Origin of the sequence: Sphingomonas sp. JC676 (assembly GCF_014489075.1) — a bacterium.
In the GTDB taxonomy this organism is placed as follows: Bacteria; Pseudomonadota; Alphaproteobacteria; order Sphingomonadales; family Sphingomonadaceae; genus Sphingomonas.
Map to the genome: position 1 here is coordinate 56,924 of NZ_JACTGR010000007.1, position 106,659 is coordinate 163,582.

General features: G+C 66.1%; 127 protein-coding genes and 1 tRNA gene (2 of these 128 only partly in view). 71 read left to right on the forward strand and 57 right to left on the reverse strand.

The window, feature by feature from the left end; genetic code table 11:
- Positions 1-135 carry the end of a DUF1244 domain-containing protein gene (locus IAG41_RS20600; RefSeq protein ID WP_187730571.1) on the forward strand. It extends 240 nt beyond the left edge of the window, so 135 of the gene's 375 nt are visible here — the last part of the coding sequence; its start codon lies off the left edge, out of view; it ends in the stop codon at positions 133-135.
- Here IAG41_RS20600 and IAG41_RS20605 read toward each other — a convergent pair.
- A complete protein-coding gene (locus IAG41_RS20605; RefSeq protein ID WP_187730572.1) occupies positions 132-815 on the reverse strand; it encodes an SGNH/GDSL hydrolase family protein in 684 nt (227 codons plus the stop codon). The two genes, IAG41_RS20600 and IAG41_RS20605, sit on opposite strands and share 4 nt — an antisense overlap.
- A gap of 113 nt (positions 816-928) precedes the next feature.
- On the opposite strand from IAG41_RS20605, the gene IAG41_RS20610 reads away from it, so the two are divergent.
- From IAG41_RS20610 to ruvB, 9 genes are all read left to right on the forward strand, one after another.
- Positions 929-1,168: a DUF2312 domain-containing protein gene (locus IAG41_RS20610; RefSeq protein ID WP_187730573.1), complete on the forward strand. Its 240-nt coding sequence runs from the start codon at positions 929-931 to the stop codon at positions 1,166-1,168.
- A gap of 75 nt (positions 1,169-1,243) precedes the next feature.
- Positions 1,244-1,987, forward strand: a complete 744-nt coding sequence (locus IAG41_RS20615) for a YebC/PmpR family DNA-binding transcriptional regulator (protein ID WP_187730574.1) — start codon at positions 1,244-1,246, stop codon at positions 1,985-1,987.
- Positions 1,988-2,141: 154 nt separating this feature from the next.
- Positions 2,142-2,627: a crossover junction endodeoxyribonuclease RuvC gene (gene ruvC / locus IAG41_RS20620; protein ID WP_187730575.1), complete on the forward strand. Its 486-nt coding sequence runs from the start codon at positions 2,142-2,144 to the stop codon at positions 2,625-2,627.
- A 77-nt stretch (positions 2,628-2,704) separates the two neighbouring features.
- Complete coding sequence (locus IAG41_RS20625) at positions 2,705-3,232, forward strand: RcnB family protein (protein ID WP_187730576.1); 528 nt, start codon at positions 2,705-2,707, stop codon at positions 3,230-3,232.
- 235 nt (positions 3,233-3,467) lie between these two features.
- Positions 3,468-4,064, forward strand: coding sequence for a Holliday junction branch migration protein RuvA (ruvA, locus tag IAG41_RS20630; protein ID WP_187730577.1), 597 nt, complete (start codon positions 3,468-3,470; stop codon positions 4,062-4,064).
- Positions 4,061-4,459: a GFA family protein gene (locus tag IAG41_RS20635; protein ID WP_187730578.1), complete on the forward strand. Its 399-nt coding sequence runs from the start codon at positions 4,061-4,063 to the stop codon at positions 4,457-4,459. Before ruvA ends, IAG41_RS20635 begins: the two co-directional genes overlap by 4 nt.
- A 51-nt stretch (positions 4,460-4,510) precedes the next feature.
- A complete protein-coding gene (locus IAG41_RS20640) occupies positions 4,511-5,068 on the forward strand; it encodes a DUF4337 domain-containing protein (protein WP_187730579.1) in 558 nt (185 codons plus the stop codon).
- Positions 5,065-5,448 (forward strand): hypothetical protein, encoded by a 384-nt coding sequence (locus tag IAG41_RS20645; protein ID WP_187730580.1) that lies wholly within the window; start codon positions 5,065-5,067, stop codon positions 5,446-5,448. Before IAG41_RS20640 ends, IAG41_RS20645 begins: the two co-directional genes overlap by 4 nt.
- Positions 5,445-6,467: a Holliday junction branch migration DNA helicase RuvB gene (gene ruvB / locus IAG41_RS20650; RefSeq protein WP_187730581.1), complete on the forward strand. Its 1,023-nt coding sequence runs from the start codon at positions 5,445-5,447 to the stop codon at positions 6,465-6,467. The genes IAG41_RS20645 and ruvB overlap by 4 nt, the downstream gene beginning before the upstream one ends.
- Positions 6,468-6,471: 4 nt before the next feature.
- On the opposite strand, the gene IAG41_RS20655 is transcribed toward ruvB, so the two are convergent.
- The 3 genes from IAG41_RS20655 to IAG41_RS20665 are packed head-to-tail and all read right to left on the reverse strand — an operon-like array spanning position 6,472 to position 7,533.
- Positions 6,472-6,888, reverse strand: coding sequence for a hypothetical protein (locus IAG41_RS20655; RefSeq protein WP_187730582.1), 417 nt, complete (start codon positions 6,886-6,888; stop codon positions 6,472-6,474).
- Positions 6,885-7,097 (reverse strand): helix-turn-helix transcriptional regulator, encoded by a 213-nt coding sequence (locus IAG41_RS20660; protein ID WP_187730583.1) that lies wholly within the window; start codon positions 7,095-7,097, stop codon positions 6,885-6,887. Before IAG41_RS20660 ends, IAG41_RS20655 begins: the two co-directional genes overlap by 4 nt.
- Positions 7,090-7,533 (reverse strand): hypothetical protein, encoded by a 444-nt coding sequence (locus tag IAG41_RS20665; RefSeq protein ID WP_187730584.1) that lies wholly within the window; start codon positions 7,531-7,533, stop codon positions 7,090-7,092. The genes IAG41_RS20660 and IAG41_RS20665 overlap by 8 nt, the downstream gene beginning before the upstream one ends.
- A gap of 108 nt (positions 7,534-7,641) precedes the next feature.
- Here IAG41_RS20665 and IAG41_RS20670 point away from each other — a divergent pair, with 108 nt between their 5' ends.
- From IAG41_RS20670 to IAG41_RS20715, 10 genes are all read left to right on the forward strand, one after another.
- The gene (locus IAG41_RS20670) at positions 7,642-8,094 is read left to right on the forward strand and encodes a YbgC/FadM family acyl-CoA thioesterase (RefSeq protein ID WP_187730585.1); all 453 of its coding nucleotides are present in this window, start codon (positions 7,642-7,644) and stop codon (positions 8,092-8,094) included.
- Between the two features lie 6 nt (positions 8,095-8,100).
- Positions 8,101-8,790, forward strand: coding sequence for a protein TolQ (gene tolQ / locus IAG41_RS20675; RefSeq protein ID WP_187730586.1), 690 nt, complete (start codon positions 8,101-8,103; stop codon positions 8,788-8,790).
- Positions 8,791-8,793: 3 nt separating this feature from the next.
- The gene (tolR, locus tag IAG41_RS20680; RefSeq protein WP_187730587.1) at positions 8,794-9,231 is read left to right on the forward strand and encodes a protein TolR; all 438 of its coding nucleotides are present in this window, start codon (positions 8,794-8,796) and stop codon (positions 9,229-9,231) included.
- A complete protein-coding gene (locus IAG41_RS20685; RefSeq protein WP_187730588.1) occupies positions 9,228-10,019 on the forward strand; it encodes a TonB C-terminal domain-containing protein in 792 nt (263 codons plus the stop codon). Before tolR ends, IAG41_RS20685 begins: the two co-directional genes overlap by 4 nt.
- Before the next feature lie 2 nt (positions 10,020-10,021).
- Complete coding sequence (tolB, locus tag IAG41_RS20690) at positions 10,022-11,425, forward strand: Tol-Pal system beta propeller repeat protein TolB (protein ID WP_262408804.1); 1,404 nt, start codon at positions 10,022-10,024, stop codon at positions 11,423-11,425.
- A 68-nt stretch (positions 11,426-11,493) separates the two neighbouring features.
- A complete protein-coding gene (gene pal, locus IAG41_RS20695; RefSeq protein WP_187730589.1) occupies positions 11,494-12,009 on the forward strand; it encodes a peptidoglycan-associated lipoprotein Pal in 516 nt (171 codons plus the stop codon).
- Positions 12,010-12,216: 207 nt separating this feature from the next.
- Positions 12,217-13,122, forward strand: a complete 906-nt coding sequence (locus IAG41_RS20700; RefSeq protein ID WP_187730590.1) for an SPFH domain-containing protein — start codon at positions 12,217-12,219, stop codon at positions 13,120-13,122.
- Between the two features lie 10 nt (positions 13,123-13,132).
- Complete coding sequence (locus tag IAG41_RS20705; RefSeq protein WP_187730591.1) at positions 13,133-13,348, forward strand: toxin-antitoxin system HicB family antitoxin; 216 nt, start codon at positions 13,133-13,135, stop codon at positions 13,346-13,348.
- Positions 13,345-13,632 carry a hypothetical protein gene (locus IAG41_RS20710; protein ID WP_187730592.1) on the forward strand — a complete coding sequence of 96 codons (288 nt, stop codon included), beginning with the start codon at positions 13,345-13,347 and terminating at the stop codon, positions 13,630-13,632. The genes IAG41_RS20705 and IAG41_RS20710 overlap by 4 nt, the downstream gene beginning before the upstream one ends.
- Before the next feature lie 88 nt (positions 13,633-13,720).
- Positions 13,721-13,993: a hypothetical protein gene (locus IAG41_RS20715; protein WP_187730593.1), complete on the forward strand. Its 273-nt coding sequence runs from the start codon at positions 13,721-13,723 to the stop codon at positions 13,991-13,993.
- Between the two features lie 230 nt (positions 13,994-14,223).
- On the opposite strand, the gene IAG41_RS20720 is transcribed toward IAG41_RS20715, so the two are convergent.
- The 3 genes from IAG41_RS20720 to IAG41_RS20730 are packed head-to-tail and all read right to left on the reverse strand — an operon-like array spanning position 14,224 to position 17,227.
- Positions 14,224-15,066, reverse strand: coding sequence for a S1/P1 nuclease (locus IAG41_RS20720; protein WP_187730594.1), 843 nt, complete (start codon positions 15,064-15,066; stop codon positions 14,224-14,226).
- Positions 15,063-16,016, reverse strand: coding sequence for an isoaspartyl peptidase/L-asparaginase family protein (locus IAG41_RS20725; protein WP_262408815.1), 954 nt, complete (start codon positions 16,014-16,016; stop codon positions 15,063-15,065). The genes IAG41_RS20720 and IAG41_RS20725 overlap by 4 nt, the downstream gene beginning before the upstream one ends.
- A 35-nt stretch (positions 16,017-16,051) precedes the next feature.
- Entirely contained in the window at positions 16,052-17,227 is a 1,176-nt protein-coding gene (locus IAG41_RS20730; protein WP_187730596.1) for an acyltransferase family protein, read from the reverse strand.
- A gap of 85 nt (positions 17,228-17,312) precedes the next feature.
- Between IAG41_RS20730 and IAG41_RS20735 the strand changes: the two genes are divergently transcribed.
- A complete protein-coding gene (locus IAG41_RS20735) occupies positions 17,313-18,143 on the forward strand; it encodes a LytR/AlgR family response regulator transcription factor (protein ID WP_187730597.1) in 831 nt (276 codons plus the stop codon).
- Here the strand turns inward: IAG41_RS20735 and IAG41_RS20740 are convergent.
- Together IAG41_RS20740 and IAG41_RS20745 are read right to left on the reverse strand one after the other, a co-directional pair.
- Positions 18,084-19,238, reverse strand: a complete 1,155-nt coding sequence (locus IAG41_RS20740) for an acyltransferase family protein (RefSeq protein ID WP_187730598.1) — start codon at positions 19,236-19,238, stop codon at positions 18,084-18,086. The two genes, IAG41_RS20735 and IAG41_RS20740, sit on opposite strands and share 60 nt — an antisense overlap.
- 167 nt (positions 19,239-19,405) lie before the next feature.
- Positions 19,406-19,999 (reverse strand): PEP-CTERM sorting domain-containing protein, encoded by a 594-nt coding sequence (locus IAG41_RS20745; RefSeq protein WP_187730599.1) that lies wholly within the window; start codon positions 19,997-19,999, stop codon positions 19,406-19,408.
- 187 nt (positions 20,000-20,186) lie between these two features.
- Here IAG41_RS20745 and ispG point away from each other — a divergent pair, with 187 nt between their 5' ends.
- From ispG to IAG41_RS20775, 6 genes are all read left to right on the forward strand, one after another.
- A complete protein-coding gene (gene ispG / locus IAG41_RS20750; RefSeq protein WP_187730600.1) occupies positions 20,187-21,311 on the forward strand; it encodes a flavodoxin-dependent (E)-4-hydroxy-3-methylbut-2-enyl-diphosphate synthase in 1,125 nt (374 codons plus the stop codon).
- A gap of 97 nt (positions 21,312-21,408) precedes the next feature.
- Entirely contained in the window at positions 21,409-21,840 is a 432-nt protein-coding gene (locus tag IAG41_RS20755) for a TIGR02281 family clan AA aspartic protease (protein WP_187730601.1), read from the forward strand.
- A 39-nt stretch (positions 21,841-21,879) separates the two neighbouring features.
- Positions 21,880-22,773, forward strand: coding sequence for a DMT family transporter (locus tag IAG41_RS20760; protein ID WP_187730602.1), 894 nt, complete (start codon positions 21,880-21,882; stop codon positions 22,771-22,773).
- Entirely contained in the window at positions 22,770-23,249 is a 480-nt protein-coding gene (locus IAG41_RS20765) for a GNAT family N-acetyltransferase (protein ID WP_187730603.1), read from the forward strand. The genes IAG41_RS20760 and IAG41_RS20765 overlap by 4 nt, the downstream gene beginning before the upstream one ends.
- Positions 23,249-23,566: a DMT family transporter gene (locus IAG41_RS20770; RefSeq protein WP_187730604.1), complete on the forward strand. Its 318-nt coding sequence runs from the start codon at positions 23,249-23,251 to the stop codon at positions 23,564-23,566. The genes IAG41_RS20765 and IAG41_RS20770 overlap by 1 nt, the downstream gene beginning before the upstream one ends.
- Entirely contained in the window at positions 23,566-23,937 is a 372-nt protein-coding gene (locus IAG41_RS20775) for a TfoX/Sxy family protein (protein ID WP_187730605.1), read from the forward strand. The genes IAG41_RS20770 and IAG41_RS20775 overlap by 1 nt, the downstream gene beginning before the upstream one ends.
- On the opposite strand, the gene IAG41_RS20780 is transcribed toward IAG41_RS20775, so the two are convergent.
- The 4 genes from IAG41_RS20780 to IAG41_RS20795 are packed head-to-tail and all read right to left on the reverse strand — an operon-like array spanning position 23,909 to position 27,734.
- A complete protein-coding gene (locus IAG41_RS20780; RefSeq protein WP_187730606.1) occupies positions 23,909-24,568 on the reverse strand; it encodes a DUF1345 domain-containing protein in 660 nt (219 codons plus the stop codon). The genes IAG41_RS20775 and IAG41_RS20780 overlap by 29 nt on opposite strands.
- 8 nt (positions 24,569-24,576) lie before the next feature.
- Positions 24,577-25,218: a hypothetical protein gene (locus IAG41_RS20785; RefSeq protein WP_187730607.1), complete on the reverse strand. Its 642-nt coding sequence runs from the start codon at positions 25,216-25,218 to the stop codon at positions 24,577-24,579.
- 47 nt (positions 25,219-25,265) lie between these two features.
- Entirely contained in the window at positions 25,266-25,805 is a 540-nt protein-coding gene (ppa, locus tag IAG41_RS20790) for an inorganic diphosphatase (protein ID WP_187730608.1), read from the reverse strand.
- 33 nt (positions 25,806-25,838) lie between these two features.
- Positions 25,839-27,734, reverse strand: a complete 1,896-nt coding sequence (locus IAG41_RS20795; RefSeq protein WP_187730609.1) for a M61 family metallopeptidase — start codon at positions 27,732-27,734, stop codon at positions 25,839-25,841.
- 114 nt (positions 27,735-27,848) lie between these two features.
- Between IAG41_RS20795 and IAG41_RS20800 the strand changes: the two genes are divergently transcribed.
- Entirely contained in the window at positions 27,849-29,138 is a 1,290-nt protein-coding gene (locus IAG41_RS20800; RefSeq protein WP_187730610.1) for a methyltransferase family protein, read from the forward strand.
- A gap of 261 nt (positions 29,139-29,399) precedes the next feature.
- Positions 29,400-30,263 (forward strand): GDSL-type esterase/lipase family protein, encoded by an 864-nt coding sequence (locus IAG41_RS20805; protein ID WP_187730611.1) that lies wholly within the window; start codon positions 29,400-29,402, stop codon positions 30,261-30,263.
- Positions 30,264-30,603: 340 nt separating this feature from the next.
- Here IAG41_RS20805 and IAG41_RS20810 read toward each other — a convergent pair whose 3' ends face one another.
- The 3 genes from IAG41_RS20810 to IAG41_RS20820 form a co-directional block, all read right to left on the reverse strand.
- Positions 30,604-31,980: a glutamate--cysteine ligase gene (locus IAG41_RS20810; RefSeq protein ID WP_187730761.1), complete on the reverse strand. Its 1,377-nt coding sequence runs from the start codon at positions 31,978-31,980 to the stop codon at positions 30,604-30,606.
- Between the two features lie 56 nt (positions 31,981-32,036).
- Entirely contained in the window at positions 32,037-32,777 is a 741-nt protein-coding gene (locus IAG41_RS20815) for a 16S rRNA (uracil(1498)-N(3))-methyltransferase (protein WP_187730612.1), read from the reverse strand.
- A 162-nt stretch (positions 32,778-32,939) separates the two neighbouring features.
- Positions 32,940-33,671 carry a hypothetical protein gene (locus IAG41_RS20820; RefSeq protein WP_262408805.1) on the reverse strand — a complete coding sequence of 244 codons (732 nt, stop codon included), beginning with the start codon at positions 33,669-33,671 and terminating at the stop codon, positions 32,940-32,942.
- Positions 33,672-33,791: 120 nt separating this feature from the next.
- Here IAG41_RS20820 and ubiA point away from each other — a divergent pair, with 120 nt between their 5' ends.
- From ubiA to IAG41_RS20850, 6 genes are all read left to right on the forward strand, one after another.
- Positions 33,792-34,709 carry a 4-hydroxybenzoate octaprenyltransferase gene (ubiA, locus tag IAG41_RS20825; protein WP_187730613.1) on the forward strand — a complete coding sequence of 306 codons (918 nt, stop codon included), beginning with the start codon at positions 33,792-33,794 and terminating at the stop codon, positions 34,707-34,709.
- 31 nt (positions 34,710-34,740) lie between these two features.
- On the forward strand, positions 34,741-36,087 hold the full coding sequence (locus IAG41_RS20830; RefSeq protein WP_187730614.1) for a TldD/PmbA family protein: 1,347 nt from the start codon (positions 34,741-34,743) through the stop codon (positions 36,085-36,087).
- Entirely contained in the window at positions 36,080-36,868 is a 789-nt protein-coding gene (locus IAG41_RS20835; RefSeq protein ID WP_187730615.1) for an inositol monophosphatase family protein, read from the forward strand. Before IAG41_RS20830 ends, IAG41_RS20835 begins: the two co-directional genes overlap by 8 nt.
- 5 nt (positions 36,869-36,873) lie before the next feature.
- Positions 36,874-37,188: an antibiotic biosynthesis monooxygenase family protein gene (locus IAG41_RS20840; protein ID WP_187730616.1), complete on the forward strand. Its 315-nt coding sequence runs from the start codon at positions 36,874-36,876 to the stop codon at positions 37,186-37,188.
- A gap of 428 nt (positions 37,189-37,616) precedes the next feature.
- A complete protein-coding gene (locus IAG41_RS20845) occupies positions 37,617-39,875 on the forward strand; it encodes a hypothetical protein (protein WP_187730617.1) in 2,259 nt (752 codons plus the stop codon).
- 3 nt (positions 39,876-39,878) lie between these two features.
- Complete coding sequence (locus tag IAG41_RS20850) at positions 39,879-40,178, forward strand: hypothetical protein (RefSeq protein ID WP_187730618.1); 300 nt, start codon at positions 39,879-39,881, stop codon at positions 40,176-40,178.
- 26 nt (positions 40,179-40,204) lie between these two features.
- Here the strand turns inward: IAG41_RS20850 and IAG41_RS20855 are convergent, their stop codons facing one another.
- On the reverse strand, positions 40,205-40,924 hold the full coding sequence (locus tag IAG41_RS20855; RefSeq protein WP_187730619.1) for a hypothetical protein: 720 nt from the start codon (positions 40,922-40,924) through the stop codon (positions 40,205-40,207).
- A 6-nt stretch (positions 40,925-40,930) separates the two neighbouring features.
- Complete coding sequence (locus tag IAG41_RS20860; RefSeq protein ID WP_187730620.1) at positions 40,931-42,136, reverse strand: toxic anion resistance protein; 1,206 nt, start codon at positions 42,134-42,136, stop codon at positions 40,931-40,933.
- A 280-nt stretch (positions 42,137-42,416) separates the two neighbouring features.
- Between IAG41_RS20860 and IAG41_RS20865 the strand changes: the two genes are divergently transcribed.
- On the forward strand, positions 42,417-44,963 hold the full coding sequence (locus tag IAG41_RS20865) for a TonB-dependent receptor (protein ID WP_187730621.1): 2,547 nt from the start codon (positions 42,417-42,419) through the stop codon (positions 44,961-44,963).
- Positions 44,964-45,078: 115 nt separating this feature from the next.
- Here the strand turns inward: IAG41_RS20865 and IAG41_RS20870 are convergent, their stop codons facing one another.
- A complete protein-coding gene (locus tag IAG41_RS20870) occupies positions 45,079-45,513 on the reverse strand; it encodes a YciI family protein (protein WP_187730622.1) in 435 nt (144 codons plus the stop codon).
- A 146-nt stretch (positions 45,514-45,659) separates the two neighbouring features.
- The gene (locus IAG41_RS20875) at positions 45,660-46,229 is read right to left on the reverse strand and encodes an NADPH-dependent FMN reductase (protein ID WP_187730623.1); all 570 of its coding nucleotides are present in this window, start codon (positions 46,227-46,229) and stop codon (positions 45,660-45,662) included.
- A 95-nt stretch (positions 46,230-46,324) separates the two neighbouring features.
- On the opposite strand from IAG41_RS20875, the gene typA reads away from it, so the two are divergent.
- From typA to IAG41_RS20900, 5 genes are all read left to right on the forward strand, one after another.
- Positions 46,325-48,160, forward strand: a complete 1,836-nt coding sequence (gene typA / locus IAG41_RS20880; RefSeq protein ID WP_187730624.1) for a translational GTPase TypA — start codon at positions 46,325-46,327, stop codon at positions 48,158-48,160.
- Between the two features lie 97 nt (positions 48,161-48,257).
- Complete coding sequence (locus IAG41_RS20885) at positions 48,258-48,821, forward strand: hypothetical protein (RefSeq protein ID WP_187730625.1); 564 nt, start codon at positions 48,258-48,260, stop codon at positions 48,819-48,821.
- Between the two features lie 13 nt (positions 48,822-48,834).
- On the forward strand, positions 48,835-49,704 hold the full coding sequence (locus tag IAG41_RS20890; RefSeq protein WP_187730626.1) for a rhamnogalacturonan acetylesterase: 870 nt from the start codon (positions 48,835-48,837) through the stop codon (positions 49,702-49,704).
- A 70-nt stretch (positions 49,705-49,774) separates the two neighbouring features.
- Positions 49,775-50,425, forward strand: a complete 651-nt coding sequence (gene gmk / locus IAG41_RS20895; RefSeq protein WP_187730627.1) for a guanylate kinase — start codon at positions 49,775-49,777, stop codon at positions 50,423-50,425.
- A 22-nt stretch (positions 50,426-50,447) separates the two neighbouring features.
- Positions 50,448-51,008: a hypothetical protein gene (locus tag IAG41_RS20900; RefSeq protein WP_187730628.1), complete on the forward strand. Its 561-nt coding sequence runs from the start codon at positions 50,448-50,450 to the stop codon at positions 51,006-51,008.
- A gap of 124 nt (positions 51,009-51,132) precedes the next feature.
- Here IAG41_RS20900 and IAG41_RS20905 read toward each other — a convergent pair whose 3' ends face one another.
- The 6 genes from IAG41_RS20905 to IAG41_RS20930 form a co-directional block, all read right to left on the reverse strand.
- Positions 51,133-51,810, reverse strand: coding sequence for an ATP12 family chaperone protein (locus IAG41_RS20905; protein ID WP_187730629.1), 678 nt, complete (start codon positions 51,808-51,810; stop codon positions 51,133-51,135).
- Positions 51,807-52,028, reverse strand: coding sequence for a hypothetical protein (locus tag IAG41_RS20910; protein WP_187730630.1), 222 nt, complete (start codon positions 52,026-52,028; stop codon positions 51,807-51,809). The genes IAG41_RS20905 and IAG41_RS20910 overlap by 4 nt, the downstream gene beginning before the upstream one ends.
- Positions 52,025-52,684 (reverse strand): HAD-IA family hydrolase, encoded by a 660-nt coding sequence (locus IAG41_RS20915; protein WP_187730631.1) that lies wholly within the window; start codon positions 52,682-52,684, stop codon positions 52,025-52,027. The genes IAG41_RS20910 and IAG41_RS20915 overlap by 4 nt, the downstream gene beginning before the upstream one ends.
- Positions 52,681-53,775 (reverse strand): RluA family pseudouridine synthase, encoded by a 1,095-nt coding sequence (locus IAG41_RS20920; protein WP_187730632.1) that lies wholly within the window; start codon positions 53,773-53,775, stop codon positions 52,681-52,683. Before IAG41_RS20920 ends, IAG41_RS20915 begins: the two co-directional genes overlap by 4 nt.
- Positions 53,772-54,149 (reverse strand): fluoride efflux transporter CrcB, encoded by a 378-nt coding sequence (crcB, locus tag IAG41_RS20925; protein WP_187730633.1) that lies wholly within the window; start codon positions 54,147-54,149, stop codon positions 53,772-53,774. The genes IAG41_RS20920 and crcB overlap by 4 nt, the downstream gene beginning before the upstream one ends.
- Positions 54,150-54,215: 66 nt before the next feature.
- The gene (locus tag IAG41_RS20930) at positions 54,216-54,947 is read right to left on the reverse strand and encodes a hypothetical protein (protein WP_187730634.1); all 732 of its coding nucleotides are present in this window, start codon (positions 54,945-54,947) and stop codon (positions 54,216-54,218) included.
- A gap of 109 nt (positions 54,948-55,056) precedes the next feature.
- Here IAG41_RS20930 and IAG41_RS20935 point away from each other — a divergent pair, with 109 nt between their 5' ends.
- Both IAG41_RS20935 and IAG41_RS20940 read left to right on the forward strand, forming a co-directional pair.
- Positions 55,057-55,284: a hypothetical protein gene (locus IAG41_RS20935; RefSeq protein ID WP_187730635.1), complete on the forward strand. Its 228-nt coding sequence runs from the start codon at positions 55,057-55,059 to the stop codon at positions 55,282-55,284.
- Between the two features lie 36 nt (positions 55,285-55,320).
- The gene (locus tag IAG41_RS20940) at positions 55,321-55,647 is read left to right on the forward strand and encodes a hypothetical protein (protein WP_187730636.1); all 327 of its coding nucleotides are present in this window, start codon (positions 55,321-55,323) and stop codon (positions 55,645-55,647) included.
- An 88-nt stretch (positions 55,648-55,735) separates the two neighbouring features.
- Here the strand turns inward: IAG41_RS20940 and IAG41_RS20945 are convergent, their stop codons facing one another.
- Complete coding sequence (locus IAG41_RS20945) at positions 55,736-56,278, reverse strand: glycine zipper 2TM domain-containing protein (protein WP_187730637.1); 543 nt, start codon at positions 56,276-56,278, stop codon at positions 55,736-55,738.
- A 101-nt stretch (positions 56,279-56,379) separates the two neighbouring features.
- On the reverse strand, positions 56,380-57,204 hold the full coding sequence (locus IAG41_RS20950) for a class I mannose-6-phosphate isomerase (protein WP_187730638.1): 825 nt from the start codon (positions 57,202-57,204) through the stop codon (positions 56,380-56,382).
- 122 nt (positions 57,205-57,326) lie between these two features.
- Here IAG41_RS20950 and IAG41_RS20955 point away from each other — a divergent pair, with 122 nt between their 5' ends.
- The 3 genes from IAG41_RS20955 (at position 57,327) to IAG41_RS20965 (ending at position 60,373) form a co-directional block, all read left to right on the forward strand.
- Positions 57,327-58,142 (forward strand): outer membrane protein assembly factor BamD, encoded by an 816-nt coding sequence (locus IAG41_RS20955; protein ID WP_187730639.1) that lies wholly within the window; start codon positions 57,327-57,329, stop codon positions 58,140-58,142.
- A gap of 44 nt (positions 58,143-58,186) precedes the next feature.
- Positions 58,187-59,851, forward strand: a complete 1,665-nt coding sequence (gene recN / locus IAG41_RS20960; protein WP_187730640.1) for a DNA repair protein RecN — start codon at positions 58,187-58,189, stop codon at positions 59,849-59,851.
- Positions 59,852-59,998: 147 nt separating this feature from the next.
- On the forward strand, positions 59,999-60,373 hold the full coding sequence (locus IAG41_RS20965; RefSeq protein ID WP_187730641.1) for a hypothetical protein: 375 nt from the start codon (positions 59,999-60,001) through the stop codon (positions 60,371-60,373).
- 59 nt (positions 60,374-60,432) lie between these two features.
- On the opposite strand, the gene IAG41_RS20970 is transcribed toward IAG41_RS20965, so the two are convergent.
- The gene (locus IAG41_RS20970; protein ID WP_262408806.1) at positions 60,433-61,428 is read right to left on the reverse strand and encodes a cell wall hydrolase; all 996 of its coding nucleotides are present in this window, start codon (positions 61,426-61,428) and stop codon (positions 60,433-60,435) included.
- 122 nt (positions 61,429-61,550) lie between these two features.
- Positions 61,551-62,690 carry a tRNA guanosine(34) transglycosylase Tgt gene (gene tgt / locus IAG41_RS20975; RefSeq protein ID WP_187730642.1) on the reverse strand — a complete coding sequence of 380 codons (1,140 nt, stop codon included), beginning with the start codon at positions 62,688-62,690 and terminating at the stop codon, positions 61,551-61,553.
- Positions 62,691-62,739: 49 nt separating this feature from the next.
- On the opposite strand from tgt, the gene IAG41_RS20980 reads away from it, so the two are divergent.
- A complete protein-coding gene (locus tag IAG41_RS20980; RefSeq protein ID WP_262408807.1) occupies positions 62,740-63,351 on the forward strand; it encodes a cupin domain-containing protein in 612 nt (203 codons plus the stop codon).
- On the opposite strand, the gene IAG41_RS20985 is transcribed toward IAG41_RS20980, so the two are convergent.
- From IAG41_RS20985 to IAG41_RS21025, 9 genes are all read right to left on the reverse strand, one after another.
- Entirely contained in the window at positions 63,320-64,252 is a 933-nt protein-coding gene (locus IAG41_RS20985) for a bifunctional helix-turn-helix transcriptional regulator/GNAT family N-acetyltransferase (RefSeq protein WP_187730643.1), read from the reverse strand. The genes IAG41_RS20980 and IAG41_RS20985 overlap by 32 nt on opposite strands.
- 32 nt (positions 64,253-64,284) lie before the next feature.
- The gene (locus tag IAG41_RS20990; RefSeq protein WP_187730644.1) at positions 64,285-64,959 is read right to left on the reverse strand and encodes an HAD hydrolase-like protein; all 675 of its coding nucleotides are present in this window, start codon (positions 64,957-64,959) and stop codon (positions 64,285-64,287) included.
- Entirely contained in the window at positions 64,952-65,884 is a 933-nt protein-coding gene (locus IAG41_RS20995; RefSeq protein ID WP_187730645.1) for a cation diffusion facilitator family transporter, read from the reverse strand. Before IAG41_RS20995 ends, IAG41_RS20990 begins: the two co-directional genes overlap by 8 nt.
- Positions 65,885-65,927: 43 nt before the next feature.
- Positions 65,928-66,461 (reverse strand): EF-hand domain-containing protein, encoded by a 534-nt coding sequence (locus IAG41_RS21000; protein WP_187730646.1) that lies wholly within the window; start codon positions 66,459-66,461, stop codon positions 65,928-65,930.
- A gap of 14 nt (positions 66,462-66,475) precedes the next feature.
- Complete coding sequence (gene queA, locus IAG41_RS21005; RefSeq protein WP_187730647.1) at positions 66,476-67,501, reverse strand: tRNA preQ1(34) S-adenosylmethionine ribosyltransferase-isomerase QueA; 1,026 nt, start codon at positions 67,499-67,501, stop codon at positions 66,476-66,478.
- 24 nt (positions 67,502-67,525) lie between these two features.
- A complete protein-coding gene (locus IAG41_RS21010) occupies positions 67,526-68,269 on the reverse strand; it encodes a peptidylprolyl isomerase (RefSeq protein ID WP_262408808.1) in 744 nt (247 codons plus the stop codon).
- A gap of 82 nt (positions 68,270-68,351) precedes the next feature.
- A complete protein-coding gene (gene coaD / locus IAG41_RS21015; protein WP_187730648.1) occupies positions 68,352-68,861 on the reverse strand; it encodes a pantetheine-phosphate adenylyltransferase in 510 nt (169 codons plus the stop codon).
- An 11-nt stretch (positions 68,862-68,872) separates the two neighbouring features.
- Complete coding sequence (locus IAG41_RS21020; RefSeq protein WP_262408819.1) at positions 68,873-69,781, reverse strand: farnesyl diphosphate synthase; 909 nt, start codon at positions 69,779-69,781, stop codon at positions 68,873-68,875.
- Position 69,782: 1 nt separating this feature from the next.
- Positions 69,783-70,028, reverse strand: a complete 246-nt coding sequence (locus IAG41_RS21025) for an exodeoxyribonuclease VII small subunit (RefSeq protein ID WP_187730650.1) — start codon at positions 70,026-70,028, stop codon at positions 69,783-69,785.
- Between the two features lie 214 nt (positions 70,029-70,242).
- Here IAG41_RS21025 and IAG41_RS21030 point away from each other — a divergent pair, with 214 nt between their 5' ends.
- Positions 70,243-71,622 carry an NAD-dependent succinate-semialdehyde dehydrogenase gene (locus IAG41_RS21030; RefSeq protein ID WP_187730651.1) on the forward strand — a complete coding sequence of 460 codons (1,380 nt, stop codon included), beginning with the start codon at positions 70,243-70,245 and terminating at the stop codon, positions 71,620-71,622.
- Positions 71,623-71,742: 120 nt separating this feature from the next.
- Here the strand turns inward: IAG41_RS21030 and IAG41_RS21035 are convergent, their stop codons facing one another.
- From IAG41_RS21035 to IAG41_RS21050, 4 genes are read right to left on the reverse strand one after another with little or no spacing between them, the layout of a single operon-like run.
- Entirely contained in the window at positions 71,743-72,114 is a 372-nt protein-coding gene (locus IAG41_RS21035; protein ID WP_187730652.1) for a plastocyanin/azurin family copper-binding protein, read from the reverse strand.
- 19 nt (positions 72,115-72,133) lie between these two features.
- On the reverse strand, positions 72,134-73,813 hold the full coding sequence (locus IAG41_RS21040) for a long-chain-fatty-acid--CoA ligase (RefSeq protein ID WP_187730653.1): 1,680 nt from the start codon (positions 73,811-73,813) through the stop codon (positions 72,134-72,136).
- 52 nt (positions 73,814-73,865) lie between these two features.
- Positions 73,866-74,072, reverse strand: a complete 207-nt coding sequence (locus IAG41_RS21045) for a hypothetical protein (protein ID WP_187730654.1) — start codon at positions 74,070-74,072, stop codon at positions 73,866-73,868.
- A gap of 56 nt (positions 74,073-74,128) precedes the next feature.
- Positions 74,129-75,697, reverse strand: coding sequence for a diguanylate cyclase (locus IAG41_RS21050; protein ID WP_316251198.1), 1,569 nt, complete (start codon positions 75,695-75,697; stop codon positions 74,129-74,131).
- A 236-nt stretch (positions 75,698-75,933) separates the two neighbouring features.
- On the opposite strand from IAG41_RS21050, the gene IAG41_RS21055 reads away from it, so the two are divergent.
- Positions 75,934-77,151: a DUF418 domain-containing protein gene (locus IAG41_RS21055; RefSeq protein WP_187730656.1), complete on the forward strand. Its 1,218-nt coding sequence runs from the start codon at positions 75,934-75,936 to the stop codon at positions 77,149-77,151.
- Here the strand turns inward: IAG41_RS21055 and IAG41_RS21060 are convergent.
- Both IAG41_RS21060 and IAG41_RS21065 read right to left on the reverse strand, forming a co-directional pair.
- Complete coding sequence (locus IAG41_RS21060; RefSeq protein WP_187730657.1) at positions 77,122-77,322, reverse strand: hypothetical protein; 201 nt, start codon at positions 77,320-77,322, stop codon at positions 77,122-77,124. The genes IAG41_RS21055 and IAG41_RS21060 overlap by 30 nt on opposite strands.
- An 82-nt stretch (positions 77,323-77,404) precedes the next feature.
- A complete protein-coding gene (locus tag IAG41_RS21065) occupies positions 77,405-77,635 on the reverse strand; it encodes a hypothetical protein (protein WP_187730658.1) in 231 nt (76 codons plus the stop codon).
- A gap of 168 nt (positions 77,636-77,803) precedes the next feature.
- On the opposite strand from IAG41_RS21065, the gene IAG41_RS21070 reads away from it, so the two are divergent.
- Positions 77,804-78,250, forward strand: coding sequence for a UrcA family protein (locus IAG41_RS21070; RefSeq protein WP_187730659.1), 447 nt, complete (start codon positions 77,804-77,806; stop codon positions 78,248-78,250).
- A gap of 58 nt (positions 78,251-78,308) precedes the next feature.
- Here IAG41_RS21070 and clpA read toward each other — a convergent pair whose 3' ends face one another.
- Positions 78,309-80,633, reverse strand: a complete 2,325-nt coding sequence (gene clpA / locus IAG41_RS21075; protein WP_187730660.1) for an ATP-dependent Clp protease ATP-binding subunit ClpA — start codon at positions 80,631-80,633, stop codon at positions 78,309-78,311.
- 138 nt (positions 80,634-80,771) lie between these two features.
- Positions 80,772-80,969, reverse strand: coding sequence for a DUF1192 domain-containing protein (locus tag IAG41_RS21080; protein WP_187730661.1), 198 nt, complete (start codon positions 80,967-80,969; stop codon positions 80,772-80,774).
- Positions 80,970-81,046: 77 nt separating this feature from the next.
- On the opposite strand from IAG41_RS21080, the gene IAG41_RS21085 reads away from it, so the two are divergent.
- On the forward strand, positions 81,047-82,057 hold the full coding sequence (locus IAG41_RS21085; RefSeq protein WP_187730662.1) for an NAD(P)H-quinone oxidoreductase: 1,011 nt from the start codon (positions 81,047-81,049) through the stop codon (positions 82,055-82,057).
- On the opposite strand, the gene IAG41_RS21090 is transcribed toward IAG41_RS21085, so the two are convergent.
- On the reverse strand, positions 82,058-82,489 hold the full coding sequence (locus IAG41_RS21090; protein WP_187730663.1) for a hemerythrin domain-containing protein: 432 nt from the start codon (positions 82,487-82,489) through the stop codon (positions 82,058-82,060).
- Between the two features lie 233 nt (positions 82,490-82,722).
- On the opposite strand from IAG41_RS21090, the gene IAG41_RS21095 reads away from it, so the two are divergent.
- The 4 genes from IAG41_RS21095 to IAG41_RS21110 all read left to right on the forward strand — a co-directional run bounded on the left by IAG41_RS21095 (position 82,723) and on the right by IAG41_RS21110 (position 86,166).
- Positions 82,723-83,340 carry a glutathione S-transferase family protein gene (locus IAG41_RS21095; RefSeq protein WP_187730664.1) on the forward strand — a complete coding sequence of 206 codons (618 nt, stop codon included), beginning with the start codon at positions 82,723-82,725 and terminating at the stop codon, positions 83,338-83,340.
- Between the two features lie 101 nt (positions 83,341-83,441).
- Positions 83,442-84,320 carry a UDP-2,3-diacylglucosamine diphosphatase gene (locus IAG41_RS21100; protein ID WP_187730665.1) on the forward strand — a complete coding sequence of 293 codons (879 nt, stop codon included), beginning with the start codon at positions 83,442-83,444 and terminating at the stop codon, positions 84,318-84,320.
- Positions 84,321-84,343: 23 nt separating this feature from the next.
- Positions 84,344-85,366, forward strand: a complete 1,023-nt coding sequence (locus IAG41_RS21105) for a glycosyltransferase family 4 protein (protein WP_187730666.1) — start codon at positions 84,344-84,346, stop codon at positions 85,364-85,366.
- Positions 85,367-85,482: 116 nt separating this feature from the next.
- Entirely contained in the window at positions 85,483-86,166 is a 684-nt protein-coding gene (locus tag IAG41_RS21110; RefSeq protein WP_187730667.1) for a DUF1013 domain-containing protein, read from the forward strand.
- Between the two features lie 50 nt (positions 86,167-86,216).
- Here the strand turns inward: IAG41_RS21110 and IAG41_RS21115 are convergent, their stop codons facing one another.
- Positions 86,217-87,362: an acyl-CoA dehydrogenase family protein gene (locus IAG41_RS21115; RefSeq protein WP_222950804.1), complete on the reverse strand. Its 1,146-nt coding sequence runs from the start codon at positions 87,360-87,362 to the stop codon at positions 86,217-86,219.
- 124 nt (positions 87,363-87,486) lie between these two features.
- On the opposite strand from IAG41_RS21115, the gene IAG41_RS21120 reads away from it, so the two are divergent.
- The 3 genes from IAG41_RS21120 (at position 87,487) to IAG41_RS21130 (ending at position 89,751) form a co-directional block, all read left to right on the forward strand.
- Complete coding sequence (locus IAG41_RS21120; RefSeq protein ID WP_187730669.1) at positions 87,487-88,167, forward strand: winged helix-turn-helix transcriptional regulator; 681 nt, start codon at positions 87,487-87,489, stop codon at positions 88,165-88,167.
- A gap of 84 nt (positions 88,168-88,251) precedes the next feature.
- Positions 88,252-89,097, forward strand: coding sequence for a dienelactone hydrolase family protein (locus tag IAG41_RS21125; protein ID WP_187730670.1), 846 nt, complete (start codon positions 88,252-88,254; stop codon positions 89,095-89,097).
- A gap of 27 nt (positions 89,098-89,124) precedes the next feature.
- A complete protein-coding gene (locus tag IAG41_RS21130; protein WP_187730671.1) occupies positions 89,125-89,751 on the forward strand; it encodes a glutathione S-transferase family protein in 627 nt (208 codons plus the stop codon).
- A gap of 111 nt (positions 89,752-89,862) precedes the next feature.
- On the opposite strand, the gene IAG41_RS21135 is transcribed toward IAG41_RS21130, so the two are convergent.
- The 4 genes from IAG41_RS21135 to IAG41_RS21150 form a co-directional block, all read right to left on the reverse strand.
- A complete protein-coding gene (locus tag IAG41_RS21135; protein ID WP_187730672.1) occupies positions 89,863-90,060 on the reverse strand; it encodes a DUF1289 domain-containing protein in 198 nt (65 codons plus the stop codon).
- Positions 90,048-90,554 carry a thioredoxin family protein gene (locus IAG41_RS21140; RefSeq protein WP_187730673.1) on the reverse strand — a complete coding sequence of 169 codons (507 nt, stop codon included), beginning with the start codon at positions 90,552-90,554 and terminating at the stop codon, positions 90,048-90,050. The genes IAG41_RS21135 and IAG41_RS21140 overlap by 13 nt, the downstream gene beginning before the upstream one ends.
- 2 nt (positions 90,555-90,556) lie before the next feature.
- A complete protein-coding gene (locus IAG41_RS21145; RefSeq protein ID WP_187730674.1) occupies positions 90,557-92,032 on the reverse strand; it encodes a DEAD/DEAH box helicase in 1,476 nt (491 codons plus the stop codon).
- A gap of 86 nt (positions 92,033-92,118) precedes the next feature.
- Positions 92,119-92,577, reverse strand: coding sequence for a hypothetical protein (locus IAG41_RS21150; protein WP_187730675.1), 459 nt, complete (start codon positions 92,575-92,577; stop codon positions 92,119-92,121).
- Between the two features lie 75 nt (positions 92,578-92,652).
- Here IAG41_RS21150 and IAG41_RS21155 point away from each other — a divergent pair, with 75 nt between their 5' ends.
- From IAG41_RS21155 to IAG41_RS21165, 3 genes are read left to right on the forward strand one after another with little or no spacing between them, the layout of a single operon-like run.
- Positions 92,653-94,101, forward strand: coding sequence for an FAD-binding oxidoreductase (locus tag IAG41_RS21155; protein ID WP_187730676.1), 1,449 nt, complete (start codon positions 92,653-92,655; stop codon positions 94,099-94,101).
- Between the two features lie 48 nt (positions 94,102-94,149).
- Entirely contained in the window at positions 94,150-94,923 is a 774-nt protein-coding gene (locus tag IAG41_RS21160) for a SapC family protein (RefSeq protein WP_187730677.1), read from the forward strand.
- On the forward strand, positions 94,920-95,474 hold the full coding sequence (locus tag IAG41_RS21165) for a cytochrome b (protein WP_187730678.1): 555 nt from the start codon (positions 94,920-94,922) through the stop codon (positions 95,472-95,474). The genes IAG41_RS21160 and IAG41_RS21165 overlap by 4 nt, the downstream gene beginning before the upstream one ends.
- Before the next feature lie 196 nt (positions 95,475-95,670).
- Here the strand turns inward: IAG41_RS21165 and IAG41_RS21170 are convergent, their stop codons facing one another.
- Entirely contained in the window at positions 95,671-96,516 is an 846-nt protein-coding gene (locus IAG41_RS21170; protein WP_316251199.1) for an N-formylglutamate amidohydrolase, read from the reverse strand.
- A 109-nt stretch (positions 96,517-96,625) separates the two neighbouring features.
- Here IAG41_RS21170 and cpdR point away from each other — a divergent pair, with 109 nt between their 5' ends.
- Both cpdR and IAG41_RS21180 read left to right on the forward strand, forming a co-directional pair.
- Positions 96,626-97,003, forward strand: a complete 378-nt coding sequence (gene cpdR, locus IAG41_RS21175) for a cell cycle two-component system response regulator CpdR (RefSeq protein ID WP_187730679.1) — start codon at positions 96,626-96,628, stop codon at positions 97,001-97,003.
- Positions 97,004-97,081: 78 nt separating this feature from the next.
- Positions 97,082-97,156: transfer RNA gene (locus IAG41_RS21180), tRNA-Val, on the forward strand.
- 60 nt (positions 97,157-97,216) lie between these two features.
- Here the strand turns inward: IAG41_RS21180 and IAG41_RS21185 are convergent.
- Positions 97,217-98,329 carry a protein-glutamine glutaminase family protein gene (locus IAG41_RS21185; protein WP_187730680.1) on the reverse strand — a complete coding sequence of 371 codons (1,113 nt, stop codon included), beginning with the start codon at positions 98,327-98,329 and terminating at the stop codon, positions 97,217-97,219.
- 383 nt (positions 98,330-98,712) lie between these two features.
- Entirely contained in the window at positions 98,713-99,405 is a 693-nt protein-coding gene (locus IAG41_RS21190; protein WP_187730681.1) for a VOC family protein, read from the reverse strand.
- A 668-nt stretch (positions 99,406-100,073) separates the two neighbouring features.
- On the opposite strand from IAG41_RS21190, the gene IAG41_RS21195 reads away from it, so the two are divergent.
- The 7 genes from IAG41_RS21195 (at position 100,074) to IAG41_RS21225 (ending at position 104,707) form a co-directional block, all read left to right on the forward strand.
- Entirely contained in the window at positions 100,074-100,391 is a 318-nt protein-coding gene (locus tag IAG41_RS21195) for an AtpZ/AtpI family protein (RefSeq protein ID WP_187730682.1), read from the forward strand.
- Positions 100,392-100,430: 39 nt separating this feature from the next.
- On the forward strand, positions 100,431-101,216 hold the full coding sequence (locus IAG41_RS21200; protein WP_187730683.1) for a F0F1 ATP synthase subunit A: 786 nt from the start codon (positions 100,431-100,433) through the stop codon (positions 101,214-101,216).
- A 44-nt stretch (positions 101,217-101,260) separates the two neighbouring features.
- A complete protein-coding gene (locus IAG41_RS21205; RefSeq protein WP_029936520.1) occupies positions 101,261-101,488 on the forward strand; it encodes a F0F1 ATP synthase subunit C in 228 nt (75 codons plus the stop codon).
- Between the two features lie 52 nt (positions 101,489-101,540).
- Positions 101,541-102,032, forward strand: a complete 492-nt coding sequence (locus IAG41_RS21210; protein WP_187730684.1) for an ATPase — start codon at positions 101,541-101,543, stop codon at positions 102,030-102,032.
- Positions 102,025-102,603: a hypothetical protein gene (locus IAG41_RS21215; protein WP_187730685.1), complete on the forward strand. Its 579-nt coding sequence runs from the start codon at positions 102,025-102,027 to the stop codon at positions 102,601-102,603. Before IAG41_RS21210 ends, IAG41_RS21215 begins: the two co-directional genes overlap by 8 nt.
- Positions 102,604-102,668: 65 nt before the next feature.
- Complete coding sequence (locus tag IAG41_RS21220; protein ID WP_187730686.1) at positions 102,669-104,522, forward strand: CHASE3 domain-containing protein; 1,854 nt, start codon at positions 102,669-102,671, stop codon at positions 104,520-104,522.
- 2 nt (positions 104,523-104,524) lie between these two features.
- The gene (locus IAG41_RS21225; protein ID WP_187730687.1) at positions 104,525-104,707 is read left to right on the forward strand and encodes a hypothetical protein; all 183 of its coding nucleotides are present in this window, start codon (positions 104,525-104,527) and stop codon (positions 104,705-104,707) included.
- 6 nt (positions 104,708-104,713) lie between these two features.
- On the opposite strand, the gene IAG41_RS21230 is transcribed toward IAG41_RS21225, so the two are convergent.
- Positions 104,714-105,460: a class I SAM-dependent methyltransferase gene (locus IAG41_RS21230; RefSeq protein ID WP_187730688.1), complete on the reverse strand. Its 747-nt coding sequence runs from the start codon at positions 105,458-105,460 to the stop codon at positions 104,714-104,716.
- Between the two features lie 95 nt (positions 105,461-105,555).
- Here IAG41_RS21230 and uvrC point away from each other — a divergent pair, with 95 nt between their 5' ends.
- A protein-coding gene (gene uvrC / locus IAG41_RS21235; RefSeq protein ID WP_187730689.1) for an excinuclease ABC subunit UvrC crosses the window boundary here: on the forward strand, positions 105,556-106,659 show its 5' portion. Its footprint extends 819 nt past the window's final position; only the first 1,104 of its 1,923 coding nucleotides appear in the window; it begins with the start codon at positions 105,556-105,558; its stop codon lies beyond the right edge, outside the window.

Here is a 106,659-nt window from a genome sequence, read left to right on the forward strand (position 1 = left end):
GCCACGCCCGAGCAGATCGCGCGGATGCAGGCCAGCATGGCGAAGAACGAGCAGGAGGAAGAGGCGCTCGACGAAGCCCTCGACGAGAGCTTCCCCGCCAGCGATCCGCCCTCGATGTCCGAACCCGGCCGCTAGGGCTTCAGATACGGCGCCACCGCACCGCGCCAGATCGCATAGCCTGCGGGCGTCATGTGCAGGCCATCGGCGCGCAACAGATCGGGACGCGGCTTGCTGTCTGGCCCCAGCATTGCCGGGAAGATGTCGATGAAGCCAAGGGTGGGCGACGTCGCCGCATAGGCCTGGACCAGCCGGTTCGCCTCGCGGATCCGGTCCACCATCGCCCAGCGCTGGATGCTCGGCTTGATCGCGATGAACAGGATGCGCGTCTCAGGCAGTTTTGCGCGCACCCGCACCACCAGCGCATGGAAATCCGCGAGCACCTGCTCGGGCAAGCGGCCCGCGGCGATGTCGTTGTCGCCGGCATAGAAGACGATCGTGCGCGGCGCATAGGGCAGCACGATGCGATCGAAATAGCGCAGGCTGTCGGCGATCAGCGATCCGCCGAATCCGCGGTTGATCACCGGTACGCCGGGAAAATCCTCGACCAGGGTCGACCAGAACCGGATGCTCGAGCTGCCGAGGAACAGCACGCCCCCGGGCGCCGGCATCGCCATCTTGTCGGCGGCCTCGAACGCGGCGATCTCGTCGGCAAAGGGCGCCGCTACGGCCGGTATCGGCGGTACAACGGTCTGGGCCGGTGCGGAGAGAGGCGTGAATCCCCCAAGCAGGGCGGCGAGCAGCAGCAATCTGGTCATGCCGGCTCGATTAGGGCGCGGCGCACGCCGACGCAAACCGTGGCCGGCCCCTTGCCACTTGAGCCCAAGGCAGCGCTTCTCTAATCGCCCCGCTTCAACTCAGGAGACTTTCATTGTCCGATTCGATTTCCGCCGAACAGCTGCGCCTTTTCATCGAGCGGATCGAACGCCTCGAGGAAGAGAAGAAGGGCATCGCCGACGACATCAAGGATGTCTATGCCGAAGCCAAGTCGACCGGCTTCGACGCCAAGACGATGCGTTCGATCGTCAAGCTGCGGAAGATGGAGAAGCATCACCGCGACGAGGCCGACGCGCTGCTCGAAACCTATCGCAACGCGCTCGGGCTGCACTGAGTCGGGAAGGGGCGGGCATTGCACCCGCCCATGCGACCGTCCTAGAGACGCCGCACAGATTCAAACGAGAGTGCAATGGCCGGCCATTCCAAATTCAAGAACATCATGCACCGCAAGGGCGCGCAGGATAAGAAGCGCTCGGGCATGTTCTCCAAGCTCAGCCGCGAAATCACCGTCGCCGCCAAGATGGGCCTGCCCGATCCGGACATGAACCCGCGCCTGCGCGCGGCGGTCAACGCGGCCAAGGCCGCGTCGATGCCCAAGGACAATATCCAGCGCTCGATCGACAAGGCGAGCCGCGGCGACGCCGAGAATTACGAGGAAATCCGCTACGAGGGCTTTGGCCCCGGCGGCGTCTCGCTGATCATCGAGGCGTTGACCGACAACCGCAACCGCACCGCCACCAATGTCCGCGTCGCGGTGTCGAAGAATGGCGGCAATCTCGGCGCCAGCGGCTCGGTCAGCCACGCCTTTGATCGCATGGGCCTGATCAACTATCCGGCCAGTGCCGGGGATGCCGAGAAGGTGTTCGAGGCTGCGCTCGAGGCGGGCGCCGAGGACGTGACGAGCTCCGAGGACGGCCATGAGATCTGGACCGCCCAGGGCGATCTCCACGAAGTCGCCAAGGCGCTGGAGCCGGTGCTCGGCGAGGCCGAAGGCGCCAAGCTCGCCTGGAAGCCGCAGACCGTGGTCGAAGTGGACGAAGGCGACGCTGCCACGCTGTTCAAGCTGATCGACGCGCTCGAAGACGATGACGACGTCCAGACCGTCTGGGGCAATTACGAAGTCTCCGATGAAGTTATGGAGAGGCTGGGTTGAGCCAATTCCTCCCCGAGCTCGCTCGGGGAGGGGGACCGCGCCCGAAGGGCGTGGTGGAGGGGCGTGCCGGTGCAACCGGGGCGTGCCGCGCCGGCCCCTCCACCAGCCTGCGGCTGGTTCCCCTCCCCGAGGCAAGCTCGAGGAGTAATTTCATATGATCATCCTCGGCCTCGACCCCGGCCTCGGCACCACTGGCTGGGGCCTGATCCGCGCCGAGGGCAATCGCCTGAGCCACCTTGCCAATGGCCGCCTGAAGACCGACGCCCAGGCGCCGCTCCCGCGCCGTCTCGCCCATCTCGACGCGATGCTGACCGCGCTGATCGCCGATCACGCACCCGATGCCGCCGCGGTCGAGGAGGTCTTTGTCAACGCCAATCCGCAATCGACGCTCAAGCTTGGCCAAGCGCGCGGCGTGGTGATCTGCGCGGCGGCGCGCACCGGGATCGAGGTCGGCGAATATGCCGCGCGGCTGGTCAAGAAGGCGGTGGTCGGCACCGGCGCCGCCGAAAAGGCCCAGGTCCATGCCATGGTCATGCGACTGCTTCCCGGCGCGAAGATCCTTGGCCCCGATGCGGCGGACGCGCTGGCGGTCGCGATCTGTCACGCCCATCACCTCGTGAGTGCGCGCCGCATCGGCTGAGCTACCGCCGCTACCATCATTGTAGACGGCGGATTTTCGGATTAGCGTCGCGCCCTGGGGGTAGATGGAGGCGCACGATGAAACGGCTTCTTCTCGCAGCGACGATGGCGCTGATCACCACATCCGATATCGCGGTCGCCGCGCAGCAGGCGGCACCCGCGCAGAGGCCAAACAGGCCGGACAGGCCTGGGCGCCCGCCCCAGGTCCAGCCTACCAAGCCGGCACCGCGCCCACCCCAGGTTCGACCGCCCGTCCAGCGCCCGCGCCCACCGGTCGCGCGTCCGCCGCAGCGACCGCACCCGCCACAGGTCCGCCCGCCCGTCCGTCCGCCGCATCGTCCCGGCGCCGGCCGTCCGCCGAATTTCCGGCCGATCCACGGACCGGGCTTCCACTATCCCCGCGGCTATCGCTATCGCCGCTGGACGATCGGGTTGCTGTTGCCGAGCATCTTCCTGTCCAACCTCTATTACTACAACAGCTATGCGGACCTGGGTGTCGGCCCGCCGCCGCCGGGCTATCGCTGGGTGCGCTATGGGCCGGATCTGCTGCTCGTCCAGATCCGCACGCGGCGCGTCGTCGACGTGATCTACGGCGCTTTCTATTGAGCTGAGCCGCTCCTCGCCGCCGGACGGATCGTCCGCGCCAGCGGGGAGCGGTTGCCGCTTTTCGCTTCCTTCGTAGGACTTGTTCTGTTTATGTACCGGGTGTGATGCTGCACGCCTTCCGCTACGCCTGCGCGCCCGTCCGCCGTTCGCGGCGCCGTGTCCGCGTATCCGTGAGCGATGCTTTTTTTCACATAGCAGGTGTCAACCGTGTCAACCTGACGCGGGAGGCCCGGCGATGATCGCGCACCTCAAGGGTCAGCTCGCCACGATCGGCGCGGACCATGCCGTGGTCGACGTGAACGGCGTCGGCTATCTGTTCGGCGCCTCGGCCCGCACGCTGACCGCGCTCGGCATCACCGGCGATTTCGTCACGGTGCATACCGAGATGCTGGTCAGCGAGGATTCGATCCGCCTGATGGGCTTCGCCTCGGCCGAGGAGCGCGACTGGTTCCGCCTGCTCACCAGCGTGCAGGGCGTGGGCGCCAAGGTCGCGCTGGCGATCCTCTCGATTCTTTCGCCCGAGGAGGCCCAGACCGCCGTCGCCCGCGCCGACGCCGCGATGATCGCCCGCGCCAACGGGGTAGGGCCCAAGCTCGCCCAGCGCATTGTCAACGAGCTCAAGGACAAGGCCGGCGGCATCGCTCTGGGCGGCGCCGGCGCCACCTCCGTGCCTGCCGGCGGGGCAGCGGCGGACGCGGTCTCCGCGCTGCTCAACCTCGGTTTCAGGCCTGCCGAGGCATCGGGCGCGGTGAGCGCGGCGAATGACGAGCTGGGACCCGGCGCCACGCTCGACGCATTGGTGCGCCTCGCGCTCAGAAAGGCTGCGAAATGACGGTCCGTATCGCTACTTGCCGCTGCGGACAGCTCGAGGTCGAATGCGCCGGCGAGCCGGTGCGCGTCTCGGTGTGCCATTGCCTGAACTGCCAGCGGCGCAGCGGCTCGTCCTTTGCCGCCCAGGCGCGCTTTCCCGCCGAGGCGGTGACCACCCGCGGCGAATCGATCGAATGGGTCCCCGTCCCCGACGGAGGACCTCCCATGACCTTCCATTTCTGCCCGAAATGCGGATCGACCGGCTGGTTTCAGGGCGGCGTGATGCCCGAACTAATCGCGGTCCCGGTCGGCAATTTCGCCGATCCGCGCTTTCCGGCGCCGCTTTATTCCGTGTGGGAGCAGCGCAAGCACGAATGGGTCACGATCCATGCCGAGGGGCTCGAGCATTATGACTGACGCCGGTAGCATCGCCCGGCGCCTGGCGTGCAGTAAGGCAGCGAAATAACCATGGAAATCGAAGTCAGCGCCGAGGCCAAGGACAAGTCGCTCAACCGCAACGTGGCGATCACCGTCGTCATATTGTCGGTGTTCATGGGCCTGTGCGGGATCAAGGACGGCAATATCGTCCAGGCGATGCAGGCCGCCCAGTCCGCGTCGGTCGATGGCTGGAACGAATATCAGGCGACCCGCACCAAGCTGCACATCGCCGAGACCAGCCGTGTCCAGATCGCTGCGCTCGCCGCCGATCCGGTCAGGGCCGCGCCGGTGCTCGCGACCATCGATCGCGACATCGCCAAATACCGGGCCGAGGCGCCGCGCCTTGCCGCCCAGGCCAAGGCGCAGTCGGACCAGTATGACGCGCTCAACGTCCATGACGACCAGTTCGATGCCAGCGATGCGGCGATCTCCACCGCCATTTCGATCGCGGCGGTCTCGGCGCTGGCCGAGAGCGGCTGGCTGCTCGGCGCGGCCTGGGCGTTCGGTGCGTTCGGCCTGTTCATGGGGCTGTGCGGGTTTCTGGGCTGGGGGTTCCACCCGGCGCTGCTGAGCGGGCTGCTCGGATGAGCGACGCTGGTTATCATGCTCGCGTAGCGGACTTGCTGAAGCACTGCCCGTTCCTTGCGGCGCCTTTGCGTGAAGTCCAACTGCTCGACGAGGAGGATTTTGCGTTGGCGACTGTGATCTTCGGCGGAACGGCAACCCTCCTTAAGGAGCATCGGTTGCCGCCAGAGCAGGAAGATGCGGTTTTCGCCTATTTCAATGGGCTCGCGGAACGAGCGGATACCGAGGATCGCGAAATCCTCGGTATCGGTGCGCTGGAACTCTTCAATGACGATGCGGCTTCCCAGCGTGTGGCGCGTGCCAAGCTCACCGGCTCTGCGCTGGCGATGCTTGAGGAATTTCGGGTGTCTTGGGGACAGCCCGACTATGGCCGTGCACCATGACCGACGCCGATCGCATCCTCGCCCCCGCGCGCAAGCCCGAGGATATCGACGCCGCGCTGCGTCCCAAGTCGCTCGACGAGTTCGTCGGCCAGAAGGCCGCGCGCGAGAATCTGCGCGTGTTCATCCAGGCCGCCAAGGCGCGCGGCGAGGCGCTCGATCATGTCCTCTTCTTCGGCCCCCCGGGCCTCGGCAAGACCACGCTCGCCCAGATCGTCGCGCGCGAGATGGGGGTGGGGTTCCGCGCCACCTCCGGCCCGGTCATCGCCAAGTCGGGCGATCTCGCTGCCCTGCTGACCAATCTCGAGGATGGCGACGTCCTGTTCATCGACGAGATCCACCGTCTCGCGCCCGCGGTCGAGGAAGTTCTCTACCCCGCGATGGAGGACCGCGCGCTCGATCTGATGATCGGAGAAGGGCCGTCCGCCCGATCGGTGCGGATCGACCTGCCGCGCTTCACCCTGGTCGGCGCGACGACCCGTCAGGGCCTGCTCACCACGCCGCTGCGCGACCGCTTCGGTATCCCGATCCGCCTGCAATTCTACACGGTCGAGGAGCTGACCAAAGTCGTCACCCGCGCCGCGAGCCTGCTCGACCTGCATGTGGCGCAGGACGGCGCGCACGAGATCGCCCGCCGCTCGCGCGGCACGCCGCGCATCGCCGGGCGGCTGCTCCGCCGGGTGCGCGATTTCGCTAACGTGCTGGGCGAGGAGACGGTCCACGCTCAGGTGGCGGATTCGGCGCTCACCCGGCTCGAAGTCGATGCGCTCGGCCTCGATGCGATGGATCGCCGCTACCTCCTGATGATCGCCGATATCTACAAGGGCGGCCCGGTCGGCGTGGAGACGCTGGCGGCGGGCCTCAGCGAGCCGCGCGACACGATCGAGGAAGTGATCGAGCCCTATCTGATCCAGATCGGCATGATCGCCCGCACCGCGCGGGGGCGCTGCCTCAACGCCGCCGGGTGGAAGCATCTGGGGCTCAATCCCCCCGCCTCCACCCAGGACGGGCTGTTCGACTAGGCGCTCAGCGCCATTCGAGCATGGCGTAGCGCAGCATCGCCACGGCGAGCCCGGCAGCCGTGACGATGCGGATGCCGCCCGCCAGGTCGATCGCAACGTGCGGCGCCGCGAGGAGCACCGCCGCTGCAGCCCCGAGCGCCGCGAAGAAGCCCCAGCTGATCGCCCGGCCGCGATTGGCGATCGAAAGCTCGTCGTTGAGCAGCGCCCGCATCTGGCGGCTCAGCGCAAGCCCGCCGCCGGTGGCGAGCACGATCGACCAGGTGGCCATGAGCAGGATCCACCCCAGCCCCTCGGCGGTCGCTGACGTGTCCGTAGTGCGCAGGAACGCCGTGACGGTAACGACCGCCGCGCCGATCGCGAGCAAGGCGGCCCGCGCGCGCGACGCGCGTTCGGCCCGGTCCTGGAGGTTGGCTTGCATCATTCGGTTCCCTCGAGCGAGAAGATGTCCTCCACCCGGCAGCCCAGCGCGCGGGCGAGCTTGAGGGCGAGGGTGGTCGAGGGCACGAACACGCCATTCTCGACCGTGTTGATCGTCTTGCGGCTTACGCCCACCATCTCGGCAAGCGCGGCCTGGGTCAGGTCGCGCGCCGCGCGCAGTTCGCGCAGCCGATTATGCAGGCCTTCAGCCATCCTTCAGTGCACGCCGCTCCAGCGTGCCGAAGCGCATCAGCGCCAGCGCGATCGAGAGGGTGATCACCAGCCGCACGCCTTCGCGCGCCGTGATCGGCTCATAGAAGCTCGCGACGAAGACCAGGAACGCCGTCCCGATCGCGCCCCAGAAGCCCGTCACCATCGCCCGGCGGCGATGATCGAGCGTGGTCTCGTCGTTGAGCACCGCGCGCATTTTCGCCCCGCGGAGCAATCCGCCACCCCAGACCAGGAAGAAGAGCAGGGCGGCCGACCACACGATCCAGGCCGAAAGCTGCAGCGCCTGGGGCCGATTGAGCGGCAGGTCATCGTGAAAACTGCCCGCTTGAGCCGCGACAAACACAATCGCCATCACCGTGGCCGCGCGGGCCCGCCCCCAGGCGGCGCGCTCGGCAATATCTGCGTTTCCCGTCGTCATCAGTCCCTCCTGTAGTAACTCATAGGTTACATGTAACCTGTAGGTTACCTGGATGCAAAGGCCTTTGCGGGGTTCCTCTCGCGGAGTCGCTGGGTTAGGAGCCGCGCCATGGACCGCGCCGACCATGCACCCGCCGGCCGCTTCGACGGGCTCGAGCATCGCTTCGCGCTGCGCGTCTATTTCGAGGACACCGATCTGACCGGCGTCGTCTATCACGCCAATTATCTGCGCTACATGGAGCGCGCCCGTTCGGACATGCTCGAGCGCGCCGGTATCGACCAGCGCGCTGCGTTCGAGGCGGGCGAGGGCGCCTATGCCGTGCGCGACATCCGCATCCGCTATCGTGCCCCGGCACGGCTCGGCGAGGAACTTATCGTAGTCAGCCGTCTTGTGGGACTGCGCGCCGCGTCCGTTCATATTCAGCAACGAGTCATGCGCGGCGAAATCATATTGGCCGAAGCGGAGGTCGAGGCGGCGTTCGTCTCTCCATCCGGGCGGCCCAGGCGTCAGCCTCCCGGATGGGTGGCGGCGTTCGAACCTCTGATCTGGAAGGAGAACTGAGCCCTCATGGATTTCATCAGTACCGACGCCACTACGATGTCGCCGATCGGCCTGTTCCTGCAGGCCGATATTGTTGTGAAGATCGTCATGATCGGCTTGCTGTTCGCCAGCCTGTGGACTTGGATGATCATCATAAGCTTCGCCCTCCGGGCGAGCAGCGTGCGCAGCGCGATCGACATGTTCGAGCGCGAGTATCGCGAGGCCGACGATATCGACGAATTCCACCGTCGCACTGCCGGGCGTGACCAGCCGATCGCGCGGGTCTTCGGCGCCGGCGTCACCGAATGGCGCCGCTCGACTTCGGGCAAGTCGATCGACCGTGAGGGCACGCGCGAGCGCTTGGCGACCGCGATGGGCGCCACGGTGGCGCAGGAGATCGATCGCCTCGCGGACCGGCTGAACTTCCTCGCCACGGTTGGCGCGGTCGCGCCGTTCGTCGGCTTGTTCGGCACGGTCTGGGGCATCATGCGCAGCTTCACCGGCATCGCTGCGGCCAAGAGCTCGTCGCTCGCCGTCGTCGCGCCGGGCATCGCCGAGGCTTTGTTCGCCACCGCGATCGGCCTGTTCGCCGCCATCCCCGCGGTGATCGCGTACAATCGCTACAGCCACGCCGTGAACCGCGTCGAGCAGCGCCTCAACCGCTTCGCCGACGGCTTCCACGCCACGCTCAGCCGCCGGCTGGAGATGGAGGCCTAGAGCATGGCCATGCTCCCCTCCAATCGCGGCCGCGGCCGGCGCCAGCCGATGGCGGAGATCAACGTGACGCCGCTGGTCGATGTCATGCTGGTGCTGCTGATCATCTTCATGGTCACCGCGCCCTTGCTCACCGCCGGCGTACCCGTGACCCTGCCCGAGAGCCGCGCCAAGGCGCTCGATCAGGAGCTGAAGCCGGTCCAGATCTCGATCGACGACAAGGGCCAGATATTCCTCGACAACGACCAGGTGGCGGACGATGCGCTGCCCGCGCGCCTGGTGAGTATCGCCGCCAAGCTCGGCCCCGACGGCAAGCCGGCGGCGGTCTATCTGCGTGGCGACAAGAGCCTGACCTATGGCCGGGTCATGGGCGTGCTGGGCGAGCTCAACCGCGCCGGACTCAACCGCGTCTCGCTGCTCACCGATCCGGGGAGCAATCCGTGATCGATCGTTCCGAGGGTGCTGGGCTGAGCTTTGCCGTGCTGGGGCATGTCGCCCTGTTCGGCATGCTGTCGCTCGCCGCCCTCGCGCCGCCCCCTCCCGTGACGCCCAAAAGCGCGCCGATCGAGGTGTCGCTGTCCGACGACGTCGCGCTAGAGAGCACCTCGCCGGTGCCGACGAGCGAGGTGCCCGCCGCACGCCTCTCTCCGGTTGAAGCGCCGATCGAGCCCGAGACGGCGCCGCCCACCCCGGTCGAGAACAGCAAGCCCGAAGCCAAGCCGCAGCCCACGCCGCCCAAGCCGGCGCCGGCGCCCGATGCGCGCCCGGTACCACAACCGCCCAAGGCGACCAGCGCGGCGGCGGCTGCCAAGCCAGTCACTAGGCGCACCACCGCGCCCACCGGGCGGCTCGACGGGATTGTCAGCGGCCTTTCCGACACGCCGAGCACCAGCAAATCGACCACGCCGCCCGCAGCGACCGCAGGACCGCAGGTTCGCGCCGCGCTTCAGGCCGAAGTGATGCGCCAGATCAAGCCGCGCTGGAGCCCGCCGACCGGCGCCGATTCGGATCAGCTTCGCACCACCGTGCAGGTCTCGCTCAACCAGGACGGCTCGATCGCGAGCGAACCGCGCGTCACCCAGACCGGGATCACCGACAGCAATCGCGCACAGGCTGCGCTGCACCGCGAGCGCGCGATCCGCGCGGTCAAGCTCGCCGCGCCGTTCAAGCTTCCGGCGCAATATTACGACGCGTGGAAAACGATAGCACCGACACTTTACGAGGGGTTGTGATCATGAAGGCCTTCCGATTTGGCGCCGCATTCCTGATGGCGGTCGCATCCGCCGGGATCGCGCACGCGCAGGAGACCGCGCCGCAGCAGACGCCGCCCGCGGGTCAGCCGCAGGACGCCGGCCAGCCGCAGGATGCGGGCCAATCGGTGCTGCGCGTCGACGTGACCAATCAGGCGGCGCAAGACATGGTGCTCATCATCCCGGCCATGCCGACCGCGCAGGTCACCGCGACCGCCGCCGGTCCGACGGACGAGCTTGGCCGCAGGCTGGCCAAGGTGATCGTGGACGATCTTGGCAATACCGGCCTGTTCAAGACGCTGGGGCCGGATGCGGTGGGCGACATCGCCTATACCGAAGTCACCGCGCCCAATTACGCGAACTGGAGCGCGCGCTCCGCCCAGGCGCTGGTGCAGGGCTATGTCCGCGCCAACGGCAATGGCAGCATCACCGTCGGCTGCTATCTCTACGACGTTGCGCTGCAGAGCGAGCTGATCCGCCAGGGCTTTGTCGTCTCGCCGGGCGACTGGCGCCGCGCCGCGCACAAATGCGCCGATGCGATCTACACCCGGCTGACGGGCGAGGGTCCCTATTTCGACAGCCAGGTCGTCTATATCGCCGAGCAGGGCCCCAAGAACCGTCGCCGCAAGCAGCTCGCGATCATGGACCAGGACGGCGCCAACCACCGCTTCCTCACCAACGGCCAGTCGATCGTGCTGACGCCCCGGCTCTCGCCCCGGCAGAACGCGATCCTCTACATGAGCTATGAGAAGAATCGCCCGTCGATCCACATCTATGATCTGGCTTCGCGGAGCGATCGTACCCTCGTCTCCAATGTCAGCCTGAACTTCGCGCCGCACTGGTCGCCCGACGCGCGCTGGGTGATCTTCTCGATGGCGCAAGCCGGCAACACCGACATCTATCGCGTGGCATCGAGCGGCGGCGATCCGCAGCGGCTCACCACCTCGCCGGGTATCGACACCGGCGGCAGCTATTCGCCCGACGGCTCGAAGATCGTGTTCGAGAGCGACCGCGGCGGCAGCCAGCAGCTCTATGTGATGGACGCGAACGGCGGCAACCAGCGCCGCATCAGCTTCGGCGGCGGGCGCTATGCCACGCCGGTATGGAGCCCGCGCGGCGATCTGATCGCCTTCACCCGCATCGGCGGCGGCGCGTTCCGCATCGGTGTGATGAACCCGAGCGGCGGCGGCGAGCGCCTGCTGACCAACAGCTGGGGCGACGAAGGGCCGAGCTGGTCGCCCAACGGCCGCGTGCTGATGTTCTTCCGTGCGGCACAGGGCTCGGGGCGCCCCGATCTGTGGTCGGTCGATCTCACCGGAGTGAACGCCCGCAAGGTACCGACGCCGCTCGACGGATCGGATCCGAATTGGGGCCCGCTCAGGCCCTGAAACAAAAGTTGAAACCTGCGCGTATTGCGCAGGTGAAACGAATTATCCAAACAAGAAGGAGGAACGAAATGGCCAGGATGACCACCAGCCTGCTGATGGCGACGGCGCTCATTGCAACCGCGGGTTGCGCCAAGAAGCCGCCGAAGACGCTGCCGCCGGCGCCGGCCGAGCAGCCGACGACCCCGCAAGGCGACTACGGCAATAACGAAGGGCAGACGATGAGCTCGCTCGCCGAGCAGTTCCGCCGCGAAGTAACCAGCGACACGGTCCATTTCGGGCTCGACATGTACGACATCGACGCCGAGGCGCAGGGTATCCTCAACAGCCAGGCGACCTGGCTCGCCGCACATCCCGACGTGCGCATCACGATCGAGGGGCATTGCGATGAGCGCGGCACGCGCGAGTACAACCTCGCGCTCGGCGATCGCCGCGCCAATTCGGCGAAGAACTATCTCGCCGCGCGCGGCGTCGCGGCCTCGCGGATCACGACAATCAGCTATGGCAAGGAACGCCCGATCGCGCTGGGATCGGACGAGCAGAGCTGGGCGCAGAACCGCCGCGCGGTGACGATCGTCCTGAACTGATCACGCAACCACTGCACGAAAGGGCCGTCGGAGTTCGCTCCGGCGGCCTTTTCGTGCGCCCTTCGAAAAGGATCGCCATCCCGGCTTTCGCCGGGATGACGGTTCCAGTCGAAAGGCGAGAACTCCATGCAAATCACGCCCGCCGATTCCGCTTGCGACTCGCCCGCCAGCGATATAAATACGATATCATAATTACAGGAGGGTTTGATGACGGACGTTCGGGCACAGGCATCGGCACTGCGACAAAGCAACGAGACGCCGGCGAGCACGATGAGCGGCTATGGCATGTTGCTCGTGCTGCTGATCGCGTTGGTCGCCGGGATCGCCTCGATCACCCAGATCGATCGCATGGCGGACGTAATCGTGGTGAGCTGGCTGCTCGCCTCGATCCTGGTCTTCATATTCGTCCTGGCCGGATTCTATCTGCTCCAGCCCAACCAGGCGGTCGTGATCACCTTGTTCGGCGACTATAAGGGCACCGATCGCAACACCGGACTGCGCTGGGCGGCGCTGTGGCTGGGCAAGAAGAAGCTGTCGGTGCGCGCCAACAACATGATCTCCGACAAGATCAAGGTGAACGATCTGCGCGGCAATCCGATCGAGATGGCGGCGCAGGTGGTGTGGCGCGTGACCGACACCGCGCAGGCCTTGTTCGACGTCGATGACTACAAGGCGTTCGTAATGGTCCAGATCGAGGCGGCGGTGCGTACGATCGGCTCGCGCTATCCCTATGACGATTTCGAGCATCAGGAAATCACGCTGCGCGGCAATCACGATCAGGTCGGCGTCGAGTTGCGCCAGGAGCTGATCGCGCGGCTCACTGTCGCCGGCATCACCGTCGACGAATGCGGCTTCACGCACCTGGCCTATGCGCAGGAGATCGCCGGCGCGATGCTGCGCCGCCAGCAGGCGCAGGCGGTGGTCGCGGCGCGCACCACCCTGGTCGAGGGCGCGGTCGGCATGGTCGAGATGGCGCTCGGCCTGCTCAGCGAGAAGAATGTGGTCGAGCTCGACGACGAGCGCCGCGCGGCGATGGTCTCGAACCTGATGGTCGTGCTGTGCGGCGAGCGCGACACCCAGCCGGTCGTCAATGCGGGCTCGCTGTATCAGTAAGGTCTGAACCGTGTCGGTCCCCCCGCAGAAAAAGGCGTTTCCGCTGCGCCTCGATCCCGCGCTCTACGCGGCGATCGAGCGCTCGGCGGCGAGCGACCTCAGGAGCGTCAACGCTCAGGTCGAATGCCTGCTGCGCGAGGCGCTGGGCAAGCGCGGCGTCAAGCTGGCCGATCCGGTGCGGGCGAAGCGGGGGCGCCCGCCCAAGTCCCGGGAGGAAGGTGAATGAGCGAGCATCGGCTGCCCGGCGGCGGCAAGGCCTGGTTCGTGCGGACACGATCGCGCACCAGCTACAAGATCAACCCATGCTCGGCCGAAGGCTGGTGGGGGCTGATCGGATATACGGTGCTGATGACGGTGTCGCCCCTCGCGATTCTGCTGATGGGCCCGCAACCGCCTTCCACCGTCCATTGGATCATCTGGGCCGTGCTCTTGCTGGCGATGACCGCGATTTTCTTGGTCCTCGCGTTCCGTATGTCGGCGCCGCTCGAAGACAAGGAGAACGGAAGATGATCGGCATTTTCACGCATCCCGCGCGGCGCCCTTGGTTGCTGGCGGTGGCCGCCGTCCTGCTCACGATCGGTATCGGAGTATCGCTGTCATGAAGCTCAACCAGGTCCGCGACTATTATCGCGTCCGCCCCGGTTACTGGTTCAAGCCCAAGCTGTACGGCCTCGGCGCAGTGCCGGTGACGTGGCAGGGCTGGCTCGCCACCGTGGTGCTGGTCGGCATCGGCGCCTGGCTCGCCAATCTCGCTGAGCATGGCCGGCCGGCCTTCCTCGTGCTGCTGGTCCCGCTGGTGCTTGGCTTTCTCTGGCTGTGCTGGGCTAAGACCGATGGCGGCTGGCGCTGGCGTTGGGGCGATCCGGAGTGAGGGCCGACCGGCTTGCAATGTAGGATTTCAACGGCGATCCAGGGGAGCTCTTTCTCATCGTCCAAGTCCCGGAACGCCCGAAATTTCGGGAAGGAAGGATTTTCCACATAGTAGGTGTCAACCGTGTCAACTTACGATTGGATGGCCACGCGCCGGAATCCCGGAAACGCGCTGACTATCCAAGATTTTAATTTCACCGCACGCCGGGCGCGGGCTGGGCCGCATTCGGCCTAGCTCAGTGCTTCGTTCAGCAGCTTGGCGAGCCGCAGCCCGCCGCGCTTGACCTGGAGCCGCGCTGCGGGAACCAGCGAAGCGATCGTCGCCTCGTCGAGCTTTGCGCGCCCCTCCGAGCCGATGCAGGGGTCATGGCCGAGCGCGGATTGATAGACCACGTCGTGCGCCACCTTCCAGCTCTCGCGGCTCCAGTCCTCTACCGAACCGGCCTGGATCGGCCGGCGCTCGGCGGCGCTATAGGCGCGTACCGGCGAAGGCGAGGTCGAGATCGCGCGCTCCGCCAGCAGTCCGTCCCAGATCGAGTGGAGATTGAGCCGCTCGGTCGAATAGATGCCGTAGCTGGCCTTCAGCTTGTTGCCGCCTTGGTCGTCCATCTCGCCGGCATGGAGCGGCTGGTGCAGGTCGCCGACGAAGTGGATCAGGAAGACCAGCGCCTGGACCCGGTCTTTCTTCGCGGCCCGCTTGTTCTTCAGGATCTGCACGTCGCGCTCGATCTGCGCCGACACGCAATTGCCGTCCTTGCAGGGCGTCTTCAGGTCGAACGGGCGGCAGATGTTCACGTCCTGGAAGTGCCAGGCATAGGCATAGCGGAATCGGTCGCCGAGCTTCTTGACGCAATCCGCCCACACGCTCGCTTGCTCGATCGTCTTGGCCGGGCATTCGGGCGTCTCGAGCAACGGCCCCGATTCGGCGAGCATGCGGCGGATCGCTGCGCGCACCTGCGGGGTCACGTTCTTGTAGGCGATCGCGGCCACGGTCTCATGGCCATATTCCCAGTAGGCGTGGGCAGGGCTGGCGAAGCCGATCAGCGCTGCCAGAAGGACGAGAAATCGCTTCACTTGTCGTCCCCGTAAAAGGCGACGATGCGGTCGCCGCCCGACGATGCCTTGCCGCGATACATGCCAGGCGTGTTGAAGCTCCAGGCCACCTCGCCGCTCGGACCGGTGACGATCACCCCGCCGGTGCCGCCCAGCGCCTTGGTCTCTGACATCACCGTGTCCGCCGCTTGTTTCAGGCTCTCGCCCTTGAAGCGCACGCGGGCGCAGATCTCGTGCGCCACGCCCTCGCGGATGAAGAACTCGCCAGCACCGGTCGCCGAGACGGCGCAGGCGCGGTCATCGGCATAGGTGCCCGCGCCGATGATCGGCGAATCGCCGATCCGGCCCCAGCGCTTGCCGGTGAGGCCGCCGGTGGAGGTAGCGGCGGCGACATGGCCGTGCGCGTCCATCGCCACCGCGCCCACCGTGCCGTATTTGAGGTCGACGTCGAACCAGCCGAGCTTGTCGTTGGCCTTCATTTTGTCGAGCTGCTGGCGCCGCTCTGTCGTGTCGAACCAGCTATTGTCGACCTGCTCCAGGCCTTGCTCCTTGGCGAACTGGTCGGCACCGGCTCCCGCGAGCAGAACGTGCGGGCTGTTCTCCATCACCTTGCGCGCAAGCCCGATCGGGTGGCGCGTCGTCATCGAGCCCGCGACCGCGCCGGCCGCGCGCGTGCTTCCGTCCATGATCGCGGCGTCGAGCGTGTGGTTCGCATCCCAGGTGAACACCGCGCCGCGCCCGGCATTGAAGTGCGGATCATCCTCGAGCACCTGGATCGCCGCCTGCACCGCGTCGAGCGCGGTGCCGCCGCCCGCCAGCACCTTCGACCCGGCATCGAGCGCGGCGTTGAGCCCGGCCTTCACCCCCGCTTCCTGCTCGGGCTTGATCTTGTCCTTCTCGATGATGCCGGCGCCGCCATGGATCACGAGCGTCCATTTGGGCTTGTCTTGAGCATGGGCGGCGGTCGGCATGAGCAGGGCTCCGAGCAGGATGAGGGCGAGGCGCATCAGGGCACTCCGAGAGTTGGTGCCGCCTCCCTAGCAGATCGGTTGCGCGCCGCCAGACGGGGACGTAGGCCGATCAGCGGGCGCAGCCACGAAATCTCGCGGCCCGCCAGATAGAACAGCCAGCATCCTGCAACGGTTGCCGCCACAAGGATCGCAAACTCGATCGCCGGATGCAGGCCGTAGGGCAGCAGTGCATATTGGACGAGCACGATCACGGTCTGGTGGATGATGTAGAAGGGGAACACCGCTTCGGTCAGCGTCGCCCGCCAGTTATTGTCGCGGTTGAGATAGCGTTCGGCGAGCCCGATCAGCGCGGCGATGCTCGCCCAGGTCTGTACCTCGCGGGCGGTGCGGAAGATGTAGCCCACCGAGCGCGGGGCGACGGTGTCGCCGGGCCAGCGGATCTCGATCCCCGCGACCACCGCATAGCCGGCGAGCGCGAGCAGCGCCGCGAGCGGCCATCCGTGCGCCAGTGCGGCCATGGTCCGCCGCGATCCGGCGAGCCCAAAGCCGAACAGGAAGGCGGGGAAATAGGCGAGGTGCGCCACCCCGTCGCGGACCAGGTCGTGCGTCTCCTCGCCCCGGCGGAACAGGACGACCTGGAACAGCAGCAGATAGGCGAGCGGGATCCACAGCGCCCCACCGCCGCCGAACGCGCGGTCGAACCAGGCCTGGAGCCGCTCCGGGCGCGGCAGCATCAGCAGCACGCAAAGCACGAGCGTGTACGCCCAGAGATAGACGACGAACCACAGATGGTTCCAGGTCGGCATAATGATCCCGTCGAGCGCGCCGAAGCGGAAATAGTCGTGCGCGAAGAACCAGCCCAGATCGTGCGCATAGCCATGCTGCGTGACCAGCTCGACCCAGCTCTGCGGCGGCACGATTACCGCCATGCCGAAGACGAGCGGGATCAGCAGCCGCGCATTACGGTTGCGCAGGAAGCCGCGCACCCCGTTTGACTTGGCGAGCAGCGTGCGGCTGGCGAAGCCCGAAACGAGGAAGAGCAGCATCAGCCGCCATGCGTTGGTGAAGAGCATCGGCACCGCCACCCAGTCAGCGGGCGCCGCGGTCTTCACATGAAACCCCCAGGGCACGAAGACCATGCCGACATGATACAGGATCAGCAGCGCGAACGCGCCGATCCGTAGCCAGTCCATTCCGTAATGCCGTTCCATCGCGAACCTCCTTCTGACCTCGCGATGGCTAGCCGCGAGGGCAGGGGCCCGGTATCGGGAAGGGAGGAGTGGCGGGCAGCGCGGGATGACAGAAAAACCGGCAGGGACGAACGGCGGGTGGATTGGGACGAGCGGTGCACGCCGGAATCGCATCGCGCTGCTCGCGCTCGGCTTCGTCGCCTTCACGAGCCTCCAAGTCTATGTGAACGCCGCGACCTCGCTCGCCGATTTCGCAGGAGCGGGGCGCCCGCAGACGGTGCTCCACGTCCTGACCTGGGAACTGACCAGCGTGTCCCTGTGGATCGCGTTGCTCCCGGTGATCGGCTGGATCGTCGCCCGCGCCCGGCCGCCGCGGCTCGACTGGCCCTGGGCGATCGCCGTGCATGCCGCTGCGACGGTGCCGCTCTCGATCGCCCATGTCCTGGGCATGATCGCGCTGCGCGTCGGCATCTACCGCGCGATGGGCGAGGAATATGGCTTCGGCGAGATCGGCGAGCGGCTGCTCTACGAATATCGCAAGGATGCCGCGACCTATGTCCTGCTGGCGACCTTCCTCGCCTTCGGGATCTGGTGGCTGTCGCGCGGCGAACCGGCAAAGGCGCCGGAAGATGTCATCCTAGTCCCCGACGGCAATGTCACCCACCACGTGCCGGTCGATGCGATCGACTGGGCGGCGTCGGCGGGAAATTATGTCGAGATCGCATGGGGCGCGCGCGTCCTGCTCCACCGTTCGACGCTCGCTGCGCTGGGCGAGGTGCTGGGCCCGCGCTTCGTGCGCATCCATCGCGGGCGCATCGTCCGCCGCGCCGCGATCCAGCGGATCGAGACCGACCGCAGCGGCGATTTCACCGTGACGCTAGCGGGCGGGGTGGTACTTCGCGGCAGCCGGCGCTTTCGCGGCGAGCTTGGGGGATAGTCCGATCAGCGGCCTGAGCCAGCCGATCCGCCGCCCGATCAGATAGGTGGCGAGGCAGGTCGCGACGGTGCCACCCAGCAGCAATGCGAACTGCGCGCCCGGCGCGAGGCCCAGCGGCATCGTGTACCAGGCGATCAGCACGATCGCCGGATGGTGAACGATGTAGAAGGGGAACACCGCTTCGGCGAGCGTCTTGCGCCAGGGATGATCATGGTTCCACCAGGTCTCGGCGATGTGGAACAATGCGAGGATCATCGCCCATGCCATCGCCGCGCGCGCCGCACGATCGAGCGCCATCACTTCGTGCGAGGGCACGGCGGCGCCGGGGAAATTGATCTCGACCGCGAGCACCGGCACCGCCGCCAGTGCGGCAACCAGCAGCGCCGGCCTCCACGCGCGCGCCAGCGCCGGCCAGAGTTGCGGCGCGCCGGCCAGCATGAAGCCGAACAGGAATTCGGGCAGGTATTGCGAATGCCCGCCCCAGTCGCTCACGAGCCCCTGATGTTCGGGCGCGACGAACAGCAACGAGAGGCGCGCGGTGGCGAGCACGACGATCGGCACCCAGAGCAGGCGCCGCTCATGGGTCAGCCAGTTCGCCAGCCGGTCCAGCCCGGCCAGCACCTGCGGCCCTCGCCACGCCAGCACTGCCGTCAGCAGGAAGGTGTAGGTGGCGAGATAGGCGAGGAACCAGAGATGCTCCCAGCTCGGAAAGGCAATGCCGTTCAGGCTGTCGATCCGCCAATAGTCGAGCGCCCAGAAATGGAGATAGCCGAAGGGATAGCCGCGCTCGGCGACGCGCACCCACATCTCCAGCGGCACGATCGCCGCCATCCCGAAAGCGAGCGGGATCAGCAGTCGTGATGCGCGCGAACGGGCGAAGGCGCGCGCGCCGCCCGAACGGTCGAACAGCTTGCGCGAGGCATAGCCCGAGACCGCGAACAGCAAGGGCAACCGCCAGGGCGTCAGCAGCGCCATGGGCGGGATCAGCGCGGGATAGCTGTGGGCCGTCTTGATCACCCAGGGCCAGGGCGCGAACACCATCGCGATATGATAGAAGATCAGCAGAGCGAACGCGGTGATACGCAGCCAGTCCATCCCGTAATGGCGCTGACCGGAGGGCCTCTCAAAAGTCGCGGCCGGCGCCATTTTCAATTGGACAGATTCCCGCCTCAGGCACCGCTCCGCACGATCGCGGGCCGGCCTTTATAGGCAAGCTGCGGTAAGCAAAGCGTTAGCGATGTCCGACCGGAGCCGGACCCGCATCAGGCCGGGATCGTCGCTTGCGCTCTGCGGCGCACTCCGGCACCCGCCAGGAACATGCCACCGATCAGCATCGCCCAGGCCGCCGGCTCGGGCACGACCCCCACCAGCGTGCCGCCCGTGAACGCGAAATTGATAAAGCCGTCCAGGTCGCCGCCGGTCGATCCGCCTTGATTATAGTAGAAATTGTAGCTGCCGGTTCCGATCAGCGGGATCATTGGATTGTTCAGCGCGGACAGATTGAAGTCGATCGTGAACGAGGCGGCGCTGTCGATCCCGATCAGATCGGGATCGACGCGGAGCGACCCGATCCCCCCGAGCGCTGAGAAGCTGGCCCAGTCGAAACTGTCGTCGTCCGAATCACTGCCCGAACCACCGAAGCCGAAGGTGGGCAGAGAGCCGGAATAATTGCCGTTGGTGAAACCGCCGGTGAAATCGACATAGAAAGTGCCCGTGATCGTCTGGCCGTTGAAGTCGTAGACGATGTCGGGGGTGACGAAGGGATGGTCGACTATTTGTGAAGTGGTGACCACCCCGGTGAAGGTTCCCGAATAGGTCTGTGCTTGGACTGCTGAACTCGCAAGGGCCGCGATCATCAAAGAAGCCGCCAACTTCACCAAACGACGCATAAATCTGCTCCTTCGTGTGACTGGTTAACGACGTTTACATCAAAGGAGCGGTGTCCGGAAAGGTTTCCTGCGTAATGATGCAGATTCATGGGGATTTCGCCGATTTTGCCGCTCGGCCTAGTCGTAGCGGATCGCAATCCCTATAAGCGCTGCCATGTCCGTAAGACCCTGGCGCGATATCGTCCGGCGGCCCAGCCGCCAGATCATGGTGGGCAACGTCCCCGTAGGCGGCGATGCGCCCGTCACCGTGCAGACGATGACCAACACCCCGACGTCCGACGCAAGGGCGACGATCGACCAGATCCGCCGTTGCGAGGATGCGGGCGTCGACATCATCCGTGTGTCGTGCCCCGACGTGGAAAGCACTGCGGCGCTCAAACAGATCGTTCGCGCCGCCCGCGTGCCAATCGTCGCCGACATCCATTTCCACTACAAGCGCGCGCTCGAAGCCGCTGATGCCGGCGCCGCGTGCCTGCGCATCAATCCTGGCAATATCGGATCGGCCGAGCGGGTGAATGAAGTCGTCAACGCCGCCAAGGCCAATGGCTGCGCGATCCGCATCGGCGTCAATGCCGGCAGCCTCGAGAAGGACCTGCTCGAGAAATATGGCGAGCCGTGCCCGGAGGCGCTGGTCGAATCCGCGCTCGACCATATCAAGCTGCTCCAGGACCGCGACTTCCACGAATTCAAGGTCGCGGTGAAGGCCAGCGACCTGTTCCTCGCGGTCGCCGCCTATCAGCAGCTTGCCGATCAGGTCGATTGCCCGCTGCACCTGGGCATCACCGAGGCGGGCGGGTTCGTCGGCGGCACAGTCAAGTCGGCGATCGGCATCGGCTCGCTGCTCTGGTTCGGCATCGGCGACACGATCCGCGTCTCCTTGTCGGCCGAGCCCGAGGAAGAGGTCCGCGTCGGCTTCGAGATCCTCAAGGCGCTCGGCATCCGCAACCGCGGCGTTCGCGTCGTCTCCTGCCCGAGCTGCGCGCGCCAGGGCTTCGACGTGATCCGCACCGTCCAGGCGCTCGAGGAGCGGCTCCAGCACATTCGCACACCGATGTCGCTCTCGGTGCTCGGCTGCGTCGTCAACGGCCCCGGCGAAGCGCGCGAGACCGATATCGGCATCACCGGCGGCGGGGCGGGCAAGCATATGGTCTACCTTTCGGGCGTGACCGATCATCATGTCCAGGACGCCGACATGGTCGATCACATCGTCAAGCTGGTCGAGGCCAAGGCGGCGGAGATCGAGGCCGCGAGCGAAGCCGCGGCGCAGGCCGCGGAATAAGGGCTTCCGCTTAGGCGCTTGGTAACGAGCCCAGCGTTAGTCTTGGCCCATGCGGTGGGCATTGATACTGGTAGTTGCGATAGGAGGCGCCATCGGCGTGTTGGTGCCCGTGAAGCGCCAGCCTGCACCCGTGATCGCGGTCGCCGAGGCCGGGGCCGTCGAGCCGCCGGTCGAGACCGTGGTTCGACCGAACAGCAACGGCCATTTCATTACCTTCGCGAAGGTCGATGGCGAGGCGACTCGCTTCGTCGTCGATACCGGTGCCGACATGGTCGCGCTGACGATGGAAGATGCCCGCCGCGCCAAGATCGATTTCGATCCCAACCGGTTCGAAGTCGTGGCGCGCGGCGCCTCGGGCGACGTGCTGGGTCAGAATGTCGTGATCGACGAGATTTCCCTCGACGGCAAGCGCGCCCACGATGTGCATGGCGCGGTGATCCGCGATCTGGACATCTCGCTGCTCGGCCAGAGCTATTTGCGCCACCTGAAATCGGTTCAGATGAGCGGCGGGGAGATGCGGCTCCGATAAGGGTGGCGTGACGCGGTTAGTCCCCGCTATGCGCGAGGGATGCGCCCCTCCGTCACCTCTGCCCTGCTCGCCGCCGCCGCGGGCATCGCGCTCTATTCGGTGATGGACGCGGTGATGAAGGGGCTGAGCCTAGCCATCGGTGCCTATGCCGCGATCTTCTGGCGGCTGGTCGCGGGGGTGGGGATCATGACGCCGATCTTCCTCGCCACCGGTCCGCGCATGCCGGCGCGGCGCATCCTCAGGGTCCATTTCGTCCGCAGCATGGTCATCGCGGTCATGGCGATCGCATTCTTCTGGGGCATCGCTCGCGTGCCGCTGGCCGAGGCGATCGCGCTCACCTTCATCGCCCCGCTGATCGCGCTCGGCCTCGCCGCGATCTTCCTCAAGGAGAAGATCGGCCCCCGCTCGATCCTCGGCTCACTGCTCGGCCTTTCGGGTGTTGGTATCATCCTGGTCGGCCAGCTCGGCGCGCCGCATCGTCCGGATGCCGCGCTTGGCATGGTAGCGGTGCTCACCTCGGCGGTGTTCTACGCGGTCAACCTCGTGATCGCGCGCCATCAGGCGCAGCATGCCAAGCCTATCGAGATCGCTTTCTTCCAGAACTGGTTCATTCTCGCCATGTTCTGCCTGCCTGCGCCCTGGCTGCTGACCGTGCCGACGCCGGGCCAATGGCCGCTGGTGCTGCTGTCTGCGAGCCTTGCCATCGTCTCGCTGCTCCTGCTCTCCTGGGCCTATGCCCGCGCCGAGGCGCAGGTGCTGCTCACCGTCGAATATACCGCCTTTGTCTGGGCCGCGTTGATGGGCTGGCTGTTCTTCCGCGAGGCGCTGACCCCGGTTACGGTCGCTGGGACCTTGCTGATCGTTGCAGGATGCTTGATGGCGGCTCGCGGCCAGCCCGGCCAAGCCGACCCAGTGGAGCCCGCGCTTTCATGATCTCGATCCGTCCCGCTATCCTGACAGACGTGCCGCTGATCCTCCGCCTGGTCCGCGAGCTGGCCGAATTCGAACGCGCGCCGGATGCGGTCGAGGCGACCGAGCCGATGCTGCAGGCCGCCCTGTTCGGCGAGCGCCCGGCTGCCGAAGCCGTGATCGCGGAGATCGACGGTATTGCGCAGGGCTTCGCGCTGTTCTTCCAGAATTTCTCGACCTGGACCGGCCGCCCCGGCATCTATCTCGAGGATCTCTACGTGACGCCGGATGCGCGCGGCGCGGGCGTCGGCACGGCACTGCTTCGCCACCTCGCCGGCATCGCGCTCGATCGCGGCTGCAGCCGTTTCGAATGGGCGGTGCTCGACTGGAATACGCCGGCGGTGGATTTCTACCGGTCGATGGGCGCGGTCGGCATGGACGAATGGACCGTGCAACGCGTCACCGGCGACGCGCTCGTGCAGCTCGCGGGGCGCGGCTGATGGCTTGGGCGCTCCTCATCCTGGGCGGATTCTTCGAGGTGGGCTTCACCACCTGCCTTCGGTTCGTCGAAGGGTTTCGCAATATTCCCTGGACTTTGGGCTTCCTCGCCTCGGTCGCGCTGTCGATGGGGTTGCTGGAGGTGGCGGCGCGCAGCATCCCGATGGGCACCGCCTATGCCGTCTGGGGCGGGATCGGTGCGCTCGGCACGGTGATCGTCGGGATGATCTGGTTCGGCGAGCCGTTCACGGTAATCCGCTCGCTGCTGATCCTCGGCGTGGTGGCCTGCATCGCCGGGCTCAAGATCACGGCGCACTGATGGCGTTCGACGCGGGCCTCGTCGAATGGGTGCGGGAAGCGCTGGAGCCGCTCGGCACCGTGACGATGCGCCGGATGATGGGCGGCGCGACGCTCTATCTCGACGGCACGATCTTCGCGATCGTCGCCGACGACGAGATCTGGTTCAAGGCCGATGCCGAGAGCAACGCGCTGTGGGACGAGGCCGGATATACCGAGCGCTTCACTGTCACCTTCGCCAGCGGCATGGTCGATACGATGAATTATCGCCGCGCCCCGGCCGACGTCTATGACGATCCCGACGCGATGCGCGAATGGGCCGCGCACGGCATCGCCGCGGGCCAGCGCGCGCCGAAGAAGAAGCCTAGGACGAAGACCCACCCAGCACGTTGATCGTAAAGGCGATCACGCCCAGGTTGAACACGAACGCAGCCAGGCACTGCAGCGTCACGACTTGGCGGATGCGTCCGTTGGTCACGCTCACGTCGCTGGTCTGGAAGGTCATGCCCAGGCAGAAGCCGAAATAGACGAAGTCCCAATAATCGGGCTCGGACGTCCCGGGAAATTCGAGTCCGCCCTTGTCGCCCCCGGTCTTGGGATCGCTCGAATAGAAGAGGTGCGCATAGTGCACCGAATAGACCCAGTTGCTGAAGATCCAGCTCAGCACGAGCGTGCCGATGATAAGGATCAGCGTCGGCAGATGCGGCGCCTCGCCCTGCATCAATTCGCTCGCCACGGCTGCCAGCACCGCCAGGCTTACCGCGGTGCTGAGCAACAGCAGCATCACGCGATTGGCGTCGTTGCGGCGCGCGGATTCGCGCATCTGGTTCGATTCATTGCCCAGCATCGGCAAGCAGGCGAGGAGGAACAGCACCGCGCCCAGATCAAAGGCGACCATGGTCCCGAAGCGCCATCCGAACGCGGGGATGGCGAACCAGGCCGTGGTGATGGCAACCGTAAGGAAGAACAGGAAGCGCGGAGGGGCGATGACGTTGCCGATGCCGCGCTTGTGTGACTTGCTCATGCCGAAGCCTAGCGCGGCTGGACGCGGGCGACCAGTGCCGGCCGAACGGAGGCGACCAGCGCGACCAGCAGCAGCGCCATCCAGGCATAGCTGTGCGCCTTCATCATCGTCGGGCTGTGCGGATTGGCTAAGAGGAAACCAATCGAGACGAGCCCGCCCGCGAGCAGCGGACCGGCGGCGACCTTGCCGAGCAAAGGTCCGCGCCACAGCATCAGGGCGAGCAGAATCTCGCCGAGCCCGAGCAGCGCGAATTTGGGTCGGACGGTCCAGAACAGCGCCTGAAGCAGTTCGGGCGTGCCGGGCAGCGCGGCCAGGATGCGGAACATCACCAGCCCTTCGGCCTCGTCGAGCAGCCCGGCGAGCAGGACGATGGCGGCCGTCACCAGGGCCAGGCGCGAGGCCTGCCCGCGCAATGCGAACGCACCCAGAGCGAGGAACGCGGAATAGGCTGGGATAAATCCCAGCAGGTCGAGCCACAATCCGTCGCGCTGTGCCTGAGCGTAGGTGCCGAGGCACGGCTCGGCGCCGAACAGCGCCCGTACCGCATCCGGCGTGCGGGCGAGTTCGAACGCGATGATCGGGCCGGCGCCGTGCGTATCGCCGCACGCCACCAGCCCCGAAATCCAGCCGAACGCGGTGGAGGCAACCAAGGTCGCCAGCCCGGCGAGCGCACAGGCGCGCCAGGCCAGCGTCCCGGTCAGGCGGCCTTGGCCTTCTCGGCCGCCGCGATCGCTTCGAGCACGGTCCTGCGTGCTTCCTCGGCATCGCCCCATTGGCCGATGCGCACCCACTTCTCGGACTCCAGGTCCTTGTAGTGCTTGAAGAAATGCTCGATCTGCTGGAGCACGATCGACGGCAGATCGCCGCGTTCGCCCACATCCGAGTAATAAGGGAAGGTGGTGTCGACGGGGACGCAGATCAGCTTCTCGTCGCCGCCGGCCTCGTCCTCGAGCTTGAGCACGCCGATCGGACGCGCGCGGACGACGCAGCCCGGCACGAACGGCGAGCGCGAGATCACCAGCGCGTCGAGCGGATCGCCGTCGGGCGAAAGCGTGTGCGGCACGAAGCCGTAATTCGCCGGATACCGCATCGGCGTGTGCAGGATGCGATCGACGAACAGCGCGCCGCTGGCCTTATCGAACTCATATTTCACCGGCTCGCCCCCGGTGGGGACCTCGATGATCACGTTCAGGCTGTGCGGCGGATCGTCGCCGACAGGAATCAAATCGATACGCATATTTCTAACCCTGGGTTGGCGTCCGGCCCCGTCTCAGCGGGGCTCGAGCAGCTTGTCTAGGCCAGCCTCTCCTTCGACGGTCTTGACGAGGTGCGGATAGCGCAGGCCCTCGTGATAGTCGATGGCGACTTCGCGGTAGCGATCCCCGCTCTTGAGCAGCAGCTTGATCGGCTCCTTGCTGCCCTTCGCCGCCTTCACCGCGTCCTTCAACCGGTCGCCGGTATAGCCGCGGCCGTTCACCGCGACGATCTCGTCGCCCAGGTCCATCCCCGCGTTGAACGCAGCGCTGTCCCAGGTGACGTTGGTGATGCCCTTGGGCCCGATCGTCAGGCCCAGCGAATAAGTGAAGTCGGCCGCGTCCTTGGCGCCGCGTCCCGCCTTGTTGGGGACGTCGGTATAGACGAGCTTGTAGCCGTTCTTCTCGAAGCCCTTGAGCGGCGCGCGCTCGGTCACCGCGCTCAGCCGCTCGTTGAGGAAGGACTTCCAGTCCCAGGGCACGACCGAATTGAGCGTGCTCGCGACATCGTCGAGCGTATAGGTCACCTCGCCGAAATCGCCGTCGCGATAGCCGAAGAAGCTGCGGGCGAAATCGTCGATCGACTTGGTGCCGCCCGACTTCTCGCGGAGAATCGAATCGACTTCCATCCAGACGAGCAGGCCTTCGTTGTAATAATCCTCCGAGCGCTGCTGGCTCACCCAGCCCTTGGGCCGGCGCGCGGTGATGACCGGATCGTTGGTGGTGTCGACCAGCGGGCGCCATTCGCGCGCCGGGCGATTGTCGAGGCTCGCCATGATCGCGGCATAGGCTTCGAGCGTATCGGCCTTGTTCACCAGGCCTGAGCGCGCCTGGAATACATAGCCCCAGAACTGGGTCTGGCCCTCATAGACCCAGAGCAGCGACCCGCGCATCGGCGTGCGATAGTCGGGGGTCCAGAGATCCGCGCCGCGGCGGAACTTGCCGTCCCAGCTATGGGTGTATTCGTGCGGCAGCAGGTTGCGGCTGCCCGTATTCTCGTCCCACTTGGTGAAATAGCCGGGGCGGGTGCCGTCTTCCGAGCTGCGGTGATGCTCGAGCCCGATTCCGCCCAGTTCCTCGCTGATCGAGAGCAGGAAATGGTAATGGTCGTAATGCTGCGTGCCGAAGGTCTTCACGGCCTGCTCGACCAGCCGCTTGTGCGCCTCGATCTGCTCGGGCTTGGCGTCCAACTCCTCGGGCGAGTCGGCGAAGACGTCGAGCGTGACGCGCGGGCTGAGCTCGATCGGGCGGTAATAGCGCCCGGCGAGCACCGGCGAATCGACCAGGATCTCATAGGTCGTCTTGTCATAGGTATAGGTCGAACCGGTCGCCTTGGAGGGCAGGCCCGACGCCGCCGACCAGCCGGTCGGATACTTCACCGTCGCCTGCACCGGGATGCGCCGGGTGAAATAGCCCGCCGGATAGAGGCTCATCGAGTTCCACTGCAGGCTCATCATGGCAGGCGTCATCACGATGCGGCCCTGATCGGCGACGGTCGCCGAGATGAACTGGAATTCGAGGTCGAGCTTCTTCGCGCCCGCCGGCACGTCGATATGGAAGGCGTAGACGTCGACCGGATCGCGCGTCCAGGCGACGCGCTTGCCGTTCGCCCGGATCTGCAGGCCGGCCAGCTTCTCGATCTCGCCACGCGGGCCGTGATTGCCCGGAAGCCATTTGGGGAAGAGCAGCACCATATGGCCGCTCTTGGCGACGGGGATCACTTCCTTGACGTTGAAGATGCCCTGCTGGGTATTGGTCGCGTCGATGTCGAGCTGCAGCGTGCCGGGATAGGGGACGTCGCGCGCTTCGGGGATCGTGTTGACCGGCAACACCGGCTGCGGCGCCGAATTCTGTGCGAGTGCGGGCGCGGTGGTGGCGAGCAGCAGGGCGGCGAGCGGCAGCATGGGCTTCATCAAGGACAACCTCTTCGGGTCTGGAGCGACGGGCGGTCATAGGCCGCAGGTGGGAAGGCGGTAAAGAGCACATCCTTCACCGCTCCCTAACCATTCCGGGCTTAGGTTTCGGGGATGTTTCACGATCCCGAACTGGCGAATTTGGCCAAGGCCGACCCGCGTCCGCGCTCGGCGGTCAGCGCTGGTGTGGGATTCGCCGGGCTGGTGGGGATGACCGGCTGGATCGTCGCCGCGCACCTGCTCGGGCTCGACGGCCCCTACGCGGCTTTGATCAACGTCCTCGCCTGCGCGCTGCCGATGGTGCTGTGGTCGCTGCTTGTCGATAAGGTCCATCGCAACCCCTCGACCGGCATCGACTGGCAGGTGGTGCGGCCCTGGCGCGAGACGCTCGACCTGTCGGTGACCAAGCTTGCTGGGCTCTGGCTCACCTGGGGCGGGATCGCCGCAATCTATGCGCTCGGCCGCTTCTGGTGGGAAACCCGCTACGCCAATTTCCCGTTCGCGATGTGGTGCTTCAGCGTCGCTGCGCCGGCGCTATTCCTGCTCTCCATTCCCTATGTCCTCTGGCTCGACCGGCGGCTGGTGCAGCCGCGCGACGGCGCCTGGCATCTCGGCGCCTGGCTGATGGGATCGAGCGACGCGATCGACAAGGACGCGATCTGGAACCATCTGCGCAGCTGGACGGTGAAGGGCTTCTTCCTCGCCTTCATGCTCTCGATCGTGCCGCCGGGCTTCGGCGAGTTCGTATCGGCAGATTATAGCCAGGTGTGGCGCGATCCGGTGGCGCTGGCGAACACCTGCATCACCTTCATGTTCCTGGTCGACGTCGCCTTCGCGACCGCCGGCTACATCCTCACCTTCCGCCCACTCGATTCGCACATCCGTACCGCCAATCCCTATGCCGGCGCCTGGGCGGCGGCCTTGATCTGCTACCCGCCCTTCGTGCTGATGGCCGATGGCGGGCCGCTGGACTATCACCAGGGCTCGGCCGACTGGACCTATTGGTATGCGGGCCATCCCTGGCTGCTCGGCGCGATCGGTGTGGTGCTGGTGGGGCTCACCGCCATCTATGCCTGGGCGACGGTCGCGTTCGGCATGCGCTTCTCGAACCTCACGCATCGCGGCGTGCTGACGCATGGGCCGTACGCGTGGAGCCGCCACCCGGCCTATCTCTCCAAGAACCTGTTCTGGTGGCTCTCGACCTTGCCGTTCTTGGCGACTACGGGCTGGGTCGACGGCATTCGCAACGGCGCGGTGATGGCGTGCGTCAGCGGCGTCTATTACTGGCGTGCGCGGACCGAGGAGAAGCATCTCGGCGCCGATCCGGCCTATCGCGACTATAGCGACTGGATGGCGCGCAACGGGGCCGTGTCGCGGTTTTTCCGGTGGGTGCTGCGGAAATAATGCGAAACCGGGAAATCCCCAGATTTCAGAGCTTTAGGGGCGCGTTCGGTCGACTGCGAAGTTGACACGGTTGACACCTGCTATGTCGAAAAATCTTCCTTCCCGAAATTCGGGGCTTTTGGGACTTCGACGATGAGAAAGAGCGGGTCCTTCGATCGGCTTTGAAATCCTACATTGCAAGGTGGGGAGCGCCGCCAACGACCGAGATTGCGAAGGCGCGCGGTTCGGCTAGGTTTTCGCGAAGACATTCGCGGAGTGGAAATGAAGATCGCCATCGCACTGTCGGGACTGGTCGCGATGTTGGCGGCCGCGCCGCTCCATGCCCAGGAAAGCCCGGCGACCTCGCCGCCGCGCACGCTGGACGACATACCGTGTCCGCCGATGCCGGTGATCAGCCCCGAGCGGATGACCCTGATCGTCGAACCCGAGCCCCACATCGCGAAGCTGCCGCCGGCAAGCGAGACGGACCGCGCCAGTTACGCGCGCTGGTCGAAGATCGATCCCGAAGGCGTGTGCTGGTATCGCGAGGCGAACCGGTCGCTGCCGCCCGCCACAGATCACCGCGTCGTCTTCCTGGGGGATTCGATAACCGAATCCTGGAAGCCGTCCATTCCCGCGTTCTTCACCGGCGACGTGCTGGATCGCGGGGTCTCGGGGGAGACGACCACGCAGATGCTGGCGCGCTTCCGTACCGACGTGATCGACCTGCATCCCGCGGTCGTCCACATCCTCGGCGGCATCAACGACATCCACAGCCCGCCCGGCACCGCGCTGACCCGGTCGAACATCGAATCCATGGTCGAGTTGGCGCGGGCGCGCGGGATCACGGTGATCCTGGGCGCGGTCACGCCGTCCTCCTTGTTCCGGGGTTCGCTCGACAAGGCTTTCGGTGCGCATATCGTCTGGCTCAATCACTGGCTGCGCGACTATGCCGGGAAGAACGGCCTGATCTATGTCGACTATCACGGGCCGCTTGAGGACGGGAAACTCGGGATACGGGACGGCCTGTCCAATGACGGCCTCCATCCCAATCGACGGGGCTTCGAGATCATGACCCCGTTGGCGCGGGCGGCCGTCGATCGCGCGCTCAAGAGCCGGACTTCACCTCTTCGTAGACCCGGGTGAAGTCCTTCCACTCTTCATTGCGGCGGTCGCAAAATGGTGGATCATCGTGCGATGAAACTCTCGATTCGCACGCTGCTTATTCTGCTGCTGCTCCCCTCACTCGCCCTTGAAGCCATTCTCCGCCTTGCGCCTCACCTGATCGAGAGCGCCGCGTTGTCCACATTGGTGGTCACCGCGGTCGTTGCTGGAGGTCTATGTGCGGTCGTGACATCAAGGTGGCCCGCTTCCGCGCAACTTGTCGTCGGGACAGTATATGCGGTGGGGTCGATCTCGTTCCTCTGGCTCGGGATGGACTGCGCGCGAGGAAGTTGTTTTTGATCGAGGACGGTAGTCGCCGACGCTAGAACTTCGCCTCTTCGTACACCCGGCTGATATCGCCGTTCCATTCGCCATTGAAGCGATCGAGCAGGATCTGGGCGGGGACCCTGCCGGTGCGGACGATCTCGCGCAACGGATCGAGGAAGCCGCTTTCATTGTCGCCCGAAGCGTTGAACCGGGCGCGGGCATTCAGGCCGGCCGCCGCGATGTCGAGCACCTGGCCGGCGATGTCCCTGAGCTTGCCGCCGCCCGGGATCGGCGCGTCGAGCGCCAGCTTGGGCACTGCGTTGCGGAGCGCCAGCCGCTCTTCCATCGTCCAGTCGTGGACCAGGTCCCATGCCGCATCGAGCGCGGCCTCGTCGTAGAGCAAGCCGACCCAGAGCGCCGGCAGCGCGCAGATCCGGCCCCAGCGGCCACCATCGGCGCCGCGCATCTCGAGGAACTGCTTCATCCGTACTTCGGGGAAGGCGGTGGAGAGATGGTCCGCCCAATCGTCGATCGTCGGCTTGTGGCCGGGAAAAGCGGGCAATTCGCCCTTCAGGAAGTCGCGGAAGCTCTGCCCGGCGGCGTCGATATATTTCCCGTCGCGGTAGACGAAGTACATCGGCACATCGAGCGCGTAGTCGGCGTAGCGCTCATAGCCGAAGCCCTCTTCGAAGACGAAGGGCAGCATGCCGGTGCGCGCCGGATCGGTGTCCGACCAGATATGGCTGCGATAGGAGAGATAGCCGTTGGGCTTGCCCTCGAGGAACGGCGAGTTCGCGAAGAGCGCGGTGGCGAGCGGCTGGAGCGCCAGCCCGACGCGGAACTTCTTCGCCATGTCGGCTTCGGAGGCATAGTCCAGATTCACCTGGATCGTGCAGGTCCGCAGCATCATGTCGAGGCCGAGATTGCCGACGCGCGGCATGTGCCGCAGCATGATTTCGTAGCGGCCCTTGGGCATGATCGGCAGCTCGGCGCGGGTCTTGTCGTGCCACATGCCGAGGCCGAGGAAACCGATGCCGAGCCTGTCGCCCACGGCCTTGACCTGCTGCAGGTGGCGTCCGGTCTCGGCGCAGGTCTCGTGGAGATTCTCCAGCGGCGCGCCCGAAAGCTCGAACTGGCCGGCCGGCTCGAGGCTGACGGCGCCGTCGGGGCCCGACAGCGCGATGATATTGCCCCCCTCATAGACCGGCTTCCAGCCGAACTCGGTGAGGCCGATCAGCAGCGCATGGATGCCGCCCGGCTCCTCATAGCTGGGGGCGCGGTGATCGGGCGACTTCCAATAGACGAACTTCTCGTGCTCGGTGCCGATGCGCCAGCGCTCGCGGGGCTTTTCGCCGCGCGCGAAATAGTCGACCAGCTGCGAGCGGTCCTCGATGACCGGTGCGTTGTTATCCGAAACGGTCTTCGTGCTCATGGCGCGCATGTAGCGGCGGGCGCGGACCTGCGCCAGAGCCTTTCCATACCGCTCGGTCACCAATCCCCAACCGTGCCCATCCAAAGACTTACCGCCGCCGCGGCCGCAGTTTCCGCGCGCAGGATGCGCGGGCCGAGCGCAATGCCCACGGCCTGGGGCAGTGCGCGAATCGCCTCGCGCTCGGCATCGTCGAAGCCGCCCTCCGGGCCGATCAGGATCGCGGCGGGTCCGGGCCGGGCGCGCATCGCCTCGATCGCGGCGATGCCGCCGGCCTCGTCGGCGAAGAACAACGCGCGTTCCTCGGGCCAGTCACGGAGCAGGGCGGGCAGCTTCACGGCGTCGGCCAGCTGCGGCAGCGCGGTGCGCCCGCATTGCTCGGCCGCCTCGATCATGTGGGTGCGCAGGCGTTCGAGGTTGAGACGATCGATCACGGTGCGCCGGGTTAGCACCGGCACCAGCCGGTCGACGCCCAGCTCGCACGCCTTCTCCGCCACCCAGTCGATCCGGCCCTTCTTGATCGGCGCGGCGCACAGCCAGAGATCGGGCACCGCCTCGCGCTCGCGGAGCCGCTCGGTCACGTCGAGGACCAGGTCGCGCTTGCCGGCCGAGCGGACCACGCCCAGCCATTCGCCGGTCGCATCGTCGAACAGCTTGACTACCGCGCCCGGCTTCATCCGCATCACCGAGAGCAGGTAATGCGCCTGGGGCCCGTCGATACGGATCTCGCCGGGCGCGAGCTCGGCTTCGACGAACAGGCGCGGGGTGGATTGGGGCGGCCAGGCGGGCGTTGCGGGCATGGCGCAGCTCTAGGGTTTGTCCCGATCAGATGGAAGCTCGTGCTCCTGCGAAAGCAGGAGCCCAGAGTGACGAGGGAATCGCTTGGGATCCTGGGCTCCTGCTTTCGCAGGAGCCCGTTCAAGCTCGACGGGACACGCTACAGCCGCGTCACCCCCGCGCGATCAATAACCGTCGCCGCCCGAGCTCATGCCGCCGGGGCCCATGCCGCCCTGGCCCATTCCGCCGCCGCGTCCCATGCCGCCGCCACGGTGACCGCCGCCACGCCGTCCGCCGCGGCCGCCTTCGCCGCCCCGGCCGGGAGCGGGCCCGGCGACGATCTTGGGCAGTTCGTCATGCTGGATCTTTCCGTCGCCATTCTTGTCGAGCATGTCGAAGCGCTTGTCGGCGGCAAAGGCGAACTCGGCGGTGTCGACGCCGCGATTGAAGTTGCGGTCCGCCACGACCACCGGCTCGGGATAGTCGAAGAAGCTGAACCGCGCCGCGCCCTGGCGACCGCGCGCCGCGCTGGCATCGCGCCGCGCCGGCGTGTCCTCGCCGCCTTCGAACTCGGTCGCGGCGCTGCGCTGCGAGCCGCCGCCGAAATCGCTCACCCGGATCTCGGGCGCGAGCACGGTCTCGTAATATTCGATGTCGTCGGGATCGATCTCGCCGTCGTGCCGACGATCGAGGATCGCGAAGAAGCGCTTGGCGTCGGCCTGGAATTCGGCGCGGCTGAGCGCGCCGTCATGGTCGGTGTCGGCGGCGTTGAACCACAGGTCCTGTGGCATCGTGCCGCCCGAATCGGAGCGGAAAGGCTCGCCCATCGGGCTGATGAAGAGCTGCTCGCGCGGCGCGGCGGCCGCAGCACCGGCGGTGGCGGTCAGGATCAGGCTGGAGAAGAGAAGGATACGCATCGCTCGCCCTTGGAAAATGAGGGTCCCCATAATGCCCGCTAGGCCCGAATTGTCGCAAGAATGTGCCTGGCGCGACAAAATCCTGTTGCGACGCCCCGGGGGTGTGGCAGCAGGGCGGGCATGACCTCACCCGCGCCCGACATCGTTCCCGATACCGAGCATCGCGGCCTGGTCGGGCTGCTTCCCATCGCGGCGCGGCCCTATGCGCTGCTGGCGCGGTTCGACCGGCCGATCGGCTGGTGGTTGCTGTTCTGGCCCGGCGCCTGGGCGATCGCGCTGTCGGGACAGGCACTGGCGCGCTGGGACCTGATCCTGTGGTTCCTGCTCGGCAGCATCGCGATGCGCGGCGCGGGCTGCGTCTATAACGACATTGTCGACCGGGACCTCGACCGCCAGGTGGCGCGCACGCGCAGCCGGCCGCTCGCCAGCGGCGCGGTGTCGCTCAAGGCCGCCTGGGTGTGGCTGGTGGCGCTGTGCCTGGTCGGGCTCGTCGTGCTCGTCCAGCTTCGCCTCTTCGCGGTGTGGGTCGCGCTCGCCAGCCTCGTGCTGGTCGCCGCCTATCCCTTCATGAAGCGGATCACCTGGTGGCCCCAGGCCTGGCTGGGCCTGGTCTTCTCCTGGGCGGCTTTGGTCGGCTGGGCCGAGGCTCCGGACATGCATTTCACGCCCGGGCTGCTGCTCTATGCCGGCGCGGTGTTCTGGGTGATCGGCTATGACACGATCTATGCGCTGCAGGACGTCGAGGATGATGCGCTGGTCGGCGTGCGTTCCTCGGCGCGCCGGCTGGGAAGCCGGGTACGGCCGGGCGTCGCCGCTTTCTATGCGGTCGCGCTGGCGCTGTGGGGCGCTGCCTTCTGGCAGCTCCGCTCCGATCCGCTCGCGCTCCTCGCCTTGCTGCCGATGGCGCTCCATCTTGCCTGGCAGGTGCTGACCCTGGTGCCCGCGGACGGTGTCAACGCGCTCGCCCGCTTCCGTTCGAACCGCAACGCCGGGCTGCTGATGTTCGCGGCGTGCTTCGTTATCGGCCAGACGCTTTGACGTTGGCCCCTCGCGTACCTAAGTGCCAGCGATGCTGAATAGGGAACAAGCCTGCGAACGCGTCCGCGACGTCGTCGATCGCGCGCGGAAAGCCGGCGCCGACGCTGCCGATGCCGTGTTCGCCGCCGATCGCTCGCTCTCCGTCTCGGTGCGGATGGGCGCGCTGGAGGATGTCGAGCGCTCGGAGAGCGAGGAACTGGGCCTGCGCGTGTTCGTCGGCCAACGCTCGGCCAGCGTCTCGACCTCCGATCTCAGCTCCCAGGCGATCGACGTGCTGGTCGATCGCGTGCTCGCCATGGCGCGCGAGGCGCCCGAGGACAAATGGGCCGGGCTCGCCCCCGAGGCTCGGCTGATGCACGGTGCGCCGCCGCATCTCGATCTCGACGACGGCGCGCATATCGAGCCCACGGCGCTGAAGCAAAGGGCGCTTGTAGCCGAGGATGCCGCGCGCGCCGTCGAAGGCATCACCAACAGCGAAGGCGCCAGCGCGGGCGGTTCGCGATCGGTGATGGCGCTCGCCACCAGTCACGGCTTCACCGGCGCTTATGCCCAGACCAGCCACGGGCTGTCGGCGAGCGTGCTCGCCGGCACCGGCAGCGGCATGGAGCGCGACTATGCGCATCATTCGGCGCGCCACGCCGCGATGCTGGAAGCACCCGAGATCATCGGCCGCCGCGCCGGTGAACGTGCGGTGGCCCGGCTCAATCCCGCCAAGATCGCCAGCGGCGCGCTGCCCGTTGTGTTCGACCGCCGCGTCTCGGCGGGTCTGCTCGGCCATCTGCTGGGCGCGATCAGCGGCTCGGCGATCACGCGCAAGACCAGCTTCCTACAGGATGCGCTGGGCAGCCAGGTGTTCGCGCGCACCGTCACCATCTGCGACGATCCGCATCGCCCGCGCGGGCTGCGCTCGCGTCCGTTCGATGGCGAGGGGCTGCCGGTGTTGCCGGTGAAGCTGGTCGACGAAGGCATGCTCGAGACCTGGCTGCTCGACAGCGCTTCGGCCCGCCAGCTCGGCCTCGAGCCCACCGGCCATGCCTCGCGCGGCATCGCGGGCGCGCCGGGCGTCGCGCCGAGCAATCTCTACATGCAGGCGGGCAATATCCCACCCGAGACCCTGGTCGGTGAGATCAGCCGCGGCCTGCTCGTTACCGAGCTGATCGGCCAGGGCGTCAACGGCGTTACCGGCGACTATAGCCGTGGCGCAGCGGGTTTCCTGATCGAGAATGGCGAGATCACTACCCCGGTCTCCGAAGTCACGATCGCGAGCAACCTCAGGGACATGTTCCTCGCGCTCACCCCCGCCAATGACCTCGAATTCCGCTTCGGCATCAACGCACCGACGATCCGCATCGACGGGATGACGATTGCCGGTGACTAGTTTGGACCCTCATCTCGCCCAGCAGATCGCGGCGATCGCCGCCGATGCCGGGCGGCTCGCGATGGACCGCTGGCAGACCGACTTCAAGCGCTGGGAGAAATCGCCCGGCAATCCGGTCTGCGCGGTCGATCTCGAAGTCGATGCGATGCTGCGGGTTCGGCTCAACGACCTGTTGCCCGATGCCGGCTGGCTCTCCGAAGAGACGATCGACAATGCCGCGCGCCTCCAGTCGGACCGCATATGGGTGGTCGATCCGATCGATGGCACGCGCGACTATCTGCGCGGCCGGCCCGGCTGGGCGGTGTCGATCGCCCTGGTCGAGCATGGCCAGCCTGTATTCGGCGTGCTCGATGCGCCGGCGCGTGGCGAAGTGTGGACGGCCGAGGCGGGCAAGGGCGCCTGGCGCAACGGCCAGCGCCTCCACACTGCCGAACGCAGCGAACTGGCCGGTGCGCGCGTGCCCGCCGATCAGTTGCCCAAGGTCGACCAGGATCTGACGATGGTCGCCAAGCCCAATTCGATCGCGCTGCGCATCGCGATGGTCGCCGCCGGCGAGGCTGACCTCGTCGCGACTTTGCGCTGGGGCCATGAATGGGACCTCGCCGCCGCCGTGCTGCTCGCGCGCGAAGCCGGTACGACGGTGACCGATGCACTGGGCGGAGCGCTCCATTTCAATACCCCGGCGGGCGAGGCATTCGGCGTGCTGGCGACCGCACCTGGGATCCACGCCGCGGCAGTGGATCGCCTGGCCGAGCGTGCCGCAGCCAGCGTAAAGCGATAGCGGTCATGGACCAGCCGGGCATCGTCCTGATCAATGTCTTCACGGTCGATCCCGCGAACCAGCAGCGCGTCGTCGATCTGCTTACGCGCGCGACCGAGGATTTCGTCGCTCATGCGCCGGGATTTCTGTCCTCGACGCTGCACCGAAGCACGGATGGCACCAAGGTGACGATGGTCGCGCAGTGGCGCAGCGTCGAGGACTATGAGGCGATGCGGCGTGATCCTGGACCTCGGCCTTTCCTCGAGGAAGCGCTGACGATCGCCCGGTTCGATCCCGGCATGTACGAGGTCATCCGGACGTTCCACCCGGCGGAGTCCTGAGCCGGGGCCCCTGGCTCCTGCCCATTTCCTCATCGCCAGCAAATCGGGATCGCCCGTGCGCGAACCGGGCCGGCTTCTGCGCCGTTGGCTACCGATTACCGTCCTTCTTCCACCAGCGGCGAAGCGTTGGAATTTCGCGGCGAAGTCGATATCGAGTCCAAAGTTAAAGCATCGAGATTGGGTCAAATCGGACCGATCGCGTTTGTGGCTTGTGCCGGAAAATGTTAATGTAAACATCGCAGAGTCGCTCAGATAAAAATCAAAACTATTCAACGAGGTCGCCAGACTGTCGTCAGAGATACTATCTCTGGCGTGACAGAATTATTGCACTTTCTTCGACAACATAATCGATGGAGAGAAAGATGGCTGGTGATATCGGAATCAGAGAACAACTAATTATTCTGCCAAAGGCGGGCGGCGCGGAGTCCTTGCTGCGCAGCCCTCAGGCACTGGCGGCTTCGCTCGGGCAGAGCGGCGGGCGGATCATGCATCGCTATGGCGATCGTGTTCTCCTCGCCGAAGTGCCGCCCGGCGCCGAAACCCGGCTGTCGCTGGATGGCCGCGCGCCCGACATGGCGACTGCCGAAGCTGCCGCTCCGGACGATCTCACCGAAACGGAGAAATTGGGCGTCGAGGCGTTCGCGCTCCGCCAATCCCCGAAATACGCCAAGGCCAAGGCATCGCGACCGCATCAGGGTGCGTCGTGGGAAGGCCCGGGCGACGTCCAGCCGCTCACCTGCATGGATGTGGGGCGCGATCCCGGCGGGCATGCCCATGTGGAAGGCGCGCTCGCCTCAGAGGCCGGGGCGCCGCCGCTCAGCGCCCGGCTGACCGGCAAGGTCGCAGTGGCGATCATCATCATCGACGGGCCGACCGCGGCGCTGAAATTCACCGCTGCGGAACGGACCAAGGTCGTTGCCGAGGTCCAGAACGGCCTGGGCTGGCTGGGCGCGCAGAATGCCGCCGGCGCGGTGAGCTTCTTCTACGAGATACACACGCCGTCGATCACCGCGACCCCCTTGACGGGCAATCCCTCGAGCGACGCGATGGAGAACCGTTTCCGCGATCCGGCGATGGCGACGCTCGGCTATGGCGCGGGGCTCGCCAATGTCACCAAATATGCGAACGACCTGCGCACCAAGCTCGGCACCGACTGGGCCTATGTCGGCTTCTTCACCAAATATCCGGTGGGGCATTTCGCCTATGCTTCGATCGGCGGTCCGCGCATCATCATGGACTATGCCAATGACGGCTGGGGCCCGGACAATATCGACCGGGTGTTCGCACATGAGAGCGGCCATATCTTCGGCGCGCCGGACGAATATGCATCGAGCGGCTGCACCTGCGGGGGCTCCTGGGGCTATTACGGCAAGCCCAACAGCAATTGCGAGAATTGCGCGCCCGGCGGTGGCGTCAAATGCCTGATGAAGTCCAACGACTGGGAGATGTGCTCGGTCACGCCCTATCATCTGGGATTCCCGCTGGCCGACCAGCGGTATTCGGGGGTCTTCCGCGCGGGCACCGGCAAATACGCGCTGTGGCTCAACGCCAGCTACGACAGCTTCGTCGCGAAGTGGCAGCTATGGGCGGGGCAGGGGCTGAGGCTGGTCGATCTCGACATCGTCCAGGTCGGCAACGAACGGCGCTACAACGGCGTCTGGATGGCCGGCAACGATGCCTATGGCCTGTGGCTCAACGCCGACTGGAATGCCTTTACCGCGAAGTGGCAGCAATGGTCGGCCCAGGGATTGCGCCTAGTCTGCATGGAGGTGGTGCGCGTCGGCAACCAGAACCTCTATTCGGGCGTGTTCCGTGCCGGCACCGGCGGCTATGGGCTGTGGGGCAACGCCACCTGGGCGAGCTTCACCGCGAAATGGCAGGAATGGTCGAAGCAGAATCTGCGCCTCGTCGATCTCACCATCACCAATTTCGGCAATGACCGGCGCTATTCGGGCGTGTTCCGCGCCGGCACCGATGCCTATGGCCTGTGGGTCAACACCGACTGGGCATCGTTCGAGGCCAAGTGGAAGGAATGGTCGAAGCAGAATCTCCGGCTGGTCGATCTGGAAGTCACCAGCTTCGGCGGCGAGCGCCGCTACTCGGGGGTCTTCCGCGGCGGCACTGACGGCTATGGCCTGTGGGTCAACGCCAATTACCCCAGCTTCAGCGCGAAGTGGCAGGAATGGAGCGCGCAGAATCTGCGCCTCATCGATGTCGAAGTCACCGATCCCGCCAATACCGCCAATGCCCAGGTCAAGGTGGGCGCCGGCGCATTGGCGCTCGGACTGGAAGCCGATGAAAATGGCGGCGACGGCTATGGCGGCATCTTCGGGACCGACGGGACGGCTGATTCCGGCGCGGACGTCGATACCGGATCGATGTTCGCGGGCGAACCGGCGGCGGCCGCGGCGGCGGCGCCCGGGGACGGCGAGAATGGCTTTGGCGGCATGTCCCAAGGGGGTGCGCCGGGCACGGCATCCTATGAACCGGGGCCGATCACATCGGCGCCCGTCGGCGCCGGAGCACCCGATAGCGGCTTTGGCGGGTTCGGCGGCCTTGGCGGCGCATCGACGCCCGTAGGTGCCAATGACGGCCCGGAGGGGGCGGACAGCTCGGATGGGCTGGGCGGTATCGGCGAAGGCGGGGCGGCCGATCTCGACACCGGCGGAACCGGCGCTATGGGTTGAACCATGGGCGAGATGCTGATCATCCTGGCCAAGGGCCGGACCGCTGCCGAGCTGGAAGGCCTGGCGACGGTCCGGCAGCGCTACGGCGACCGCGTGTTCGTGGTCGCCGCTGCCGAACCGGCGCCGCTGGGGGCGCTTGGCGACGTCTTCCCGGCCGACAGCAAGGCACCCGAGTCCGACGAGAGCCTGTCGACGACCGAGCAGCTGGGAATCTCCGCCTGGAATGCGCGCGAGGATCTGGCGAACAAGCAGCGTCCCGGTGAAGGGCTCGACTGGGACAGCGAAGGCTTCGAAGCGCCCTGAGCGCGGCGAAGGGGAGGTCCGGCGCCTCAGGCGCTCGGGCCATCCTCGTCGCGATACTTGATCTGGAGATAGCGCCCGCGCGTCGCGAGCAGGTCGAGATCGCCCTGCGCCAGCTGCGCCGACATCTGGCCGATCTCCTCGTCGATCACCTGCAGCCCCTGTGCGAGCTGCTGGTCCGGGGTCAGCCCGTTGCGCTCGACCCGGCGGAGCGGCTCGGGCACGCGGCCATAGCCCTTGACCAGCTCGGGCAATTGCTCGCCCAGCAGCTTGCGCACCTCGCCGGCGGCGGGCGAGCTATCGTCCAGCGTCGCGAGCTGCGGCGCCAGAATCTCCAGCTTCACGCCGATTGAATCGACCAGGGTCCGGACCGGCGCCGGGAGCGCGAGGCGCTGCGATTCGAGCCAGCGCTCGGTGGTCAGCGGCAATGCCTTGAGCGGCGCCTGGGCAAGCTGCTCGACATTGGGCGCCGCGGTGAGCGGGAAGACGGTGAAGAACAGCGTGGCGAGGATCAGCAGCAGCATCACGCCCAGCGCGCCGAACATGCCGATGCCGTTCGGCAGCACCAGCCCCGCGACGATCGCCGCGATCACGATCGCGGTATCGGCGAGGACGACCCGGCCCACGCGGCGCACCACCTCGGCATTGCGCCGCTGCGCGGTGCGCTTCGACACGGAGGAATAGCGCTCGCGGGTGCGGTCGAGGAGTTCGCCCGCGCGCGCGAGCTGATGGTCGACGTCGGTCGGCATGGCCGGTTACATCGCCTCCAGCTTGAAATTGTCGGTCGCGGCGCCGCTCTGGTTCTGCGCCGCGCCTTCGGCCCGGGCGATATAGCCTTTCGACTTCTCGACCTCGCTCGAAAGCGTGTTGACCGTGGTCTTCATGCTGTCGAGCGCCTTGAGCTTGAAGGTGTCGATCGCGTCCATCGTGTCGTAGATGTTCTGGAACGCGCGCTGCAGCGTCTCGACCGGAATCGTCGCGCTCGCCGCCTGCTCATGGATCGCCGCCGACTGGCTCTTGAGCAGCTGGCCGGTCGAATCGATCAGGCCCGCCGTTGTGGTGTTGAGCGCGGTGATCTGGTCGAGCACCAGCTTCTGGTTGGTCAGCGCCTGGGCCACAGTGACCGCGGTGCGCAGCGCCGAGACAGTGGTGGTGGAAGCGCGGTCTACACCCTTCACCAGCTCGACATTGTTCTTCTTGACCAGGTCTAGCGCCAGATAGCCCTGCACCGTCACCGCCATCTGGGTGAGCAGGTCCTGGGTGCGCTGGCGGACATAGAAGAGCGCGGTCTCGCGCAGCGCCTTGGCCTTGGCCGGATCGGTGTGATCGAGCTCGTTGGCCTTGTCCTCGATCTTCGCGTCCATCGCCTTGGACAGGTAGATCATCTGCTCGAGGCGACCCATCGAGTTCCACAGATTGGCGCGCTCGGTATCGATCGCGGCATTGTCCATCAGCAGCTCGTCCTTGCCGTTGGACAGGCTCTTCAGGATGCCGTTGATGTGGCTCTGCGACGATTGATATTTGCGGAAATACTGCTTCAGCCCGCCGCCGCCGAACAGCTTGCTGAGAAAGCCGTCATTGCCGCCGACCAGCCGGCCGTTCTTGCTGGGATCGAGATCCTCGACGGTCTTGCGCAGCGCGAGCAGGTCGGCGCCGACGCCGGTATCGTTGCCGATCGCCTTGACCGGGCGGTCGAGGAAGCGGTTCGACTGGCCGGCCGCGTCGCGGATCTCCTTCTGGCCCATCGCCGCGATCGCATCGACGCGCTTGCCGAATTCGGGCGAGTTGACGTCCTGCGCCACCAGATCGTCGATGAAGGTATCGACCCGCGCTTCGAGCTCGGTCCGCTTCTTGTCCTCCACCGGCACCAGGCCTGCCGCCTTTTCGGGCGCGACCACCTTTACCGGCTCGGGCGGAGTCAGCACCAGGTCCTGTTCGGCCGTCGCGGTTTCCGTCGCCATGCAATCCCTCCAAAAGCTGCTGCTCCCACCAATAGGGGCTTTGCCGCTTCTATCCAAGTGTGTCAGTTAAATAGTACACCTGACGCGCTTCGCCAAGGGCAGGCGGAAAGGGCGCGCGGCGTCGCTCCAGAAGTGGACCCGAAAGCCGGGCGTGTCTGGGGCGTTGCTCCAATCGTTCCATGTAACGCCATCGCAATGAAAATGTCGCGAGATTGGCATTGTCCCGGGGCACAGGGCGGCCGTGCGGCACTGCAGCAACGGCCGCGTCAAGGGGAACAACGTGATCCGATCTGCTTCCAGCCTGCTCGCGCTCGCCGGCGCGCTTCTCTATGCCAATGCAGCTTTCGCACAAACGGCCGAAGCCGACGCGGGCGACAATGCATCCGATGAAGCCACGACGATCGTCGTCACTGCCAAGTCGACGCGCTCGGCAACCGCGATCCCCCAAAGCGAGATCCAGAAGATCCTGCCCGGCGTCTCGCCCCTGAAGGCGATCCAGACGCTGCCCGGCGTGCTCTACATCACCGCCGATCCCTGGGGCTATAACGAGCAGAACGCCCAGATCTTCATCCACGGTTTCGCCGCCAACCAGCTCGGCTACACCATGGACGGCATTCCGCTGGGCGACCAGAGCTACGGCAACTATAACGGCCTCGCTCCGCAGCGTGCGGTCATTTCGGAAAATGTCGGTCGCGTTGTCGTGGCGACAGGCGCCGGCGATCTCGCCACCGCATCGAACAGCAATCTTGGCGGCACCGTCGAAACCTTTTCGTCGAATCCGCTGGACAAGTTCGGCATCCAGGCCGCGCAGACCGTCGGCAGCTACGAGACGTCGCGCACGTACGCACGCATCGACAGCGGTACCTTTGGCGGAGCGAACTCGGGCTATGTCTCGGTGGCGCGCCAGCATGCGCGCGCCTGGGACTTCGATGGCGATCAGGGCGGCTGGCAGGCCAACGCCAAGTTCGTGCACGACGATACGGTCGGCAAGCTCACGCTCTTCTTCGACTATAACGACATGAAGCAGCCGAACGAGGACGCCACCGTCATCTTCAAGCCTTCCGCTGGCGGCACCGCGACCCCTGTCCAGCTCTATACGCCTTACACGAAGCCCTTCTTCTATCCGGATTTCAGCGGGTATCGGACATCTTACCTGAGCGCGCTGGGCAATTCGCCGGCCGCTGTGGGCAGCAACTATCGCAACTATTATTCGGATGCGCAGCGCACCGATTATCTCGGCTATGCGCGCTACGACGCGCACATCGCGGACAATGTGACGCTGTCGAACACCGTCTATTTCCATCACAATGATGGCGCCGGTGTCGTCGCCGGCCCGCTGGGCCAGTCGATCACGACTGCGCAGCCCTATCTCGATCCCAATTATGCGAGCCTTCCGACCAATTGCCGTTTCGGCGGCAACGCCAACGGGATCCGGCCGGCCGCGTGCACGGCGCTGACCGACGCCCAAGCGGCGGCGGCTGGCGCGGCATTGGTCAAGGCGACCGGCGGATCGGGCCTGATCACCCGCACCACCGAATATCGTATCGATCGCGCCGGCGCGATCACGGCGCTCAATGTGGATCTGGGCGCCCACAAGATCGAGATCGGCGGCTGGTTCGAGCATAACAGCACGACGCAGTGGCGCCGCTGGTACGGTGTCGACGTCAACAATCCGGGGTCGAGCACGCCCTATATCCGCCCGCTCGACGTCGCGCAGCCGCTGTTCACCCAATATCAGGGCGAGGCCCGGATCAACGAGCTGCAGCTCCATGTCCAGGATAGCTGGCAGGTATTCGAGCCGCTGCTCGTCCAGATCGGCTTCAAGACCAGCGCCCAATGGGCGGATGGTCGCTTCCCGGTGCAGCCCAAGGCCGGCTCCCTGTCGGGCCTCTCGGGCGGCCTGCCGCAGGGCAACATCAACACGCTGCGCTGGTTCCTGCCCGCGATCGGCGCGACCTACGACTTCAACGGTCACGAAGAGATTTATTTCAACGTTCAGAAGAATTTGCGCCAGTATCAGGCATATCTGGCCGGCGGCGGCGGTCCGTGGTTCACCGGCAGTCAGGCGGCGTTCGACGCCTTCGCCGATCAGGGCAAGCCGGAGAGCAGCTGGACCTATGAAGGCGGCCTGCGCACCCACCGCACCTTCGCGCACGAGATCGGGCTCGAGGCGCAGATCAATTATTACCACGTCGTGTTCAACGACCGCCTGCTGGCGATCTCGACAAATCCGGGCGGCATCGCCGGCAGCGGCATCACCGGCGGCACGTCGATCCTGGTCAATGTCGGTGACGTGCACACGGACGGCGTCGATGCCGCGTTCACGCTGCGCATCGGCCGCAACTTCTCGTTCTACAATGCGATCTCCTACAATCTGTCCAAGTATCAGAGCGACTACACGTCGGCGGCGACCGGCATCGGCGGCGCCACCGATACCTGCATCGGCGGCTTCCTCGTCGTCGGCGGTGTCGTGCCGACCTGCGGCAAGCAGCTGCCTGGCACGCCGAAGTGGATGAACAAGACGGTCATGTCGCTGTCGAACGGTCCGGTCGAGGTGCAGGTGATCGGCGATCTTGTGGGCCGCCGCTTCTCCACCTTTACCAACGACGCCAGCGTACCGTCCTATTTCCTGACCTCGATGCGTGTCGCATTGCGGGTGCCGGACAACATCCTGCCGCTGCGCAAGGCGGAGATTGCGTTCAACGTCACCAACCTGACCAACCGGAAAGGCTGGTCGAGCCTTTCGATCGGATCGCCGACCAACAGCTATTCGGCCTATCCGATCGCGCCGCGCCAATGGTTCCTGACGCTGTCGGCCGCCTACTGACACGCCGGCCGCAGGCGGGGCCTCGTTCATCGAGGCCTCGCCTGGTGCGCCCCCTACGGTCACACCGTCTTTCGGCCAGCGCCGCAGGGGAGCCCCGCCGGCTCAACCGACGGGTTCAGGCGACGCCGAGCCTGCCGCGCTCGCCCTCACGGGGCGTCGCGAGTTCCTCGGGCGTCGCGAAATCGGCCAGATCCGCCGCCTCGTAGAACGGCCGGATCTGGATCTCGCTGCGGCCCGGCATGCAATTGGGGCTGCGCTTCGCCCAGGCCACGGCTTCGTCCATGTCCTTGACCTCCCAGATCGAGAAGCCGGCGACCATCTCGTGGGTCTCGGCGAACGGCCCGTCGATGACGGTGCGGCTGGAACCTTCGCAGACGATGCGCTTGCCCTCGGCGGTGGGCTTGAGACCGGCCCCGGCGACCATGACGCCGGCGGCGACCAACTCCTCGGTGAACTTGTCCATCGCTGCGAACGCCTCGAGCATCTCGGGCGTGGGGGTCAAATCCGTCTGGCTGTTCTCATTGGCCATCGCAAACACCATCACGCGCATCGTCTGTCTCCTTATGTGAGCCGGCCCTTTTGGCGTCTCATCGGGACGACGAACGAGTTTGTCGGAAATCGACATGGTTCTGCAATTTTTCTCGTGCGCCGAAGCGCGCGGTGGGAACGGCCGCGGCGAAACCGCAGGCACGTCTTCTATCCCGCTCGCCCCGCCTTGAGCACGCGGCCCCACCAGGCCAGTTCGTCGAACACCCGGGCCAACGCCTTGTTGTCATGCTCATCGCCCTCGAACCGGTCGTCGCGGCGCTTGCCGCCGGGGCGGACAAGGTGGACGGCGTTGCTGAGCGGCGCCATCTCGAGCGATACCGAAGTCAGGCGCAGTTGCTCGACCGAGCGCGCGCCGCCAACGCCGCCATAGGCGACGAAGCTCACCGGCTTGCGGTTCCATTCGGCATAGACGGTGTCGAGCGCGTTCTTCAGGACGGCGCTCGGCGAATGATTATATTCCGGCGCCACCAGGATATAGCCGTCCGCCGCAGCGATCTTCCCGGCCCAACGCTGCTGGAGCGGATCGGTATAGGCGCCCGCGGCCGGTGCCCGGGAATGCCAGTAGAAAGGCAACTCCCATGCCTTGAGATCGACCAGCTCACAGGCGAGATCGTCGCGCAGCGCTGCCTGCTCCATCACCCAGTTGGCGATGGGTAATGCCATCCGCCCCTCGCGCACGCTGCCGATGATGACGTGGATGTTGAGGGGTTCTGTCATAGGGAAACTTCCTAGCGGCACATCCCCTTCCCGCAACGCACAAATTCGGCTATGGGCGCCCGCGATACGCGCTTCCGCGACATTCAGGACAGAATATGAATCTTCGTAACGTGGCGATCATCGCCCACGTCGATCACGGCAAGACAACGCTAGTCGACCAGCTTTTCCGCCAATCGGGCACGTTCCGCGACAACCAGCGCATCGAAGAGCGTGCGATGGATTCGAACGATCTCGAAAAAGAACGCGGCATCACGATCCTGGCCAAGTGCACCTCGGTCGAATGGGACGACCATGCCGGGCACAAGACGCGGATCAACATCGTCGATACTCCAGGCCACGCCGATTTCGGCGGCGAGGTGGAGCGCATCCTGTCGATGGTCGACGGCGTGATCCTGCTGGTCGATTCGTCCGAGGGCGCGATGCCGCAGACCAAGTTCGTCACCGGCAAGGCGCTGGCGCTGGGTCTGCGCCCGATCGTCGTCGTCAACAAGATCGACCGTCCCGACGAGCGCATCCAGGAAGTGCTGGACGAAGTGTTCGACCTGTTCGTGAGCCTTGAGGCCACCGACGAGCAGCTCGACTTCCCGGTGCTCTACGCTTCGGGCCGCAACGGCTATGCCAATGAGGATCCGAGCCTGCGCGAAGGCACGCTGGCGCCCTTGTTCAACAAGATCGTCGAGCATGTGCCGGCGCCGTCGGCCGATCCGGACGGTCCGTTCAAGTTCCTGGTGACCCTGCTCGACCGCGACAATTTCCTCGGCCGCATCCTGACCGGCCTGGTCTTCTCCGGCTCGGTCAAGACCAACCAGCAGATCCATGCGCTCGATAATGATGGCAAGATCGTCGAGACCGGCCGCGCGTCGAAGATCATGAGCTTCCGCGGGCTCGAGCGCGTGCCGACCGAAGAGGCGCAGGCGGGCGACATCATCTCGCTGGCCGGCCTGACCACCGCTACGGTCTCGAACACGATCTGCGACCCCAGCGTCAGCGATCCGCTCCACGCCCAGCCGATCGATCCGCCGACGCTGTCGATGCGCTTCGCCGTCAACGATTCGCCGATGGCGGGCCGCGAGGGCAGCAAGGTGACGTCGCGCATGATACGCGACCGCCTGTTCCGCGAAGCCGAATCGAACGTGGCGATCAAGGTCACCGAAGCCGATGACCGCGATTCGTACGAAGTCGCCGGCCGCGGCGAGCTCCAGCTCGGTGTTCTAATCGAGACGATGCGCCGCGAGGGCTTCGAACTCGGCATCAGCCGCCCGCGCGTGTTGTTCCGCGAGGAAGACGGCAAGAAGACCGAGCCGTACGAGACCGTCATCATCGACGTGGACGAGGAATATTCGGGCACGGTCGTCGAGAAGATGAACATCCGCAAGGCCGAGATGACCGACATGCGTCCCTCGGGCGGCGGCAAGACCCGCATTACCTTCTCCGCGCCCAGCCGCGGCATGATCGGCTATCATGGCGAGTTCCTGTCGGACACGCGCGGCACCGGCATCATGAACCGGCTGTTCGAGAAATACGGCCCCCACAAGGGCAATATCGAAGGCCGCAAGAACGGCGTGCTGATCTCGAACGGCTCGGGCGAGGCCAACAGCTATGCGCTGGGTCCGCTCGAGGAGCGCGGCGTCCTGTTCGTCGGCCATGGCGAGGCCCTCTACGAGGGCATGATCGTCGGCGAGAACGCCAAGCCGGATGACCTCGAGGTCAATCCGATGAAGGCGAAGCAGCTCACCAACTTCCGCGCTTCGGGCGGCAAGGACGACGCCATCCGGCTGACGCCGCCGAAGAAGATGACGCTCGAACAGGCGATCGCTTATATCGACGACGACGAAATGGTCGAAGTCACGCCCAAGTCGATCCGCTTGCGCAAGCGCCACCTCGATCCGCACGAGCGCAAGAAGGCGTCGCGGGCTAAGCAGGCGGCCTGAGTCTCCGAAGCGCCGGGAGGGCCTCCCGGCGCTTCCGGCTTTCCATGCCGCGATACCGCGCTTAGGCTGCCCGGCGACCGGATAAGCGGAGTCAGGCATGCTCATCATGACGTTGCTGGCGTTCGGAGCCATCCAGGACGTGCCGGCGCCGCCTCCGCAACAGGATGCCGACGGCACCCAGCGCTGGTCGATCCTCGCCGATCCCTGCGCCGCCGCGAATGGCGGCCCTAACGAGATCGTGGTGTGCGGGCAAAGCGCGGCCGCCAATCCGCGCCTGCCGTTGCCCGAGGAACGCGGTCCCCCCGACCGGCCGAGCCCGAGCAACCCCGATCGCAGCGGTATCGGCGCGCTCAACGTGGCGTCCGCGCCCTGTGCGACGCGCTCGGAAGGCTGCACCACCGGAATCGACCTGTTCGGCGGCACCACCTTCCTCGTCCGCGCCGCCGGCAAGCTGATCGATCCCGACAGCTGCTGCGACAGACCCGGCGAGGCGACCGATCCGGTCGGCCTGGTCAATGACATGGGTTCGGTGCTCAAACGAACCTTTGGCAAGAAGCCGAAGATCGACAAGTCGAAACGCGTGCCGATCCCGCTCGACGATTCGCCGCTGCCCTTGCCGCCGCTCGAGCCGGCCGTGCCCTCGCAGTCAGCCGGCCAATGATTGGAGAGGATGCATGACGAAGCGCTGGTGGATCGGCGCGGCTTTGGCGCTCGCGGCGATGGCGCCCAGCGCCGCACTGGCGCAGCAGACCAACGCGGAGCGGCCGCCGGCCATGCCGATCAGGGCCTCCAAGATCCTTCTGGTCGGCGATTCGACCACGCAGGTGTTGAGCGGCTGGGGCGGGAGCTTCTGCGCGCGGCACGTCACCTCGGCGATGGCGTGCGTCAATCTCGCCCGGGGCGGACGCAGCACCTATAGCTATCGTGCCGAGGGCAGTTGGAACCTGGCACTAGCGGAGATGAAGACGCCGGGCTTCGTGCGGACCTGGGTGCTGATCCAGTTCGGCCATAACGATCAGCCCGGAAAGCCCGGCCGCTCGACCGATCTTGGCACCGAATTCCCGGCCAATCTGAGACATTATGTCGAGGAAGCGCGCGCCGCCGGCGCCGAGCCCGTGCTGCTGACGCCGCTCACGCGCCGCCAGTTCAAGGCGGGCAAGCTCGACCGCGATCTCGATCCCTGGAGCGCGGCGATCCGCAAGGTCGCGGAGGAGATGAAGGTGCCGCTGGTCGATCTCAACAAGGCGAGCGCGGATGCGGTCGAGGCGATGGGGCCGAGCGCCGCCAATCGCTTCGCGCAGGTGCCACCTTCGCCCGAAGTCGCTGCCGCTGCGCTGACCGGCACGACGATCGCCGCCAAGTCGGGCGCACCCGCAACGGCGCCGGCCCCCCAGAACAATGCCGCGGTCGAGCCGATGGGCAATGCCAAGCTCGCCTTCGACTACACCCATCTCGGACCCGAGGGGGCGGACTATTTCTCCAAAATGCTCGTAGACGCGCTCGCAGTCTCGGTTCCGGATATGCGCCCGCTGCTGGTGCCCTGAGCAGCGCTGTCGGCTGTGACGCGTCCGCCCAAGGCTTGACGCGAGGGGTATGCGCACGCCAAAGGCGCCCATGCCCCACGCCCCCGAGAGCGATCCCCACAAATTCCGCCGCCGCGGCGTGCTTTTCGTCCTGTCCTCACCCTCGGGCGCGGGCAAATCGACGATCGCGCGGAAATTGCTAGCCGCCGATCCCTATCTTGAAATGTCGGTGTCCTACACGACACGGCCGATCCGGCCGGGCGAGGTGGACGGCGTCGACTATCATTTCGTTGACCTCGATAAGTTCCGCGAGATGGTCTCGAACCACGAGTTCCTCGAATGGGCGCATGTGTTCGACCATCGCTACGGCACGCCCAAGGCGCCGGTCGACAAGATCCTCGCCTCCGGCCGCGACGTGCTGTTCGACATCGATTGGCAGGGTGCGCAGCAGCTGTTCCAGCTCGCCGGCGGCGACGTGGTCCGCGTCTTCATCCTGCCGCCCTCGCTCACCGAGTTGCACGAGCGGCTGATCCGGCGCGCGACCGACACCAACGAAGTGATCGACGCGCGCATGGCCCGCGCCACCAGCGAAGTCAGCCACTGGGACGGATACGACTATGTGCTGGTCAATGACGACGCGCATCAATGCTATGAATCGGTCCACACGATCCTGAAAGCCGAGCGCCTGAAGCGCTCGCGCCAGACGGGGTTGATCGGTTTCATCCGCGGGTTGAATAAGTAGCCTCCTAACAGGGGAGGTTGTGATGACGAGACTATTGCTTGGAGGCGTGCTGGGCGGGCTGGCGATGTGGTTCGTCGGCTTCCTCTTCTGGGGGACGCCGCTCAGCCTGATCGCGCTCTCGCGTACCGACGATGCCGCGAGCGCGGCGATCCAGCAGACACTAGCCCAGCATCTGGGGGCACTCGGCACCGGTGCCTATCCGATCCCCTGGCAGGGCACGGCCGCCGGCACGCAGCTCTACGGCCAGGGGCCGACCGCAATGGTCTTCTTCAACAGCCATGGTTTCGCGATTCCCGATACCAGCGCACTGATCGGGGGGCTGGTGCTCGCGATCGTCTGCGCGCTGCTGATGGGGTTCGCGCTCCGCATGGTCGCAAGCGGCCTGAGCTTCGCGCAGCGGCTGTGGCTGGTGGGGATCGCCGCGCTGGCGGTGACGGCCTATTCGGATATCGGCCAGCCGATCTTCAACCACATGCCCTGGGGCTATTTCGTCTATCTGTGGATCAGCGACGTCGCGTCGTGGATCGCGGCGGGCGCGGTGATCGCCTGGGCGCTCCCCAAGCCGGTGGTGGTGCGGGCTTAGGTCTATCCTGAACGGAAGCGGTAGAGCTTGGGCTCCTGCGAAGCAGGAGCCCAAGAGCCGCAGACGATGCGCTCGTTACTCTGGGCTCCTGCTTTCGCAGGAGCACTGGCTGAAACGAGGGACTCTAGAGGAGGGACAAAAAGCGCGCGCCGGCGTGAAAGTCGGCGCGGCGCGCCTCGCGGGCGCCGATGGCGAGGTCGTCATGGCCCCATTGCTCGGCCTGCCATTCCTCGTCGACATGCGCGGCGTTCCACACCGTATCGGCGTCCGCCGCACCCTCGAGCAGCGCCAGCGCTGCGACCAGCGATCCGCTGACGGTCACCAGCGGCGAAAGCCCGGCGAGGTGGAATGCGTCGAGCGCCGCGACCGCCTCCGCCAGCCGCGCGAGCGTGGCGGGCGGCTGGGCGCGGTGCATCACCCCGGCGGTCGTCTCGAAATGCACGTCGTAGCGGCCGCGCGCCCATGCGAGCAGCGGATCCCAGGCCGCTTGCTGGCGCGCAACGAGCGGCTCGGGCATTTCGGCGCGGTAATAGAGCAGGTCGCTCATGCCATAAGCGGCAAGCCCGGCGGCGAAGGCTGCGGTATCCGGCGCGATCCGGTCGATCGCGGCATTGGCCAGCCCGGTCAGCGGCATCGCTCGCGGATCGAGCGTCTCGCCCACCGCGCGCCATTCCTCGGCGACAGCTTCGGCAAGCGCGGGGGTGGGCAAAGCGAGCGGCACGCGGCCGGGCGTGCGCACCGGCTTGCCGTCGAGCGCGATCTCGCGACCCTCGACGGTCACGTCCTTCCAGAAGCGTCTCACGGCTGCGGCGGCGTCCGCCAGCGGCGTGCGAGCCAGCGCGGCACCACCGCCATCATGTAGAGCGAGGCGAGGAGCAGCGCGCCGCCGAGCACGGTATATTCGGTCGTCACCGATCGCCCGGCGATCAGCAATCCCAGCACGGCACCGGCGGTCGCCACCAGATTGGTGCCGGCGATGATATAGTAACGGTTCCGCGCGAGGCGATCTTCCTCGGTCATAGGGCCTCCAGGTGCCCTGGCAGGGCACTCGCATGATCGGCGACGCGGGCCGCGCCCGCCGCGATCAAATCATGCGAGGTGTGGTAGCCCCATGCAACACCTAATGCATGTGCGCCGGCATTCACCGCCATCGCCATGTCGAAGCTGGTGTCGCCGATCATCACCGTCGTCTCGGGCGCGGCCCCCGCCTCGGCCATCGCCGTCTCGATCATCGAGGGGTGCGGCTTGGAGGGGTGCCGGTCGGCGGTCTGCAGCGTGACGAAGCGATGCCTGAGGCTGTGCGCGTCAAGCACGCGGAGCAGTCCACGATCGGACTTGCCGGTGGCGACGCCGAGCACCCAGCCATTGGCATCCAGAGTGTCGATCGCTTGCGCGATACCGTCGTACAGCGGCTCGTCCTCGATCTTTCCCTCGGTGCGGAGCATGAAATAGGCGCGCTTATAGTCCTCGGCCATCACGCGGTGGAACGCGTCGTCGGCCTCGGGATGCAGTCGCGCGATCGCTTCGACCAGGCTCAGCCCGACGATCCTCCGGATCGCCTCGCGCGCGGGCGGCTCGAGCTTCTGGCCGATGAAGCAATGTTCCATCGCCAGGCAGATGCTCGCCTGCGAATCAACGAGCGTCCCGTCACAATCGAAGAGCGCGAGTCGGTTCATCCCCGCCGGCGGCCGCGTTCGCCGCGGCGTTCCTTGCGCACCGATTTGGCATGGGCCCGGCCCATCGCCTTTTTCTGCTCGCGGGTGGGCGGCACGGGGCCGTCGTCGAGCGGGATCCAGTCGCCTAGCGACAGATCGAAGCCCAAGGTCTTCATCGATTCGGCGAAGTGGCTGGGCAGCTCGGCGGTCGCGTCGAGCTTGCCGCCATCGGGATGATCGATACGGATGCGCCGCGCATGGAGGTGCATCTTTCGCGAAATGCCGCCGGTCAGGAAGGCTTCCTGCAGCCCGTATTTGCCGTCGCCGACGATCGGGTGGCCGATCGCCGCCATATGGACGCGCAGCTGGTGCGTGCGCCCGGTAAAGGGCTGGAGCTCGACCCAGGCGGTCTTGTTGCCTGCCGCTTCGATCACGCGATAGCGGGTGCGGCTCGGCGCGCCCTCCTTCTCGTCGACATGCATCTTCTCGCCGCCGGTGCCCGGCTGCTTGGCGAGCGGCAGATCGATGATGCCGTCCTCGATCTCGGGCACGCCCATGACGAGCGCCCAATAGATCTTCTTGGCGGTGCGCCCCGAGAAGGACTTGGAGAAGAAGGCGGCGGCACGCGAGGTGCGGGCGATCAGGAGTGCGCCGGATGTATCCTTGTCGAGGCGGTGGACGAGCTTGGGCCGCCCCTCCAGGTCGAACTGGAGCGCGTCGAGCAGTCCGTCGATATGCTCGTGCGTCTTGGTGCCGCCCTGCGTCGCCAGGCCCGGTGGCTTGTTGAGCACGATCGCCGAGGCGTCCTGGTGGATCACCATCTCGCGCATGAAAGCGATCTGGTCGTCGCTGAGCGGCGGGCGATCGGGCTTGACCTTGACGGTGTCGGGCTTGACCGGCTCGGCCGGTGGCACGCGGATCGTCTGGCCCTGGACCAGACGATCGCCCGGCGTCGCCCGCGCGCCGTCGACGCGGAGCTGGCCGGTGCGCGCCCAGCGCGAGACAATGTTGAAGCTGACATCCTCCAGATGCCGCTTGAACCAGCGATCGAGCCGGATGCCGTCGTCATCGGCCGCGACGATGAACTGGCGGACTTCGTTCTCGGCACTCATGCCAGCGTCCTTGTCAGCTGCAGGCCGATCGCCAGCGCCGCGATCGATCCGATCACCGAAACCAGAGCATAGCCCAGCATCGAAACCCAGTCGCCGCGCTCGATCATGACCATCGCGTCGAGCGAGAAGGCAGAGAAGGTGGTGAATCCGCCGAGCACGCCGACGCCGATCAGCAACCGCCACTGCTCGCCGCCCTCGCCGATCCGCGCGAGGCTGCCGACGAGAACGCCCATCAGGAAGCCGCCGATCAGGTTCACCGCGAGCGTGCCCCAGGGATAGCCCGGCCCGAACCAGCCGAGCGTCGCCCGTCCGGTCAGGTATCGCGCGCCGGACCCGAGGGCGCCGCCGAGCATGACGAGAAGAAGATTTGGCATGTGGATGCCGGTAGCGCGGAAAGTCCGACTTGACCATTCCTCCCCGCGACTGCGGGGACCGACCGCTTAGTTGCCGTTGTTCGCCACCAAATCCACGTCGGTGCCGCCATCGCTGCGCGCGGTCATGAACAGCACATAGGCGCTGTCGTCCTTGTCGCGGGTGCCGCCCAGGATATGCTCCTGGCCGTCGATCTGGTGCTCGGCGGTGTACCCGCCGCGGATCGCCTTGGTGTAGTACCAGTCGATCATCGTCTGCATCGGCTGGGCAGCGGAGAAGCTGACAACGCGGAGCTGACACTTGCCGCCCTCGGTGCCCGCCGCCTCGGTGACGCGCGCCTGCGGGTAGAGCGGCAGATCGGCGGGAAGCCGCTGGGCCCAGCCCGCGGAATAAGTGAGCTGCGATGCGCAGCCTTTGGTCCTGGGGTTCTTCTGGCGCTGCGCCAGGCCTCCCAGGGTGACCGCCTCGCGCGCCGCAGCGCACTGGGTGCAGTCCTTGGTCGCGGCAATGGGGGCGGGGGCGTGGAGAAGCTGGCCGTTGTCGACCGTATCGGTGTTCGCGGCGACGCCGTCGGCGGGGACGCCGCCCGAATAGGGCTGGCTGGGCGGGCGCACCGCGTCGCTGTTCGCCTGGCGGCCCAGCTGCGGGTCGACCATGATCTGGTCCTGGAGCGCGCTGGTCAGCGCCGGATCGGCGGCGTTGGCGCCGTTGTCCACGCTGTTGTCGGGCGCAGGGCCAGCGCATCCGGCCAGCACCAGCGGCAGGATCACTAGGGGTAGGAAAGCTCGGCTGCGGGCCATTCAACGCTCCTTTGGGCGCTGAAGTGATGGCGCAGGAAGGTTAAATAAGCGTTTGGCGAACAAACTGTGCTATCTTGCCAACACACCCCGGAATCGCCATGTAGGGTGCATGTTCAACCTGATCTCGATCCTGATCGGCCTCGTCGCATTGCTGATCGCAATGGTGGGCATCCTGCCGATCCCGCTCCTCCCGCTGGTCAACTGGATCGCGTTCCCGGTCGCGGTCGTCGGCCTGGCCTTCGGGCTGCTCTCGCGCGGCACGGCGGGGCGCAACCTCAACATCGTGGTGCTGCTGATCAGCGGCGTGCGCCTCTTCCTCACCGGCGGCATCATCTAAGCGTCTTCCCGCCCATATCGCCCGCACGGGATCAAGATGACATTCGGCTTCTCGACCCTTGTCGACTTCCTGACCTGGACGGCGATACTGCTCCTGAGCCTGAAGCTGGTCGCGACGGTCGTCCTGCTGCCGCGGGACAGGGACACCTGGTTCCACGCGCGGTGGAGTGCCGCGCTCTGGTGGGCGTCGAAGATCACGCCGGTTATTGCGGTTCCCTGCCTGATCGCGGTTGGCGTGTTGCAAGGCGACGCCGAACTTGTCTGGATATTCGGCGCGATGATGGTGTTCGTCGTGATCGCGGTGCCGCTCAAGATATGGCTCAGATTTGGTCGTCGCCGCGGTACTGGAAAGCAGTCCGCCTGATCGCGCGGACGAGCGTTAGTCCATAAGCCGAACGCAAAAGGGCCCGGCGACAAGCGCCGGGCCCTTCCTGCCTGCGTGGCAAGCTTTGTTAGCGGCAGCGCACATTGCCGCGGTCGACCGACTGGCCGATCGCCGCACCCGCAGCCGCGCCGAGCAGCGTGCCGAGGGTCGCGTTGCGGCCGTTCGAGATCGCATTGCCGAACAGTCCGCCGGCGACGCCGCCGACGATCAGGCCGGTCGTGCCGTCGTTGCGGCGGCAATAATAACGTCCGTCATTGCCGCGATAGACGCGGTCGTTCCGGCTCAGACGGCGCTCCTGATAATAGCGGCCGTCGCGATAATATTGGTCGGCGTAGTAGCCACTCTCGCCGCGCGGCAGCCGATTATAGTCGTAATTCCGATACCTGCGCCAATCGCGCTGCCATTCACGGCGATCGTCCCGGCGGGCTTCGCGAATATCCTGGCGGCAATCGCGTGCCTCGCGGCGATATTCGCCGCGGCTGTCCGAATTTCGCAAGTCACGCGCACAGTCGCGCTGCGCTTCGCGTGTATTGCTATTGTGCCGCTGGGCCGCCGCCGGCATTGCCGGCAATGTCACCGCGGCAATTGCGGCGATCAAGATCATACGCATAGTTCCACTCCTGCTGTTTCAGCTATTCGATCCAACGTATCGAAGCATGGTGAAGTTGCGTGAATGGCAAACTACCTTGCGTTCATCGCATGGCCATTTGTTCAGATACGGCGGTTCCCCGGATAGGCGAACAGCAGGTCGCTACCCATTGCGGCCTCCAGCTCGGCTCCGCCCTCGAGCGTCAGGCAGTCGCCGGCGCGGAACGGCACCCCGTCGGCCACGCCTTCGCCCTTCAGCGGCACGAGCCAGCCGGTGACGCCCTCGGGCAGCTTCACCTTGCGGTGCCCGCCTTCCCAGCGCTCGAGCACGAATTTGGGCCCTTCGACCAGGATCGCGCGGTCGTCCGCTACCTTGCCCGGCATCGGATTGGGGACATAGGGCACCGGCTCCGCGACCGCGATGCCCTGGTCCAGGTGCAGCTCGCGCGGGCGGCCATAGTCGTAGAGGCGATAGGTGGTCTCGCTGTTCTGCTGCACTTCGACCAGCGTGATTCCCGCGCCGATCGCGTGGATCGTGCCCGAGCCCGAATAGAGGAAGTCGCCGGCCTTGACCGGCTTCCAGTCGAGCAGGTCCTCGATCGATCCGTCCAGCGCGGCGGCGCGCAGCGTCTCGCGGTCGACGGGCTGCTTGGTCCCCAGCGCGATCGTCGAATCGGGCTCGGCATCCAGGATCACCCAACATTCGTCCTTGCCGCGCGGTAGACCCGCGGCATGTGCCTGCTCGTCATTGGGATGGACCTGCACCGACAATTTCTCGCTGGTGAACAGATATTTGATCAGCAGGTCAGGCGTGCTGTCGCCCGGCGTCTGGAACCAGATCTCGCCCACCGGATCGCCATCGGCGGCCGGATCGGCAAAGCCCGGCCACAGCTTGTGGCGGCCCCAGGGTTTTTCCACGCGGTGGGTGGCAAGAAGCGTCGCGGTCACTCGAATCCCTCTCAACAGGAAGTTCGTCCCACCTAACGCATTTTCGCGTCGATGCGATCCGCCCTAATCCCGCCGCGAAAAGGATTGTTTGCAGCCACCGGACCGGGCTAAGACCGCGTCCTATGCGTATCCCCCTGCCTCGCGCGCTTGCTTTCGCGCTCATTCCGGTGCTCGCCGTTTCCGTCGCCGGTTGCGCCAAGCGTGGTGCAAACAAAGACCTGCCTTATGTCGCGCGCGACGTCGGCACGCTCTATTCTGCCGCCAAGCAGCGGCTGGACCAGCACCAGTACAAGCTGGCGGCCGCGCTGTTCGACGAAGTCGAGCGCCAGCATCCCTATTCGGTCTGGGCGCGTCGCGCACAGCTGATGGGCGCGTTCAGCTATTATCTGAACCAGGATTATGCCCAGTCGATCGCATCGTCGCAGCGCTTCCTGGCGGTCCATCCGGGCAATCGCGACGCGCCCTATGCCTACTATCTGATCGGCCTGAGCTATTACGAGCAGATCAGCGACGTGACGCGCGATCAGAAGATCACGCAGCAGGCGCTTGATTCGCTGGGCGAGCTCACGCGCCGCTATCCCAACACCAAATATTCCGCCGACGCGCGGCTGAAGATGGACCTGGTCCGCGATCACCTCGCGGGCAAGGAAATGGAGATCGGCCGTTTCTACGAGACGCGCGGCCAGTGGCTCGCGGCGGTGATCCGCTTCCGCGCGGTGGTCGAGAATTATCAGATGACCACGCACGTGCCCGAGGCGCTGATGCGGCTGACCGAATGCTACCTTGCGCTCGGCGTGCCGGAAGAGGCGCAGAAATCGGCCGCCGTGCTCGGCGCCAACTATCCGGGCACCGACTGGTACCAGCATGCCTATGACCTCATTCAGAAGAATAAGGGCAAGGTTGAAAAGGCGACCGCGGCCGCGCCCGCGGCGCACTGATCCGCACTTTCGTTCGTCGTCCGTTCCTGCGATAGGGTAGGCGCATGCTGACTGCGCTTGCCATCCGAGATGTCGTGCTGATCGAGGCGCTGGACCTAGAGTTCGGCGACGGCCTTGGCGTGCTGACCGGCGAGACCGGCGCGGGCAAGTCGATCCTGCTCGATGCGCTGGGGCTGGCGCTCGGCGCCCGGGGCGAAAGCGGCCTGGTACGCCAGGGCGCCGGCCAGGCCGTGGTCACCGCTACATTCGAAATATTCGCGCATGACAGCGCCATCGCCAATCTCTTCGCGCAGAACGGTCTCGAGCTGGAGCCGGGCGAGCCCTTGCTCGTTCGCCGCATCGTCAAGTCCGACGGTGGGAGCCGCGCCTTCCTCAACGATCAACCGGCGTCCGCGGGACTGTTGCGAGAGCTGGCGCCGCATCTCGTCGAGATCCATGGCCAGCACGACGATCGCGGGCTGCTCAATCCGCGCGGACATCGCGCGCTGCTCGACGCCTTCGGGCGCTGCGATGTCGGGCCGGTGGCGATCACGCATCGGGCATGGCGCGAGGCCGAGGACCTGCTCGCCGTCGCCCGTGCCGAGCAGGATACCGCCGAGCGCGACCGCGAATGGCTGGAGCATGCCGTCGCCGAGCTGCGCGCGCTGGCGCCGGAGGAAGGCGAGGAGGAGGTGCTGGCCGAGCGCCGCGCCACGATGCAGCGCGGTGAGCGGATCGCCGGCGAGCTCCAGGGCATCGCCGATCTGCTCGAAGGATCGGAAGGCGGGCTGACCCGACTGCGCCAGGCGGCGCGCATTCTTGAACGCATCGCCGACGATCACCCCGCGCTGGGCGAATCGCTTGCCGCAATCGACCGCGCGCTCACCGAAGGAACCGAGGCGCAGGAGCGGGTGGATGCCGCGGCGGAGGCACTCGCCTTCGATCCCGCCGCGCTCGAGGCAGACGAGACGCGGCTTTTCGAATTGCGAGCGATCGCGCGGAAGCACCGCGTCCAGCCCGAGGAACTGCCGGCATTGCTGGAGGAACTGGGCGGTCGCCTGGAGCGATTGACCAGCGGCGGTGAAGGCATTGCCCGGCTCGAACTCGCGGCCGAGGAAGCCCACCGCATGTATCGCGAGGCGGCGCGCGCTCTCTCCACGGCGCGCGCGCAGGCCGCGTCACGGCTCGATGCCGCCGTCGAGACCGAGCTCAAGCCGCTCAAGCTGGACGCCGCCCGCTTCCGCACCGTGGTCGAGCCGCTCGACGAGGCGCACTGGTCGCCTTCGGGCATGGACCGGGTCGAATTCGAGGTTTCGACCAATCCCGGCGCCCCCTTCGCGCCGCTGATCAAGATCGCCTCGGGCGGCGAGCTGTCGCGCTTCATCCTGGCGTTGAAGGTCGCGCTGGCCGAGGAAGGCGGCGCGCGCACCTTGATCTTCGACGAGATCGATCGCGGCGTCGGCGGTGCGGTAGCGAGCGCGATCGGCGAGCGTCTTGCCCGGCTGGCGGACACCGCGCAGGTGCTGGTCGTCACGCACAGCCCGCAGGTCGCGGCACGCGGCGCCCGCCACTTGCTGATCGCCAAGAGCCACGATGGGATCGTCACCCGCACGGGCGTGACGCCGCTCGACACCGTCCAGCGCCGCGAGGAAATCGCCCGCATGCTTTCGGGCGCGCAGATCACCGACGAGGCACGTGCCCAGGCGGAACGGCTGCTCGAGCCCGCCTGACCGGCGTTAACGTTCCTGAACGAAGCTCTCGGACCTGCGACAAAGCGTGACACTAAAACGCCTTCGCCGTCACACCTTCGAGACACGCCCCTCCCATAAAGACAGTCGACCGCAGGGACGGTCCAGTTTTGAAAGAGGAGTGTCACCATGAAGAAGTTTTCGCTGATGATCGCCGGCCTGGGCATCGCCGTCTCGGCCATTCCCGCCGCCGCATTCGCCGCTCCGGCTCCCGCGCCGCGCTATGGCTATGACCAGGGCTGGCAGAACATCAACGCCCGCCAGGCGCGGATTGAAGCGCGGATCAACCAGGGCATCCGCTCCGGCGCGCTCAGCCGCCGCGAAGCGACCCAGCTCCGCGCCGAATTTCGTTCGCTGGAGCGCCTCGAGGCTCAGTATCGCCGCTCGCGTCCCGGCCTGACCATGGCCGAGCGCCGTGACCTCGACCGCCGCTTCGATGCGCTGTCGGCCCGCGTGATGATCGAGAAGCATGATCGCAACGACCGCAACGGCCACCGTCGCTAACCCCTGGGCGACAGGCCAATGAAGACGGGCTCTGCCGAAAGGCAGGGCCCGTTTTCGTATCAGCGCAGCGGCTTGCCGCTGTCCTTCCATCTGTCGAGGACCTGCGAGTCTGCCGTGACGGGCGCGGCATAGGTCCGGGTGGGCGCGCCGCTATCGGCATAGGCCGGCTGGATCGCCGCGCGTGCGGTGGGAGCCACCGGCGTCGGCGTGCTTGCCGCCAGTGGCGATACCGGCAGCGGGGTCGGGGTGGGGACGGGCAGGGGCTCCAGGCTCGGATGTGGCTGGGGCAACGGCTCGCCGCCGCGATAGGCCTGGTTGAATGCCGCAGCGGTGCCCCAATAGCCCTTCCAGCGATGGAAGAAATGCGCGCCGAACACGCCGGTCATCACCAGGCTGCGGTTCCAGCTCGGGGTGACCGCGAAGGTGTGATAGTGCGTCGCCTCGCCCACCGGCGCGAACACGTTTCCGTTCAGCGCCGCCGCGGCGATCTTCTGGGCGCGCAGCCAATAGGCCCGCGCCACGCCGCGTGTCATCGAGCCGTCGCAGGCGAAGCTGAACTGGCAGCCGCGCTTCTCCGATCCCTGGTACACGACGCCGCATACGGAGGCGGGGAAGGCGGGGTGCCGCACGCGGTTGAGCACCACCTGGGCGACCGCGCGCTGGCCGTCATCGGGCTCGCGCGCCGCCTCGTAATAGATCGCGTCGGTCAGGCATTCGAGCGCGCGCGCCTTGTCGAGCCCGGTGCCGCGCAGAACGAAGGGCTTGGCCGCCTGGATCGAGGCATCGACCACGGCGTTTTCGGGAACGGGCGTGGTCGGCAGTTCGATCGTGCCGGTGGTTCCGGGCGTCACCGCCGCATCGTCTGCAATCGCGGTATAATTGGCGGCGCCGGGGAAATGATCCTCGGCCTCATAGCCGGTCGGCGTCGGGACGGGCTCGGGCTTGGCCGGCGCGGGTGACAATGCCTGGGCGGAGAAGCCGGCGCCGATCAGCGAGGCGAGCGCCGCCGCCGCCAGTCCGCGCATCTGCATCTGCGTGAAACGCCGCCAGAACAAGAAACCGCCCACCCGCTCATAAGAGAAGGCGCTCTATCTAGCTGATTCGGGTTACTGCCGCGCCAATGGATTTGGCCCTGTCCCGGGGCGAAACACTTGATGGTTAACGTAATTTTCCGCCGTCACTCGCCGCCGTAATAGCGCGTGCGGAAATCGTTGGCGAAGGCGGTCAGCCGGCCCTCGCCGATCGCCGCGCGCAGGTCCGCCATCAGCTGCTGGTAGAACCAGAGATTATGCTCGGTCATCAGCATCGCGCCGAGGATCTCGCCGGCGCGGACCAGATGGTGGAGATAGGCCCGGCTCCAGGTGCCGCAGACCGGGCAGGAGCAAACGGGGTCGAGCGGCCCCTGGTCCTCGCCGAATTTGGCGTTGCGGATGTTGATCGGACCGGAGCGCGTGAACGCTTGCCCCGTGCGCCCCGAACGGGTCGGCAGCACGCAATCGAACATGTCGATCCCGCGCTCGACCGCGCCGACGATGTCGTCGGGCTTGCCCACGCCCATCAGATAGCGCGGCTTCTCGGTATCGAGCTGGCCGGGCGCATAATCGAGCACGCCGAACATCGCCTCCTGGCCCTCGCCCACCGCGAGCCCGCCCACCGCATAGCCGTCGAAGCCGATCTGCTTGAGCGCGTCGGCGCTCGCCTTGCGGAAACCTTCGTCGAGCGCGCCCTGCTGGATGCCGAACAAAGCCGCGTTCGCGGCATGCTCGCCGCCCGAATCGAAGCCCTCACGGCTGCGCTTCGCCCAGCGCATCGAGCGCTCCATGGCCGCCGCCTGCACCTCGCGGGTCGAGGTGGTCGGCACCAGCTCGTCGAACGCCATGACGATGTCGGAACCAAGCAGCCGCTGGATCTCCATCGATCGCTCGGGCGAAAGCAGGTGCTTCGATCCGTCGAGATGCGACTTGAACGCGACGCCTTCCTCGCTGCGCTTGGTCAGCTCGGACAGGCTCATCACCTGGTATCCGCCCGAATCGGTCAGGATCGGCCGGTCCCATCCCATGAAGCCGTGCAGTCCGCCCAGCCGATGGACGCGCTCGGCGCCGGGGCGCAGCATCAAATGATAGGTGTTGCCCAGGATGATGTCGGCGCCGCTCGCGCGGACATCGGCGGGCTTCATGGCCTTGACGGTGGCGGCGGTGCCGACCGGCATGAAGGCCGGCGTGCGGATTTCGCCGCGGCGCATCGCGATGCTGCCGAGCCGGGCCTTGCCGTCGGTGGCGTGTATGGTGAACTGGAAACGGGGCGTTGGCGTTTGCATGGGCGTTGCCCTTTGCCGATTTGAGGGCGCCAAGTCGAGGGGAGCGCGGATGAGCGAGCAGGACGACCAGTTGCGCGAAATGGCCGCGCATCGCGGGCTGAAGCTGGTCAAGTCGCGGCGCCGCAAGCCCGGCGGTGACTTCGGACGCTTCGGCCTAAAGGATGCCAAGGGCGAGGCGGTGTTCGGGTTCGACAAGGATCGGCTCGTCGCCACGGCCACCGAGATCGAGGACCATCTGCGCGGCGACACCCGCGAGACCTGGGGAAAGTCGGCCGGCTCGGTGAAGGCGCGACCCAAGCCCAAGCCGGCGCCCGCCCCGAAGCCTAAGCCGCGCTTCAAGGTGAAGGTCGACAATCTCCTCGCCAAGCTGCCCGCCGCGAGGCGCGCCGAGGCCTTTACCGAGCTGTTCGCTCGACCCGGAATCCGCGTCGAGCGCATCGTCTCGCGCGGCCAGGCGACGCCCGAAGCCGAGCCGATGGTGCAGGATGGCGACGAATGGGTGCTCCTCCTCGAAGGCGCCGCGGGGCTGCGCATCGAGGATTCGGACGAGGTGCGGCTCGGCCCCGGTGACCATGTCTGGATCGCGGCGGGGCAGAGGCACTGGGTCACCTGGACCGCGAGGGACCGCCCTACGGTATGGCTGGCGGTCCATCTGGGGTGAGGACGAGCTCCCAGGTCTCGCCCTGCACGGGCTCGCCGAATTCGGAATGGGTTTCGGTCGAGACGATCGCGAAGCCCTCCGCCGCATAGATCCGGCGGGCGCTGGCGAGCACGGTGTGGGTCCACAGCACGACCTTGCGATATCCGGCATCGCGCGCGAAGCCGAGGCAGGTGCGCACCAGCGCCGCGCCGATCCCCAGCCCGCGCGCCTCTTCCTCGACATAGAGCAGACGCAGCCGCGCCACGTCGTCGCCGCCGTCGACCAGGAATATTGATCCCAGCATCGCGCCGCAGCGCTCCGCCACCCAGCATTGCTCGCGGCCGGGCTGGAAGTCGCGCAGGAACGCGGTGGTTACCTCCCCGAGCAGCACTTCCATCGGGCGGCCCCAGCCAAAGGCTTCGGCGTACAGGACTGCCTGGCGGCTCGCGATCACGCCCATGTCGCCGGTCCTGAACGGGCGAATCGCCCAGTCCGCCGTGCCTTGCTCGATCAGCGCGCGCGCGGCATCGAGATGCTGGGCAAGCAACGGGCCGCCCGCGGGTCCGAGCGACTCGAGCTGGCGCGCGGTATGCGAGCGCGTTTCGGCATCGAGCGATTCGAACGCCGCGCGGCCCGGCGGCCTGAGCGCGATCGGCCGCTGGCGGGCATCGCCGGCGCCGCGCTTCCGCTCGATCCAGCCGCGTTGCTCGAAGCGCTTCAGGACCCGACTCGCATAGCCCGCGTCGAGCCCGAGCACCTCCTGCAGCTCGGCGGCGAGCACCGGCTCGCGCTTGGCGACTTCATAGAGCAGGCGCGCCTCGGCGACGCTCATCTCCGAGCCCATATAATGCGGCGCGAGCACGTCGGCGAAGCGGGTATGCACGCGATTGAACGCGCGGAAGCGATCGATGGCCTGATCCATCGATCAAGGATGCTATAGGATAGTTGACGAAGTCAAGTATCTACCGAATGCGCCGCGACATAGTCCAATATGTCCTGCGGCGTGCGGAACAGCGCGTCCGGCCCCAGCGCGGTCAGCACCTCTTCGCTGGCATAGCCCCACAGCACCGAACCTGCGCGCATCCCCGTCTCGCGCGCGGCGTCGATGTCGCGGGTCTCGTCGCCGATCGAGAGCGTGTCCGAAGCGGGAACACCCATCTTCCTGAGCACCCGGCGGAACTTGGGCGCCTTGCCGAACAGCGACGATCCGCAGGCATAGCAATCGATGCGTGCGGCGTGCTGGGCGCCCAGGATCTTGCGCGCATTGGCTTCCGAGTTCGAGGTCACCAGCGCGATCTTGACCCCCATCGCCGCGATCCGCTCGAGCAGGTCGGGCGTGCCGGGGAAGAGTTCGATCTCATGCGCGTTGCGCCCCACCAGCCGGCGGACATGGCGCGCGATCAACGGCAGCTTCCAGCGCGCGATCCCGAGATACTGGATCACTTCGCGCGAGCTCTTGTGGCGCAGCATCTCGACTTCGCCCTGCTTGACCGTGCGGAACTTGAAGCGCTTGGCGAGCTGGTCGACCACCGAGAGGAACCAGTCGCCGCTGTCCGACAGCGTGCCGTCGAAATCGAAGATCACCAGCCGGACCGGCGCGGCGGTGGAGGTGCGCGCCGCCTCAGCCATGCCCCCCTCCATTGCCATGCATCCGGCACTCCGCCCCGTCGCCCAATTCGATCTGCACCGTCGTATGGTCGATCCGGAAGTCGTGCGCCAGCCGGTGCTGGAGGTCGCTGAGGAAGAGATCGCCCGGATGGCCCCCCGGCATCACCAGATGCGCGGTGAGCGCGGCCTCGGTCGTACTCATCGGCCAAATGTGGAGATCATGGACCCGCGTCACGCCCGGCAGCGCCGCCAGCGAGCGCTCGACCGCCTCGGCATCGATCCGCTGCGGCACCGCATGGAGCGCCATCGTGATCGATTCCTTGAGCAGCCCCCAGGTGCTCCACAGAATCACCGCGACGACGACCAGGCTGATCGCCGGATCGATCCAGGCGAGCCCGGTGAAATAGATCATCGCGCCCGCCACCACCACCGCGGCGGAGACGCCGGCATCGGCGGCCATGTGGAGATAGGCGCCGCGGATGTTGATGTCGTGCTTGCGGCCGCTGGCGAAGAGCATCGCCGTCGCCAGATTGACCATGATGCCCACCGCCGCGACGATCATCACCGGCACGCCGGCCACCGGGTGCGGATCGGCGAGGCGCTGTGCCGCCTCGAGCGAGATCGCGCCCACCGCGACGAGCAGCAGCAAGGCATTGGCGAGCGCCGCCAGGATCGACGATCCGCGCAGGCCATAGGTGAAGCGCTTGCTGGTCGGCCGCTTGGCGAGCTCGGCACCGCCCCAGGCGATCAGCAGCCCGAGCACGTCGGACAGATTGTGCCCGGCATCGGCGAGCAAGGCGACCGACCCCGTCCACACGCCCGCACCCCCCTCGACCGCGACAAAGGCGAGGTTGAGCAGCGTGCCGATCGCAAAGGCGCGGCCGAAGTCCCTGGGCGCGTGGGAATGCGCGTGGGAATGATGGTGGTGGTCGTGATGCGCGGCCATTCGTTCCGCTCTTAGCCGGGCTCGCGCATGAGATGCTAGGACATCAATTGCCGGGATTGGCGGGATTGCCGCGCCCGCGCTTTCCACGGCCCGGATTGAACGCCGGCGGACGGATGGTCACCAACTCGCTGCGCACCAGCACGCCGTCCTTGTTGGCATCGAAGCGCGTGAAGAGCAGGTCGAATCGCTCGGCCAGTTCGGCGAAGCTGATCCGGTTGTCGCCGTTGCGATCGACTTCGAACGGGCTGGGCAGGGTGTTGCGGTCGCCCAGCCAGCGCTCCGACCAGTCGGAGAAGGCGATATAGCCGATCGATCCCTTCTTGTCGGTGTCGACGCTGTCGAAGCTGTGGCGCAGCCCCGCGTCGAATTCGGCGCGCGTCACCTTGGCATCGCCGTCCGCATCGAACGCCGCGATCATCATCGCCACCGGCTCGACGATCACGGTGGCGGCGGGCTGGGCGCGAGTGCTCTGCCCGATCGGATTGGCGCTGTTACCGCTCCCCGCCGGAATGCCCACGCGATCCTGGGCGAAGGCCGGCGTCGCGATGAACGCCGCGAGCAGCAGAAGGAAGCGCATGGAGATCCTTTCGATCAGGGCAGCAACAGACTCGCGTCGCCATAGCTGTAGAAGCGATAGTCTGTGGCAATCGCATGGCGATACGCCGCCTGCATCCGCTCCAGCCCCATCAGCGCCGATACCAGCATGAACAAAGTCGAGCGCGGCAGATGGAAATTGGTGACCAGCCCGTCCACGCCCCTGAAGCGATAACCGGGGGTGATGAAGATCGCGGTGTCGCCTTCGAACGGGCGGATCACGCCATCCTCACCGGTGGCGCTTTCGATCAGGCGCAGGCTGGTGGTGCCGACGGCGATCACGCGGCCGCCCGCGGCGCGCACCGCGTTCAGCCGGTCGGCCGTGTCCTGGTCGATCCGCCCCCATTCGGCATGCATCCTGTGCGCGTCGGTGTTCTCGGCCTTGACCGGCAGGAAGGTGCCCGCACCGACATGGAGCGTGAGCGTGGCGTGGCCGATCCCCGCGGCCTCCAGCGTCGCCATCAGCTCGGGTGTGAAGTGCAAAGCCGCGGTAGGCGCCGCGACCGCGCCGGGCTCGCTCGCGAACATCGTCTGATAATCCTCGGCGTCGCGCGCGTCGGTCGGTCGCTTGGAGGCGATATAGGGCGGGAGCGGCATCCGTCCGCAGCGCGCGAGCAGCAGCTCGACCGGCTCGTCGCCGGCGAAGTCGATCGCGAAGCTGCCATCCTCGGCGCGGTCCGAGGCGTGCGCGGTCACGCCCTCGCCGAAATCGATCGTGTCGCCCTCGCGCAGCCGCTTGGCGTTGCGGATGAAGGCGCGCCAGCGCCGCGGACCCTCGCGCTTGTGGAGCGTCGCGCCGATGTTCGCCTCTCCGCGTTTGCCCTCGAGCTGCGCCGGGATCACGCGCGTGTCGTTGAAGACGAGCAGGTCGCCCGCGCGCAGCAGGCCCGGCAGGTCGTGCACGGCCGCGTCGCGCGTGCCGGCGCCGTCCAGCACCAGCATCCGCGCGGAATCGCGCGGGCTCGCCGGCCGCAGCGCGATCCGCTCCGCCGGCAGCTCGAAATCGAAAAGGTCTACGTTCACGATTCGGGTAGCGGGCCGCCGCCCTTATTTCTTCTTCGCCGGAGCCGGCTTCTTGGCCGGGGCCGGCTTGGGCGCGGCCGGCGCGGGCGCGGTCGGGATCAGCAGCGGTGCCGCAGGCACGGGCGCAGCGACCTCGGCCACATAGGGCGGCGGGTTGTCCGCCTGGACATAGGCGTGGAGGATGCGCGTCGGGCTCTCCGGGGGCTCGCCGCGCTCGATCTTGTCGACCCATTCGATGCCCGAGGTGACGCGGCCGAACACCGTATAGTTATGGTCGAAGCCCAGATGCGCGCCGAACATGATGAAGAACTGGCTGTTGGCGCTGTTGACGTCCTGTGCGCGTGCGGCCGAGACGGCGCCGCGGACATGGGGCAGGTTGTTGAACTCGGCGGGGACGTCGGGCAGATCCGAACCGCCGGTGCCGTCGCCCTTGGGATCGCCGGACTGCGCCATGTTCTCGGGCGCATCGATGACGCGGTGGAAGGTAATGCCGTCGTAGAAATGTCGCCGCGTCAGCGTCTTGACCCGCTCCACCATCTTGGGCGCGACATCGGGGCGCAGCCGGAAGATCACGCGTCCGCCGGTCGAAAGATCGAGAATCCAGGTATTCTCCGGGTCCGCCGGCACGACGATGGGAACCGCCGCCGTCGAATCCGCGGTGACGCCGGCCAGCGGCTGGACCTCGGGCTTGGGCGCCTTGCCCTGGGCGAGTGCCGGAACGGCGATCAAGGTGGCGGCCATGGCGGCCAGCGCGGCAACGAAACGCATTAACTTCCCCACTCGCTTGCAACTAAGCGCGGCGGTCTAGAGCAATCGGCCTGCGCCGCAAAGCCCGCGACTCACCGACCGTTCAGGCACTGCCCTTGCGGCCGATCTCATAGACGCGGCGCGAGACATCGGCCTCCACCGCGGGTGATACGAACTTGCCGATCTTGCCGCCATAGAGCGCGATTTCTTTCACCAGCCGACTCGCGATCGGCTGGAGCGAGACGTCGGCCATCAGGAAGACCGTCTCGATCCGGCTGTTCAGCTGCTGGTTCATTCCCGCCATCTGATATTCATACTCGAAGTCCGCCACGGCGCGCAGGCCGCGGATGATCAGCCCGGCATGCTCGCGCTCGGCAAAGTCCATCAGCAGCGAATCGAAGCTGACGACCAGGATCTCGCCGTCGATGTCGGCGGTTTCCCGCTTCACCATCGCCAACCGCTCCTCGATCGTGAACATCGGCGATTTGGAAGGGTTGGTGGTCACGCCGATCACCAGCCGGTCGACCAGCTTCGCGCCGCGCCGGATGATGTCCATATGGCCGCGCGTGATCGGATCGAAGGTGCCGGGATAGACGCCGGTGCGGGTGATCATGAGCGAGCCTCCTAGCGGTCGCGTTCCAAAGTGAAGCGCGCGATGTCGCGCAGCAGGTCGGCCTCGGGGCCATAAGCGTGGAGGTGCGACACGGCCTGCTCGATCAGCATTCGCGCCTGCGCGCGCGCGCGGTCGAGGCCGAGCAGGGTGAGGAAGGTTTCCTTGCCCGCATCCCCGTCCTTGCGCAGCTTCTTGCCGGCCAGCGCCTCGTCGCCCTCGGCGTCGAGGATGTCGTCGGCGATCTGGAAGGCGAGGCCCACGTCGCGCGCATAGCCGCGCAGGCCGGTGCGGCCCTCGGGCGGCACGCGGCCGAGGATCGCGCCGAACTCGACCGCACAACTGATCAGCGCGCCGGTCTTCATCGCCTGGAGCCGTGTGACGGTCGGCAGGTCGAAGCTCGTCTTCTCCGCCTCCAGGTCCATCATCTGGCCGCCCGCCATGCCGGCGGGACCGGCGGCGCGCGCCAGCTCGCCGGTCAGCTCGATCCGAACGAACGGATCGGCATGCGTCGCCTCGGACGCCAGGATCTCGAACGCCAGCGCATGCAGGCAATCGCCGGCCAGCACCGCGGTCGCTTCGTCGAACGCCTTGTGCACGGTCGGCTTGCCGCGGCGCATATCGTCATCGTCCATCGCCGGCAGATCGTCATGGACCAGCGAATAGACATGGATGCATTCAAGCGCGGTGGCGGCGCGGGCGGTGACGTTGCGATCGACGCCGAACAGTCGGGCGGTCGCGAAGACGAGCAGCGGCCGCAGCCTTTTGCCGCCGCCGATCGCGGCGTGCCGCATCGCCTGATAGAGTCCCGCACGCGGATCGGCCGGCACGACGAGCAGCTTGTCGAACTGCCGGTCGATCTCGGTCGATACTTCGTTGAGCGCTGCCTGCAGCGCGATCGAAGCGTGCGGCACGCTGACCAACTCAGACCGCGGCGAAGGGGGCGGTGCCAGCGGCGCGCCCTTCGGCATCGGTGCGGATCGCCTCGATCCGTGCCTGCGCCGCGTCCAGACGGGCGGCGCATTGGCGGCGCAACCGGTCGCCGCGCTCGTAAAGGTCGATCGCCTCCTGCAATTGCGCTTCGCCGCTTTCCAGCCGGCCGACGATCCGCTCGAGCTCCTTGAGGGCATCCTCGAACGAAAGGGCCTCGATATCCGCTTCTTCTGCCATGCCCGCGCTATGCGGCACGGGTGTGGGACAATCAACTCCCCTCCCTGGAAGGGAGGGGTAGTGGATGGGTGGCGAGCGAATGCGAGCCTCCTGCGCCATCCCTAAACAGCGACGGCCGGGGCATCGAGCCCCGACCGTCGCTAAACCCACCCCAACCCCTCCCTTTCATGGAGGGGAGTTCCTAGTTTGGGGCCAGGATTCCAAGGAGAGGCCCATGTTCACCAGCATCAACCCGGCAACCGGCGAAGCGGCGGAGGGCATCCCCGAACTCACCGCCGACGAGATCGAGCTGGCGCTCACCCGCGCGGCGACCGCGTTCAAGGCCTGGCGCAATTCGAGCCTCGACCAGCGCACCAAACTGCTTTCGGCGATCGCCGATCAATGGGAGGCGAACAAGCAGCACCTTGCCGAAACCGCGGTGCGCGAGATGGGCAAGACGCTCGTCTCCGCGATTGCCGAGGTCGAGAAATGCATCGCCGGCTTCCGCCACTACGCCGCCAACGGCCCCGCCTATCTGGAGCCGACGACGGTCAAGACCGCGGGCGGTCATGCGGTCGCGCGCTGGCTGCCGATGGGGCCGGTGCTCGCGGTGATGCCGTGGAACTTCCCCTATTGGCAGGTGGTGCGCTTCCTCGCCCCCACGCTCATGGCGGGCAATGTCGCGCTGTTGAAGCACGCATCCAGCGTCCAGGGCTGCGGCGCGCTGATGCAGCAATTGGTTAGCGCCGCCGGCGCGCCCGACGGGCTGTTCCAGAACCTCGCGATCAAGTCCGACAAGGTCTCGGACATCATCGCCGACAAGCGCGTCGTCGCGGTGACCCTGACGGGCAGCGAAGGCGCCGGCGCCAAGGTGGCGCAGGCAGCGGGCAGGGCGCTCAAGAAGGTCGTGCTCGAGCTGGGCGGATCGGATCCGCTCATTGTCATGCCCTCCGCCGATCTCGATCTCGCTGCGAAGACCGCCGTCACCGCCCGCATCCAGAATGCCGGGCAGAGCTGCATCTGCGCCAAAAGGATGATCGTCCATGCCGATGTCTACGACGCCTTCATGGAGCGGTTCGAGGCGGGGATGAAGGCCGTGAAGATCGGCGATCCGATGGCCAAGGACACCGGCATGGGTCCGCTCTCCAGCGTCCAGCAGCGCGACACCGTGCTGGAGCAGGTCGAGCGTGCCAAGGTCGCCGGCGCGACTTTGCACTTCGGCGCCGAGAAGGTCGATCGCGAGGGCGCGTGGATGACGCCGGGCGTGCTCACCGATCTCGATCCCGAGAGCCCTGTCGCCAAGGAGGAGATCTTCGGCCCCGTCGCGGCGGTCTACAAGGTGGCGGATATCGACGCGGCAATCACGCTGGCGAACGACGTGCCTTATGGCCTGGGCTCGGCGGTGTGGACCAACGACGAAGCCGAGATCGAGCGCTTCGCCCGCGACATCGAGGCCGGCATGACCGCGGTCAACGCGCTGCTCGCCTCGACGCCCGAGGCACCGTTCGGCGGCGTCAAGCTATCGGGGCATGGCCGCGAGCTTGGGCCCTGGGGCATGCACGAGTTCATGAACCTCAAGGCCGTGATGTACGGCGAGGGCATGGCGGGGGATTGAGCCTTTTAGTCCTCCTCTTTGGAGGAGGGGTTGGGGTGGAGGAGTCTTCGCGGTTTCGGTCTCGGTGAGACACCACCCCACTCCTTCCCCCTCCCCGGAAGGGGAGGGGCTTATATTTGCTCACTTCACCACGATCCTGCCCGTCATCCCGAAGGTCGAGTGCATGAAGTGGGTGCAATGCGTTTCGTAGCTGCCCGCGGCGGGCGCGGTCAGGTGGATATCGACGCTCTCGCCGCCCTCCAGTTCGATGCTGCCGCCCTGGATCTTCGCGCGGTCGGCCGCCGGCATCGTCGCGGCGGCGAAGAATGCCTTCGCGGCGAAGCTGTGTCCGCCGCTGCTCGACAAATGCAGCACATAAGGCTGGCCATGGGTCAGCGTGATCGTCGTGGGCGTGATTTTGAAGTTGGAGAGCTGGACGTCGATCCGCTGCGGCTGGGCGGAAGCGGTAAGCGCAAATGCGGCGATGGGAAAAGCGAGGCGAAACAGGGACATTGCGATACTCCGTCGTGGCTCAGCCCCCGCCCTGAATCTCCCGCAGCAGATCCTTGCGGCTCAACTTGCCGATCATGGTCTTGGGCAGCGAATCGCGCACGACCACCTCGGCCACCCGCTCATGCTTTCCGATTCTAGCGTTGAGCCAGCGGGCAAGTTCCTCGCCCGTCGTCTCCGCACCTTCGTTTAGTGTCACATAAGCGTGCGGAAGTTCACCGTGATAGGCGTCAGGCAGGCCCAGTACGAGCGCCTCCTTCACGGCGGAGTTCGCGTAGAGCACCGCTTCGATCTGGCTCGGGAACACCTTGAAGCCGCCGACGGCGATCATGTCCTTCAGCCGATCGACGATGCGGATATAGCCGTCCTCGTCGATCGTCCCGACATCGCCGGTGCGCAGCCAATGCCCGTCGACGAAGATCGTCGCATCGGCATCCGGCCGGTTCCAATAGCCCTTCATGATCTGCGGACCCGAGACCACGATCTCGCCAGGCTCCCCCTCGGGCGGCGGCCGCGTCGGGTCTTCCTTGTCGACCAGCCGAACGCGCGTGCCCGCGATCGGCTGGCCGATCGTGCCGGGCTTGTTGAGCCCCTGATAAGGATTGGTCGAAACCACGCCCGAACTCTCCGAAAGCCCATAGCCCTCGATCACGCGGGCGCCGGTGATCGATTCCCAGTTTTCCTTGAGCTGCTGCGGCAGCGGCGCGCCGCCCGAGATGCAGAAGCGTAGCGAGCTGAAATCGCTCGGCTTCATCCCCGGTGCGTCGAGCATCGCCTGATACATGGTCGGCACGCCGGGCATCGCGCGCGGCTGGGTGCGGCGGAGCTCGGCCAGCGCCTGCTTGGCGTTGAAACGCGGCAGCATGACGATCTCGCCCCCGGTCGCCACGGTGCGGTTAAGCACGCAGGTATTGGCGAAGACATGAAAGAAGGGGAGCACGCCTAGGATGCGGTCGGTCACCTTGCCCATATCGGGATCGAGCAGTGCCACCTGGCGGGCATTGGCCGAAAGGTTCTGGTGCGTGAGCATCGCGCCCTTGGGCGTGCCGGTGGTGCCGCCGGTATATTGGATCAGCGCCAGATCCTGCTCGGGATCGATCGGGGGCGTCTCGCACAAGCCCGCATTGGCGATCAGCTTCGAGAAGGCGAGAATGCGCCGGTCGTGCGGCCGCTGCGCCACCTCCTTGCCGCGAAACAGCCGGTAGAAGAGTGACTTGGCGCCCGGCAGCGCGCCTGCCACCGATCCCACCACCAGCCGCTCGAGATGGCTCTTCTCGAGCACCGCCAGCGCAGTCGGCAGCAGCGCCGCGGCCGAGAGGGTGAAGAGCAATTTGGTTCCCGAATCGGCCACCTGCCCGGATAGCTCGTCGACCGTGTAGAGCGGCGAGAAATTGACCACCGTCGCGCCGAGCTTGAGGATGCCGTAATAGGCCGCGACATAGTGCGGCACGTTGGGCAGGAAGAGCCCGATCCGGTCGCCCGGGCCATAACCCAATGTTTTCAGTCCGCACGCCACCCGATTGGCGCCGTCCATCGTCTCGCCATAGCTGTATTTACGGCCCAGGAAATCGAGCAAGGGCGCATCGGGATGCGCCCGCGCGCTGTTCTCGAACAGATCGACCATCGAGAGGGGCGGGAAGGTCTGGTCCCATTCGCCCGGATGACGAAACGCGGTGCGCCAGGCGTGCTCGGGATCAATCATTGACACGAGTGTAAGCAAGCCCTCGAAACGAAGCAACCGTCACCCGGCGAAATCATTGGGCGAAATGCCGGCTCCACGTGACCAACACGGAAACCGCGAACACGCCGGTATCGATCACGGCCTGCAGCTTCTGTGGCGAAAGATCGCCCGCCTGGTGCGTCAATATCTCGATATTGGCGCGAGGATGCTGTGCGGCCATTGCCAGCAGCATCAGCGCCGCCGTTCCGGCCATCACGATCCTGCGCTTGCGCCCGATCATACCACGTCTCCTCGATGGCTGGGCTATACGACCGGCCCAGCAGCGCCGCAAGCGGATCAGGCGGCGGCGCGGCGGCCGGTTTCGCGTGCGCGGTCGCGCCCCGCCGACTTCGCCTCGAACAGCGCCGAATCGGCGCCGCGATAGAGCAGCTTCCAGTCGACATCGCTGGTCAGCGGGCCGCTGGATACGCCGATGCTCGCAGTGACCTTCAGGTCGAACGGCATGCGCGCTGACCTGAGCTTGGTGAGCACGGAATTGGGCTCTACCGGTTCGCCGGCATTGGTCAGGATCGCGAACTCCTCGCCGCCGAGGCGCGCGACCAAAGCGGTCGCGGGAACCACGCTCCGCAGCATCCGCGCGAAATTGCGCAGCACTTCGTCGCCGCCGTCATGCCCCAGCGTCTCGTTGACGCGCTTGAAATGGTCGAGATCGGCGATCAGCAGCTGCTGCGGGCCGCTGCGCCCGATCGCCTGGTCGAGGAAGGCGCGCCGATTGAGCAGCCCGGTCAGCGGATCGGTGTCGGCCAGCCGACGCGTCAGCACTTCGCGGGTGATCGCCTCGTCGCGTTCCTCGCGCAGGAACTTGATGCGGTATGCGACCGCCAGCGCGGATGTCAGCGCCTCGAACATCATCGAGACGACGGTCGAATTGTCGAGCCAGAAGTTCCAGCCGATCATGTGGAGATTGGCGAGGATCCGCAGTACCGCCAGCGCGATCGGTGCGCTCCAGGCGATGCTGAACAGCCACAGGAAATGGGAGCGGCGGGTCCATGCCTGCCACAAAGTGGGCACGACGATCGCGATCAGCCCCATGATCGTGCAGGTGTAGAGAAAGTCCACCAGCCGCAGATTGATCGCACCGAACAGGAAGACGATGATGCCCGCCACGGGCACCATCGCCGCAATCGCGCGGGTGATCCGGTCGAGCCAGGGCGAGAGCACGCGCTCCTCGAAGAAGCTGCGCGTGAACATCGCGACGGCGCCGCCCGCCAGGCCAAGGAAGAGATAGTTGAGCCGCAGCCGATCGTTGTTGGCGATCTCGGGCGCGAGCCAGGCGAGCGCGCCGGAGGAACTGAGTGTATAGGCCATCATCGCAGCGAGCAGCGCGCAATAATGGAGCTGGAACCGGTGCCGCATCGCGCACCACAAAGCGAAATTGTAGACGATCAGCGCCAGGCACATGCCGCCGAAACCGGCATAGAGCGCCGCCATCGCCATGTTGGCGGTCGCGCTTTCATGCGCGGTTGAAACCAGCACGCCCATCATGATGCCGCGGGCATTCGCCGCATCCTCGACGTGCCAGAGCGCTCGCACCGCGGGCGCTTGGGCGACGGGGATGGGCTGTTCGGCGATCGCGCCCAACTGGATCAGCGGCGTGATTCCGCGCCGATCGGTGACCGAGGACCGGATGCTGCCATCGGCATAGAGCAAGTGAAATGCGAGCGATCCCTGCCACAGGCTGGCGAAGCGCAGCACGAGCGGATTGCTCGCGGTCGAGGCTTGGCCGATATCGCGGGTTATCGCCCAATAGCTGCCCCGCCCAAGCTTGTACTGGGTCGTGGTGCAATCGAATTGCTCGGGATGATGGATCAGTTCGGCGACGTTCTGGCCCGTATCGCGGAGCACGCACACGTCCAATGGTTGACCCGCGATCCCTGCTTGGGCATGCGCCGGCAATGCGCCAGCCATCAGGACGAGGCTAATCGCTGCTAGCAGGATGCGTTTGAGCCGGACGTTCACCATGGTGCCGTCGGTACGCGCGCTATGACAAACAAGACGTAAATGTCTCGCGAGGCAGATGAAATTTGATTCCGTCTGCGCCGATGCATCCCGAGGAGCCGGCGCAGCGTTTAAGGTTTGGAATGATAGAAACAGAAATTCAGCCGCGCGATCAGGATACGCGCCTCCAGGTTGTCGACGTGCTGCGCGGCTTCGCGCTGATGGGGCTGTTCCTCGTCCATATGATCGAAAGCTATGAGCTTTACTGGGTCAGTCCGAAGCCGGGCCTGATCGCCGACACAGTATTCCTGCTGCTGATGGGCAAAAGCTTCTCGCTGCTCGCGCTTTGCTTTGGCTTCAGCTTCTTCATTCTGATGGATCGCGCCGCCAAGCGCGGCACAGATTTTTCCGCGCGCTTCGCCTGGAGGCTGCTGATCCTCGAAGCCATCGGCTTCCTCCATTCGCTGATCTATCGCGGCGACATCATCCAGACGCTTGCCGCGATGGGCCTGTTGCTGCTCCTCGCGCACCGCGTCCGCAGCAATCGCATGCTGATCGGTGCGGCGATCTTCTGCTTCGCCGGCCCGTCGCTGATCGTGCAGATGATCGCCGCCGCCTCGGGTGCGGATTGGGCAAACGGCGCCGCGATGTCTTCGAGCGACCCCGGCATGCCGATCTACCTCTCCGGCACCTGGCTGCAGGCGCTCGAGGTCAATCTGTGGGCGGGTCAGGTGCCCAAATACTGGTTCTTTATCGAATATGGCCGGCTGGTGCAGATCCTCGGCCTGTTCCTGCTCGGCATGGTGCTGGGACGGATCGGCTTTTTCGGCCGGCTGCGCGAGTTCCGGCGGCAGCGGGCGATCGCGCTGGCGATCGCTTTGGTTGTAGCAGTGGCGCTCCATTTCGGCCGCGAGCCGCTGCGCCTCGCCTTCGCGACCCTGGGCTATGGCCCCGCGGCCGAGCGCGCCTTCTGGACGCTGACCGGAAGCTGGCTCGATCTGGCGGGCACCGCATCCTGGGCGCTGCTACTCATGGCACTGTACGAGAGCCGGCTGCGCTGGCTCGTCCAGCCATTTGCCCCCGCCGGGCGGCTGACGCTGACCTTCTACATCGCCCAGTCGGCGATCTTCGTGCCGGTCTTCTACGGCTTCGGCCTGGGGCTGTGGGACGATTGGAGCCAGGCAACGCGGCTGTTCGTCGCGCTGGCCGCTATCGCCTTCCAGATGTGGTTCGCCGCGGCCTGGCTGACGCGCTTCCAATATGGCCCGATCGAATGGGTGTGGCGCGCGCTCACCTATTGGAGCAGCGACGTGCCGTTCCGCCGGCGGGTCTCAGGCATGGGCGCTCCAGCGCAGGCGTAGCGACAAAGCGACGACGCCGAAGTCGATCTCGGCTTCGAAATGGCGCGGCGTCGCGTCGCCCATCCGGTGCATGTCGAGCGAGATTCCCGCCCGGCGATCGGGCGCGGCACAGGCCATGAGCGCGACGAAAATCGCGCTTATGGCTGCCAGTCTCATGATACGCGGTTTCATACTGCTCTTCCACTTGTTGGTGGGGCACAGGGGGCCGGCGAGCAGCGGGCGTCTCCCCGCACGGGAGAGGCGCGAACCGCGCTTAGCAGGCCCTGTTGCCCAAAATCGTCCGCTCGAGAGGCGTGCCCTTGGGCTTGCACTTCTTTTCCAGTTGCCCGTCCTGGCCCGTCACTCCCGCGATCGCGCCGATGTCCACATAACGGTACTCTTCCGGCACCGTATTGCCGTTCTGGGCGATGCCGGCGGTCGTCGCGGCAATCATAGTAAGCGCGATGCCTGCGCTGCCGATCAGCACTCTGCGATTGACGGTCATCTCGGTCTCTCCAGTTCGGGGTCGAGCCCTTTGCTGCACGCGACCTACTCCCGATCTTCGCGGGAACTATCGTCGTGCGACCGAGCGACAGAGTTGCGACGAATATAACTTCCGGCACACTCGCCTGCTTCGTGTGTTATGCAGGGGCGGCTACAGGGAGGCGCTTCGATGACAAGGGGTCTGTTTCTCGCCGCCTGCGCCGCCGGCGCGCTGCTTTCGCCCGCCGCACGTGCCGAGGATTGGCGCGACCGCGAAACCCGCTCGATCACCGTCGATTCGTCCGCGCTGGACCTGTCCACCGATGCGGGCGTGGACGAACTCTCGCGCCGGATCGGTCGTGCGGTACGTCGCGTCTGCGGCAGCGACCGCGAGTGCCAGGACGAAGCCTGGGCGAGCACCGAGGGTCAGGTTGCCTGGGTGGTGAGCCATGACGAATGGATGCGCCGCATGGCCGACGAACATGCGGCCGAGCTGATGTCCTGCGGCGGCCGGAGTTGCGCGCCACCGCCTCGGCCAGTCGACTACGCACCGGCACTGGCACCGGCACCGCCGGCAATGGCCGCGGTCATCGTGACGATCGTCTACGGGCCGCCACCGGTCTATCGGCGCTACTGATACGAAAACGGGCCGGGATTATGCATCCCGGCCCGTATCGCATTGGCTGAGGTGAGGCTTACTTCGCCTTCACCGCCTCGGTCTTCTTGCCGCCGCCCTTGCGGGGCTTCTTGGGCGCCGCCGGGGTGACCTCGAAGGCCAGGGCATTGTCCTTCAGCTTGACGGTGACTTCGCCGCCATGGACGAGCTTGCCGAACAGCAGCTCCTCGGCGAGCGGCTGCTTGACCTTCTCCTGGATCAGGCGGCCCATCGGCCGCGCGCCATAGAGCTTGTCATAGCCGCGCTCGGTGAGCCACTTCTTCGACTCGTCGTCGAGCTGGATGTGCACGCCGCGATCGGCGAGCTGCAGCTCGAGCTGGAGGATGAACTTCTCCACCACCCGCGCGACGACCTCGCTCGGCAGGTAATCGAACGGCACGATCGCATCGAGGCGGTTGCGGAATTCCGGGGTGAAGAGCTTCTTCACCGCCTCTTCCTGCACGTCCTCGCGGCTGCTCTCGCCGAAGCCGATCGATTCGCGCGCCATGTCGGACGCGCCGGCATTGGTGGTCATGATCAGGATCGTGTTCCTGAAATCGACCGTCTTGCCGTGGTGGTCGGTCAGCTTGCCGTTGTCCATCACCTGGAGAAGGATGTTGAACAGGTCCGGATGCGCCTTCTCGATCTCGTCGAGCAGGAGCACCGAGTGCGGCTGCTGGTCGACGGCGTCGGTCAGAAGACCGCCCTGGTCATAGCCGACATAGCCCGGAGGCGCGCCAATCAGGCGGGAGACCGAGTGCCGCTCCATATATTCAGACATGTCGAAGCGCTGGAGCGGAATGCCCAGAATGTCCGCCAGCTGCCGCGCGACTTCGGTCTTGCCGACGCCGGTGGGGCCGCTGAACAGATAATTGCCGATCGGCTTGTCGGGATCGCGCAGGCCCGCCCGGCTCAGCTTGATCGCCGAGCTCAACACCTCGATCGCTTTGTCCTGGCCAAACACGACCCGCTTCAGGTCGGTGGTCAGGTTAGCCAGCGCCTTGGTGTCGTCGGTCGAGACCGATTTCGGAGGGATGCGCGCCATGGTGGCGATCACCTGTTCGATCTCCTTGACGGTGATCACCTTCTTGCGCTTGCTCGGCGGCACCAGCATCTGCATCGCGCCGACCTCGTCGATGACGTCGATCGCCTTGTCGGGCAGCTTGCGGTCGTTGATGTAGCGCGCACTCAGCTCCACCGCCGACTTGATCGCGTCGGGCGTGTACTTGACGTGGTGATGGCCTTCGAACGCCGTCCGCAATCCCGTGATGATCTTGATCGTGTCCTCGATTGTCGGCTCGTTGACGTCGATCTTCTGGAAGCGCCGGAGCAGCGCCCGGTCCTTCTCGAAATGGTTGCGGAATTCCTTGTAGGTGGTCGATCCGATGCAGCGGATCGTGCCGCCCGAAAGCGCCGGCTTGAGCAAGTTCGACGCGTCCATCGCGCCGCCGCTGGTCGCGCCCGCGCCGATCACCGTGTGGATCTCGTCGATGAACAGGATCGCGTGCGGCAGCTTCTCGAGCTCGTTGACGACCTGCTTCAGCCGCTCCTCGAAATCGCCGCGATAGCGCGTGCCGGCGAGCAGCGCGCCCATGTCGAGCGAATAGATCACGGCTTCCTTGAGCACCTCGGGCACGTCGCCCTCGATGATCTTGCGCGCCAGGCCCTCGGCGATCGCGGTCTTGCCGACGCCGGGATCGCCCACATAAAGCGGGTTGTTCTTGCTGCGGCGGCACAGGATCTGGACCGTACGGTCGACCTCGGCCGAGCGCCCGATCAGCGGATCGACCTTACCGTTCTTGGCCTTCTCGTTGAGGTCGACGGTGAACTGCTTGAGCGCGCTTTCGCCCTTGCCGCCCTTGGTCTCCTGCTTGGCCGCCTTGTCCTCGTCCGCGCCCTTGGGAGTCGAGGCTTCGGTCGGCGTCGAACCCTTGCCGACGCCGTGGCTGATGAAGCTGACCGCGTCGAGGCGGCTCATGTCCTGCTGCTGCAGGAAATAGACGGCATAGCTCTCGCGCTCGCTGAACAAGGCGACGAGCACGTTTGCGCCGGTCACTTCGTCGCGGCCCGAGGACTGGACGTGGAGGATCGCGCGCTGGACGACGCGCTGGAAGCCGCTGGTGGGCGAGGGGTCGGTCGCGTTCTCGACCTTCAGCGCCTCGAGCTCGGTGTCGAGATATTGCGCGACGGTATTCTTGAGGTCGCCCAGATCGACGCCGCAGGCACTCATCACCTTGGAGGCGTGCTCGTCATCGACGAGCGCCAGCAGCAGATGTTCGAGCGTCGCATATTCATGGCGGCGAGAGGACGCAGCCTCCAGTGCCTTGTGCAGGGTCGATTCCAGGGCGGAGGCGAAACTAGGCATTCGGTTACAACTCCAGTCGGGCCGAAAGGATACGCGGCCCGTCTTCCCCTATGTCGGGAGAGTTGGGCTCCGCATCAAGCGCTGCGACCCGGCACCGGAATTCAGCGGCGTATCGCCCCTTGTCCGGTGCAGTCGCGCTCATCTCTTAAATATAGCGTCTGCGCTTGCGCGATGATTAATGGCACGCTGAATCTTCGTCCGGCTCCGTGCGATCTCGGCCTCGAGGAGCGCGATTCGCTCTTCGAGCTCCTCGACCGAATAGGGATCGAGATCCTGCTTCGCCAGCTGGACGACAAGATCGTCCTTGCGACGCGGAAGATTTTCGTCGGCGTCCATGTGGCGAAACGTTGACCCTGGCCGGGGTGATGTCAATAAGGCCTTGGGTTTATCCTTAATCTGAAAGCAACGCACGGATGATCGCTCCCGAAGTGATGCTGGCCATCGATCCCGATGCGCCGGGCGGTCCAGAAGTGCTGGTGCCCGTCGAACGTCCCGTGCCGAGTCCCGGCGCGGGCGAGGTGCTGGTGCGAGTCGCTGCCGCCGGGGTCAATCGGCCCGAAGTGTTGCAGCGCCAGGGGCTCTATCCGCCGCCGCCGGGCGCGCCGTCGATCCTGGGCATGGAGATTTCCGGCACGATTGTCGGCGTGGGGGAGGGCGTGGCGCGCGAGATGCTCGGCCAGCAGGTCTGCGCGCTGATCTCGGGCGGGGCCTATGCCGAATATGCCGTGGCGCCCGCCGGCCAGTGCCTGCCCGTGCCGCCCGCTCTGTCGATGGTCGAGGCCGCGGCGATGCCCGAGACGCTGTTCACCGTGTGGACCAACGTCTTCGAGCGCGCTTACGCCGTGGAAGGCGAGACGATCCTGGTCCATGGCGGCACCAGCGGCATCGGGACTATGGCGATCGCGCTGGCCAACCTGTTCGGGCTGACGATCCTCGTCACTGCCGGCTCGGACGAGAAATGCGAAGCCGCGCGCCGCGTCGGCGCCGATCACGCGATCAACTACAAGACCGAGGATTTCGTCGCGCGGGTGCGCGAGATCACTGGCGGCAAGGGCGTCAACATCGTCCTCGACATGGTCGGCGGCGACTATGTCCCGCGCAACCTCCAGTGCCTGGCTGATGACGGCCGCCACGTCTCGATCGCGGTGCAGGGCGGCGTGATGGCGACGATCCCGATCTTCGAGATCATGCGCCGCCGGCTGACTCTGACCGGATCGACGCTGCGCCCGCGCGACACCGCGTTCAAGTCGCTGGTCGCCGACGAGCTCCACCGTATCGTCTGGCCGCATGTCGTCGAGGGACGCCTCAGGCCGGTGATCGATTCGACCTATCCGTTCGCTCGCGCCGCCGAGGCGCATGCGCGGATGGAATCGGGCGAGCATGTCGGCAAGATCGTGCTGACGATCGGCGCGGCCGCCGACTGATCAGGCGGCCCGCTGCGCGGCCACTGCCTGCATCGCCTCGATCACCTTGGGGAAGACCGCCTCCTCCTCATATTGGAATCGCTTCTCCAGCGATCGCAGCAGGCCGCGCACGGTCATGCGGAATTCGCGCGGATCGGCCTCGATCGTCGCGAGGGTCCAGATGCCGTAATGCTCGATGGCGGCCTGGCGAGTGGCGAGGGTCTCGTCGGTCAGCCGGCGTGCCAGCTCGCGATGTTCGGGGCAGGGGCTCCGGCTGAGCGGCGCGATCACCAGCATGTTCTTCTTGGCGAGGTGCCGGGCTGCCGCCTGCGCCATCGTGCGGCGCGCCTGGGCGATCTCTTCGGTGGCGCCGGTATGCCCGGCCGCATCGATCACATCGTTCATCAGGCGAAGCAGTTCGCGGTGCCCGTCGCACAGCACGGTCAAAGACATGGTACACTCCCTTCCTTCAATTGTAGAAGGGATTGCTGCCGCTACGGATTTCGCTGCTCACTTCATTGGTGTCGCCGCCGTTAACCGGGATGCACGCTGCGCAGCATATTCGCGGGAGCGAAAAGCGAGGATCGTCCAGATAAGCCCCGTTTATCGCATCCCGGCGCCTATTTGTTTGACGTCGCCCTTCGAAGCGCGAGAAGGGCGGCGACCATTGGAAATGGGAGCACATTATGGGGCCCTTCGTCCTTCACGAATATGCCCGCTCGGGAAACTGCTACAAGATCCGCCTGACTGCGGCGCATGTCGGCATTCCGCTCGAGCGGCGCGAATACGACATCATGAAGGGCGAAACGCGGACCGCGCAGTTCCTGGGCGAGGTCAATGCGAACGGCCGCATCCCGGTGCTCCAGACCGGCGATGATTTCCTGCCCGAAAGCAACGCCGCGATCTTCTATCTCGCGCATGGCAGCCACCTGATCCCCGCCGATCGCTTCGAGCAGGCGGACATGCTGCGCTGGATGTTCTGGGAACAGTATAACCACGAGCCCAATGTCGCGACGATGCGCTTCTGGCAGGCGTTTATCGGCTTCGACAATCTCACCGAGATGCAGCGCGCGCAGTTGCCCGGGCGCGTCGCCGCCGGCGAGGCCGCGCTCGCGCTGATGGACGAGCATCTGGAGGGCCGGGCCTATTTCGTGCTCGACCGCCTGACGCTCGCCGACATCGCGCTCTACGCCTATACCCACGTCGCCGAAGAGGGCGGCTTCGATTTGCAGCGTTACCCCAATGTCCGCGCCTGGCTCGCCCGCGTCGCGGCACATCCCGCGCATATCGCGATCACCGAATAAGTGAACTATGACAACTAGATGAAAGCCGAACGATTCCAAATGTAACATAGTGTGGCCATAGGGCGGACCCGGGCAAGGGCAATGCACGGGGAAATGGGCCGATGGCCACGATCACCAGGCTTCCGTTCGATACGGCGCAACTCGCGGACTTCCACGCATCCACTCCGTCGATTCCGGAGCGCGCGATCACGCAGCGCCGGAAATATCGCACGATCTGGATCTCCGACGTCCATCTCGGCACGCGCGGCTGCAATGCCGAGATGCTGATCGACTTCCTCGATCATGTCGACAGCGACACCATGTATCTGGTCGGCGACATCATCGACGGCTGGGCGATGAAGAAGCGCTTCTACTGGCCCGCGACGCACAACGACATCGTCTGGCGCGTGCTCAAGCGCGCCAAGCGCGGCACCCAGATCGTCTACATCCCCGGCAATCACGACGAGATGTTCCGCCAGTTCAGCGGCCTCGATTTCGGCGGCGTGAAGATCAAGCGCCAGGCGATCCACACCACCGCCGATGGCCGCCGCCTGCTCGTCCTGCACGGCGACGAGTTCGACGCGATCACCATGTCGCACCGCTGGCTCGCGCATCTGGGCGACTATGCCTACGAAATGATGATGGCGCTCAACCGCTGGCTCAACATGGCCCGCCGTGCGTTCGGACTGCCCTACTGGTCGCTCAGCAAATACGCCAAGCAGAAGGTCAAGAACGCCGTGTCCTTCATTTCCAAGTTCGAAGAGATCGTCGCGCATGAAGCCGGCGCCCGCGGAATCGACGGCGTGATCGCGGGTCACATCCACAAAGCGGAGATGCGCACGATCCAGGGCGTGGAATATTATAACGACGGCGATTGGGTGGAGGGTTGCACCGCGCTCGTCGAGCACTACGACGGTACCATGGAAATTCTCCACTGGGCCGAGGAGATGGCAGCACGCGAAAGCGGCGAAGCGTCCGAGGTCAGACTGGCGGCGGCGTGACGGCAGCGGCAGGGGCCGAGACCGTGCGTATCGCAATCGTAACCGATGCCTGGGAGCCCCAGGTGAACGGAGTCGTCCGCACGCTCCAATCGGTTCGCCGGGTGCTGGAGGCACAGGGCCACAAGGTGCTCGTGATTTCGCCGGACCTGTTCTACTCGTTCCCGTGCCCGACCTATCCCGAGATCCGGCTGGCGCTCACCACGGTCAATCGCGTCGGCGCGATGATCGACGAGTTCGGCGCGAGCGCGATCCATCTCGCCACCGAAGGCCCGCTCTGCGTCGCCGCACGGCGCTGGTGCCTCAGGCGGGGGCGGCCGTTCACCACGGCCTATCACACCCAGTTCCCTGACTATGTCTCGGCGCGCTCGGGCGTCCCGGCCGAATGGATCTGGCGTTATATCCGCTGGTTCCACGCGCCAAGCGCGTCGATCCTCGCCTCGACGCCCTCGATCCGCGAATCGCTGGTCGCGCACGGCCTCAAGCAGGTCCGCCACTGGGGCCGCGGTGTCGATCTCGCCAATTTCCATCCCGGGCTCGATCCGCTGCCGGCGATGGCCGAGCTGAAAGGGCCGGTGCAGCTCTATGTCGGTCGGGTCGCGGTCGAGAAGAATCTCGAGGCCTTCCTGAAGACCGATCATCCGGGCACCAAGGTCGTGGTCGGTGACGGCCCCGCCCGCACCACGCTCGAGGCGCGCTATCCCGAGGCGAAGTTTCTCGGCCCGCTCTTCGGGCACGATCTCGCCGCGGCCTATGCCGCCGCCGATGTGTTCGTCTTCCCCAGCCGGACCGACACGTTCGGGCTCGTGATGATCGAGGCGCTGGCCTGCGGCACGCCAGTCGCGGCCTATCCGGTCACCGGCCCGGTCGACGTCCTGACGCCCGAGACCGGCGCGATGAGCGATGATCTGACCGCGGCGATCGGTGAGGCGCTGACCAGGGACCGCGCGCGGTGCGCCGAATATGGCCGCACCTTCACCTGGGAGGCCAGCGCGCGCCAGTTCCTCAATGCCCTGGTGCCGATGGGCGGGGAGAAGGCGGCGGCCTGACAAGCCTTAGCGTCATGCTGAGGATCGTTATGCTTGCTCCGAGCCGCATCTCGCAGTAAGTCATACCGGTTACGGCCGCCCGTGAAGGGCGGCCCTTATTGTTTCTGGAGAATATCGTGGCCCAGCCGCTGATGCCGCATGCGACCGCTTCCTGGCTGGTCGAGCAGACTTCGCTCACCTTCGAGCAGATCGCCGATTTTTGCGGCCTTCACATCCTCGAGGTCCAGGCGATCGCCGATGATACCGCCGCCACCAAGCTCACCGGCCGCGACCCCGTTCGCGCCCATGAGCTCACGATGGACGAGATCGAGAAGGGTCAGAAGGACCCCGACTATCGCCTCAAGATGAGCAAGGGCCCCGAGCAGGTCCGCCGCACCAAGGGGCCGCGCTACACGCCGGTCTCGAAGCGCCAGGACAAGCCCGACGGCATCGCCTGGATCCTGCGTCACCATCCGGAAGTCTCGGACGGCGCGATCGGCAAGCTGATCGGCACCACGCGCACCACCATCTCGGCGATCCGCGACCGCAGCCATTGGAACATCGCCAACATCACGCCCAAGGATCCGGTGACGCTCGGTCTCACCACCCAGCGTGAGCTCGACGCGCTCGTCGCCAAGGCCGCCAAGGCCGCCGGCATCGAGGCGCCCGTTGACAACCGTCTCGAGGGCGATCGCGAGGCGCTGATCACCGAACTGCGCGCCCAGCGCCAGGCCGCGGCGCATGCGGCCGACCTGGCGGAGAGCGGCGAAGACGCAGCGCCGGTCGAGCGCACCGCCGAGAACCTCTTCCGCAGCAACTGATCCCGGTTGCCGTCACGCCTGGCCAGGGCCTGGCGTGACGGCCGGAAACCTCAAGCGTCGATATCGAGGCCCAGCGCGACGCGGCCCGCCAGCGCGAGCTGCGGCCCTTCCTGCAGCGGATGGCAGCGCGCGCCCTGCACGTCGCGGAATGCCCGCTCCAGCCCGGTCTTGCGATAAAAGGCCGCGCCGCCGGCGACTTCCATCGCCTTTTCTACCGTCTCGATCGCCGCCTGGGCGATCAGCGTCCGGCGGATCATCGCGCGGCTGGTCGTCTCGGGTCCGGGCTCGGCGGTCATCGCGATCGACACCAGCTCGCGGAACGCCATCTCTGCCCGCGCATGGGCATTCTCCATCTCGCCCACCAGCCGGATCAGATCGGCGTTCGGCTTGCGCCCGCACGCGATCTCCAGCGCCCTTTGCCGGGCCCCGTCGGCCACGCCCACATAGGCCGCATAGATCGAGGCGAAGGCGATCTTGCTGATGACATGGAACAGCATGTGCCACTTGCCCTGCGGCCGCCGGCCGGCGATCCCCGCATCGGCGACGAACACCCGGTCGAGGACGACGTCCTGCGATCCGGTGCCGCGCATCCCCAGCACGTGCCAGGTTTCGTTGATCGTCACGCCTTCGGCGCGCAGCGGCACGCCGAAATGCAGCACCGTCGGCCCCGCATCGGGATCATCATAGATCGCGCTGGTCATCAGCAGGTCGCCCATCTGGCAGCCGCTGGAGAAGGCCTTGCGCGCGGTGATGCGGAAGCCGCCCTCGACCTTCTCGGCGGTGCCGGCGCTGTCCAGCCAGTCCGATCCGCCGCTCGAGACGAGGATCAGATCCTCGGCCGCGACTCGGCGGAGCAGCCCTTCGGTCGGCGCATTCTGATGCTCGCGCCGCCATGTCGCCGCGGCGACGAGGTGGGTGTGCATCGAGAAGGCGAGCGCGGTCGATCCGCAGGCGGCGCCCAGCACGCGGATCGCGCTGAAGATCTCGGCAACGTCCGCTCCGCCGCCACCCAGCTCGGCGGGCACCAGCGCCTTGAAGAATCCGGCTGCCTTCAGGCATTCGAATCCTTCTGAAACAAAGCTTTCGTCTGCATCGTGCAGATCCGCGATCGGTGCGATCTTGGCGGCGATGGCTTGCGCCTTCGCGATCCAATCGCGCGCCAGGACATTGTTCTCAGTGTTCTCGGTCGTAAGCATCATACTCTCCGCTATTGCTTCGGCGGATCCAATCTCCGATTTTGCACCGGCGCTTCCAGTTCAGAAACTGAACTTGCCTGATACAGATACTGAACTAGGCTGTAGCATCTTCATAGGAGTGAAGATGACCCAAGGCAGCTACAAGCAATTCTGCCCCGTGGCGATGGCGGCGGAGATATTGTGTACCCGCTGGACGATCGTGCTGCTGCGCGAGATGTTCGCGGGCTCGACTCGCTTCAACGATCTGCGCCGCGGCGTTCCGCGCATGTCGCCTGCCTTGCTCTCCCAGCGGCTGAAGGAGCTCGAATGCGCCGGGATCGTGCGCCGCGAGGCGTCGCAGGAATATCGGCTCACCGAGGCCGGATTGGAGCTGCAGCCGATCATCGAGGCATTCGGCATCTGGGGGCAGCGCTGGGTGGAGAGCGACCTGTCGCTCGAACATCTCGATGCCCAGCTGCTGATGTGGGACATGCGCCGCAACCTCGATCCCACGCCGCTGCCCGCGGCGCGCACCGTGATCCAGATCGCCTATCCCGAACTGCCCGATGCGCGCCGCCGCTGGTGGCTCCTGGTCGATCCGAACCAGGGCGTGGACCTTTGCTCGATCGATCCGGGCTTCGACGTCGATCTCTATGTCTCGGCCGATCTGCGCGCGATGACGGCGGTCTGGATGGGCTATGAGACGGTCCGACATGCAATCGATCGTCAGAAGCTGATCGTCACCGGCGATCCGCGCATTGCCGATCAGATGCAGCGCTGGCTGGGGCTCAGCCCTTTCGCGAAGCACGCCAGATTGGTCGCGTGACGGCGTGGCGCGGGCAGGGCTTTGGGGTTAGCCTGCGCCGGCGAATCGGACCCCCGGGGCGCCTGCGAAAGCGTGGAGAAACCCATGTGTGACGAGCTGACCGCCGCCGACAATGACCGCTTCCTGATGACCCGCCGCGCGTTCGGCGCGGGCGCCGCGGCGGCGGGCATGGCGGTGCTGCTGCCGGTCCCCGCCAACGCGGCCGAGATCAAGGGCCGCGAGATCACCATTGCCACCCCGGACGGCACCTGCGACGCCTATTTCGTCGCGCCCGCCACCGGCAAGCATCCCGCCGTGATCGTCTGGCCCGATATCCTCGGCCTGCGCCCCGCCTTCCGCCAGATGGCCGATCGGCTCGCGCAGTCTGGCTATGCGGTGCTCACCGTCAACCAGTTCTACCGCTCGACCAAGTCGCCCTTCGTCACGCCCGGCCAGGGCTTCGACGACTGGCTCAGAGGCAAGGTCGGGCCGTGGCGCGAACTGCTCACCCCCGATGCCACGACGCGCGACGCCAAGGCGTTCGTCACCTGGGTCGACAGCCAAAAGGAAGTCGACAGGAAGCGCGGCATCGGCAGCACCGGCTATTGCATGGGCGGCCCGATGGTCATGTACACCGCCGCCGCGGCGCCTGCGCGCGTCCATGGCGGCGCGACCTTCCATGGCGGCGGGCTCGCGGCCGACGGACTGATCGCGCTGGTGCCGCAGATGAAGGCGCGCTGGCTGATCGCGATCGCCGAGAATGACGATGCGCGCGCGCCTGGCGACAAGGACAAGCTCAAGGCGGCCTTTGCGGCGAACAGCCAGCCCGCCGAGATCGAAGTCTATAAGGGTACCATGCATGGCTGGTGCCCGCCGGACAGCCAGGTCTACAATCCCGACCAGGCCAACCGTGCCTGGGACAGGCTGCTCGCTACCTTCGCCACGCTCTGACCATCATTGACTTTGGGAGAGACTGTCATGGCCGACGAACTGGTTTTCTACACCAATCCCCAGTCGCGCGGGCGCATCGTCCGCTGGATGCTCGAGGAAACCGGCGCGCCGTACGAGACCGAGGTGGTCGATTACGGCACGACGATGAAGGGCGAGGATTATCTGACGATCAATCCGATGGGGAAGGTGCCCGCGATCGTTCACAACGGCCAGACCGTCACCGAATGCGCCGCGATCTGCGCCTATCTGGCCGAGGCGTTTCCGGATGCCGGCCTCGCGCCGCTGCCCGAGGAGCGCGCGAATTATTACCGCTGGCTGTTCTTCGCCGCCGGCCCGGTCGAGCAGGCGGTGACCAATCATGCCGCGCAGTTCGTGCCCAAGCCCGAACAGGGCCGGATGTTCGGCTATGGCAATTACGATCTCACCGTCGACGTGCTCGAAGCGGCGGTAAGCGCCAATCCCTATATCGCAGGCAGCCGCTTCACCGCTGCGGACGTCTATGTCGGCTCGGCGGTTGGCTGGGGCACGATGTTCGGCACCTTGCCCAAGCGCCAGCCCTTTACGGACTATTTTGCCCGGCTGAGCGGCCGCGATGCCTTCCGGCGCGCGGCGCAGCTCGACGATGCGCTGGTAGCGGAGCGGGCGCCGGCCTGAGGCCTCTAGAGACTGTCCTGATCGGATGGCTGTGCTCCTGCGAAAGCAGGAGCACAGGATCACAGGCGATCCGATCGCGACTCTGGGCTCCTGCTTTCGCAGGAGCACAATTTAAAGCCCGGCGAGCTTGCGCATCCGCTCGGGAAGCGCGGCCACCACTGCGGCGCGGTCAGCAGTGTCCACATTGCCCCAGCGGGTGATTTCGTCGATCGTCCGGCCGCAGCCCCGGCACCAGCCGGTAGTGTGATCGAGCACACAGACATTGGTGCAGGGCGAGGGGATTCGGCGTTCGCCGCTCAATTCGCCCATTTTGCCAGCCAGTCGGCCATTTCCTGGGGCTTGTGGCTCGGCACGCTGTCGGCAAGCCATAGGGTTCGCGGGTTACGCGCCTTGCTGCTTCGCGCATCCACGACAAGCACCGCCGGCACTGCGCGCACTTTCGCGCCGTAGCGGGCGGCGATGTCGAGATTGCGGTCGAACCGCCCGATATCCACTATCACTAGCTCGAAATTGCGCGCCACGTAGCGCCGCATGTCGGGGAGCGCGAGCACGCCGGCGAACACCCGGCATTCGAAGCACCAATTGGCGCCGAAATCGACCACCACCGGCTTGCCCGACTTCTTCGCACGCGCCAGTGCCGCTTCGAAATCCCTCGCCGCATCGGCACGCGAATCATAGGGCGAGGGCAGCGGCCGGGGCAGTTGAAGCAGCGATTGCGCGCCGAGCCGCGGCGCCGTGCCGGACGGTGCGGCGAGCGCCGGGACCGCCACCACCAGCGCCGCGACCAGCGCCCCCCGACGCATGGTCAGCTGCCGAGGGTGAATTTCAGGAAGTCGGGGACGGGGCCGTTCCAGCCATCGTCCGGACCGTCATCGGCCGGCTGGCGACGGCGCGGCTCCTCGCGGCGCGGTTCGCTGCGGCGCGCGTCGTCGCGGCGGGGGCGTGCCTCGCCGCGCGGTTCGGCAGCGGGGCGTTCGTCGCGACGGCCACGTTCGCGCTTCGGCGCAGGCTCGGCCTCGCGCTTCGGGGCAGCTTCCGCCTCGCGTGCCTCGGGCTCGGCGTCGTGCACCTCGCGTTCGGCGTCGCGCTTCCTGCCGCCACCGCGCTTGCGCGGTTCGGCCTTGCGTTCCTGAGGCGCGGCCTCGCGCTCCTCGGTGCCCTTGCCGGACGGCGCCGTGGTGCGCTCGATCTTATGGCCGGTCAGCTTCTCGATATTCTGGATATTCTCGGCGTCTTCGGGCGTCACCAGCGTATAGGCGATGCCGGTGGCGCCCGCGCGGCCGGTGCGGCCGATGCGGTGGACATAGTCGTCGGGATGCCAGGGCGCGTCGTAATTATAGACGTGGCTGACGCCCTTGATGTCGAGCCCGCGCGCCGCGACGTCGGATGCCACCAGGATATTGACGTCGCCCGCCTTGAACCGCTCGAGCTCGGCGATGCGTTGCGACTGTTCCATGTCGCCATGGATCTCGGTCGAGCGGAAGCCCGACTTCTGCAGGCTCTTGTTGAGATCGCGCACCGTCGTCTTGCGGTTGCAGAAGACGATCGCGTTGGTCACGTCGTCGGCGCGCAGCAGGTCGCGCAGCACCGATCGCTTGTCCGATGCGGAGACGGGCACGATCCACTGGCGGATGTTGATGTTCGCGGAGGCTGGACGCGCGACCTCGATCCGCTTGGGTTCGTTGAGGAACTTGTCCGCCAGCTTCTTGATCACCGGCGGCATCGTCGCCGAGAAGAGCAGGGTCTGGCGCTGCTTGGGCAGCTTGGTGCAGATTTCCTCGATATCGGGGATGAACCCCATGTCGAGCATCCGGTCGGCCTCGTCGATCACCAGCAGGTTGCAGCCGGTGAGCAGGATCTTGCCGCGGCCGAACAGGTCCATCAGCCGGCCCGGCGTGGCGATCAGCACGTCCACGCCCTTTTCGAGCGCCTTGACCTGGTCGCCCATCTGCACGCCGCCGATCAGCAGCGCCATCGAGAGCTTGTGGTTGGTGCCGTACTTCTCGAAATTTTCGGCGACCTGTGCCGCTAGCTCGCGGGTGGGCTCGAGGATTAGCGACCGCGGCATTAGCGCGCGGGTGCGCCCCTCGCCGAGGATGTCGATCATGGGGAGAACGAAGGCGGCAGTCTTGCCCGTGCCCGTTTGCGCGATTCCGACGATGTCCTTGCCCATCAGGACAGAGGGGATCGCCTGGCGCTGGATCGGGGTCGGCTCAGTGTAGCCGGCATCGGTCACGGCACGCAGAAGGTCGTCAGAAAGGCCGAGATCGGCGAAGCTCATGCGGTTGTCCGGAAAAGGAGGCCGCGTCCTTCGCAGCCTCGAAAAAGCCTTCACGCGCTTGCGGATTTGCGGCCCGATGTCAAGGTCTAGCGCGCTACTACGAGCGTGCGGAATGCCTGAACCGGGCATGCGCGCCCCGAACGCGAGCGGAGCGAATCGCGGCCTGCGCACAGTTTCTTGTCTTCGGTCGGCTTCACATAGAAGCCCGAATAAAAGCCGAGTGCAGGGCATTCCGACCCCAGCTTGGCGCGCAGCAGCGATCCGTCGTTGAGCACCAGATCGACGCTGTCGGTGGTGTTGACGGTAAAGCCGGCAATCTTGTCCAGCTTCACGCAATCCGACGTCTTTTTCTCGGTCACCGGTGGCAAGCGCGGCTGGCGCAGGATGATCGTGGTGCTGGTCACGGTCATGCGGGGAACGTGGATCGTGACATGTTGCTGCTGGAACATCGCGACCGCGCCATGCCGTACGGGCGGCTCGGGCGCGACCGCGGGCGCCGCGAACAGCAACATAAGACCGGAGGCGGCGAACAGCGGATTCAGCATGGTTGGGACACGCTTCTACGAAACAGGCTTGAACAGTGGATGAACTGACGCAGCGCATGCTATCGCGCAACCGTCATGACGCCCCAGCAACGCCAGATTGTCGAGACTGTCCTGGAACGGTTCGGTCTCAAGGCCGTAACCACCGATCCTGACGCGATCGCGCCTTGGGTGACCGATTGGCGCGGACGCTTCCACGGCGCGGTCCCCGCGCTGCTGTCGCCTGGCTCGACCGAGGAAGTCGCCGCGATCATCGGCCTCGCGGCCGAGGCGGGCGTTCCGGTCGTGCCGCAGGGCGGCAATACCGGCATGGTCGGCGGCGCGACGCCCCCGATGGACGGTTCGGCGCTTTTGCTCTCGCTCCGCCGCATGAGCCGCATCCGCGCGCTTTCGGCGGAGAGCAATCTCGCCGTAGCCGAGGCCGGGGTGATCCTCGCCGATCTGCGCGACGCGGCTGAGAATGCCGGGCGCCGCTTCCCGCTCGATCTTGGCGCGCGCGGCAGCGCGACGATCGGCGGGCTCGTCTCCACCAATGCCGGCGGTGTTCAGGTGCTGCGATTCGGCACGATGCGCAGCCTGGTCGCGGGGGTCGAGGCGGTGCTGCCCGACGGATCGGTCCATGACGGCCTCGCCGCGCTCAAGAAGGACAATCGCGGCTATGACCTCAACCAGCTGCTGATCGGCGCCGAGGGCACGCTGGGCGTGATCACCGCCGCCAGCCTGCGGCTCGTGCCGGGGATGGTCGCGCGCGCGGTGGCGTGGGTGGGCGTCGAAAGTCCCGCGCGAGGCCTCGCGCTGCTCCGGGCGATCGAGGCTCGGACCGACGCGGTCGAGAGCTTCGAGATCATCCCAGACGACACGTTGCAGCTCGTGCTTCATCATGTGCCCGGCACGCGTCAGCCGCTGCCCGGCACGCATCGCTGGCACGTATTGATCGAGGCGGTCGCGACCGATGCGGATGCGGAGCCCCCCGCCTCGCTGGTCGAGCGGCTGCTGGCGCCCGCGTTCGAATCGGGCCTGGTCGAGGATGCCGTGATCGCCGCGAGCGAGGCGCAGGCCGAGGCGTTCTGGCGGATTCGTCACGCGATCTCGGAGGCGGAGCGGTCGGCGGGGCCCGCCGTCCAGCACGATATCTCGGTGCCGGTCGACGATATGCCGCGCTTTATGATCGAAGGTGCCGCCGCGGCCGAAGCGCGGTTTACGGGCACGCACGCCATCGCCTTCGGCCATCTCGGCGACGGCAATGTCCATTTCCATGTCCGCGCGCCGCAGGGCTCCGATCCGGCGCGCTGGTATGCAGAAGAGGGGCCCGTGATCAGCCGATTCGTCCACGACATGGTTGTTGCGGCCCATGGCTCGATCTCCGCCGAGCATGGCATCGGCCAGATGAAGCGCGACGAACTCGCCCGGCTCAGCGCGCCGTCGCGAATGGCCGCGCTGCGCGCCATCAAGGGCGCGCTTGATCCGAAGGGGATTCTCAACCCGGGCAAACTGGTGGCGCTTGCGCCGAGCCCGGGCAAGCCATAGACCCGCGCCCGAACTTTTCACGCATTCAGCAATTTTCAGGAGAGTATGATGGCCAGCGCGCCACAGCAGCCACTTCCCTTGTTCTACAATGGCCTCGAGCCGCTTTCGAGCCAGACGCATGCCGATTTCCGCCTGCGTATCCTCGACAAGGCGCCGTTCCTCGCCAACCAGCATGCTGTTCCGATCACGGTCGAGGAATTCCCGCTGGTCCAGCGCTTCATGCCGATCGTCTTCTCGGTCGGCGACGACCCCGTGCCGCTCGCGCTGATGGGCCTGAACGAGGGCATCAACACCTTTGTCGACGATGAAGGCAAGCTGCTCGAGACCAATTTCTACGTGCCGGCCTATGTCCGCCGCTATCCCTATCTGCTGGCGCGGCTCCGCCCCGATGCCGATGAGCTGTCGCTTTGCTTCGATCCGACCTCGGGCATCGTCGGTGCGTTCGAGGATGGCGAGAAGCTGTTCGAGGACGGCCAGCCGAGCGAGCTCACCAAGAACATCCTGCAGTTCAACGAGCAGTTCGAGCAGGCCGGCGCCCGCACGACCCAGTTCATGAAGGAGCTGAAGGATCTCGGCATCCTCATCGATGGCGAAGTCAGCATCCAGCCCGATGGCGCGGCGCAACCCTTCATCTATCGCGGCTTCATGATGGTCGACGAAGCCAAGCTCAACGAGCTGCGCGGCGATCAACTGCGCAAGATCGTCCAGAACGGCATGCTGCCGCTCATCTATGCGCATCTCTTCTCGCTGCAGCTGATGCGCGACATCTTCTCGCGCCAGGTCAGCATGGGCAAGATGCCCGAGCCCCAGCTCGTCGGATGACAACCGGGTTCGCGCGCGGCGAGCGCTACAGCCGGGGGGCGATCGCCTTTCACTGGGTGATCGCCGCGCTCGTGCTCTTCAATCTCTGGCTCGGCCTGTTCCACGACTCGCTTCCGCGCGAGTGGAAGGTCATCCCGGTCCACAAGTCGGTTGGCATCACCATCCTGGTGCTCACGCTCGGCCGGATCGCCTGGCGGCTGACGCATCGTCCGCCGCATCTGCCCGACCTGATGGCCGGGTGGGAAAAGGCTGTCGCCAAGGGCGTGCACCTCGTCCTCTACACGCTCCTGCTGATCCTGCCGCTCACCGGCTGGCTGCTTTCGTCGAATCCCGCGCGGCCGCGGCCGTTCAGCTGGTTCTTCCTGTTCGACGTGCCGATGCTGCCCGCGACTCCGGTGATCGCGCGGAACGCGCATGAGGCGCACGAGCTGCTTGGATATCTGATGGCCGCGCTCGTGCTGATCCATATCGCGGCAGCGCTGCGCCACCATTTCCTGCTGCGTGACAAGGTATTGGCCCGCATGCTGCCATGGGTTTCGCGCCGCCGCTGACCGCCATCGCGAGAGAATTGTCGCAGTTTGTCGCGGCGCGGCATCGGGCCTTGAACTCCTTTGTCGCTCAACTATATCTGGTTTGTACGGTCTGGTGTCCCCCCTTTCGCTGGGCCGTGCGGCACGCCTTCGGGCGTGTCTCCTCCCTGAACCTTGGCCACCTCGTGGGTAACCGCGAGGTGGTTTTTTTATGGGATTATTCGGCGGCGATCGCCACGGGGAGCGCCTCGTCGGCGACCGCATCGATGATCGCGCGGAGCAGCGCCACCGTGGCCGCCAGCCCTGGACCGGGCTGGTCGAGCGCCGCATCGAGATAGAGCGAGCGATCGAATTCGAGCTGGATCGCATGCACCCCGCGTCGGGGATCGCCGTGGCGTTCCAATATATGGCCGCCCGAATAAGGCGTGTTGGCGCCGATCGCGACTCCGTGCGCCCGTGCGACTCCCTCGATTCGCCCGATGAAGCGCGCGGCCGAGGATTTGCCGAATCGGTCGCCCAGCACGAGCCGCGGCGCGGTCGCCGGATCGCCGAGCGGCGGCATCGAATGAATGTCGAGCAACACCGCCACGCCGAATCGCACCCGCGCTGCCGCAAGCGCCGCGTCCACCGCCGCATGATAGGGCCGGTAATCGGCGCGGATCCGCTCGGCGACTTCCTCGCTCGACAGGCGCCGGCTCCAGATGTCGCCCGAATTGCCCACGCGCCGCGGTACCAGGCCCAGCCCGCTGCGCAGCTTCGCCGATTGCGGGCGGCCGAGCGAGCTCGCGCCATCGTCGAGTCGCGGGTCGCGCTCATGCTCGGCGCGGTTGAGATCGATCCAGGCGCGGGCGCGCTCCGCGACGAACAGGGTCTCGCCGCGCCGCGCCTGCAGGCCGAGCGTATCGGCATGGCGATCCTCGAGTCCCCTGAGCGCGGCCAGCGGAACGCGCAGAGCGGCGCGCAGGGGTAGGGGGTATTCGCGCCCGGCATGCGGCACCGAAAGCACCACCGGGCTGATCGGCTCCAGGGGCCCGTGCCGCAGGAAAGAGGGCGTTGCCGTCACGCTTCTTGCCTAAGGCCGCGTCAAGAATTCGGCAATGGCGCGCGCTCAAAGCTGGAAAATGTTAATCGCTTCCAGCATAAGATGCTCGCTTGCGTGGGATGGGGTAACGATGATCCGGATTTTGCTGGCCGAGGACGACCGCGTGATGCGGGAATACCTCACTCGGGCGCTGGAGCGCTCGGGCTATTCGGTCAGTGCGGTCGATCGCGGCACTGAGGCGATGCCGCTGCTCCAGACCGAGCGATTCGATCTGCTGCTCACCGACATCGTCATGCCTGAGATGGACGGCATCGAGCTCGCGCAGAAGGCTAGCGAGATCGCGCCGGACATGCGCGTGATGTTCATCACCGGATTCGCCGCGGTCACGCTGCGCGCCGGCCAACAGGTGCCGCAGGCGCGCGTGCTGTCCAAGCCGTTCCACCTGCGCGACCTGGTATTGGAGGTCGATCGGCTGTTCGAGGCGGAGAGCATTCCCACCCGCAATTGATTTCGGACGATCGGCGGGTTGCAAGCGTGGGATTCCCTCGCTAAAGGCCCGCTTCCCGAGTTTAGCCGAGAGGCATTCGGGCGCGTAGCTCAGTGGTAGAGCACTGTGTTGACATCGCAGGGGTCGCAAGTTCAATCCTTGCCGCGCCCACCATTTCAAAAGGCCCGGAAAGCTGATCGCTTTCCGGGCCTTTTTCGATTGCAGTGTCCTGCATCACGGGCAGTTGGCATAAGGCGGCGGACCGGAGTTGATCGCGCGCTCCTGCAGCCTGAGCCGATAATAAGCCAGGCGGTCGTTCGTCTTCACATAGCCGGGATCGGTCTGGCCCCACAGATAGTCCGATGCGTCCGTATAGGTCAGCGTGGCGCCGGGATCGCCCTGGACGGACTTCCATTGGCTGACGGACACCGGGGTGGTGAAGAGCGACGGATCGATGACCATTTTCTGGGTGCACCAAAGCCGCCGCCACGACCATCGCCGCCGGACGCACAAGGTCGGCGCGACATGCCAGCCCCAATTGACGAAACAGGCCGGATTGTTGCGGGTCAGCGTATGCAGGGATCCCTGGATCCAGACCTTGCGCGGGGACAGGCCCATGGCGATCATGAGCCGGCACATTTCATGCGCGCGCGCCCAGCAGCCGTCGTCCGGGTACAGGAATGGAATGCAGGGCGCCGGCACGGTCAGGGGAGCGCAACTCGTCGCGCTCATTTGATCGAAGACGTTCTGCGCGTGCCCTGCCGAGATGCAGCCGCGAAACCACCAGTTCCACGGCCAGATCCACCAGCGCAGGAACCCGTACCAGTCGAGCGTCGGGCGCGGGTGCTCGAACGGGAAGTCGAGAAGCGGCCCGTCGTCCGGGCCCGGTTCAAAAAAACGCGCCTCGATGACCTCGCGGCGATCGTCGGTGACCAGGATGAGAGGCTGTTTGCTGCGCGCCGCTTCCCGCAGCATTTCGGAAAGCTGGCCGAACCGCTCATGGCTTTTGCCGAGCAGGAACCGCGCGTGCGAGGAATCGATCTCGAACTCGATTCCTTCGCGCGTTTCGCGCGTCTCTCGTACGCGGCCGAGATCGGGCACACGCAACAGGCTTATCGCTTCGGTGTCGGGGTCGACCTCCAGATAGACCGGCTGGCGCAACTTCTCGAGACCGGCGAGGATCTGCGCGTAAGCCGCCGCCTTCTCGTGCCCGGCGGGAAGGCGGACGCGCCGGCCCTCGTCGAGTATGATCTCGAGATCTTCCTTGCCGCCGGCCGTGGCGAAGTCTTGCCCGGGCGGCAATTGGACACGCACCTGGCGAGATACGATAATCTGAGACGTTGCCATGATCTGACTCCGCTGCTGGATTGCACCCGCACCAAAAGCGCGGTCGCAGTCGCTTTCTAGTCAAGGTCCGCACGCGCTTTCGGCACTGTCTATCTTGCTTGGGACCGACGCCGAGTTTCAGATTGTGTGAATCTTCCCCGACTCACGATCTGACTCGAGAATAATAACAGATCGGCAACATTCGGAACAGGAAGGCGTTTCGCACGAAGCCCGGCGACTATAATTGCCGAACTCGTTATGCCTCCGCATGGGCGCGCCCGATGACCGGTCCCCACCACCGCTATTGACGTCAGGCTTACATTTCAGACGAAAGCGGTCCGGCCATTGACCTTGGATCTTGGCCACGGTCGCTCAGGCGAGCGTCGAGAACCTCCTGCCGTCGCTCACAACGGCAGTGGCGCCCCGGATTGCTCCGCCACCATATAGGCGGCGTACCAGTCGGGCCAGTTCTCGTCATGCTGGCCGCCCATCCGTTTCTCATGCTCGCCATGCGCGAGAGCTGCGCGCCACATCGCATTCCTCAGATCCGCTACGGAGGCGAAGCTCGTAACGCTCGAGTCGATTCGGCCCGGCAATCGCGTGGTGATCTCCTGCAACAGCCAGCCGTTGCCGTCGGGGTCGCGGAACGACGCGAAGGAGCGGTAGCTGCCATGGTCGGGATCGGGACCGCCCACGCGTACACGCCCGAACAGATAGGGCTCGTCGGTGCCGGAATAGACGCTGTCGCCGCCGTGAAAGGCTTCGCTGACCGCGACCCCGCGGCGGAGCAGATCGTCCCGTGCGGCCTCGATGTCGGAGACGATAAGATAGAGTCCTTGGGCGGAGCCGGGAGCCGCGGCGGTCACGTTCGTGCCGAAGATGACCGAGGTCGAGGAGCCGGGGGGCGTGAACTGAAGCACCCGAAAATCGTCGCCCTGGGCGAAGTCGGCATCGAGCCGCCATCCCAGGTCGCCGTAAAAGCGCTTGGCGCGATCGACGTCTGAAACGGGAATGACGACGATCTCGAGTTTCATGTCGATCGATTGCGCTTTCGGTGTTTCGATCGTCATTTCGCTGGGTGCTTCAATTGTGGTCATAACAAACTCCTTGGTTTGGATGACTTGCCGCGATTCCGAACGCAGTGAGGGGCGCGAAAACGGATGCTGCGGAATTGCTCGCCAGCGATCGCGACTCACGAGACCGCTGTCGGTGGTACCGCTTTACAGCATAACGTCCGCGCAGGTTACTGCCGGCCGCGCGCTCAGCGTGCTTTTGATCGGGAAGCCGTGCTCCGGATCCAGCGCCATCGTTGCAATGTAGGATTTCGCCTGCAATCCCGCCCAGGCTCTTTCTCATCGCGAATATGATCCGAAGCCTCGCGCGGGTGCGCGATGCCCCTGTGACCTTTGCGACTTTAGGGTATCCCGATACCGCTCGCCGGGGTGCGAACGACGGTTTCAAAGGCGATCGAGGAACCGGCGCTTCGCATCGTCGAGGTCCGGAAAGTCCCATTTTTCAGGAAGGAAGGTTTTTCGACATAGCAGGTGTCAACCGTGTCAACTTCGGCCCGACGATTGCGTCCTCGCCACGAGGCGGCTTTACGGGCGATGAAACATCTTTCCCGTGTCGCCCCGGCGTCCGAAATGCCCGGTCTATCCCCAGTGTTGACTTACCGGTCCCCCCTTCCTAAACGGCCCCTGCCTTGGCGGGCTCGCCCTTGGTACATGCGCTAACCCTGCCGGAAACGGCGCTAAGGAGAGGCGAAATGGCCGAAAACGAGCCCGGACTGGAACCCCTCCAAGAGGATGCCCGCCTCAACTCGCTCGACGAGCGATTGCGGCAAGCAAAATCGGACGAGGCGGTCAGGAACGGCGGGGGCACCGATAAAGGCCAGGCGGATTACAACCTGGGCAATCGCGTGCTGGCCGAACTGATCGGCGGAATGGCCGGAGGTGCGCTGATCGGGTGGGTACTCGATCGGTTCCTGGGAACCTCCCCATGGCTCCTGCTCGCTTTGCTCTTCTTGGGCATCATAGCGGCGTTCAGGAACATCATTCGGATTTCGAATAAGCGCTCGAAGTGACTCTTCGGGCGCTTTGGCTAATAAGGCGGACGAACAAGCGTGGCGGCTGAATCAGGCAAGATCGACCCGATGCACCAGTTCGAGGTGCAGACGATCTGGGATCCCGGCTTCTCCATTGCCGGGCACCATATCGCCTTCACGAACTCGGCATTGTGGATGTGCGTGGCTGCCCTCGCGCTCTGGGCATTCATGCTCATGGGCATGAAGCGCCAGGTGATCCCGACTCGCGGCCAGATGCTGGTCGAGAATTTCGTCGGCTTCATCGATTCGCTGCTCGCGCAGAACATCGGCAAGGAAGGGCGGAAGTACCTTCCCTATATCTTCTCGCTGTTCATGTTCATCCTGTTCGGCAACGTGATCGGCCTGCTGCCCTTCGGCCTGGTCGGCGTGCATCCCTTCACCTTCACCAGCCATTTCACCGTCACCGGCGTGCTGGCGATCATGAGCTTCTCGATCGTGCTGATCGTCGGCTTCTGGAAGCACGGGCTGCACTTCTTCTCGCTGTTCGTGCCGCACGGCACCCCGCTGTGGCTGATCTGGCTGATCCCGGTGATCGAGCTCGTCTCGTTCCTGGTGCGCCCCTTCTCGCTGGGCCTGCGACTGTTCGTCGCGATGATCGCCGGGCACATCCTCCTGAAGGTGCTGGCCGGCTTCGTGATCAACGCCAGCAATGCGGGGATCATCCCGGGCCTTGGCGTCGGCATCCCCAGCTTCGCGCTGATGATCGGCATCTCGGCGCTCGAGATCCTGGTCGCCGGCATCCAGGCTTATGTTTTCGCGCTGCTCACGTCGCTGTACATCAACGACGCCGAGCATCTGCACTGAGTTTTTTCGTACCAACCAAGAAATTAGAAGCAGGAGTTTTTGAAATGGATCCAGCAGCAGCAAAGCTCATCGGTGCAGGTCTCGCGGCGATCGGCGCCGGCATGGCCGCCATCGGTGTGGGCAACGTGTTCGGCAGCTTCCTCGAGGGCGCGCTGCGCAATCCGGGCGCGGCTGACGGTCAGCAGGGTCGCCTGTTCATCGGCTTCGCGGCCGCCGAGCTTCTCGGTCTGCTCGCGTTCGTCGTGGCGATGATCCTGATCTTCGTCGCCTGATTTTTCCGGTTCGGGCCGGCCCCGCGCCGGCCCGCATCTGGATGGGATAGCAATGCCTCAGATTTCCCAGCTCGCCGAAACCTTCGCGTCGCAGATCTTCTGGCTGCTCGTGACCTTCGGCTTTGTCTTCTTCGCCATCGGCAAGGGCATGGTGCCCAAGGTGCTGTCGACGATCGACCAGCGCGACCAGTCGGTCGCCGGCGATCTCGCGGCGGCCGAGGCGGCCCGCGCGGCGGCCGATCAGGCCGAGGAGAACTGGCGGACCGAGGAAAATGCCGCGCGCGAGGCAGCGCAGAAGCGCGTCGCCGAAGCGCGTGCCAAGGGTGCGGCAGCGTCCGAGAAGACTCTTGCCAAGGGGAATGCGGAGAACGAGGCGCGGATGACCGCGGCCGAGACCCGCATTGCCGATGCGAGCCTCGCGGCGATGGCCGAGATCGAAGCGGTCGCGGCCGACGCGGCAAAGGATATCGTCGCCCGCCTGTCGGGCGCGAAGGTGACGGCCGACGAGGCCAAGAAGGCAGTGAAGGCGGCGCTCAATGGCTAATCCGCACCCGGCGGCCGACACGGCCACCACCACCGCGACGGTCGAGCATCAGGCGCCCGCCGAGGGCCATCACGCCGATCCGTCGGTATTCGGCCTCGACGCCACCGTCTGGGTCTCGATCGCGATGACCGCGTTCATCCTGATCCTGCTGTGGAAGAAGGTTCCCGGCCTGGTCACCCGCGGCCTCGACAACCAGATCGCGGCGATCCGCACGCGGCTGGAGGATGCCAAGCAGCTCCGGGCCGAGGCCGAGGCGCTGCGCGACGAATATGCGCGCAAGATCGCCGGCGCCGAAGCCGAGGCCGCGGCGCTGCTCGCGCATGCCGACGAAGAGGCCAAGGGCGTGCTCGCCAAGGCCCAAGCCGACGCCAAGGAACTGACCGTGCGCCGCGCCAAGATGGCCGAGGACAAGATCGGCGCCGCCGAGCGTGCCGCGCTCCAGGCGATTCGCGCCAAGGCCGCCGATGCGGCGGCCAAGGCGGCTGCGGCGATCATCGCCGAGAAGCACGGCGCCGATGCCGACAAGGCGCTGGTCGACAAGACGATTTCGGGGCTCGGCCGGCTCAACTGAACCGTTTCGGAACAGGGGCCGCCAAGCCCCGTTGCCGGGCCGGAAAAATCCCGTAATACAGCGCGATGCAATCCCGCCGCGACTTCGGAATCATCGCTCTCGTCGTCGCGTTCGGCATCCTCGCCGCGGCGGTGCTGGGCACCTTGCTGCTGTTCCAGAGCCAGCAGCGCGCCCAGGCCTGGGTCATCCACACGCTGACGGTGCAGGGCCGGCTCAATACCGTGCTCTCCCGCCTGCAGGACGCCGAGACCGGCCAGCGCGGCTATATCATCACCCGTGACGTGCAGTATCTGACGCCCTATCTCGAGGGTACCCGCCTGCTGGCCGGCGATATCGAGGGTCTTCGCGCCGCGACGGCCGACAATCCCGCTCAGCTGGCACGCGCCCAGGAGCTGAAGGAGTTCGCCGAAGCGCGCGTCAAGCGCCTCTCGGTAGGCATCGAGCTCGTCCGCAAGGGCGAATATATCGGTGCTTCCGAAGCGATCCGGGCCGGGGTCGGCAAGGGCCTCATGGATCGGGCTCGCGAGATCATCGCCGCCATGAAGGCCGAGGAACAGCGCCTGTTCGATGCCCGCGCTCGGGCTGCGCAGCGGCAATCGATGCTGTTGACCGGATGGCTGCTGCTGAGCGCGGCGGCGGTCGCCCTGCTCGCGCTGTTCGTCACGCGCGACGCCCGGCGCCGGGCGCGGGCTGCGGCGGAAGCGCGCGATCAGCTCGTGCTGGTCAATGCCCGCCTGATCGAGGAAGCGACGAGCCGCGAGGCCGCAGAGGCGCAGGTCCGTCAGATGCACAAGATGGAGTCGATCGGCCAGCTCACCGGCGGCATCGCGCATGACTTCAACAACATGCTCGCGATCGTGATCGGATCGCTCGATCTCGCCAAAAGGCGCCTGTCCAAGGATCGCGCGCGGGCAGAAGCATGCATCGACAATGCGATGCAAGGCGCCGAGCGCGCCGCCCAGCTCACCTCGCGCCTGCTCGCCTTTTCGCGCCAGCAGCCGCTCGCACCGGTCGCGATCGACGCCAATCGTCTGGTCGGCGGTATGTCCGAGCTGCTCCGCCGCACGATCGGCGAGACGGTGCGCTTCGAGACCGTGCTCGCGGGTGGTTTATGGCCGGCGTTCATCGACGCCGGCCAGCTCGAGAACGCGCTGGTCAATCTCTGCGTCAACGCCCGCGATGCGATGCCCGAGGGGGGGCGGCTGACCATCGAGACCAGCAACACCCATCTCGACGAAGCCTATGCCGCCGAACACAACGAGGTGAGCGCAGGCCAATATGTGATGGTCTCGGTCACCGATACCGGCTTCGGCATGCCCGCCGAGGTGATCGAGCGCGCTTTCGATCCTTTCTACACCACCAAGGAAGTGGGCAGCGGCACCGGGCTCGGGCTCAGCCAGGTCTATGGCTTCGTCAAGCAGTCGGGCGGCCATGTGAAGATCTATTCGGAGCCCGGCGTGGGCACCACGGTCAAGCTCTACGTGCCGCGCCACTTCGGCGTCGCCGAGGTACCGAGCGCCGCCGCTGACAATGCGGAGCTGCCGCGCGCCAACGGCTATGAAACCGTGCTGGTGGTGGAGGACGATGAGCGCGTGCGGCTGCTCTCGGTCGATTCGCTGCGCGAGCTCGGCTACACCGTATTCCACGCCGACGGCCCCCGGCGGGCACTGATGATGATCGCCGAGCTGCCGCGCGTCGATTTGCTCTTCACCGATGTCATCATGCCCGACATGAACGGCCGCAAGCTCGCTGAGGCAGCGCGGCTGGAGCGTCCCGATCTCAAGGTGCTCTACACCACCGGCTACACCAAGAACGCGATCGTCCATAACGGCATGCTCGATCACGACGTGGCATTCCTGCCCAAACCCTTCACCATCGCGCAGCTCGCCGCCAAGGTGCGCCAGGTGCTGGACGCCTGAGGATGCGCTGGCTGCGGATCGGCACGGTGCTGGTGATCGTGCTGATCGTGGCGATGCTCGCTGTCGCCTGGCGCTCGACAACACGAGAAAATAGCGCCGACGCAATCAAGGCGCGCGCCGAGGCGCAGATGCAACGCATCGAGGCCGAGGCGCAGCGGCTGGAGAACCAGGCCGCCGCGCCCTGAACCGGCTTATTTAGGCTTGCGGAACTTGAAGACGAACTGGTCGGTCTTGCCCTTGATCGACGGGTCGAACACGCTTGCCGTGTGCGGGTCCGCCGAATTGGCGAGCAGCGGCAGCGAGCCTTCGAACTTGAACCCGGCCTTTTCGATCTCGGCACGCGCGGCGGCCGGGTCGATGCGGTGCAGCGCCTCGGGCACGGCGAATTCGGGATCGGCATTGGCGACATGATCGACGACGAGCAGCACGCCGCCGGGCTTCAGCGAATCGTAGAGCTTCTTCGCGACCACACCGGCGAAGCCCGGCGGGGACATCTTCAGGTGCAGGTCATGCCAGTTCTGCACCGTCACGATCGCATCCAGCGGCTCCGGAAACGAAAAACTGGCCAGCGAGGCGCTCGATCCGGCCACGTTCGGATAAGCGTCGGTAACCGCCTTCAGCTGCACGCCATAATCCGCGCTGAACTTGATGAACTCCTCGGGCTGATAGGCATAGACCTTGCCCTTGGGGCCGACGGTCTTCGACAGGATCCGCGACCAATATCCGCCGCCCATGATGAAGTCCGCGACCTTGTCGCCGGGTTTCACGCCGACAAAGGCGAGGATCTCGCCCGGATGCCGCGCGGCGTCGCGCTCGGTATCGGTCGCAGGGCGCCCGGCATCGGCAAGCGCCGCCTTGATCGGCGCGGAAACGGTCTGGGCGGTAGCGGGGACGGACAGCGCGATGAGCGCGACGGCAGAGAACAAGGCCAACTTCATGACGACTCTCCCATAGTGTTTCATCTGACTATGTCACAATGACCGGGTCGTTCAAGTTGCCGGGACTCGGCAGCGCGCCTAAATCCCCTCCGAACATGTCCGATCCCAATTCCCCCAATCGCTTCAACGAGGAAAAGGCCACCTACGCCGTGCGTGGCGAAGGCGCGCCCGATCTAGATGCGGGCGTCGCCGCGATCCGCAACGTGCTCAAGACCCTGCCCGCGCGGCCCGGCGTCTATCGCATGCAGGATGCGCGCGGCGACGTGCTCTATGTCGGCAAGGCGCGGGCGCTCAAGAACCGGGTGACCAACTATACCCAGGTCCAGCGACTCTCGAAGCGGCTCCAGCGGATGGTCGCGCAGACCCGGTCGATGACGATCGTCACGACCAACAACGAGGCCGAGGCACTGCTGCTCGAGGCGCAGCTGATCAAGCGCTTCCGCCCGCCCTACAATGTGCTGCTGCGCGACGATAAGTCCTTCCCGTTCATCCTGTTGCGGCAGGATCATGCGTTCGGCCGCGTCCAGCTCCATCGCGGCGCGCGGCGCTACAAGGGCGATTATTTCGGGCCGTTCGCCGGGGCAGGGCAGGTGCGCAAGACGCTCAACGCCCTCCAGAAGCTGTTTCTGCTCAGGAGTTGCACCGACGGCTTCTTCGCCACGCGCGACCGGCCGTGCCTGCTCTACCAGATCCGCCGCTGCTCGGCACCGTGCGTCGGGCGCATCGACGAGGCCGGCTATGCCGAGCTGATGCATGACGCACGCGATTTCCTCCAGGGCAAGTCGACCAAGGTCCAGGCCAAGCTCGGCGAGCAGATGCAGGCCGCGGCGGAGAATCTCGATTTCGAGCTGGCCGCGGTGCTGCGCGACCGGCTGAAGGCGCTCACCTTCATCCAGGGCAGCCAGGCGATCAATGCCGAGGGCGTCGGCGACGCCGATATCTTCGCGATGGCGCACAAGAACGGCGTGATGGGCATCCAGGCCTTCTTCATCCGCGGCGGTCAGAATTGGGGTCATCGCAGCTTCTTTCCCGCGCACACCAATGATGTGCCCGAGGACGAAGTGCTCAGCGCCTTCCTGATGCAATTCTACGAGGAAGTGCCGCCGCCCCGGAACGTCTTCGTCGACCGCGAGCTCGAAGAAGCGGGGCTGCTCGCCGAAGCGATGGCCGAGCGCGCGGGCTTCAAGGTCGTGCTGTCG

What these genes read in the sequence shown, in the direction of transcription:
- IAG41_RS21165 (WP_187730678.1), top strand. Translation starts at nt 94,920, where the DNA reads ATGACAACCGGGTTCGCGCGCGGCGAGCGCTACAGCCGGGGGGCGATC.
- IAG41_RS21145 (WP_187730674.1), bottom strand. Translation starts at nt 92,032, where the DNA reads ATGAGCTTCGCCGATCTCGGCCTTTCTGACGACCTTCTGCGTGCCGTG.
- IAG41_RS20885 (WP_187730625.1), top strand. Translation starts at nt 48,258, where the DNA reads ATGCTCATCATGACGTTGCTGGCGTTCGGAGCCATCCAGGACGTGCCG.
- IAG41_RS20860 (WP_187730620.1), bottom strand. Translation starts at nt 42,136, where the DNA reads ATGGCGACGGAAACCGCGACGGCCGAACAGGACCTGGTGCTGACTCCG.
- IAG41_RS21135 (WP_187730672.1), bottom strand. Translation starts at nt 90,060, where the DNA reads ATGGGCGAATTGAGCGGCGAACGCCGAATCCCCTCGCCCTGCACCAAT.
- IAG41_RS20990 (WP_187730644.1), bottom strand. Translation starts at nt 64,959, where the DNA reads ATGGCTGAGGCGGCGCGCACCTCCACCGCCGCGCCGGTCCGGCTGGTG.
- IAG41_RS21205 (WP_029936520.1), top strand. Translation starts at nt 101,261, where the DNA reads ATGGATCCAGCAGCAGCAAAGCTCATCGGTGCAGGTCTCGCGGCGATC.
- IAG41_RS20805 (WP_187730611.1), top strand. Translation starts at nt 29,400, where the DNA reads ATGAAGATCGCCATCGCACTGTCGGGACTGGTCGCGATGTTGGCGGCC.
- IAG41_RS21220 (WP_187730686.1), top strand. Translation starts at nt 102,669, where the DNA reads ATGCAATCCCGCCGCGACTTCGGAATCATCGCTCTCGTCGTCGCGTTC.
- IAG41_RS20615 (WP_187730574.1), top strand. Translation starts at nt 1,244, where the DNA reads ATGGCCGGCCATTCCAAATTCAAGAACATCATGCACCGCAAGGGCGCG.
- IAG41_RS21010 (WP_262408808.1), bottom strand. Translation starts at nt 68,269, where the DNA reads ATGCGTTTCGTTGCCGCGCTGGCCGCCATGGCCGCCACCTTGATCGCC.
- IAG41_RS21090 (WP_187730663.1), bottom strand. Translation starts at nt 82,489, where the DNA reads ATGTCTTTGACCGTGCTGTGCGACGGGCACCGCGAACTGCTTCGCCTG.
- IAG41_RS20920 (WP_187730632.1), bottom strand. Translation starts at nt 53,775, where the DNA reads ATGAGTGCCGAGAACGAAGTCCGCCAGTTCATCGTCGCGGCCGATGAC.
- recN (WP_187730640.1), top strand. Translation starts at nt 58,187, where the DNA reads ATGCTGACTGCGCTTGCCATCCGAGATGTCGTGCTGATCGAGGCGCTG.
- IAG41_RS21095 (WP_187730664.1), top strand. Translation starts at nt 82,723, where the DNA reads ATGGGGCCCTTCGTCCTTCACGAATATGCCCGCTCGGGAAACTGCTAC.
- IAG41_RS21040 (WP_187730653.1), bottom strand. Translation starts at nt 73,813, where the DNA reads ATGATTGATCCCGAGCACGCCTGGCGCACCGCGTTTCGTCATCCGGGC.
- tolR (WP_187730587.1), top strand. Translation starts at nt 8,794, where the DNA reads ATGGCCATGCTCCCCTCCAATCGCGGCCGCGGCCGGCGCCAGCCGATG.
- IAG41_RS21100 (WP_187730665.1), top strand. Translation starts at nt 83,442, where the DNA reads ATGGCCACGATCACCAGGCTTCCGTTCGATACGGCGCAACTCGCGGAC.
- IAG41_RS21065 (WP_187730658.1), bottom strand. Translation starts at nt 77,635, where the DNA reads ATGACCGTCAATCGCAGAGTGCTGATCGGCAGCGCAGGCATCGCGCTT.
- IAG41_RS21190 (WP_187730681.1), bottom strand. Translation starts at nt 99,405, where the DNA reads ATGACCACAATTGAAGCACCCAGCGAAATGACGATCGAAACACCGAAA.
- IAG41_RS20655 (WP_187730582.1), bottom strand. Translation starts at nt 6,888, where the DNA reads ATGATGCAAGCCAACCTCCAGGACCGGGCCGAACGCGCGTCGCGCGCG.
- IAG41_RS20660 (WP_187730583.1), bottom strand. Translation starts at nt 7,097, where the DNA reads ATGGCTGAAGGCCTGCATAATCGGCTGCGCGAACTGCGCGCGGCGCGC.
- IAG41_RS21125 (WP_187730670.1), top strand. Translation starts at nt 88,252, where the DNA reads ATGTGTGACGAGCTGACCGCCGCCGACAATGACCGCTTCCTGATGACC.
- IAG41_RS20665 (WP_187730584.1), bottom strand. Translation starts at nt 7,533, where the DNA reads ATGACGACGGGAAACGCAGATATTGCCGAGCGCGCCGCCTGGGGGCGG.
- IAG41_RS21080 (WP_187730661.1), bottom strand. Translation starts at nt 80,969, where the DNA reads ATGGACGCCGACGAAAATCTTCCGCGTCGCAAGGACGATCTTGTCGTC.
- IAG41_RS21210 (WP_187730684.1), top strand. Translation starts at nt 101,541, where the DNA reads ATGCCTCAGATTTCCCAGCTCGCCGAAACCTTCGCGTCGCAGATCTTC.
- crcB (WP_187730633.1), bottom strand. Translation starts at nt 54,149, where the DNA reads ATGCCAAATCTTCTTCTCGTCATGCTCGGCGGCGCCCTCGGGTCCGGC.
- tgt (WP_187730642.1), bottom strand. Translation starts at nt 62,690, where the DNA reads ATGCAAACGCCAACGCCCCGTTTCCAGTTCACCATACACGCCACCGAC.
- pal (WP_187730589.1), top strand. Translation starts at nt 11,494, where the DNA reads ATGGCCAGGATGACCACCAGCCTGCTGATGGCGACGGCGCTCATTGCA.
- IAG41_RS20855 (WP_187730619.1), bottom strand. Translation starts at nt 40,924, where the DNA reads ATGCCGACCGACGTCGACCATCAGCTCGCGCGCGCGGGCGAACTCCTC.
- IAG41_RS21150 (WP_187730675.1), bottom strand. Translation starts at nt 92,577, where the DNA reads ATGCTGAATCCGCTGTTCGCCGCCTCCGGTCTTATGTTGCTGTTCGCG.
- ruvB (WP_187730581.1), top strand. Translation starts at nt 5,445, where the DNA reads ATGACCGACGCCGATCGCATCCTCGCCCCCGCGCGCAAGCCCGAGGAT.
- IAG41_RS21025 (WP_187730650.1), bottom strand. Translation starts at nt 70,028, where the DNA reads ATGGCAGAAGAAGCGGATATCGAGGCCCTTTCGTTCGAGGATGCCCTC.
- IAG41_RS21030 (WP_187730651.1), top strand. Translation starts at nt 70,243, where the DNA reads ATGTTCACCAGCATCAACCCGGCAACCGGCGAAGCGGCGGAGGGCATC.
- IAG41_RS21070 (WP_187730659.1), top strand. Translation starts at nt 77,804, where the DNA reads ATGACAAGGGGTCTGTTTCTCGCCGCCTGCGCCGCCGGCGCGCTGCTT.
- gmk (WP_187730627.1), top strand. Translation starts at nt 49,775, where the DNA reads ATGCCCCACGCCCCCGAGAGCGATCCCCACAAATTCCGCCGCCGCGGC.
- IAG41_RS20840 (WP_187730616.1), top strand. Translation starts at nt 36,874, where the DNA reads ATGGACCAGCCGGGCATCGTCCTGATCAATGTCTTCACGGTCGATCCC.
- IAG41_RS21155 (WP_187730676.1), top strand. Translation starts at nt 92,653, where the DNA reads ATGACGCCCCAGCAACGCCAGATTGTCGAGACTGTCCTGGAACGGTTC.
- IAG41_RS20770 (WP_187730604.1), top strand. Translation starts at nt 23,249, where the DNA reads ATGGCTTGGGCGCTCCTCATCCTGGGCGGATTCTTCGAGGTGGGCTTC.
- IAG41_RS21140 (WP_187730673.1), bottom strand. Translation starts at nt 90,554, where the DNA reads ATGCGTCGGGGGGCGCTGGTCGCGGCGCTGGTGGTGGCGGTCCCGGCG.
- IAG41_RS21085 (WP_187730662.1), top strand. Translation starts at nt 81,047, where the DNA reads ATGATCGCTCCCGAAGTGATGCTGGCCATCGATCCCGATGCGCCGGGC.
- ppa (WP_187730608.1), bottom strand. Translation starts at nt 25,805, where the DNA reads ATGCGTATCGATTTGATTCCTGTCGGCGACGATCCGCCGCACAGCCTG.
- IAG41_RS21115 (WP_222950804.1), bottom strand. Translation starts at nt 87,362, where the DNA reads ATGCTTACGACCGAGAACACTGAGAACAATGTCCTGGCGCGCGATTGG.
- IAG41_RS20940 (WP_187730636.1), top strand. Translation starts at nt 55,321, where the DNA reads ATGACATTCGGCTTCTCGACCCTTGTCGACTTCCTGACCTGGACGGCG.
- cpdR (WP_187730679.1), top strand. Translation starts at nt 96,626, where the DNA reads ATGATCCGGATTTTGCTGGCCGAGGACGACCGCGTGATGCGGGAATAC.
- IAG41_RS20945 (WP_187730637.1), bottom strand. Translation starts at nt 56,278, where the DNA reads ATGCGTATGATCTTGATCGCCGCAATTGCCGCGGTGACATTGCCGGCA.
- ubiA (WP_187730613.1), top strand. Translation starts at nt 33,792, where the DNA reads ATGACCTCACCCGCGCCCGACATCGTTCCCGATACCGAGCATCGCGGC.
- IAG41_RS20745 (WP_187730599.1), bottom strand. Translation starts at nt 19,999, where the DNA reads ATGATCGCGGCCCTTGCGAGTTCAGCAGTCCAAGCACAGACCTATTCG.
- IAG41_RS20875 (WP_187730623.1), bottom strand. Translation starts at nt 46,229, where the DNA reads ATGACAGAACCCCTCAACATCCACGTCATCATCGGCAGCGTGCGCGAG.
- IAG41_RS20830 (WP_187730614.1), top strand. Translation starts at nt 34,741, where the DNA reads ATGCTGAATAGGGAACAAGCCTGCGAACGCGTCCGCGACGTCGTCGAT.
- IAG41_RS20740 (WP_187730598.1), bottom strand. Translation starts at nt 19,238, where the DNA reads ATGGACTGGCTGCGTATCACCGCGTTCGCTCTGCTGATCTTCTATCAT.
- IAG41_RS20995 (WP_187730645.1), bottom strand. Translation starts at nt 65,884, where the DNA reads ATGGCCGCGCATCACGACCACCACCATCATTCCCACGCGCATTCCCAC.
- ispG (WP_187730600.1), top strand. Translation starts at nt 20,187, where the DNA reads ATGTCCGTAAGACCCTGGCGCGATATCGTCCGGCGGCCCAGCCGCCAG.
- ruvA (WP_187730577.1), top strand. Translation starts at nt 3,468, where the DNA reads ATGATCGCGCACCTCAAGGGTCAGCTCGCCACGATCGGCGCGGACCAT.
- IAG41_RS21045 (WP_187730654.1), bottom strand. Translation starts at nt 74,072, where the DNA reads ATGATCGGGCGCAAGCGCAGGATCGTGATGGCCGGAACGGCGGCGCTG.
- IAG41_RS21230 (WP_187730688.1), bottom strand. Translation starts at nt 105,460, where the DNA reads ATGAAGTTGGCCTTGTTCTCTGCCGTCGCGCTCATCGCGCTGTCCGTC.
- IAG41_RS21160 (WP_187730677.1), top strand. Translation starts at nt 94,150, where the DNA reads ATGGCCAGCGCGCCACAGCAGCCACTTCCCTTGTTCTACAATGGCCTC.
- IAG41_RS20815 (WP_187730612.1), bottom strand. Translation starts at nt 32,777, where the DNA reads ATGCCCGCAACGCCCGCCTGGCCGCCCCAATCCACCCCGCGCCTGTTC.
- tolQ (WP_187730586.1), top strand. Translation starts at nt 8,101, where the DNA reads ATGGATTTCATCAGTACCGACGCCACTACGATGTCGCCGATCGGCCTG.
- IAG41_RS21120 (WP_187730669.1), top strand. Translation starts at nt 87,487, where the DNA reads ATGACCCAAGGCAGCTACAAGCAATTCTGCCCCGTGGCGATGGCGGCG.
- IAG41_RS20710 (WP_187730592.1), top strand. Translation starts at nt 13,345, where the DNA reads ATGAGCGAGCATCGGCTGCCCGGCGGCGGCAAGGCCTGGTTCGTGCGG.
- ruvC (WP_187730575.1), top strand. Translation starts at nt 2,142, where the DNA reads ATGATCATCCTCGGCCTCGACCCCGGCCTCGGCACCACTGGCTGGGGC.
- IAG41_RS20775 (WP_187730605.1), top strand. Translation starts at nt 23,566, where the DNA reads ATGGCGTTCGACGCGGGCCTCGTCGAATGGGTGCGGGAAGCGCTGGAG.
- IAG41_RS21055 (WP_187730656.1), top strand. Translation starts at nt 75,934, where the DNA reads ATGATAGAAACAGAAATTCAGCCGCGCGATCAGGATACGCGCCTCCAG.
- IAG41_RS21130 (WP_187730671.1), top strand. Translation starts at nt 89,125, where the DNA reads ATGGCCGACGAACTGGTTTTCTACACCAATCCCCAGTCGCGCGGGCGC.
- IAG41_RS20910 (WP_187730630.1), bottom strand. Translation starts at nt 52,028, where the DNA reads ATGACCGAGGAAGATCGCCTCGCGCGGAACCGTTACTATATCATCGCC.
- IAG41_RS20900 (WP_187730628.1), top strand. Translation starts at nt 50,448, where the DNA reads ATGACGAGACTATTGCTTGGAGGCGTGCTGGGCGGGCTGGCGATGTGG.
- clpA (WP_187730660.1), bottom strand. Translation starts at nt 80,633, where the DNA reads ATGCCTAGTTTCGCCTCCGCCCTGGAATCGACCCTGCACAAGGCACTG.
- IAG41_RS20730 (WP_187730596.1), bottom strand. Translation starts at nt 17,227, where the DNA reads ATGGAACGGCATTACGGAATGGACTGGCTACGGATCGGCGCGTTCGCG.
- IAG41_RS20725 (WP_262408815.1), bottom strand. Translation starts at nt 16,016, where the DNA reads ATGCCGACCGCCGCCCATGCTCAAGACAAGCCCAAATGGACGCTCGTG.
- IAG41_RS20760 (WP_187730602.1), top strand. Translation starts at nt 21,880, where the DNA reads ATGCGCCCCTCCGTCACCTCTGCCCTGCTCGCCGCCGCCGCGGGCATC.
- IAG41_RS20965 (WP_187730641.1), top strand. Translation starts at nt 59,999, where the DNA reads ATGAAGAAGTTTTCGCTGATGATCGCCGGCCTGGGCATCGCCGTCTCG.
- IAG41_RS21060 (WP_187730657.1), bottom strand. Translation starts at nt 77,322, where the DNA reads ATGAAACCGCGTATCATGAGACTGGCAGCCATAAGCGCGATTTTCGTC.
- IAG41_RS20930 (WP_187730634.1), bottom strand. Translation starts at nt 54,947, where the DNA reads ATGGCCCGCAGCCGAGCTTTCCTACCCCTAGTGATCCTGCCGCTGGTG.
- IAG41_RS20820 (WP_262408805.1), bottom strand. Translation starts at nt 33,671, where the DNA reads ATGCGTATCCTTCTCTTCTCCAGCCTGATCCTGACCGCCACCGCCGGT.
- IAG41_RS20605 (WP_187730572.1), bottom strand. Translation starts at nt 815, where the DNA reads ATGACCAGATTGCTGCTGCTCGCCGCCCTGCTTGGGGGATTCACGCCT.
- IAG41_RS20800 (WP_187730610.1), top strand. Translation starts at nt 27,849, where the DNA reads ATGTTTCACGATCCCGAACTGGCGAATTTGGCCAAGGCCGACCCGCGT.
- IAG41_RS20735 (WP_187730597.1), top strand. Translation starts at nt 17,313, where the DNA reads ATGACAGAAAAACCGGCAGGGACGAACGGCGGGTGGATTGGGACGAGC.
- IAG41_RS20870 (WP_187730622.1), bottom strand. Translation starts at nt 45,513, where the DNA reads ATGCGCGTGATGGTGTTTGCGATGGCCAATGAGAACAGCCAGACGGAT.
- IAG41_RS20795 (WP_187730609.1), bottom strand. Translation starts at nt 27,734, where the DNA reads ATGAAGCCCATGCTGCCGCTCGCCGCCCTGCTGCTCGCCACCACCGCG.
- IAG41_RS20810 (WP_187730761.1), bottom strand. Translation starts at nt 31,980, where the DNA reads ATGAGCACGAAGACCGTTTCGGATAACAACGCACCGGTCATCGAGGAC.
- tolB (WP_262408804.1), top strand. Translation starts at nt 10,022, where the DNA reads ATGAAGGCCTTCCGATTTGGCGCCGCATTCCTGATGGCGGTCGCATCC.
- IAG41_RS20935 (WP_187730635.1), top strand. Translation starts at nt 55,057, where the DNA reads ATGTTCAACCTGATCTCGATCCTGATCGGCCTCGTCGCATTGCTGATC.
- IAG41_RS20980 (WP_262408807.1), top strand. Translation starts at nt 62,740, where the DNA reads ATGAGCGAGCAGGACGACCAGTTGCGCGAAATGGCCGCGCATCGCGGG.
- IAG41_RS20890 (WP_187730626.1), top strand. Translation starts at nt 48,835, where the DNA reads ATGACGAAGCGCTGGTGGATCGGCGCGGCTTTGGCGCTCGCGGCGATG.
- IAG41_RS20780 (WP_187730606.1), bottom strand. Translation starts at nt 24,568, where the DNA reads ATGAGCAAGTCACACAAGCGCGGCATCGGCAACGTCATCGCCCCTCCG.
- IAG41_RS20985 (WP_187730643.1), bottom strand. Translation starts at nt 64,252, where the DNA reads ATGGATCAGGCCATCGATCGCTTCCGCGCGTTCAATCGCGTGCATACC.
- IAG41_RS20765 (WP_187730603.1), top strand. Translation starts at nt 22,770, where the DNA reads ATGATCTCGATCCGTCCCGCTATCCTGACAGACGTGCCGCTGATCCTC.
- IAG41_RS20640 (WP_187730579.1), top strand. Translation starts at nt 4,511, where the DNA reads ATGGAAATCGAAGTCAGCGCCGAGGCCAAGGACAAGTCGCTCAACCGC.
- IAG41_RS21215 (WP_187730685.1), top strand. Translation starts at nt 102,025, where the DNA reads ATGGCTAATCCGCACCCGGCGGCCGACACGGCCACCACCACCGCGACG.
- IAG41_RS20955 (WP_187730639.1), top strand. Translation starts at nt 57,327, where the DNA reads ATGCGTATCCCCCTGCCTCGCGCGCTTGCTTTCGCGCTCATTCCGGTG.
- IAG41_RS20715 (WP_187730593.1), top strand. Translation starts at nt 13,721, where the DNA reads ATGAAGCTCAACCAGGTCCGCGACTATTATCGCGTCCGCCCCGGTTAC.
- coaD (WP_187730648.1), bottom strand. Translation starts at nt 68,861, where the DNA reads ATGATCACCCGCACCGGCGTCTATCCCGGCACCTTCGATCCGATCACG.
- IAG41_RS20635 (WP_187730578.1), top strand. Translation starts at nt 4,061, where the DNA reads ATGACGGTCCGTATCGCTACTTGCCGCTGCGGACAGCTCGAGGTCGAA.
- IAG41_RS21000 (WP_187730646.1), bottom strand. Translation starts at nt 66,461, where the DNA reads ATGCGCTTCCTTCTGCTGCTCGCGGCGTTCATCGCGACGCCGGCCTTC.
- IAG41_RS21225 (WP_187730687.1), top strand. Translation starts at nt 104,525, where the DNA reads ATGCGCTGGCTGCGGATCGGCACGGTGCTGGTGATCGTGCTGATCGTG.
- IAG41_RS20625 (WP_187730576.1), top strand. Translation starts at nt 2,705, where the DNA reads ATGAAACGGCTTCTTCTCGCAGCGACGATGGCGCTGATCACCACATCC.
- IAG41_RS20915 (WP_187730631.1), bottom strand. Translation starts at nt 52,684, where the DNA reads ATGAACCGACTCGCGCTCTTCGATTGTGACGGGACGCTCGTTGATTCG.
- typA (WP_187730624.1), top strand. Translation starts at nt 46,325, where the DNA reads ATGAATCTTCGTAACGTGGCGATCATCGCCCACGTCGATCACGGCAAG.
- IAG41_RS21035 (WP_187730652.1), bottom strand. Translation starts at nt 72,114, where the DNA reads ATGTCCCTGTTTCGCCTCGCTTTTCCCATCGCCGCATTTGCGCTTACC.
- IAG41_RS20850 (WP_187730618.1), top strand. Translation starts at nt 39,879, where the DNA reads ATGGGCGAGATGCTGATCATCCTGGCCAAGGGCCGGACCGCTGCCGAG.
- IAG41_RS20645 (WP_187730580.1), top strand. Translation starts at nt 5,065, where the DNA reads ATGAGCGACGCTGGTTATCATGCTCGCGTAGCGGACTTGCTGAAGCAC.
- IAG41_RS21195 (WP_187730682.1), top strand. Translation starts at nt 100,074, where the DNA reads ATGGCCGAAAACGAGCCCGGACTGGAACCCCTCCAAGAGGATGCCCGC.
- IAG41_RS20670 (WP_187730585.1), top strand. Translation starts at nt 7,642, where the DNA reads ATGGACCGCGCCGACCATGCACCCGCCGGCCGCTTCGACGGGCTCGAG.
- IAG41_RS20700 (WP_187730590.1), top strand. Translation starts at nt 12,217, where the DNA reads ATGACGGACGTTCGGGCACAGGCATCGGCACTGCGACAAAGCAACGAG.
- IAG41_RS21185 (WP_187730680.1), bottom strand. Translation starts at nt 98,329, where the DNA reads ATGGCAACGTCTCAGATTATCGTATCTCGCCAGGTGCGTGTCCAATTG.